101 protein-coding genes, 1 pseudogene and 1 riboswitch (2 of these 103 cut by a window edge) are annotated in these 115,343 nt (G+C 57.3%); of the genes and pseudogenes, 59 read left to right on the top strand and 43 right to left on the bottom strand.

Annotation, left to right across the window (positions count from 1 at the left end; all coding sequences use genetic code 11):
- Window positions 1–271: the 3' end of a cation-translocating P-type ATPase gene (locus tag ACXAD0_RS14540; RefSeq protein WP_475089274.1), read on the top strand. It extends 2,450 nt beyond the left edge of the window; only the last 271 of its 2,721 coding nucleotides appear in the window; its start codon lies off the left edge, out of view; it ends in the stop codon at window positions 269–271.
- Window positions 272–288: 17 nt separating this feature from the next.
- Here the strand turns inward: ACXAD0_RS14540 and ACXAD0_RS14535 are convergent, their stop codons facing one another.
- From ACXAD0_RS14535 to ACXAD0_RS14525, 3 genes are all read right to left on the bottom strand, one after another.
- The gene (locus tag ACXAD0_RS14535) at window positions 289–951 is read right to left on the bottom strand and encodes an SOS response-associated peptidase family protein (protein ID WP_475089272.1); all 663 of its coding nucleotides are present in this window, start codon (window positions 949–951) and stop codon (window positions 289–291) included.
- Between the two features lie 104 nt (window positions 952–1,055).
- Window positions 1,056–2,213, bottom strand: coding sequence for a low temperature requirement protein A (locus ACXAD0_RS14530; protein WP_475089270.1), 1,158 nt, complete (start codon window positions 2,211–2,213; stop codon window positions 1,056–1,058).
- Window positions 2,214–2,317: 104 nt separating this feature from the next.
- A complete protein-coding gene (locus ACXAD0_RS14525; protein ID WP_475089268.1) occupies window positions 2,318–2,959 on the bottom strand; it encodes an SOUL family heme-binding protein in 642 nt (213 codons plus the stop codon).
- 162 nt (window positions 2,960–3,121) lie between these two features.
- On the opposite strand from ACXAD0_RS14525, the gene ACXAD0_RS14520 reads away from it, so the two are divergent.
- The 15 genes from ACXAD0_RS14520 to ACXAD0_RS14450 all read left to right on the top strand — a co-directional run bounded on the left by ACXAD0_RS14520 (window position 3,122) and on the right by ACXAD0_RS14450 (window position 16,935).
- A complete protein-coding gene (locus tag ACXAD0_RS14520) occupies window positions 3,122–3,403 on the top strand; it encodes a DUF427 domain-containing protein (protein ID WP_475089267.1) in 282 nt (93 codons plus the stop codon).
- Window positions 3,400–3,882: a cupin domain-containing protein gene (locus ACXAD0_RS14515; RefSeq protein WP_475089265.1), complete on the top strand. Its 483-nt coding sequence runs from the start codon at window positions 3,400–3,402 to the stop codon at window positions 3,880–3,882. The genes ACXAD0_RS14520 and ACXAD0_RS14515 overlap by 4 nt, the downstream gene beginning before the upstream one ends.
- A 124-nt stretch (window positions 3,883–4,006) precedes the next feature.
- Window positions 4,007–4,759: a TSUP family transporter gene (locus ACXAD0_RS14510; RefSeq protein WP_475089264.1), complete on the top strand. Its 753-nt coding sequence runs from the start codon at window positions 4,007–4,009 to the stop codon at window positions 4,757–4,759.
- A 21-nt stretch (window positions 4,760–4,780) separates the two neighbouring features.
- Window positions 4,781–6,148: a sulfoacetaldehyde dehydrogenase SafD gene (gene safD / locus ACXAD0_RS14505; protein ID WP_475089263.1), complete on the top strand. Its 1,368-nt coding sequence runs from the start codon at window positions 4,781–4,783 to the stop codon at window positions 6,146–6,148.
- Window positions 6,149–6,254: 106 nt separating this feature from the next.
- The gene (locus ACXAD0_RS14500) at window positions 6,255–6,620 is read left to right on the top strand and encodes a SpoIIAA family protein (protein WP_475089262.1); all 366 of its coding nucleotides are present in this window, start codon (window positions 6,255–6,257) and stop codon (window positions 6,618–6,620) included.
- Between the two features lie 315 nt (window positions 6,621–6,935).
- Window positions 6,936–7,640 (top strand): 5-oxoprolinase subunit PxpB, encoded by a 705-nt coding sequence (gene pxpB, locus ACXAD0_RS14495; RefSeq protein ID WP_475089261.1) that lies wholly within the window; start codon window positions 6,936–6,938, stop codon window positions 7,638–7,640.
- Window positions 7,633–8,565, top strand: a complete 933-nt coding sequence (locus ACXAD0_RS14490) for a 5-oxoprolinase subunit C family protein (protein ID WP_475089259.1) — start codon at window positions 7,633–7,635, stop codon at window positions 8,563–8,565. Before pxpB ends, ACXAD0_RS14490 begins: the two co-directional genes overlap by 8 nt.
- A gap of 62 nt (window positions 8,566–8,627) precedes the next feature.
- Window positions 8,628–9,356, top strand: a complete 729-nt coding sequence (locus ACXAD0_RS14485; protein WP_475089257.1) for a 5-oxoprolinase subunit PxpA — start codon at window positions 8,628–8,630, stop codon at window positions 9,354–9,356.
- 107 nt (window positions 9,357–9,463) lie between these two features.
- A riboswitch (TPP riboswitch) is annotated at window positions 9,464–9,562 on the top strand.
- 159 nt (window positions 9,563–9,721) lie between these two features.
- The gene (gene thiC, locus ACXAD0_RS14480; RefSeq protein WP_475089256.1) at window positions 9,722–11,662 is read left to right on the top strand and encodes a phosphomethylpyrimidine synthase ThiC; all 1,941 of its coding nucleotides are present in this window, start codon (window positions 9,722–9,724) and stop codon (window positions 11,660–11,662) included.
- Between the two features lie 28 nt (window positions 11,663–11,690).
- Window positions 11,691–12,800: an FAD-dependent oxidoreductase gene (locus tag ACXAD0_RS14475; RefSeq protein ID WP_475089255.1), complete on the top strand. Its 1,110-nt coding sequence runs from the start codon at window positions 11,691–11,693 to the stop codon at window positions 12,798–12,800.
- Entirely contained in the window at window positions 12,797–13,000 is a 204-nt protein-coding gene (thiS, locus tag ACXAD0_RS14470; protein ID WP_475089253.1) for a sulfur carrier protein ThiS, read from the top strand. Before ACXAD0_RS14475 ends, thiS begins: the two co-directional genes overlap by 4 nt.
- Window positions 13,001–13,028: 28 nt before the next feature.
- Window positions 13,029–13,838, top strand: a complete 810-nt coding sequence (locus tag ACXAD0_RS14465) for a thiazole synthase (protein ID WP_475089252.1) — start codon at window positions 13,029–13,031, stop codon at window positions 13,836–13,838.
- A 254-nt stretch (window positions 13,839–14,092) separates the two neighbouring features.
- Window positions 14,093–15,727: a thiamine phosphate synthase gene (gene thiE / locus ACXAD0_RS14460; RefSeq protein ID WP_475089250.1), complete on the top strand. Its 1,635-nt coding sequence runs from the start codon at window positions 14,093–14,095 to the stop codon at window positions 15,725–15,727.
- Entirely contained in the window at window positions 15,717–16,508 is a 792-nt protein-coding gene (locus ACXAD0_RS14455; RefSeq protein ID WP_475089248.1) for a HesA/MoeB/ThiF family protein, read from the top strand. Before thiE ends, ACXAD0_RS14455 begins: the two co-directional genes overlap by 11 nt.
- Window positions 16,474–16,935: a c-type cytochrome gene (locus tag ACXAD0_RS14450; protein ID WP_475089246.1), complete on the top strand. Its 462-nt coding sequence runs from the start codon at window positions 16,474–16,476 to the stop codon at window positions 16,933–16,935. The genes ACXAD0_RS14455 and ACXAD0_RS14450 overlap by 35 nt, the downstream gene beginning before the upstream one ends.
- 330 nt (window positions 16,936–17,265) lie before the next feature.
- Here the strand turns inward: ACXAD0_RS14450 and ppc are convergent, their stop codons facing one another.
- Window positions 17,266–19,929, bottom strand: a complete 2,664-nt coding sequence (ppc, locus tag ACXAD0_RS14445; protein WP_475089244.1) for a phosphoenolpyruvate carboxylase — start codon at window positions 19,927–19,929, stop codon at window positions 17,266–17,268.
- 264 nt (window positions 19,930–20,193) lie between these two features.
- Between ppc and ACXAD0_RS14440 the strand changes: the two genes are divergently transcribed.
- A complete protein-coding gene (locus ACXAD0_RS14440) occupies window positions 20,194–20,940 on the top strand; it encodes a phosphorylase family protein (RefSeq protein WP_475089243.1) in 747 nt (248 codons plus the stop codon).
- A 47-nt stretch (window positions 20,941–20,987) separates the two neighbouring features.
- On the opposite strand, the gene ACXAD0_RS14435 is transcribed toward ACXAD0_RS14440, so the two are convergent.
- The gene (locus ACXAD0_RS14435; RefSeq protein ID WP_475089241.1) at window positions 20,988–21,395 is read right to left on the bottom strand and encodes a hypothetical protein; all 408 of its coding nucleotides are present in this window, start codon (window positions 21,393–21,395) and stop codon (window positions 20,988–20,990) included.
- 198 nt (window positions 21,396–21,593) lie between these two features.
- Between ACXAD0_RS14435 and ACXAD0_RS14430 the strand changes: the two genes are divergently transcribed.
- Window positions 21,594–22,064, top strand: a complete 471-nt coding sequence (locus tag ACXAD0_RS14430; RefSeq protein ID WP_475089240.1) for a Dps family protein — start codon at window positions 21,594–21,596, stop codon at window positions 22,062–22,064.
- A gap of 13 nt (window positions 22,065–22,077) precedes the next feature.
- Here ACXAD0_RS14430 and ACXAD0_RS14425 read toward each other — a convergent pair whose 3' ends face one another.
- Window positions 22,078–22,956: a LysR family transcriptional regulator gene (locus ACXAD0_RS14425; protein ID WP_475089239.1), complete on the bottom strand. Its 879-nt coding sequence runs from the start codon at window positions 22,954–22,956 to the stop codon at window positions 22,078–22,080.
- Window positions 22,957–23,122: 166 nt separating this feature from the next.
- Here ACXAD0_RS14425 and ACXAD0_RS14420 point away from each other — a divergent pair, with 166 nt between their 5' ends.
- From ACXAD0_RS14420 to ACXAD0_RS14400, 5 genes and pseudogenes are all read left to right on the top strand, one after another.
- Window positions 23,123–25,105, top strand: coding sequence for an acetoacetate--CoA ligase (locus ACXAD0_RS14420; RefSeq protein ID WP_475089237.1), 1,983 nt, complete (start codon window positions 23,123–23,125; stop codon window positions 25,103–25,105).
- A 153-nt stretch (window positions 25,106–25,258) separates the two neighbouring features.
- Window positions 25,259–25,639, top strand: a complete 381-nt coding sequence (locus ACXAD0_RS14415) for a hypothetical protein (RefSeq protein ID WP_475089235.1) — start codon at window positions 25,259–25,261, stop codon at window positions 25,637–25,639.
- Between the two features lie 112 nt (window positions 25,640–25,751).
- On the top strand, window positions 25,752–27,584 hold the full coding sequence (locus tag ACXAD0_RS14410; RefSeq protein ID WP_475089234.1) for an autotransporter assembly complex protein TamA: 1,833 nt from the start codon (window positions 25,752–25,754) through the stop codon (window positions 27,582–27,584).
- A gap of 1 nt (window position 27,585) precedes the next feature.
- Window positions 27,586–31,653, top strand: a complete 4,068-nt coding sequence (locus tag ACXAD0_RS14405) for a translocation/assembly module TamB domain-containing protein (RefSeq protein WP_475089233.1) — start codon at window positions 27,586–27,588, stop codon at window positions 31,651–31,653.
- Window positions 31,654–31,714: 61 nt separating this feature from the next.
- Window positions 31,715–32,158, top strand: a pseudogene (locus tag ACXAD0_RS14400) (nucleotidyltransferase family protein); the annotation flags it as partial.
- 79 nt (window positions 32,159–32,237) lie between these two features.
- On the opposite strand, the gene ACXAD0_RS14395 reads toward ACXAD0_RS14400, so the two are convergent.
- The 4 genes from ACXAD0_RS14395 to ACXAD0_RS14380 form a co-directional block, all read right to left on the bottom strand.
- Window positions 32,238–33,170: a M90 family metallopeptidase gene (locus ACXAD0_RS14395; protein WP_475089232.1), complete on the bottom strand. Its 933-nt coding sequence runs from the start codon at window positions 33,168–33,170 to the stop codon at window positions 32,238–32,240.
- 94 nt (window positions 33,171–33,264) lie between these two features.
- Window positions 33,265–34,272 (bottom strand): class 1 fructose-bisphosphatase, encoded by a 1,008-nt coding sequence (gene fbp, locus ACXAD0_RS14390; RefSeq protein WP_475089230.1) that lies wholly within the window; start codon window positions 34,270–34,272, stop codon window positions 33,265–33,267.
- 238 nt (window positions 34,273–34,510) lie between these two features.
- Window positions 34,511–35,167: an HAD family hydrolase gene (locus tag ACXAD0_RS14385; protein WP_475089229.1), complete on the bottom strand. Its 657-nt coding sequence runs from the start codon at window positions 35,165–35,167 to the stop codon at window positions 34,511–34,513.
- A 42-nt stretch (window positions 35,168–35,209) separates the two neighbouring features.
- Window positions 35,210–35,587 (bottom strand): hypothetical protein, encoded by a 378-nt coding sequence (locus tag ACXAD0_RS14380; RefSeq protein WP_475089228.1) that lies wholly within the window; start codon window positions 35,585–35,587, stop codon window positions 35,210–35,212.
- 261 nt (window positions 35,588–35,848) lie between these two features.
- On the opposite strand from ACXAD0_RS14380, the gene ACXAD0_RS14375 reads away from it, so the two are divergent.
- Window positions 35,849–36,856 carry a tryptophan--tRNA ligase gene (locus ACXAD0_RS14375; RefSeq protein WP_475089226.1) on the top strand — a complete coding sequence of 336 codons (1,008 nt, stop codon included), beginning with the start codon at window positions 35,849–35,851 and terminating at the stop codon, window positions 36,854–36,856.
- Window positions 36,857–36,943: 87 nt separating this feature from the next.
- Complete coding sequence (locus ACXAD0_RS14370) at window positions 36,944–37,273, top strand: DMT family transporter (RefSeq protein WP_475089225.1); 330 nt, start codon at window positions 36,944–36,946, stop codon at window positions 37,271–37,273.
- Window positions 37,274–37,290: 17 nt separating this feature from the next.
- On the opposite strand, the gene ACXAD0_RS14365 is transcribed toward ACXAD0_RS14370, so the two are convergent.
- From ACXAD0_RS14365 to ACXAD0_RS14345, 5 genes are all read right to left on the bottom strand, one after another.
- A complete protein-coding gene (locus tag ACXAD0_RS14365; protein ID WP_475089223.1) occupies window positions 37,291–37,755 on the bottom strand; it encodes a GNAT family N-acetyltransferase in 465 nt (154 codons plus the stop codon).
- 28 nt (window positions 37,756–37,783) lie between these two features.
- Complete coding sequence (locus ACXAD0_RS14360) at window positions 37,784–38,539, bottom strand: esterase/lipase family protein (RefSeq protein ID WP_475089222.1); 756 nt, start codon at window positions 38,537–38,539, stop codon at window positions 37,784–37,786.
- Between the two features lie 75 nt (window positions 38,540–38,614).
- Window positions 38,615–38,920 (bottom strand): hypothetical protein, encoded by a 306-nt coding sequence (locus ACXAD0_RS14355; RefSeq protein ID WP_475089221.1) that lies wholly within the window; start codon window positions 38,918–38,920, stop codon window positions 38,615–38,617.
- A gap of 252 nt (window positions 38,921–39,172) precedes the next feature.
- Window positions 39,173–39,667 (bottom strand): PH domain-containing protein, encoded by a 495-nt coding sequence (locus tag ACXAD0_RS14350; RefSeq protein ID WP_475089220.1) that lies wholly within the window; start codon window positions 39,665–39,667, stop codon window positions 39,173–39,175.
- 4 nt (window positions 39,668–39,671) lie between these two features.
- Window positions 39,672–40,109, bottom strand: a complete 438-nt coding sequence (locus tag ACXAD0_RS14345; protein WP_475089218.1) for an MAPEG family protein — start codon at window positions 40,107–40,109, stop codon at window positions 39,672–39,674.
- 234 nt (window positions 40,110–40,343) lie between these two features.
- Between ACXAD0_RS14345 and ACXAD0_RS14340 the strand changes: the two genes are divergently transcribed.
- Window positions 40,344–41,216 (top strand): patatin-like phospholipase family protein, encoded by an 873-nt coding sequence (locus ACXAD0_RS14340; RefSeq protein ID WP_475089217.1) that lies wholly within the window; start codon window positions 40,344–40,346, stop codon window positions 41,214–41,216.
- Between the two features lie 21 nt (window positions 41,217–41,237).
- Here ACXAD0_RS14340 and ACXAD0_RS14335 read toward each other — a convergent pair whose 3' ends face one another.
- From ACXAD0_RS14335 to ACXAD0_RS14315, 5 genes are all read right to left on the bottom strand, one after another.
- Window positions 41,238–42,929 carry a hypothetical protein gene (locus tag ACXAD0_RS14335; RefSeq protein WP_475089215.1) on the bottom strand — a complete coding sequence of 564 codons (1,692 nt, stop codon included), beginning with the start codon at window positions 42,927–42,929 and terminating at the stop codon, window positions 41,238–41,240.
- A 482-nt stretch (window positions 42,930–43,411) separates the two neighbouring features.
- The gene (locus ACXAD0_RS14330; RefSeq protein ID WP_475089214.1) at window positions 43,412–43,963 is read right to left on the bottom strand and encodes a DUF1415 domain-containing protein; all 552 of its coding nucleotides are present in this window, start codon (window positions 43,961–43,963) and stop codon (window positions 43,412–43,414) included.
- Window positions 43,964–43,967: 4 nt separating this feature from the next.
- Complete coding sequence (locus ACXAD0_RS14325) at window positions 43,968–44,504, bottom strand: DUF2058 domain-containing protein (RefSeq protein ID WP_475089213.1); 537 nt, start codon at window positions 44,502–44,504, stop codon at window positions 43,968–43,970.
- Between the two features lie 115 nt (window positions 44,505–44,619).
- On the bottom strand, window positions 44,620–46,218 hold the full coding sequence (locus ACXAD0_RS14320; protein WP_475089211.1) for an AbgT family transporter: 1,599 nt from the start codon (window positions 46,216–46,218) through the stop codon (window positions 44,620–44,622).
- A 175-nt stretch (window positions 46,219–46,393) separates the two neighbouring features.
- On the bottom strand, window positions 46,394–46,969 hold the full coding sequence (locus ACXAD0_RS14315) for a DUF805 domain-containing protein (protein WP_475089210.1): 576 nt from the start codon (window positions 46,967–46,969) through the stop codon (window positions 46,394–46,396).
- Window positions 46,970–47,129: 160 nt separating this feature from the next.
- Between ACXAD0_RS14315 and gndA the strand changes: the two genes are divergently transcribed.
- The gene (gene gndA, locus ACXAD0_RS14310; protein WP_475089208.1) at window positions 47,130–48,656 is read left to right on the top strand and encodes an NADP-dependent phosphogluconate dehydrogenase; all 1,527 of its coding nucleotides are present in this window, start codon (window positions 47,130–47,132) and stop codon (window positions 48,654–48,656) included.
- Window positions 48,657–48,758: 102 nt separating this feature from the next.
- Here the strand turns inward: gndA and ACXAD0_RS14305 are convergent, their stop codons facing one another.
- Window positions 48,759–49,289: a protein tyrosine phosphatase family protein gene (locus ACXAD0_RS14305; RefSeq protein WP_475089206.1), complete on the bottom strand. Its 531-nt coding sequence runs from the start codon at window positions 49,287–49,289 to the stop codon at window positions 48,759–48,761.
- Window positions 49,290–49,563: 274 nt separating this feature from the next.
- Between ACXAD0_RS14305 and ACXAD0_RS14300 the strand changes: the two genes are divergently transcribed.
- The 3 genes from ACXAD0_RS14300 (at window position 49,564) to ACXAD0_RS14290 (ending at window position 52,208) form a co-directional block, all read left to right on the top strand.
- Complete coding sequence (locus ACXAD0_RS14300) at window positions 49,564–50,844, top strand: Xaa-Pro dipeptidase (RefSeq protein WP_475089205.1); 1,281 nt, start codon at window positions 49,564–49,566, stop codon at window positions 50,842–50,844.
- A gap of 231 nt (window positions 50,845–51,075) precedes the next feature.
- Complete coding sequence (locus ACXAD0_RS14295) at window positions 51,076–51,495, top strand: thioredoxin family protein (protein ID WP_475089203.1); 420 nt, start codon at window positions 51,076–51,078, stop codon at window positions 51,493–51,495.
- Window positions 51,495–52,208: a cytochrome c biogenesis CcdA family protein gene (locus ACXAD0_RS14290; protein ID WP_475089202.1), complete on the top strand. Its 714-nt coding sequence runs from the start codon at window positions 51,495–51,497 to the stop codon at window positions 52,206–52,208. Before ACXAD0_RS14295 ends, ACXAD0_RS14290 begins: the two co-directional genes overlap by 1 nt.
- A 47-nt stretch (window positions 52,209–52,255) precedes the next feature.
- Here ACXAD0_RS14290 and ACXAD0_RS14285 read toward each other — a convergent pair whose 3' ends face one another.
- Complete coding sequence (locus ACXAD0_RS14285) at window positions 52,256–52,711, bottom strand: FAD-binding oxidoreductase (protein ID WP_475089201.1); 456 nt, start codon at window positions 52,709–52,711, stop codon at window positions 52,256–52,258.
- Between the two features lie 99 nt (window positions 52,712–52,810).
- Window positions 52,811–53,803: a recombination-associated protein RdgC gene (gene rdgC, locus ACXAD0_RS14280; protein WP_475089200.1), complete on the bottom strand. Its 993-nt coding sequence runs from the start codon at window positions 53,801–53,803 to the stop codon at window positions 52,811–52,813.
- Between the two features lie 294 nt (window positions 53,804–54,097).
- Here rdgC and ACXAD0_RS14275 point away from each other — a divergent pair, with 294 nt between their 5' ends.
- Window positions 54,098–54,415 (top strand): hypothetical protein, encoded by a 318-nt coding sequence (locus ACXAD0_RS14275; RefSeq protein WP_475089199.1) that lies wholly within the window; start codon window positions 54,098–54,100, stop codon window positions 54,413–54,415.
- A 94-nt stretch (window positions 54,416–54,509) separates the two neighbouring features.
- Here ACXAD0_RS14275 and ACXAD0_RS14270 read toward each other — a convergent pair whose 3' ends face one another.
- The 6 genes from ACXAD0_RS14270 to ACXAD0_RS14245 form a co-directional block, all read right to left on the bottom strand.
- Entirely contained in the window at window positions 54,510–55,157 is a 648-nt protein-coding gene (locus tag ACXAD0_RS14270) for an HAD family hydrolase (RefSeq protein ID WP_475089198.1), read from the bottom strand.
- Window positions 55,158–55,246: 89 nt separating this feature from the next.
- On the bottom strand, window positions 55,247–56,269 hold the full coding sequence (locus ACXAD0_RS14265) for an alkaline phosphatase D family protein (protein ID WP_475090394.1): 1,023 nt from the start codon (window positions 56,267–56,269) through the stop codon (window positions 55,247–55,249).
- A 77-nt stretch (window positions 56,270–56,346) separates the two neighbouring features.
- Window positions 56,347–57,486 carry an alkaline phosphatase family protein gene (locus ACXAD0_RS14260; protein ID WP_475089197.1) on the bottom strand — a complete coding sequence of 380 codons (1,140 nt, stop codon included), beginning with the start codon at window positions 57,484–57,486 and terminating at the stop codon, window positions 56,347–56,349.
- Between the two features lie 85 nt (window positions 57,487–57,571).
- Window positions 57,572–59,926, bottom strand: coding sequence for a TonB-dependent receptor domain-containing protein (locus ACXAD0_RS14255; protein WP_475089196.1), 2,355 nt, complete (start codon window positions 59,924–59,926; stop codon window positions 57,572–57,574).
- 338 nt (window positions 59,927–60,264) lie between these two features.
- Complete coding sequence (locus ACXAD0_RS14250; RefSeq protein WP_475089195.1) at window positions 60,265–61,725, bottom strand: aminoacyl-histidine dipeptidase; 1,461 nt, start codon at window positions 61,723–61,725, stop codon at window positions 60,265–60,267.
- Window positions 61,726–61,974: 249 nt separating this feature from the next.
- The gene (locus tag ACXAD0_RS14245) at window positions 61,975–63,933 is read right to left on the bottom strand and encodes a VacB/RNase II family 3'-5' exoribonuclease (RefSeq protein ID WP_475089193.1); all 1,959 of its coding nucleotides are present in this window, start codon (window positions 63,931–63,933) and stop codon (window positions 61,975–61,977) included.
- A 297-nt stretch (window positions 63,934–64,230) separates the two neighbouring features.
- Between ACXAD0_RS14245 and ACXAD0_RS14240 the strand changes: the two genes are divergently transcribed.
- From ACXAD0_RS14240 to ACXAD0_RS14230, 3 genes are all read left to right on the top strand, one after another.
- Window positions 64,231–65,307 (top strand): Glu/Leu/Phe/Val dehydrogenase dimerization domain-containing protein, encoded by a 1,077-nt coding sequence (locus ACXAD0_RS14240; RefSeq protein WP_475089192.1) that lies wholly within the window; start codon window positions 64,231–64,233, stop codon window positions 65,305–65,307.
- A 309-nt stretch (window positions 65,308–65,616) separates the two neighbouring features.
- Window positions 65,617–68,439 carry a M16 family metallopeptidase gene (locus ACXAD0_RS14235; RefSeq protein ID WP_475089190.1) on the top strand — a complete coding sequence of 941 codons (2,823 nt, stop codon included), beginning with the start codon at window positions 65,617–65,619 and terminating at the stop codon, window positions 68,437–68,439.
- 221 nt (window positions 68,440–68,660) lie between these two features.
- Entirely contained in the window at window positions 68,661–69,980 is a 1,320-nt protein-coding gene (locus ACXAD0_RS14230; RefSeq protein WP_475089188.1) for a metal-dependent hydrolase family protein, read from the top strand.
- Window positions 69,981–70,055: 75 nt separating this feature from the next.
- On the opposite strand, the gene ACXAD0_RS14225 is transcribed toward ACXAD0_RS14230, so the two are convergent.
- A complete protein-coding gene (locus ACXAD0_RS14225; protein ID WP_475089187.1) occupies window positions 70,056–70,802 on the bottom strand; it encodes an SIMPL domain-containing protein in 747 nt (248 codons plus the stop codon).
- Between the two features lie 56 nt (window positions 70,803–70,858).
- Window positions 70,859–72,031 (bottom strand): hypothetical protein, encoded by a 1,173-nt coding sequence (locus ACXAD0_RS14220; RefSeq protein WP_475089186.1) that lies wholly within the window; start codon window positions 72,029–72,031, stop codon window positions 70,859–70,861.
- Between the two features lie 105 nt (window positions 72,032–72,136).
- Between ACXAD0_RS14220 and gloA the strand changes: the two genes are divergently transcribed.
- The 17 genes from gloA to ACXAD0_RS14135 all read left to right on the top strand — a co-directional run bounded on the left by gloA (window position 72,137) and on the right by ACXAD0_RS14135 (window position 93,665).
- A complete protein-coding gene (gene gloA, locus ACXAD0_RS14215) occupies window positions 72,137–72,577 on the top strand; it encodes a lactoylglutathione lyase (protein ID WP_475089185.1) in 441 nt (146 codons plus the stop codon).
- Window positions 72,578–72,608: 31 nt separating this feature from the next.
- Window positions 72,609–73,715 carry a hypothetical protein gene (locus ACXAD0_RS14210; protein ID WP_475089184.1) on the top strand — a complete coding sequence of 369 codons (1,107 nt, stop codon included), beginning with the start codon at window positions 72,609–72,611 and terminating at the stop codon, window positions 73,713–73,715.
- On the top strand, window positions 73,712–74,383 hold the full coding sequence (locus ACXAD0_RS14205) for a GntR family transcriptional regulator (RefSeq protein ID WP_475089183.1): 672 nt from the start codon (window positions 73,712–73,714) through the stop codon (window positions 74,381–74,383). Before ACXAD0_RS14210 ends, ACXAD0_RS14205 begins: the two co-directional genes overlap by 4 nt.
- A gap of 2 nt (window positions 74,384–74,385) precedes the next feature.
- Entirely contained in the window at window positions 74,386–74,694 is a 309-nt protein-coding gene (locus tag ACXAD0_RS14200) for a DUF6122 family protein (RefSeq protein ID WP_475089182.1), read from the top strand.
- Between the two features lie 192 nt (window positions 74,695–74,886).
- Complete coding sequence (locus ACXAD0_RS14195; RefSeq protein WP_475089181.1) at window positions 74,887–76,287, top strand: cyanophycinase; 1,401 nt, start codon at window positions 74,887–74,889, stop codon at window positions 76,285–76,287.
- Window positions 76,288–76,893: 606 nt separating this feature from the next.
- On the top strand, window positions 76,894–79,701 hold the full coding sequence (locus tag ACXAD0_RS14190; RefSeq protein WP_475089180.1) for a TonB-dependent receptor plug domain-containing protein: 2,808 nt from the start codon (window positions 76,894–76,896) through the stop codon (window positions 79,699–79,701).
- A 76-nt stretch (window positions 79,702–79,777) separates the two neighbouring features.
- Entirely contained in the window at window positions 79,778–81,295 is a 1,518-nt protein-coding gene (gene yfcC, locus ACXAD0_RS14185) for a putative basic amino acid antiporter YfcC (protein ID WP_475089179.1), read from the top strand.
- Between the two features lie 9 nt (window positions 81,296–81,304).
- Window positions 81,305–82,480: a beta-aspartyl-peptidase gene (iadA, locus tag ACXAD0_RS14180; protein ID WP_475089178.1), complete on the top strand. Its 1,176-nt coding sequence runs from the start codon at window positions 81,305–81,307 to the stop codon at window positions 82,478–82,480.
- Between the two features lie 8 nt (window positions 82,481–82,488).
- Window positions 82,489–83,409, top strand: coding sequence for a GlxA family transcriptional regulator (locus tag ACXAD0_RS14175; protein WP_475089176.1), 921 nt, complete (start codon window positions 82,489–82,491; stop codon window positions 83,407–83,409).
- Window positions 83,410–83,498: 89 nt separating this feature from the next.
- Window positions 83,499–84,668, top strand: a complete 1,170-nt coding sequence (locus ACXAD0_RS14170; RefSeq protein ID WP_475089174.1) for a cyanophycinase — start codon at window positions 83,499–83,501, stop codon at window positions 84,666–84,668.
- Window positions 84,669–84,726: 58 nt separating this feature from the next.
- Window positions 84,727–86,154 carry an aspartate ammonia-lyase gene (locus ACXAD0_RS14165; RefSeq protein WP_475089172.1) on the top strand — a complete coding sequence of 476 codons (1,428 nt, stop codon included), beginning with the start codon at window positions 84,727–84,729 and terminating at the stop codon, window positions 86,152–86,154.
- 147 nt (window positions 86,155–86,301) lie between these two features.
- Window positions 86,302–87,651 (top strand): aspartate aminotransferase family protein, encoded by a 1,350-nt coding sequence (locus tag ACXAD0_RS14160; RefSeq protein ID WP_475089170.1) that lies wholly within the window; start codon window positions 86,302–86,304, stop codon window positions 87,649–87,651.
- A 65-nt stretch (window positions 87,652–87,716) separates the two neighbouring features.
- Window positions 87,717–89,102, top strand: coding sequence for a glutamine synthetase family protein (locus tag ACXAD0_RS14155; RefSeq protein ID WP_475089169.1), 1,386 nt, complete (start codon window positions 87,717–87,719; stop codon window positions 89,100–89,102).
- A gap of 306 nt (window positions 89,103–89,408) precedes the next feature.
- Window positions 89,409–90,257 (top strand): OmpW/AlkL family protein, encoded by an 849-nt coding sequence (locus ACXAD0_RS14150; RefSeq protein ID WP_475089168.1) that lies wholly within the window; start codon window positions 89,409–89,411, stop codon window positions 90,255–90,257.
- A 164-nt stretch (window positions 90,258–90,421) separates the two neighbouring features.
- A complete protein-coding gene (locus tag ACXAD0_RS14145) occupies window positions 90,422–91,759 on the top strand; it encodes a glycosyltransferase family 4 protein (RefSeq protein WP_475089167.1) in 1,338 nt (445 codons plus the stop codon).
- Window positions 91,759–92,550: a class I SAM-dependent methyltransferase gene (locus ACXAD0_RS14140; protein WP_475089165.1), complete on the top strand. Its 792-nt coding sequence runs from the start codon at window positions 91,759–91,761 to the stop codon at window positions 92,548–92,550. Before ACXAD0_RS14145 ends, ACXAD0_RS14140 begins: the two co-directional genes overlap by 1 nt.
- A complete protein-coding gene (locus ACXAD0_RS14135; RefSeq protein ID WP_475089163.1) occupies window positions 92,547–93,665 on the top strand; it encodes a prenyltransferase/squalene oxidase repeat-containing protein in 1,119 nt (372 codons plus the stop codon). Before ACXAD0_RS14140 ends, ACXAD0_RS14135 begins: the two co-directional genes overlap by 4 nt.
- Here ACXAD0_RS14135 and ACXAD0_RS14130 read toward each other — a convergent pair.
- Window positions 93,594–94,211: a class I SAM-dependent methyltransferase gene (locus tag ACXAD0_RS14130; RefSeq protein ID WP_475089161.1), complete on the bottom strand. Its 618-nt coding sequence runs from the start codon at window positions 94,209–94,211 to the stop codon at window positions 93,594–93,596. The genes ACXAD0_RS14135 and ACXAD0_RS14130 overlap by 72 nt on opposite strands.
- A 125-nt stretch (window positions 94,212–94,336) precedes the next feature.
- Between ACXAD0_RS14130 and ACXAD0_RS14125 the strand changes: the two genes are divergently transcribed.
- Window positions 94,337–95,059, top strand: a complete 723-nt coding sequence (locus ACXAD0_RS14125) for an acyltransferase (RefSeq protein ID WP_475089159.1) — start codon at window positions 94,337–94,339, stop codon at window positions 95,057–95,059.
- Window positions 95,060–95,181: 122 nt separating this feature from the next.
- Entirely contained in the window at window positions 95,182–95,694 is a 513-nt protein-coding gene (locus ACXAD0_RS14120; RefSeq protein ID WP_475089158.1) for a shikimate kinase, read from the top strand.
- A 67-nt stretch (window positions 95,695–95,761) separates the two neighbouring features.
- Here ACXAD0_RS14120 and ACXAD0_RS14115 read toward each other — a convergent pair whose 3' ends face one another.
- Window positions 95,762–96,232, bottom strand: a complete 471-nt coding sequence (locus tag ACXAD0_RS14115) for an Lrp/AsnC family transcriptional regulator (protein ID WP_193164692.1) — start codon at window positions 96,230–96,232, stop codon at window positions 95,762–95,764.
- 239 nt (window positions 96,233–96,471) lie between these two features.
- Here ACXAD0_RS14115 and ACXAD0_RS14110 point away from each other — a divergent pair, with 239 nt between their 5' ends.
- Complete coding sequence (locus tag ACXAD0_RS14110; protein ID WP_475089156.1) at window positions 96,472–100,038, top strand: indolepyruvate ferredoxin oxidoreductase family protein; 3,567 nt, start codon at window positions 96,472–96,474, stop codon at window positions 100,036–100,038.
- A gap of 91 nt (window positions 100,039–100,129) precedes the next feature.
- Here ACXAD0_RS14110 and ACXAD0_RS14105 read toward each other — a convergent pair whose 3' ends face one another.
- Entirely contained in the window at window positions 100,130–101,416 is a 1,287-nt protein-coding gene (locus tag ACXAD0_RS14105; RefSeq protein ID WP_475089155.1) for an OprO/OprP family phosphate-selective porin, read from the bottom strand.
- Between the two features lie 282 nt (window positions 101,417–101,698).
- On the bottom strand, window positions 101,699–102,595 hold the full coding sequence (locus tag ACXAD0_RS14100; protein ID WP_475089154.1) for a TraB/GumN family protein: 897 nt from the start codon (window positions 102,593–102,595) through the stop codon (window positions 101,699–101,701).
- Window positions 102,596–102,905: 310 nt separating this feature from the next.
- Between ACXAD0_RS14100 and ACXAD0_RS14095 the strand changes: the two genes are divergently transcribed.
- Window positions 102,906–104,030 (top strand): glycosyltransferase, encoded by a 1,125-nt coding sequence (locus ACXAD0_RS14095; RefSeq protein ID WP_475089153.1) that lies wholly within the window; start codon window positions 102,906–102,908, stop codon window positions 104,028–104,030.
- Window positions 104,031–104,090: 60 nt separating this feature from the next.
- Here ACXAD0_RS14095 and ACXAD0_RS14090 read toward each other — a convergent pair whose 3' ends face one another.
- From ACXAD0_RS14090 to ACXAD0_RS14075, 4 genes are all read right to left on the bottom strand, one after another.
- Window positions 104,091–105,128, bottom strand: coding sequence for a glycosyltransferase family 4 protein (locus tag ACXAD0_RS14090; protein WP_475089152.1), 1,038 nt, complete (start codon window positions 105,126–105,128; stop codon window positions 104,091–104,093).
- Between the two features lie 220 nt (window positions 105,129–105,348).
- Window positions 105,349–105,906 carry an acyloxyacyl hydrolase gene (locus ACXAD0_RS14085; RefSeq protein WP_475089151.1) on the bottom strand — a complete coding sequence of 186 codons (558 nt, stop codon included), beginning with the start codon at window positions 105,904–105,906 and terminating at the stop codon, window positions 105,349–105,351.
- 72 nt (window positions 105,907–105,978) lie between these two features.
- On the bottom strand, window positions 105,979–107,112 hold the full coding sequence (locus ACXAD0_RS14080; RefSeq protein WP_475089150.1) for a sigma-70 family RNA polymerase sigma factor: 1,134 nt from the start codon (window positions 107,110–107,112) through the stop codon (window positions 105,979–105,981).
- A gap of 225 nt (window positions 107,113–107,337) precedes the next feature.
- On the bottom strand, window positions 107,338–107,769 hold the full coding sequence (locus ACXAD0_RS14075; protein ID WP_475089148.1) for a hypothetical protein: 432 nt from the start codon (window positions 107,767–107,769) through the stop codon (window positions 107,338–107,340).
- Window positions 107,770–107,920: 151 nt separating this feature from the next.
- On the opposite strand from ACXAD0_RS14075, the gene ACXAD0_RS14070 reads away from it, so the two are divergent.
- Together ACXAD0_RS14070 and ACXAD0_RS14065 are read left to right on the top strand one after the other, a co-directional pair.
- The gene (locus tag ACXAD0_RS14070) at window positions 107,921–108,226 is read left to right on the top strand and encodes a hypothetical protein (RefSeq protein ID WP_475089146.1); all 306 of its coding nucleotides are present in this window, start codon (window positions 107,921–107,923) and stop codon (window positions 108,224–108,226) included.
- 172 nt (window positions 108,227–108,398) lie between these two features.
- Window positions 108,399–108,779 carry a VOC family protein gene (locus ACXAD0_RS14065; RefSeq protein WP_475089144.1) on the top strand — a complete coding sequence of 127 codons (381 nt, stop codon included), beginning with the start codon at window positions 108,399–108,401 and terminating at the stop codon, window positions 108,777–108,779.
- A gap of 20 nt (window positions 108,780–108,799) precedes the next feature.
- On the opposite strand, the gene ACXAD0_RS14060 is transcribed toward ACXAD0_RS14065, so the two are convergent.
- From ACXAD0_RS14060 to ACXAD0_RS14045, 4 genes are read right to left on the bottom strand one after another with little or no spacing between them, the layout of a single operon-like run.
- On the bottom strand, window positions 108,800–109,555 hold the full coding sequence (locus ACXAD0_RS14060) for a YciK family oxidoreductase (protein WP_475089142.1): 756 nt from the start codon (window positions 109,553–109,555) through the stop codon (window positions 108,800–108,802).
- Between the two features lie 52 nt (window positions 109,556–109,607).
- On the bottom strand, window positions 109,608–110,276 hold the full coding sequence (locus ACXAD0_RS14055; RefSeq protein ID WP_475089141.1) for an HAD family hydrolase: 669 nt from the start codon (window positions 110,274–110,276) through the stop codon (window positions 109,608–109,610).
- A gap of 12 nt (window positions 110,277–110,288) precedes the next feature.
- The gene (gene ubiG / locus ACXAD0_RS14050; protein ID WP_475089139.1) at window positions 110,289–110,990 is read right to left on the bottom strand and encodes a bifunctional 2-polyprenyl-6-hydroxyphenol methylase/3-demethylubiquinol 3-O-methyltransferase UbiG; all 702 of its coding nucleotides are present in this window, start codon (window positions 110,988–110,990) and stop codon (window positions 110,289–110,291) included.
- A 39-nt stretch (window positions 110,991–111,029) separates the two neighbouring features.
- Complete coding sequence (locus ACXAD0_RS14045; RefSeq protein ID WP_475089137.1) at window positions 111,030–112,367, bottom strand: TRZ/ATZ family hydrolase; 1,338 nt, start codon at window positions 112,365–112,367, stop codon at window positions 111,030–111,032.
- A gap of 226 nt (window positions 112,368–112,593) precedes the next feature.
- Here ACXAD0_RS14045 and gyrA point away from each other — a divergent pair, with 226 nt between their 5' ends.
- Window positions 112,594–115,158, top strand: a complete 2,565-nt coding sequence (gyrA, locus tag ACXAD0_RS14040) for a DNA gyrase subunit A (protein WP_475089135.1) — start codon at window positions 112,594–112,596, stop codon at window positions 115,156–115,158.
- A gap of 129 nt (window positions 115,159–115,287) precedes the next feature.
- Window positions 115,288–115,343, top strand: partial view of a 3-phosphoserine/phosphohydroxythreonine transaminase gene (gene serC / locus ACXAD0_RS14035; RefSeq protein WP_475089134.1) — the 5' portion only. 1,024 nt of this gene lie beyond the right edge of the window; only the first 56 of its 1,080 coding nucleotides appear in the window; its start codon is at window positions 115,288–115,290; the stop codon falls past the right edge of the window.

Genomic DNA, 115,343 nt, shown 5'->3' with positions numbered 1-115,343 from the left:
GCTGATTTTTGCCCAGCTCTGGCATATTTTTGATGCGCGTACCTTTTCAACGCTTTATCACGCCAATCCTTTTACCAATCGCTATCTGTTAATGGCAGTGGGTATCGCGGCCTGCCTGTCCTTATTGGTGGTCTATACGCCTATCGGTAATCTGGTTTTTGGCACGGTACCATTGACTCCCAAGCATTTGCTGATGGTTATCACGATTGCGGCGCTGCCAACCTTTGTACTGTCCGGATTGAAAGATATCTTCAACCTGAAATTTATTTAGTGGGAAGATCCGCCCCGCTAGAGCAGGGGCGGGTTTGATTCCACCGGTTGCTTCTCGCCGCGATATTCCGTTGAGGTTGCCCTCACCAGGGGCTGTACCGTGAGGTGGTGGCCTGTTCGGGTGATGGACGGGATCAGGTAATGTTCGAACGCTTTGGTATCCTCACCGCCAAAAAGCCATTCTTCGATGAACCCGGTATCCTGAGGGGCAATCATCGGCAGGCTCTTTTCGTGGTATTGCCGGGTTGACGGGTGGGCATCGAGGGTGATGATTGCGCAGCTCAGCAGATCCCCCCAGGTTTTGTATAGCCCGCAAAAGAAGAATGGTGCTCCGTAGCTGAATTCCACCGGGTTTTCACCACGCTGGGATTCGACCCACGCAGTGGCAGGAATCAGGCAGCGGGATTTGCGGTATTCCGGCCGCGTCGGCAACTTTTTCCAGTTGGAATTGATCGACCAGTATTTCTTGTGGGGTTTCCAGCCGTCGCCATCGCGTTCCAGATACAGGTGCCAGATCGCGTTCTCCAGATCGGGAAACCCGTGGCGCCCGGTAATGATGGAGACTTTCTGTGTCGGACGACGGCGCCTGCCCAGAATCAGGTTTTGCGGGTGCTCGGTACCGATTTCTTCCAGGAAGCGCTCCATCCCAGCGTGGTCGTCTACGTCAAATACGCTGCACATTCTCTGCTCTCCCAGCTGACACTTCACCGGTGGTGATCGTCGGTTAGGTAGATTATGGAGTCTGCCGGTGAAGAAATGGAAGGGCGGGGTGAACCTGGTACCCGTCAGACTTCCCGGTTTCGTGGAATCAGATGATCTTTGACGGGGCAGCGTCGGAACATTCGGAATGACAACAGGACGTAGATCAGTGACGCCGCGCTGATACCCATCAGGGAATACTGGATATTGGGGAGCAGGGTACTGGCCAGGGTAATGGTCAGCACGATCATTGAGTTGATCAGAATGCCCTTTCGCCAGGGCGGGAACAGTTGCCAGTAGGGCATTTGCTTGCCCAGATAAAAGACGATCATGCCGCCAATCGCGAGTCGGTCAAACGTGACGCGATTCAGGTCATCCATGATGGTGTAATGAATCATGTCCGCCAGCAGCAACAGGCCAATGCACAGCAGCAGGTGCGACAGCGTCAGCAGGTTGCCCGAAGAGAGACGCGAAGCACGCTCCAGTAACGGAAATGCATCGTAATAGATCCACCAGAAACCCCAGACCATGGCAAAGCCGCTGACGGCGGCGGCAACCCGCAGCGGTGTCCAGTCTACCTGGGAGAGACTGCCCACGATCGTCATGACCGATTCGCCCAGCAGAATGATGATCATCAGGCCGATGCGCTCAACCAGGTGTGAGCGGTGTACGGGGTGCCTGGAAGCGTTGTGGCGCAGGATGCCCTGCCAGGAAATATCGATGACGATACCGAGATAAAACACCACATATTGAGTGGCGCCTTCCAGAAACAGCGAAGCACCGCTGACCAGCGCACCAACGGTGATCGCGCTGCCAATAAATTGGGCGCATCGCAGTCGCTCTTGGTCTTTTCGATAAACCGCGAAGTACATCCCTGCGAGAATCAACCGAATCACCACATAGGTGGTCACATACTGGTCGAATTTCCCATCCAGACTTTGTTCGGAATAGGTCGACAGCACGACCACCAGCGCCATAATCAACAGGGCAACAACGCGATGGGTGCGGTCATCCTGGTCGAACCGGTTGGAGTAGAGCGTGTGGGTCATCCATATCCACCACACGGGAATGAACACCAGCGGGAAGCGCAGTAATTGATCCAGGGTGAGATGCCCCTGCACCGTGCTGGCAAGGTCCTCGGAAACGGCACTGATGACGGCGACAAAGACCAGGTCGAAGAACAGCTCGAGCCAGGTTGCCCGACGGTTGTCGGTTTGAACGAGCGTTCGATCCTTAACGGGCATGGAACCGCACTGAGACTGTCTTTACCGCCAGCGATGTATTCGCTGCGAGAACGTAATGGCGTTATGCAGGCGGTACAAGCTGGCGCTCCGTGTTGTCTCAGGGGTTACTCGGTCGGTTCCACCTCGATCGCGACTTCGTTGATGCGCATGACTGGCAGCGAGAAGGGCGAGTTGTAGCGGTTAAAGATAGGCGTGCCGCGGGGTTTCAGTCCGGCAGCGCGAATCTCCCGCAACAAGGTGTCTTCTTCTTCACGATAGCGTTTCTGGCTCCAGCCGCCACGGTAGCGTCGCACCGCCATCATCCGTTCAGGGATTTCCCGCAGGGTGACAGCCGGATTATTGGGCTTCGGCAATGTGTCCATGGTGTATTCCGCGGGCATGAAAAAATTCACGCGGAAGCGTTGCCTGCCATTGTCACTGGCCTGTCCCGTTGGCTGCTGCGTAACGGGGGCCGTCATGGCGATTTTTTCACTGGGCTGCTGTTGGACCGGCGCGGTCATTGGCATTTTCTTCTGGCTCAGGTTGTTGCCGAAGATGTAGTCCGCCAGGGCACGGAATGCCTGGCCACTCGCATTCTCGAACGTGGCGGCAACCTCCACTTCTGCGACGATCTGCGGTGCATACCGCCGAAGCTCGAACTCAGGGTACTCCTGAACCACCGTGTGCCGTGGTGTTTCAATTGCCGACGCCATGGTCGCTCCCAAAATACCCATCAATACGAAATAAAAACGCGCAAGGTGCAACACGATTCCTGCCTCCTGAAAAGCGCCGTCATTTCAGGATAGTACGGGGTTCATCTGGGTTCGGATTGGCGCGCGGGGAAAGCCGCTCTGAAGTCGTGATCCATCTGTTGATTGTTGTAGTATCAGGTTTGAATGGATAAGGATCGGGCAATCAGGAGGCTGGCAATGAAGGCAATCTGGAACGGCAAGGTGTTGGCAGAAACAGATGACACCGTGGTGGTTGAGTCGAATCACTACTTTCCTGCGGAGTCGATTAATTGTGAGTTTTTCCAGCCGAGCTCTACCAGGACAAGTTGTCCCTGGAAGGGCGAGGCACATTACTACCACCTGGAAGTAGACGGGCAGACCAACCAGGATGCGGCCTGGTATTATCCTGCGCCGAAAGATGCCGCAAAAAATATTGAAGGCCGAATCGCCTTCTGGCGCGGTGTGGAAGTGATTGAGTGAGCGTTTGTACCGTCAGTGGCGGATGTGATCCGGGGGAGAACAGGTTGGTGTACCAGAATATCCAGCGCGCTGTTGTCGCGCTTTGTCTTTCAGTGATGTTGTCTGCTCCGCTGATGGCGGAGGAGATCCTCAAGACGTCCACCTCCTGGGACGGCGGCGCCATCGCCTATCCGGAAGGCGAGGTCGAGATCAGCTCGGTCATGCTGCGCCTCGAAGAGGGGCAGGAGTCCCCGTATCACTGCCATCCAGTACCCACCATGGGATATGTGCTCAAGGGCAAGCTCGAGGTGGAAACCAAAGATGGCAAGAAGGTTATCTTGACCGCCGGCCAGCCCGCGGTTGAAGTCATGCGTACGGTGCACAAGGGGCGCGCCGTCGAGGGGCCTGTTGAGCTTGTGGTGTTTTATGCCGGCGCCAAGTCATTGCCCACCACGGTGTTGCCGGAAACGGATACCGAAGGGCGTTTCTGCACGGATTAGCCCCTGCGTTGCCCAAAGGGGTGTCCTCAATTAACGATTTGGGCGACCCCTGATTACCCGGTCCCCCGGATCAACCGCTGTACACTCCACACCCTGAAAATGGTGTAACTGGGCGGATTCCTCTGTGGAGCTGGCGGACTTCTCGGGCCTGACGCTGGCGCTGCTGTTAGCCGCCTGTATTGTCAGTGCCTTTATCTCTTCTGTGACCGGCGGCGCCGGCGGACTGCTGATGTTCGCCGCCCTGAACATGGTCATTCCGTTGCGGGCCCTGGTTCCGATCCATGGCGCGGTGCAACTGGTGAATAACCTCGCGCGTATCTATTACGTGCGCCAGCATATCCGCTGGGACATGTGTTTGCCGTTTTTTGCTGGCTGCAGCCTGGGCGCTCTGCTGATGACGCTCGGTCTGGCGCAGGTCGACTGGAAGGCGTTGCCGCTTCTCCTCCTGGCCGGTCTCGTGTTCTACACCGTATTCAAGCCGAAGCAGATGCCCGAAATCCGTGTGCGCCCCAAGGGCTATTTCTGGGTGGGTATTGGCGGCGGTACTCTCGGCATTCTGGCGGGCGCGGTAGATCCCTATCTGGCGCCATTCTTCGTGCGTCGGGATCTGTCCCCGCAAGAGGTGGTGGCCAACAAATCGGTCATGCAGGCGTGGTGCCATGCGCTGAAAATCCCGGCCTTCATTTATCTCGGTTTCGTCTTTGCCGATCATCTGGGTTTGATCCTGTTGCTCTCGTTGGCGGCGATCGTGGGCTCCAGAATTGGTGTGGCGATGTTGAATCGTCTGGATGCGACGGTTTTCTTTCGTTTAATGCGCCTGGCATTACTGATTGCCGGCGTACGGATTTTGTATCAACTGGCCAGCGGCAGTTACTAAACCAAACAGTAGAGGTGTTCCTTGGCGGACTATCAGATTTACAACCCCTATACCGGTGACTTGATCGAAGAGTATGACTTCAATACGCGCGAGGAAGTCGGGCAGGCTATCGATCTGCTGGTAGAGGGCCGCGGCATCCAGAATGCGACCCCAGCTTTTGAGCGCGCAGCGATCTTGAATCGTCTCGCGGGGCTACTGCTCGAGCATAAAGAAGCACTGGCGGCAACGATTACCGAGGAGACCGGTAAAACCATCAGTGACAGCCGCATCGAAATCGACCGGGCCTACAATACCGTCCTCGGTAGTGCGGTGGAGGCTCGCTGTATCAGTGGGGAAGCGCTGGATTCCGACGCGTTTCCGCCTCAGCGCGAGCGTATCGGGGTTGTGCTATGGAAGCCCCTGGGCACGGTGCTGTGCATCACGCCATTTAATTTCCCCATCAACATCGCGGTGCACAAGATCGGGCCGGCATTTGCGGCGGGCAATACCATTCTGTTCAAGCCCGGTCCGCAAAACTTACGCTCTGCACGCCTGTTGGTGGACCTCTGCTACCAGGCGGGTATGGATCGTTCGGTGTTACAGATGTTGGTGCCGGATATCGAGGCGACCGCCTATGCGGTTGGGCATCCTCAGGTACAGGCGATCAACTTTACCGGCGGTACCCAGGCCGCCAATGCGATTGCCTCTGCCGCCGGCTTCAAGAAGTTACTGTTTGAACTGGGTGGTAACGACCCGGTGATCGTCATGCCGGATGCCAACCTGGATGCGGCGGTCTCCGCAGTGATCAACCAACGCTTTGCGACGGCAGGGCAGCGCTGTACCGCTGCCAAGCGCATATTCCTGCATCGGGACATTGCCGAAGACTTCAGTGCGCGACTGGTTGCGGCAACGGAAGTACTCAAAGTCGGCAATCCGGCAGAGGACGATACCTTTGTGGGGCCTGTGATTCACAGCCAGGCGGCGGACCTGGTGGAGACGCGTATCAGCGATGCGGTCGCCCGTGGCGCCAAAGTGCTGTATGGGCATCGTCGTGAGGGTAACCTGCTGTGGCCGACCATCATTGAGTCTGTGCCGGATGATGCAGAGCTGGTGGCCGACGAGACTTTTGGTCCGGTGGTACCCCTGAGGGTGTTCGATGCGATTGAGGAAGTGGTCGCGTTGGTTAACAGTTCCGAGTTCGGCCTGCAGGCAGGGGTATTTACAAACGACCTGTCACTGGCACGCAGCCTGTTCAATCAATTGGAAGTTGGCTTGCTTGCGGTGAATGATGGTCCCGGCTTCCGTGCCGAGCACTTCCCATTCGGCGGAGTGAAGCAAAGCGGCATTGGCCGGGAGGGCATCCGCTATGCCGTGCGTGAGATGAGTCATCAGAAAACTCTGGTGATTTGAGCGCCAGCGCCGCTCTCTTCCGGTGAACGGCTTGATGCAGGTCAAGCCGTTCACTGTGGTCGACCTTACACTGGGGACAGTGGTGATTGTTCCTGAGGAGACCGTCATGTTTAAGGTAGAGCGCAGTGGCCCCAACCGGGTGGATATCGAGTTTTCCGGCAAGCTTGATCGCGAGGCGATGAAGCAGGCACTGGATGACTTGCTGGAGAAATCTGAAGGCATTGAATCCGGACGTATGCTGTATCGCATCGGAGAGTTTGACCTGCCGACTCTGGGCGCCATCGGTGAAGAGTTAAAGCGCCTGCCCAAAATGCTGGCCCTGATCGGCAAATTTGATCGGGCCGCGGTGCTGGCGGACCAGGACTGGATCCAGGTGGCCAGTGAAGTCGAGGGCAAGTTTATTCCTGGCATCAAGATCAAGGCCTTTGATCTGGATGACGTCGAAGAAGCCGAAGAGTGGCTGGCGCACTAAGCGCTAACGCCTTCGCAGTCCGCTCTGTCTATCGCCCCCGCACAAGGTACCCTTGGGGGCGCATTTTCTTTTCCTGCCCGACCGCTACACCTATCGGCGATAGGCTCGTGCCCAACAGTCGATGACGATACGTTGCTTTTTGCACAGCGCTTCATGAAAAGCGTATGCTGAGTATCAGGTATTAACCATCGTTGTCAGCGATTGAAGCCGTTTACAGATGTCTCCGGCAATCAGATATAGTTGCCGGAAAGGGACGGCCATTGCCTGTGGCTACGGTGTTCCATTCATTGGTCAAAGAAGTAAGCGCTCAACAGGATGTTGCAACTCATCGACAGCAGTGACGAATCTGTCACCGTCTACCTCGCCGAAACCTATGACGAGCAATCGTTGGCGCGTATCACATGGCTGGCCCAGCAGGTGCGCGAGCAGTTGTCCGAGCAGGTCACCGATGTGGTGCCTTCCTATTGTTCCCTGACGGTCTATTACGACGTCACCTGTACCAACTACCGATCGTTTTGCGACACGCTAATGCGGCTCGCGGAAAGCAGCGCTGATCAGGGGCGCGTTGCGCAACTACCAGCAGCGGCCAGAGAGATCCAGTTGCCCGTTTATTATGGCGCAGAGGCGGCACCGGATCTGGAGCGTGTTGCAGACTTTGCCGGCCTCAGTATTGAGGAAACCATTGCCCTGCATAGCGGAGCCGATTACCGGGTCTATGCACTGGGGTTCCGTCCGGGATTTGCCTTTATGGGGCGTACTCCCGAACCATTGCAAGTGCCGCGGCTCGACAACCCGCGTACCAAAGTACCTGCGGGCGCGGTCGCCATTGCCGGACCCCAGGCCGCGGTTTACCCGGAAGCATCGCCTGGCGGCTGGAACCTGATCGGACGCTGCCCTCTACCGATGTTCGATCGCAGCACGAACCCGCCGCAGGTGCGGCTGGCTGCCGGTGACCGGGTGCGATTTGTGCCCGTAGACCGCGAGGCGTATTTGAGCGCGGGAGGGGTGCTGGATGACTGAGTATCTCGTTGTTGAGAAAACCGGCCCCCTGACCACCGTGCAGGATCAGGGGCGTCGTGGGCAGCAGCATCTGGGGGTGAGCGTTGGCGGTTGCGTCGATGCACATGCCGCCAGCTGGGCCAATCGACTGGTGTGGAATGAGGCGGACGACGCAGTGCTGGAGCTGACGTTGGGGCAGTTGTCGCTGCGGTTTGGCGACTACTGCACCTTTGCGATTGCCGGGGCGGACTGTCAGTGGCGCCTCGACGGTCAGCCCCTTCAAAACTGGTCTGCACATCGGGCTGGCCCCGGCAGCTTGCTCGAAGCCAGCATTGCGCGTACCGGCGTGCGTGCCTATTTCGCCATTTCTGGCGGTATTCGTACACCACAAGTGTGGGGGAGCCGCTCTACCAGTACCGGCGCGGGGATCGGTGGTGTTGATCCTGTGGTTGGTCGTTCGCTGGCGGCGGGTGATCGGCTTCCTGTTGCGCACCGGGCGGTAGAGCAGCTCAATGCGACGCCGGCAAAATATACCCGCGACTACCTGGATGCGGTGCAGCTACGCCTGGTGCCCTCGAATCAGTTCGAGCAATTTACGGCGGCGCAGCGCCAGACTTTCTTCCGGCAATCCTATACGGTGTCACCGCAGGCGGATCGCATGGGGGTGCGTCTTGAGGGTACTCCAATGGCGGAGGTGCCCGGAAACCTGACTTCGGAAGCGGTGGCACCCGGTGCGGTGCAGGTGCCGAGTAATGGCCTGCCCATTGTGTTGATGGCAGACTGCCAGACAATCGGTGGCTACCCCAAAATCGGTCATGTATATCGGGTCGACCTGGATCGGTTGGCGCAGGCGCGCCCGGGCACAGAAGTGTTTTTCAGCCAGGGTACCCTGGCGGAAGCACAGGCGAAGCTGCGCGAACAGCGTATCTTTTTTACCGGGCGATAAAGGCAACTGAACGGTTTGCCACAGCGGTTAGCCAAAACAAAAGCAAAGGAATTCTGGCGGCGATGAAACTCAATTGCGATTTGGGCGAGGGCTACGGTAACTGGCAACTTGTCGATGAGAGCACGGTGATGCCGTTTATCGATCAGGCGAATGTTGCCTGTGGGTTCCACGCCGGGGACCCGCTGGGTATTCGCCAGACACTGCGACTGGCGAAAGCTTCGGGCGTGTCGGTGGGTGCCCATCCGGGGTATCCCGATCTGGTTGGTTTTGGCCGACGCTCAATGCATTGCTCCAGTGATGAAATCACCGCGATGGTGATTTATCAGGTGGGGGCGTTGCAGGGGTTGTGCGCCGCCGAGGGTATTCAGGTCGACTACGTCAAACCCCATGGCGCCCTGTACAACGACATGATGAAAGATGAGCGGGTGCTGAAAGCCATCTTGTCTGCCATGGCCGAGCTGGGTGAAGACTTGCCCCTGATGTTGATGGCCACCCCGGCGATTGACCACCATCGTGCGCTGGCTCAGGCGAGCGGCGTCCAGCTGTTGCTGGAGGCGTTCGCGGATCGTCGCTATGGCGACGACGGCCGATTGCAGCCTCGCTCCGAGCCTGGCGCGGTGCTGAAGGATCCGCAGGAAATCATTGCCCAGGTGCGCCAAATCGCTGCCGGTAGTGTGACCACTGCGGAAGGTAATCAGCTGGCACTGCAGGCGGATTCTGTCTGCGTACATGGCGATAACCCCGAAGGTGTCGCGACGATCGTCGAGGTGCGCCGCGCGCTCGGCAGCTGATACAGCCAACACATAGCGCCAGAATACATCCGACTGAATTGGCGTTTTGGTTCACAATTGCCACTGGCGTGTCCTGTTCAGTGGCAAGCCCTTCGTCTATACTCCTGCACCACTTGTCGGAGTGCCTGTGGGCTGAGATCGCTTTCGCGAGATCCGTTGAACCTGATCGGGGTAACCCCCGCGTAGGAAACAAGATCTGAAGTTGCTGGCTGCCGCCATCGAAAGAGGGCGAGGACCATAGCAGCACAACTTCTTCTCAAAGTAGGGCTGTGTATCATGCATCCCTTTCTCTCCCCCGGGCATTGCGTTACCCATGTTTGCGTTAGCAAGCATCGCTATAACAATTGCCACAACAAGGGGGCAGCATGTCTCAGGATACCGATCAGCCGCAAAAGGCTTCCAAGTCCAGCCGGGCCGCCAGCCGCGACTCCGCCAAGTCGTTTCTGGAAAACCTCACCGCGCAGTCCTTCCCGAATTCCCGCAAGGTTTATCTCGAAGGAGATACCCCCGGCGTCAAAGTGGGCGCACGTGAAATCTGCCTGGGTGACAGCATTGTCGGTGGCGACGAAAAGAATCCTCAGCTGGAGCCGAATCCACCGCTGCGTGTCTATGATACCGCTGGCCCTTACTCCGACCCGGCTTACAAGCCGAATGTTCGTGAAGGTCTGCCGCGCCTGCGCCAGGCGTGGGTAGAAGCCCGTGATGATTCCGAAGAGCTGGATACCCGCCAGGCTATGTATAGCCAGCAGCGTATGGCCGACCAGGGGCTGGATCATATTCGTTTTGAAAAACTGCCGTCTCCGCGCAAGGCCAAAGCGGGCAAGAATGTGTCACAGATGCACTACGCCCGTCAGGGGATTATCACCCCGGAGATGGAGTTTATTGCGGTACGCGAGAACATGGGTCGCGCCCAGTTGGCCGAAGAGCTGAAAGAGTCTGACTATCAGCGTGCGCGCGACGGCATCTACATTCCCGAGCAGATCACGCCGGAATTTGTGCGTCGTGAAGTGGCAGAAGGTCGTGCCGTTATCCCGGCAAACATCAACCACCCGGAACTGGAGCCGATGATCATCGGCCGTAACTTCCTGTGTAAGGTGAATGCCAACATTGGTAACTCGGCGATTACTTCCTCCATCGAAGAGGAAGTGGAGAAACTGGTGTGGGGTACCAAGTGGGGTGCCGATACCGTGATGGACCTGTCTACCGGACAGAACATTCACGAAACCCGCGAATGGATCCTGCGTAACGCCCCGGTGCCGATTGGTACCGTACCGATTTACCAGGCGCTGGAAAAAGTCGACGGTATTGCCGAAGACCTGACCTGGGAAGTGTTCCGCGATACGCTGATTGAGCAGGCGGAGCAGGGCGTGGACTATTTCACCATCCATGCCGGTGTACTGCTGCGCTACGTTCCGCTTACAGCGAACCGTACGACCGGTATTGTCTCCCGTGGTGGCTCGATTATGGCCAAGTGGTGCCTGGCGCATCACAAAGAGAACTTCCTCTACACCCACTTTGAAGATATCTGCGAGATCATGAAGGCCTACGATGTGACCTTCTCGCTCGGAGATGGCCTGCGTCCCGGCTCGATCGCCGACGCCAACGACGAAGCCCAGTTCGGTGAGTTGCACACCCTGGGAGAGCTGACTGAAATCGCCTGGAAGCACGACGTACAGACCATGATCGAAGGTCCGGGACACGTCGCGATCCACAAGATCAAGGAGAACATGGACGAGCAGCTGAAGCACTGCCACGGCGCGCCGTTCTATACCCTCGGCCCCTTGACCACAGATATTGCTCCGGGCTACGACCACATTACTTCCGGCATCGGCGCTGCCCTGATCGGTACTTACGGCTGTGCGATGCTGTGCTACGTGACGCCTAAAGAGCACCTGGGCCTGCCCAATAAGGAAGATGTGAAAGAGGGCCTGATGGCCTACAAGATCGCGGCGCATGCCGCCGACCTGGCCAAAGGGCACCCGCGCGCGCAGATGCGTGACGATGCACTGTCCAAGGCTCGCTTCGAATTCCGCTGGGAAGACCAGTTCAACCTGGGCCTGGATCCGGAGCGCGCTCGCGCTTACCACGATGAAACCCTGCCCAAGGAATCCGGCAAGGTTGCGCACTTCTGTTCCATGTGTGGGCCGAAGTTCTGTTCCATGAAAATTACCCAGGACGTCCGTGACTTTGCTGCCCAGCAAGAGGCTGCCAAACAAGAGGCGGCGAAGCAGGAAGCAGAGCAGGGCATGGAAGAGATGGCGATCAAGTTCAAGGACATGGGCAGTGAGATTTACCACAAGGCCTGATGGGCCGCGGTAACTCCGGAGTCCGGAAGTGGTTGCGTTGAATCCAGACCAGGCGTTGGCCAGCGCCAGCGGGCTAAACATCGGTATTGCCGGTGGCGGCTTGCTGGGGCGTCTGTGCGCGTGGCGGCTGGCACGTGCAGGCGCCCGGGTAACCCTGTTTGAAGCGGGTGCCCTTGCGGAACCCGCAGGCGCCTGTTGGACCGCAGCGGGCATGATCTCGCCGTTGAGCGAGCTCGTGCACAGTCCACTGCCAGTGTACGAGATGGGCCTTGAAAGCCTGGCCCTGTGGCCTGTGTGGCTTGAAGAACTCGCCGGAGTGCAGCCACCGGTGTTTTATCGGGCCAATGGCAGCCTTGTGGTGGCACATCAACGTGACGCCAGCCTGCTGGAGCAATTCCGCCGTGATCTCTTACTCACGTTAGGCGCTGACAAGGCCGGTGAGGTAGAGCCGCTGGATGCTCTGGCGGTGCGATCGATCGAGCCCGACCTGACGCACTTCAGTGGCGGTCTTTACCTGCGCAATGAAGCCGATATCGATAACCGCCATCTGCTGCGAGTATTGCTGGCTGAATTGCAGCGGCTGGAAGTCTCGTTGATAGAGCAGGCGCCGGTCGAGTGTGCTGCCGGGCAGATCATTGCGGTCGCCGATGGTGTGGCCAAAGATTTCGACCTGGTGATTGATTGTCGCGGGCTTGGTGCGAAACCGTCGCAGGCGGATTTACGCGGGGTGCGTGGTGAAGTGCTGGTTGTGGAGACCAACGAGGTCGGCTTTCAGCGTCCGGTACGCCTGATGCACCCGCGTTACAAACTGTATGCGGTGTCCAAACCGGATGGCACAACGGTTATCGGTGCGACGGAAATCGAGAGTGAAGATCTTTCACCCATCAGCCTGCGTTCCACCATGGAGCTGTCTTCAGCGCTGTACGCTTTGCATCCGGCATTTGCCGAGGCGCGTATCCTGGAATCCAACGTCAACCTGCGTCCGGCGGCAGCCGATAACGTGCCGTTTGTGCGGGCGAGTGAAAAATTAATTGTGGCCAATGGCCTCTATCGCCATGGGTACCTGTGTGGCCCGGCGTTGGTGCAGCGCACCCTGCGGGCGGTAGTCGAGCAATGTGCGATAGCAGAAGCAATATGAGTGAAGTTCAGATCAATGGCGAGTCCCGGTCTCTGGTCGAGGCCCAACCGCTGGTGAGCCTGCTGGAAGAAGCTGGTTACCAGGGCGATGCCTTTGCCGTTGCCATTAACGGCGAGTTTGTGCCGCGGGCGCAATACGCAGAAACTCGGGTGGCCCCGGGGGATCACGTCGATGTGGTGGCTCCGGTCGTGGGAGGTTGATGGGGCGTGCCCCTCACAGGAAAACACTATGCATACCCAAGACAAGCTGTCCCTGTATGGCCGTGAATTTGCCAGTCGTTTTCTGATTGGTACCGCACTCTATCCTTCTCCTGCAGTCATGAGTGAGTCGGTGGCCGCATCCGGGGCGGAAATCGTGACGCTGTCATTGCGGCGGCAGAACCCCGCTCAGCAGGGTGACAATGTGTTCTGGGATCTCGTGCGGGCATCCGGTTGCCAGCTGCTGCCCAACACGGCGGGCTGCAAGACGGTCAAGGAAGCGGTGAACCTCGCGGAAATGTCGCGGGAAATTTTCCAGACCGACTGGCTCAAGCTGGAAGTCGTCGGCGATGACTACAATCTGCAGCCGGATCCGTTCGGTTTGCTCGAGGCCGCTGCAGAGCTGGTGCGTCGTGGCTTCAAGGTATTGCCGTATTGCACCGATGACCTGGTGCTTTGCCAGCGCTTGCTGGATGCGGGCTGCGAAGTATTGATGCCCTGGGGCGCTCCAATTGGCACCGGCCAGGGCCTGCTGAATAAATATGCCCTGCAAACCCTGCGCTCCCGTCTTCCGGATGTACCGCTCATTATCGACGCGGGTATCGGTGCACCGTCGCAGGCGGCGGAAGCGATGGAAATGGGCTTTGACGCGGTACTGCTGAATACTGCTGTGGCCAAAGCACATGATCCGATTGCCATGGCGGGTGCGTTCCGCGGCGCGATTGAATCCGGTCGCAGTGCCTATCGAGCGGGGCTGATGCATAAACAACAAACCGCGAGCCCGAGCACGCCGACGCTGGACATGCCGTTTTGGCAGCAGACGGAAGTGCCAGCTGAATAGCGAGACGATCGGGGTTCCCGGGAAAGTCTTTGGGGTCTCGATGGTCTGTTCCTAACAACGTCTGTGGCGGCAAAGCAGCGGGTTAGTTTTTTCGAAAACGCGCAAGTACATCCCTGTATGCTCCGGCGGCGACGTCCATGTCGCCGACGGTTTCGAAAAAACTAACCCGCTACTTTACCTTCAGCCCATCTTTCATCGGCTTCTTATGTCGATAGGTTGGCGGGCCTGAGTGATTTTTTGGGGGAATTGCCTGAATGAGGCAAACAGTTAACGCATCTCGATCAGCGAAGCCCATCGTCTGGTCTATTGCCGGAAGCGATTCCGGTGGTGGCGCCGGTATTCAGGCAGACCTGCTGACACTGGCAGATCTGGAATGTCATACCTGCACGGCGATTACCGCCAATACCGCGCAAAATACCCTCGCCGTCGAGGCTATCAATGCGGTACCTGTTGAGGTGCTGCTTTCCCAGCTGACCGCGCTCGAATCCGATCTGCCGGCTTCTGCGATCAAGATCGGTATGCTCGCGAATGGTGAGCAGGTCGCTGCCGTTGCTGATTTTTTGCAAACATTGCGGCAGAAGCGACAAATATCAGTGGTTTATGACCCGGTGGCGGTGGCATCGAGCGGTTCTGTGCTCAGCGAAGGTGATACCCGCAGTGCCGTGCTCAATCGTCTGCTGCCGCAGTGTGATCTGGTCACTCCGAATCTACCCGAACTCGAATGGCTGACAGGGCTGTCCATCGATGATGCATCCGATCTTGCCGAAGCGGCGAGTCAGCTGGCGCGCACGATTGCCAGTGCCGGGCATCGTTGCGCAGTGTTGGTGACCGGAGGGCACACGCCGATTCGCGCACAAGACACGGCGGATTATCTGTGGGACGGTGCACAGGACTATTGGCTGATTGGAGAGCGTATTCCGACTACGGCAAGCCACGGCACTGGCTGCAGCCTGTCTTCTGCGATTGCCGCAGGGCTCGCGCAGGGATACCCGCTGCGCGATGCCTGCATGGTGGGCAAGGCTTATGTGCACAAGGGTTTACGGCTGGGTACCGGTAGTGCACTCGGTGCAGGTGCCGGGCCAGTCGGACACTGCGGTTGGCCGACCGACTTGCACGACTTCCCTCGCATCCTGTTACCGCAGGATGCAGAAGCAGAGGCCTACGGTCTGTTTGCTGCTGAGCTGGATGGCGTCGATAGTGCGAGCTTTGCCACCGGTTTCGCGTCGGTAGATACGCACCAGCTGGGCTTGTATCCAGTTGTGGATTCGGTGGAGTGGATTGAAAAACTGGCCAGGCTCGGCGTGCGGACGCTGCAGTTACGGATCAAGGATCCCGGGGCAGATATTCATGCGGAAGTGCAGCGTGCGGTGGCGATTGGCCAGCGCTACGACCTGCGTTTGTTTATCAATGACTACTGGCGCGAGGCTATCGCGTGTGGCGCTTACGGCGTGCATCTCGGTCAGGAGGATCTGCAAGCCGCAGATCTCAGCGCGATCAAGGCCGCGGGTTTGCGCCTGGGGATCAGTACCCACGGCTTTTTTGAATTGCTGCTGGCATGGCGCTACCGCCCCAGCTATCTGGCCATCGGTGCCATCTTCGCAACCGGTACCAAGGATATGAGTGGCCAGTTGCAGGGGGTCGACAAGCTCGGCCGTATGGCGACCTTGCTGAAGGACACTCCGCTGGTGGCCATTGGTGGTATTACCGCGGAGCGCGCCCCGCTCGTCGCCGCGACCGGTGTCGGTAGCATTGCAGTGGTGAGTGCAGTGACAGCGGCAGAGGATTACACTCAGGCAGTCCGTCACTTTGAGGGTGTGTTGGAAAATGCCCGGAATGGCAAGAGCCAACAAGCCCAACTAACGCCGCAGGGAGAGCTTGATGCTGTCTAAACGGGAGTTCCAGCGCTACAGCCGCCAGATCATGCTGCCCGAAGTGGGCGAGGAGGGGCAGGGCAAGCTCTCCCGTGCGCGGGTGATGATCGTCGGTTTGGGTGGCCTCGGCAGCCCGGTGGCCCTGTATCTGGCCGCAGCCGGTGTGGGCGAGCTGCACCTGGTCGATGGCGACAGCGTTGAAATTTCCAATCTGCAGCGGCAAATCCTGTACAAGACCAACCACCGCGACAAGCCCAAAGCCCAGATGGCCGCACAGCAGTTGGGCGCAGCCAATCCGGAAATCCGCCTGCATGCACATGCGCGCATGGCTGATGCCAGCTGGTTACGCGATATGGCCCCACAGGTCGACTTGGTGCTGGATTGCACCGATAACCTGAACATTCGCCACACGATTAACCGCGTGTGTCTCGAGACCCGTACGCCGGTCATTATGGCGTCGGTGCAGGGTTTCGCCGGACAACTGGTGAGCTTCGACTTCCGCCAGTCGGTCTCACCCTGCTATGCCTGCCTGTTCTCGCCTACGAGTGATGCCCCTGCGCAGAACTGCGAAACTGCCGGTGTGATCGGCCCCGCACTGGGGATGGTGGGCAGCATGCAGGCACTGGAGGCCCTCAAGTGGATACTGGGATTGCCCCTGGCTTCACTGGGCAAACTGCACCTGTTCGAAGCCCACACGCTGGAGTTGCGTCAACTGCAGATACAGAGTGATAATCAATGCACTGTCTGTAGGGGAGCACAACATAATGAAATCCACCCTGAACCTGATACTGGCCGCTAGCCTCACCACTTTTCTGGCTGCCTGTACATCTGACAAGGGCAGCAACCCTGCTTCAGAATCCGCTTCTCCCGCCGCACCGGAAATGGCGGCGCGCCTGTCTATCAGCGAGCCCGCTGCAGAGGAAGGTGCCGATCAAGCGGATGTCGTCGATGCGATCGCACAAGCCGCAAGCCAGCTCTCCGGCAAAGCCCTGCTCGAGACCTACCAGCGCAGCTGCCATGCCTGCCATACCCCCGGCACCGTCGGTGCTCCCAAAACCCACGATGTCGCGGCCTGGGAAGTCCGAATGCATAAGGGCATGGACGTACTCGTCGCCAATGCCAAGAACGGCTTCCAGGCCATGCCGCCACGGGGCCTGTGCTTTGACTGCTCCGATGCGGACTACGCAGCACTGATCGAATTTATGGCAACAGAGCGCGCGTTGTAACGCGCTCTGGTGTCGCCCGTTCTCGTACGGGTTCGCTTCGGTTTAGTCGTATGGTTCTTAGGGTGTCGTTTTCTGAAGTTTGAAAAATAATATTGATTGAGTCAGACGCTGGCGATGAAAACACCCTGCCATGCATTACAGTCTGCACAATGATGAAAGTTATTAATCTAGATAGATTTTGACATACTGGTTCAGTTGCCAAACTCTAACCAGTGCGTAGATTTTCGTTTTTTCTTCTAAGACTCTCTAGCGTAACTTGGGCGCCGAGATTTGGATGTAGGTCACCGGTAGTGGCGACAGCGTAAAACTCACTGCCGCCACCCACGTAACTCAGCCCGTATTCCGCATCCCCGCAGCAATACCGGCAATGGTCACCATCAAGGCACTTTCCAGTACCGGATCTTCATTACGTTCACGCAGACGGGCCATCAGCTCCGCCTGTAGCAGGTGCAGTGGGTCGGTGTAGGGGTCGCGCACGCGGATCGACCAGCGCATAACCGGGTTGTTATCCAGCAGGCTGTCGCGGCCTGTGAGTTGCTTCAGCGCGGCAACGGTATGGGTCAGGTGTTCGCGCAGAGCTTTACCCAGTCGGAACAATTCAGGATCGTTCGCAAGGCGCTCTTCATACCAGGCGGCGACACGGGCATCGGATTTGGCCAGAACCATTTCCAGCATATCGACGGTATTCTCGAAGAACGGCCACTGTTCGCTCATTTCCCGCAGGATTTTCACATCGTCCGGGTTTTCCAATGCGTGTTCGAGCGCCTGCCCGGTGCCGAGCCACGCCGGTAGCATCAGGCGGATCTGGGTCCAGGCAAAGACCCAGGGGATGGCCCGCAGGGTTTCCACGCCGCCGCCGGGTTTACGACGAGCAGGGCGGCTGCCGAGGGCAAGACGACTGAGCTCGGTTTCCGGGGTGACGGTGCGCAAGTAAGCCACCAGCGAGGGATCGTCACGTACCACATCCCGATAGGCGCCCACGGAGATCTGGGTCAGGCGCTCCATTTCTTCACGCCACTCGGGTTTTGGCTGAGTAGGTGGTAGCAGCGTCGCTTCCAGCGTGGCGGCGATGTACTGCTCCAGGTTGTAGGCCGCCAGGGATGGGCGCCCGTATTTCACCCGAATCATTTCGCCCTGTTCGGTAACCCGGATGCGGCCATCGACAGCGCCAGGAGGCTGGGACAGCAGGGCCATACGGGTTGGTGCGCCACCGCGAGAGGCGGAGCCACCCCGGCCATGGAACAGTGTCAGGGGGACGCCATTGTCGTGGAACAGGTTGGCCAGGCGCTCCTGTGCACGGTACTGGGCCCAGGCGGCGCCCAGGAAGCCCGCATCTTTAGCTGAGTCGGAGTAACCGATCATCACTTCCTGGCCGTCGGCGACCCGCTCCCGATACAGGGGAATATCCAGCAGGGCGCCCATGACGTCGCCGGAGTTGTTCAGGTCATCGAGGGTTTCAAAGAGCGGTACGACGCGCATCGGTTTCCGCACGCCGGCAATCTTCTGCAGCAGCATGACCGCGAGCACATCGGACGAGGTCTTGGCCATGGAGATAACGTAGGCACCCAGCCCCTCGGAGCCCTGTTCGGCGATAACCTCACAGGTTTCCAGTACCTCCTGCACTTCTTCATCACAGAATTCGCTGCGATAGAAAGCCGCATCGACCAATGGGCGACGACTTTCCAGTTCGGCCAGCAAAAACTGCTGCTTGCGGGCTTCATCCCATTCGATGTAGTTCCCGAGGCCGAGGTAGCGGGTAATGGCATCCACTGCCGCGGCATGGCGGGTGGATTCCTGGCGGATATCCAGTTTGAGCAAGGTGATGCCAAAGCAGTTGAGGCGTCTCAGGGTGTCGCTGAGCAGGCCGTTGGCGATGTCTGCCAGGCCGACACTGCGCAGCGAGCGATCGATAAGCCGCAGCTCTTCAGCCAGCTGTTCGCCCTTGCTGTAGCCGTCTCCTTTTGGATCCGGCCGACCGGCCACGCGGGCTTCCATCTGGCCGCGGGTGACGCGCAGGCGCTCGCGTACTTCCCGTAACAGCACACGGTAGGGCTCGTTACTGGGACCGGTGCGGGCGAGAAGCTCATCGCTGGCGCGGTGCATGGACAAGTCGGCGAGCAGGTTGTCGATATCCCGCAGATACAGATCAGCGGCCATCCAGCGCGCGAGCTGCAAGACTTCGCGGGTTACCGCCGCCTTGACGTTGGGGTTGCCGTCCCGATCGCCGCCCATCCAGGACGCAAAACGGATCGGCACCCAGCCGGAAGCGGGTGCATCGATGCCGGCGCGGGCAAACTCCGCTTCGAACTTGCGCATGGCCCTCGGCACAGCTTGCCACAGGGATTGCTCGATAGTCGCGAAGCCCCATTTGGCCTCGTCGACCGGGGTCGGGCGTTCGCGGCGAATCTCGTCGGTGCTCCACGCCGACAAAATTCGCTGGTGCAGTTGGCGGCGGAGCTCCGCACCTTCCTCTTCGGTCAGGTCCGGTCGATCCAGTCCAGCGAGCAGGTCGGCTATCTGGTCGTACTTGTTGATGAGTGTTCGACGGGTAATTTCAGTCGGGTGTGCGGTGAGGACCAGCTCCACCGACAGGCGTTGCAGCACTTGCTGTACGGCTTCTTTTGGCGTGCCTGCCTGCTCCACGGCCTGCAGGACCTGGCGCAAACTCTGGTCGGTATCCGGGTCGCCAGGGTAACGTACATGCTGGCGATGCAGGCGTTCGCGGTGGCGCTGCTCGGCAATGTTGGCAAGATTCAGGAATTGGCTGAAGGCGCGCGCGACTTTGAGCAGGGTGTCGTCGTCGAGAGGAGCGAGTAATTCCCGCAGTCTTCCTACGGGCATTTCGCCCTGGCCGCGGCTTTCCACTGCGGCCTGTCGAATGGTTTCGACCGTATCGTACAGTTCCTCTCCCGCATGCTCACGCAGCACGGCACCGAGCTCTTCCCCGAGCAAACGCACATCTTCCCGTAAGGGCGTATTCTGATCCTGTTTCACGCGTAACTTTTTCCTGGCCTGTTGACGCGCAATTTTCGCATAAAACGCCTTTGGCATGGAGTGATGTTTGCGTTTCTCTCAGGAAAAAACGGCTTGTCGCCGCATTGGTCAGTCCAATGGTAATGTGATCAAAAAATAATGATTTTTAGAGGTAACGTTGTGGCGCGGGAAGGAGCGTCATGCGCTTTGACCACTATCCGCCGTGTCTTCCCGCTACCGGAAAAATCAGGGTAAAGTGGCGCGATAACTTTGTCGGAATTGAACATGCACAATCCCCTAGAAAAAATCGCCTTGTTGTTTGCCATGCAGGAAGAGGCTGCGCCAGTCGTTGAAACTCTGGGGCTTAAGCCTGTTCCTGTGTCGGGAGATCGGGACCTGCCGTTTACCAATTTCCAGGGTAGGGTAAATGGTCTTTTTGTTGCGGTGACCGTGAGCGGCAAAGACCATCGTTACGATGTGGATAATATTGGTCCGATGGCGGCCACGTTAATGACCTATGCGGCGATCAACGATTTCTCCCCGGATCTGGTGATCAGTGCCGGTACGGCCGGAGGATTTGCCGAGCGGGGCGCGGATATCGGTACCGTATACCTGAGTGATGATCGTTTCGTGTTCCACGATCGGGTCGTGCCGCTAACCGGTTTCGACCATTCCAATGTGGGGCACTATCCAGCCCTCAATGTGCGGCGCATGGCAGTGGATCTCGGCCTGCCGGTCGGTGTGGTTTCCTCCGGGAGTTCGCTGGAGAAAAATCCGCGCGATATTGCAGTCATCGAGCGACACCAGGCGGTTGCGAAAGAAATGGAAGCGGCTGCGGTTGCCTGGGTGTGCATGCTGAAAGAGGTGCCATTTCTGGCGCTCAAGTCGATCACCAATCTGCTCGACCGGCCCGGAACGTCAGAAGCGCAGTTTGTTCAGAATCTTGGAATTGCCAGCGATCATTTGCGCGTGCAAATGTTGCGCGTACTGGAATACCTGCCCGGAAAGACATTTCCCGAGCTGGAAGGCTGATTTAAAGAATTTTCTTCCGTCCATAGGTATCGCAACTGCTACAGGTGCTATGCGGGCGTACCCGCCCCAAGGCGCAGATAGATAAACACGAGAACTGCGATATCCATCAGCAGATGGGTAGCGACGGTTGCCGGTAGCCGAAACTTCAGAAAAGGTGTGGCCAGGTGTGTTTTTAGCGCAGGACTTATCTGCTGATCTTTTGCTGCAACTACGTGCAGCTCCTGCTCCAGCGCCACCAGCCTTCGGGTTGTCCCGTAGATGATCGAAAGGTTCATAAAGTAAAAAAGCGCATTTCCGCCAAGTAATGCCATCTTCGTGGCATTGCTGACCTGAGTCACATCACGGGTGAGCACCCAGCCGCACACAGCGATAATCACGATGGTGTAGAAATTCCAGTAGCTATTGTTGCGGCCTTCCAGTTTCTCAATCAGGTCAAAGAGTTCTACCGAGCGCATGCTCATTCCCCCTGTAGGATAGGTACGTTAGGCGCTTGCATTATCCTGCATACATTGGGGCATCATAATCGATTGTCTGGGGTTATTACCTCGATTTCATTAATTAACTTCACTGTCATAGCGGAGCAGCTAACATAACTCCATGACTTCAGGTGGCCCCGCGTATTTGGCCACCCTTACCCAGGGAGGAAATCCGACATGACTGAGATCGATATTGGTATTGGCGCCGCCGAGCGTAAAACAGTGGCGAAGGGGCTGAAGCATCTGCTGGCGGATACTTACACCCTGTATCTGCAGACCCATAACTTTCACTGGAACGTTACCGGTCCGCTGTTTCGCGAGCTGCACCTGATGTTCGAGGAGCACTACACGGAACTGGCGACCGCAGTAGATGACATCGCCGAGCGTATTCGCACGCTGGATGTGGTGGCACCGGGTACCTATAAGGCTTTTTCCGAACTGAGCACGATTCAGGAAGTGGAAGACGTGCCGGCGGCAGAAAAAATGGTGGAGATTCTCACCCAGGGTCACGAGCAGGTCGTCAAGACCTGCAGGGAAGTGCTCAAGGCAGCCCAGGATGCGGAAGACGAATCGTCTGTGGCGTTGGTTTCCGACCGTATGCGGGTGCATGAGAAAACGGCCTGGATGTTGCGCGCCACCAGTAAGTAAAGTGCCGCCGGTTTTACTCGGTCAGCATTTCCAGGAAAGCGGTCGCCGGTGCCGACAGGGCACTGCGGCCGCGTAACAGTATCCCGACCTCGCCGCCCACTTCCGGGGTGGAGAGGGGCAGGGTGACGAGCCCGTATTCACGCATCTGTGTTTCACACAGTTGCGGCACTGCACTGGCGCCCATCCCCGTTTTCACCAACCTGCCAATTGTACTGAGCTGGCTGGCCTCGCACAGTAGCCGCACCTGAGCGCCACACGCCGCAAAGGCCGCATCGGTCCAGCGCCTGACGGCAGAGCCCCGATTCATGGCAATAAACGGTGTATCTGCCAGCGCACTCCAGTCGAGGGACTTGCGGCTGGCAAGAGGATGTTGGGCCGGTAAAACGGCCACAAACCGGTCCTGCTCCAGGGGTAGGAACTCCAGGCTGCCCAGGTCATCCGGACGGAAGCTGATGCCCAATTCCACCCGTCCATCGCGTACCGCCGCCTGCAGGCGCTCCATGACGATGTCCTCAATGACTATATTGATCTGCGGATGGCGCCCGTGAAAGCGAGCGAGCAGGTCGGGTAGCCGGTTGAGCGCAAAAGCCGGAATGGCACCAATCTGCAGTTGACCGGTTTCCAGTGCGAAACGCTGCTGCACCGCGCCAAAGGTGCTGTCCCAGTGGCGGATCAACTGGCGGGCACGGGTGAGAAACTCGCTGCCCTCGGGCGTCAGGTTGAGCTGACGACTGTCGCGGTTGAACAGCTGTCCTCCGGCCGCGTCTTCCAGATTGCGGATGGCCACAGAGAGTGCTGGCTGCGAGATGTGCAGTTGGGCGCTGGCTTCCGCCAGGCTCTGACTGGAGGCGACGGCCACGAAGGCACGCAGCTGTTTGATGGTGGCACTCAAGGGCGGTTTTCCGGATTTTCGGGGTGATTTGCAATGTTAAATAAAATTTAACACAAGTGAAATTAAATAAATTGATATTAACAGTCAGACCAAGGCATGATTGTGCCCACCCTGGCGTTCCCCTAGTTTTGCCACCAACACAATAATGAACGGATGAGGTCAGCCGATGAGTCAGTCTTCTTCTTCCCAGTCGCCCCTGTGGCAGCCGTCTGCCGAGGCGATCGCGGCCACCCAGATGGACGAGTTTCGTCGTCTGGTCAATGCGCAGAATGATCTGACGCTGGCGGACTATAACGAGTTGTACCAGTGGTCGATCGACAACCGCGAAGCGTTCTGGAACCAGCTGTGGGACTTTGGCGGCGTGGTGGCCAGTGAGCGAGGCTCTGTGACCCTCGAGAATGACGAAATGCCCGGCGCGCGCTGGTTCCCGGAGGCGAAGCTCAACTTTGCCGAGAACCTGCTGCGCTACCGCGACGACCGCGCCGCGCTGGTGGAGCGCCTGGAAAATGGCAGCCGTCGATCGCTGACGTATGCGGAGCTGTATGTGCGCGTCGAACGCCTGGCGTCCGCGCTGCATGACAGCGGGGTAGTAAAAGGTGACCGCGTTGCCGGGTTTATGCCCAATGTGATGGATACGGTCGTTGCCATGCTGGCAACCACCAGCCTGGGGGCCATCTGGACGTCCTGCTCACCGGATTTCGGTATCAACGGTGTGTTCGACCGCTTCGGCCAGGTGGAGCCAAAGGTGTTGTTTGCCTGCGAAGGCTACTTCTATAACGGCAAGACCATCGACTCGCTGCCCAGATTGCAGGAGATCATTACCCGAATCGATTCCATTGAGAAAATGGTGGTAGTGCCGGTTGCACGCAGTGCGGAAGAGACTGCTTCAGCGATCGGTTCGCTGAATCGCGCGGTGACACTGGCGGACTTCGAGGCTAACGCCCCGCAGCGCGCGCTGAAATTCGAGCAGACCGAATTCAATCACCCGCTGTATATCATGTACTCGTCGGGCACCACCGGTGTACCTAAGTGCATTGTGCACGGCGTAGGCGGCACCTTGTTGCAGCACATCAAGGAACATCGCCTGCATACCGATTTGCGCCGCGAAGATGCCTTGTTCTACTTCACTACCTGTGGCTGGATGATGTGGAACTGGCTGGTGAGCGGCCTGTCCTGCGGTGCGACCCTGGTTCTGTTTGACGGTTCACCGTTCTATCCTGAGGCCCGCAGCCTGTGGGATATGGCGGATGAAGAGGGCATCAGTGTGTTTGGTACCAGCGCCAAGTACATTGCTGCTCTTGAGAAAGCCGGCTGTAAACCGCGTGAAACCCACCAGCTCGAGAAATTGCGTGCAGTGCTCTCCACTGGGTCGCCGCTGGCCCACGAGGGATTCCGTTACGTTTATCGGGATATCAAGGCAGATCTGTGCCTGTCGTCGATTTCCGGTGGTACCGATATCGTTTCCTGCTTTGCACTGGGTAACCCCACGTTGCCGGTTTATGCCGGTGAGCTGCAGTGCCGCGGCCTGGGGATGGCCGTGGAAGTCTGGAATGACGATGGCAAGCCGGTGTTGCAGGACAAAGGCGAGCTGGTGTGTGCGACGTCCTTCCCGTGTATGCCCATCGGTTTCTGGAACGATCCGGATGGTTCCAAATATCACGGCGCCTACTTTGAAAACTGGCCGGGAGTCTGGGCTCATGGCGATTATGCAGAGATTACCGGGCATGGTGGCGTGGTGATCTATGGCCGCTCGGATGCGGTGTTGAACCCTGGTGGCGTCCGCATTGGGACGGCGGAGATCTACCGTCAGGTTGAGAAGGTCGAAGAGGTACTGGACAGCATCTGTATTGGCCAGGAGTGGCAGGATGACGTACGCGTGGTGCTGTTTGTGGTTCTGCGGGACGGTATCGAACTGGACGATGCGCTGACCAAAAAGATCCGTACCACGATTCGCGCCAACACCACACCGCGCCACGTGCCTGCCAAGGTCATTCAGGTGAAGGATATTCCGCGCACCATTAGCGGCAAGATTGTAGAGCTGGCAGTACGCAATATGGTGCACGGGAAGCCGGTCAAGAACCAGGAAGCGCTGGCCAACCCCGAGGCCCTTAAACTGTATGAAAACCTGCCAGAACTGGCGGCAGACTGATTTTGAGCAGGCTGCTGATTTCTGAGACGCGCCAAGCCCCGTTTTGACGGGGCAACCTCTCCTCCTGCCGAACTGGCGCTTCACCATTCGCGGCAATCTGCGCTAACCTAAGTGGTTCAGACATCTCTGAATAATTCCAACGGATAAACGCGGATGGTTACTTATCTTTACTGGGCAGCGGTCATTGCCCTCGTGATTCTCTCTCTCTATGCCGGCAGCCGCCTCGGCAGCCTCAGGATGGGGGCGATCATCGCCGGTATAATCTTTCTGGCGGGATGGCTGGCGTATTACTTCCACTACGAACAGGTGTTTGTGAAGCGGTTTGGTGGGGTGATGCGAATTTCCGTTCCGGATGGGCAGCGACATATCGGCGCCACCTGGAAAGACGATAACCTCTGGGTAGAAAACTATGACCCGGAAACCAACACCTGTATTTTTTCCGAGTACTCCAAAGGCAATCTGCTCGAGGGACGGGTGCTGATCCGCAATTGCAATCCGATGACGTCCGGCGCGCCACAGTCCGGCACACAATAAGCGTTATCGCGTCGCGCAACTTTTTCTCCTGACGTGGATCCTACAAGTTAGGGAAAGGAATCAAGTCGCCCTGGAGCGAGCGGCAGCGGAGATCTGCCGCGTATGGAGACGGATGACATCACTGCGCAATTTACCCGGCATCCTGCTGATCATCTTGCTGCTGGCGAGCCATGGCGCTGCGCACGCCCTTCCTTTCTTTAACCGCCTACCGGGCTTCGAGATCATACTCCCCGCCGATTCCGAGCTGCAGTCCTGGCTGAAAGACGAATTGAACAAGCAGCGCAAGGGCAACAACGTCCTCAAGAACTATGAGGACGCCCGCGATGTTGCCCGTTACGAGCGCAATACCTTGCAGAAACTGTTGCGCTCCCGTGGCTACTACGACAGTAGCGTGCGCCAGGAAGTGGGAGATGGCCGCATTCGCTATGTCGTTGATCCCGGGCCCCAGTATCGCCTCAAGGAAGTCTCCATCGACATGCCCGACCAGCTTCGTCCCGGCTTCACTGGCCTGCCTCTCCAGCAAGGGGATGTGCTCGAGGCGAGCAAGGTGCTGGAAGGGGTAAAGGTGCTGGAAAAGTACCTGGGCAAAGAATCCTGTTTGCTCAACATTGATGTGGATTACCAGGTGACGGTGATTCACAGCGAGCGCGCTGCCCGGCTGGAATACATGGTAGCGCCGAGCCCCGAGGTGGTGATCGGGGAAGTGCGTATCGTTGGGCTGACGACGATTGAAGAAGACTTCTTACGGGACAAACTGAAGATTGGGCCCGGCCAGTGCTTTCATCGCAGTGAAGTGGATGCAACGCAACTGCGCCTGTTGCGTACCAACCTGATTTCCGGAGTGACCACGGAAATTTCCGACCCGGTGATGGGGGTGGTGGATGTCACTTTCGTGGTGCAGGAGCGTAAGCATCGCACCATCAAGCTTGGCGTCGGGTATACCTCTGACGAAGGCGCCGGTGTCAGTGCGGGCTGGGAGCACCGCAATGTATTCCATCGGGGCGAAAAAATTGAGGTGGAATCCAAGGTAACCCCGGTTCAGCAGACGCTGAAAGGGACGCTGAAGATTCCCCGCTTCCTTCGCGACAAGCAAAGCTTCACGGCAAAAACGGAGTTGTCCAAGGAAGAGCGGGATTCCTATGATGCGGAGTCTCTCACAGTAGGGGCGACGATCTCCCGACGGCTGAGCAAGCATCGTACGGCGAGTATCGGCACCGAGCTGAAATTCAGTGATGTGACTGAAGATCTGGAGGAACTGGAGCCTCTGGACGATCAGGAGGAGCTGGATGATCAGGAAGACTACACGCTGCTTTCTTTCCCATTGGGGTTGAAATGGGATTCCACCGACAACCCGCTGGACGCACGGAAGGGCGCCACGGCGGCCCTCGAGGTCAAGCCCTATGTTGACCTGCGTAACAACGATACGACGTTCACCAAGACCACGCTTTTGCTGAGTGGTTTCCACACGTTTGAAGAGATGTCCTTCAAGCCTACGGTGGCCGTACGGCTGAAAGCAGGAGTGATATCCAACAGCGAGCTTCTGGAAATTCCTGCGGATGAACGCTTCTATGCGGGTGGTGGTGGCTCGGTACGCGGTTACGGATATCAGGAGTTGGGACCTCGCAGATTGATTGAACCCACTGAGCCAGATGAGAAAGTGCGCTTTAGTGATGTGATCGGGGGGCGTGCGCTCAGCGAGGTCTCACTGGAGGCGCGTCTCCGTTTCAACGAGACGTGGGGTGGTGTGCTATTCGTTGATGGCGGTAATGCTTATGCCGATACCAAGCCGCGATTCGACAGTTCTTTATTCTGGGGTGCGGGAATTGGCGTTCGCTACTTCACTTCATTTGCGCCGTTACGCGTAGATATCGCTTTCCCCCTGGATAGTCGCGAGTATCTCGACGACGACTTCCAGATCTATGTCAGTCTGGGGCAGGCATTCTGACATGGCATCCGTATCGGGATTACTGACCGGATTTGTTCAGGCAGTAGGTGTGATTTTCAGGAGCCTCTGGCACTCGCTGGGGGCGAGAGGCGGGCTGGTAACCGGGCTTCTACTGACCGTAGTTTTTATCATCCTCTTCACATTGGGCACCGAGACCGGAAGGTTGGTCGTTACCCGTGCTGTACTGGATGCTTCTGACCGCTTCCTCCCCGGCTTGACCATAGAGGCGGAGGACATCGGTAGCCCCTCTCTCGGTCGCTGGACCTTCACAGAGCTACGCACCTCGTATGAGGGCAAGGCCCTGTTGGACGCGCGCGATCTGATACTGGATGTCGACTTGATTGGCCTGCGTAAACATATAGACCTGCGGGAGCTGCGTGCGGTGTCCGTCTGGTTGGACTACGACGTGTTGCAACGGCTCCTGCAGGATCACTTTCCTGCGTCAGCCGAAGATGACACGACGCCTCAGGACCCGCCTGACCCAATAGCGAGTGATACCGATAGCGCTGCTGATACCGCCAGCAATTTGCCGCCCGATGCGGTGGAGCCGGAAGAGGCCGAGGCAGAGCTACAGCAGGATTTCAATCTGCCCTCGATTCGCGTCCAGTCTGTGGCGTTGGAAAAGGTGGCGGTCGTGATGAAATCTGTACCCGATCTTCCCGAAGTTGCGCTGCGTGGTGAAGGCAGTTTGCGTTGGCAGGGACAACCGGCACACCTGAGCCTGCAACTCGATGAGCATGGCGGCGCGGGCCTGGAAATACAGGCCTCCGGTGAACAAGTGGCCAACGGGGAAGACTATCAGGTGGCCTTTACTGCCCGCGAGAAAGCGGGCGGATTCCTCGGCGACTTGCTGCATCTACCCGAGGGGGAATCGCTCGATGCGTCGGGCAACCTGCTGGTGACACCAGAGGACGACCAGCACATACGGATCCAGGTGAACCAGCTACAGGTACCCCTGGTTTCCCACCAGTTTGCCGCTTCTGGAGATCTGCTGCTCATGCTTGCTCCCTGGCAAGTGGTAACGGATGGTCTGATTCTGAAAGTGGATGAATCCAGCCACCGCGTTGCCGGTTTCGTGAACGGCAATACGATCGACCTGGAGGTGCTGCTGAGAAAGTTCCCGCTGTCCGTGAGCGAGCCGTGGCAGGAGCTGTTAAAGGGAGGCTGGGTGAGCGCGGAGGTGTCCGTACGCGGACCGCTGCGATTGCCATCAGTCAATGGGACATTGGACCTGCGTACCAGCTTGAATGGAGAGCGGGTAGCACTGGAGGCCGCTGTCTCGACAACAGGCAAAGTCCTGTCCATTGAACGCGCAAAGCTGGGGATTCAGGATGCGAGGCTGGCGATATCCGGAGATGTCGATCTTGGCGGCGAGCAGCTCGATCTGAACGGATCCCTGGACAAGGTGACGGTGGCGCAGGTGAAAAATCTTCTTGCGGTATTGCCCTGGACCGAGGATGTGACGCTGCCCCCCGACCTGGGCGGCGCCGTGAAGGCCTTAGCGTTCGCCGCACGTGGCCCGTGGCAAAACCCTGACTTTTCTCTGGAACTGGATGCGTCCCCGACCTATCGCGGATTCCCGACTCGCCTGCAGGCGCGTGCGACGGGTGACCTGAAGCAGCTCCAGATTCAGGACCTCGCACTGACCGGCGAAGGCTTGCGCGTGTCTGGCAACGGATCCATCCAGCTTGCCGATCGAACCCTGGAGTTGCAGTTGGATGTGGCAACCGAGGACTTTGACCCGCAGGCACTGCTGGACCTGCCGGTGACGGAACCCCTGTCGCTGGATTTGGAAATGGCGGTTGCGGTGAAGGGACCCTGGGATGGGTTGGCGGTCGACGCGAAACTGGAATCCAGCGGGCAGTATGGTGGCTACCGCTATCAGCTGTATGGTGCTGCGGTCGGCGATCTGGAGGAGCTTGTACTGGATCGCATGCGCTTGCAGCTCTCCAATGGCAGCGGTGCGGGCCAGCAGTTACGTCAGTCACTGTTGCTCAATGCCGGCGAGCAATCCGGGTTGCGCCAGAGTCCCGCTCGCGTGCAGCAGTTGGCTGCAGAAACCGAACAGCTCGGGCGTCGCGGCGAGGCCTGGCTCGAAGTGGATGGGCGACTGCGCCTGAAGGCCAAAACCCTCGAAGGCACAGTTGCTGCGCGCAATGTGCCGTTGTCATTGCTGGAATTGGTTGGCGCGGAGCTTCCTCCGTCCCTCGATGGCATTGCCAGCCTCGAGGGACAGTTTGAAGGGCCGCTGAGCGCACCGGAAGCCGATGCCAATCTCCTGGCCTATGGCAATTTCCGCGGGGAGCCCTGGTCATTGGAGGGCGATATCAGCTATGGCGCCGGACGTATCCGGCTGGACGGTGTGCAATTGCTCTGGGCTGATCGCAACCGTTTTGTGGCGGAAGGTAGCGTGGATCAGACGCGGCTGGATCTGAAGGTCGAGGGCAGTGCGGCCCTCGCAGACCTGCAATTGCCTCTGCCGGCGGAAGTGAATGACGCCGGTGTTGTCACACTGAGTGCCGTCGCCGAAGGTAGTCCCAAGCAACCGCAATTGTCTGGACGGCTGCAGCTCGAAAGTCGCACGATTAATCGGGGCAATCAGGTCCTTCCCCTCACAGCCTCACTATCGTGGCAGACCCGTGCGGGCAAGCTGGCCGTAGATTTTGGCATTGTACATGGTGGCCGGCAGGCGGCTGAAGCCAATGGTGAGCTGGCGATTGCGCCGATTTTTTCGCGGCTGTTTGCTGAGCGCGCGCCCGGTGAACCGCTCCCGCCGTTGCCGCTCAAATACCAGAGTCAGGGCCGGGCGGATCTGTCGGCGTTGGGCGTGTTCTTTGACCCGGAAATCCATCGCCTGCGCGGGCAAGTTCGCTATGCGATCAATGCCGACGGTACGGTGGCCGATCCGCGTATCAGCGGCAATATCGATCTCAGTGGTGGTGATTACGAGCACCGGCCCAGTAACACGCGACTGCGCCAGATCGAATTCGCCATGACGATGACGCCGACGCAATGGCAAATTGTCCGAGCCTCTGCGGAGGATGGCGAACGTGGTCGGGTACGTATCGAGGGGGGAGTGAGATTCTCACCGAATATACCGCCGGTCATGGATCTTGCGTTGACCGCGCGCCGTATGCGCCTGCTCAATACACCGGCGGTCAATGGCGCGGTATCCGGTTCCCTGACATTAACGGGCAATACAGAAGATGCGCTGCTGGCCGGTGATCTCAACCTGCGACCACTGGAGGTGCAGATTGAGCAGTTGTTCGGGAGCAGCGTGCCGGAAATTCAAGTCGTTGAGGTAGAGGTCGACGGTGAGGTGGATCCCCCGGGACCCCCGCTACTGGAAAAAATCGCGCTGGAAATTGCGGTGATACTCGACAAGCAGTCTTATGTACGCGGGCTGGGGCTCAACTCCCAACTGCAGGGAACCGTCAATGTGCGCGGTACGGCGGCGAAGCCGGAGGCGGGTGGCGAACTGACGATTGTGCGGGGTAACTTCGATCTCCTGGGCAAACGCTTTGAGTTGCTGGAGGGGCGCGTACAGTTTGAGAACAATGAAGCAGCCATTTACGCAAAGGGCGAGCATACCTATACCGACGGTGAGATTACTGCGGAAATATCGGGCACGACGAAAGATCTCGATGTGAAGTTCAGTTCCACCCCGGATGCGGCGCAGGATGAGATTTTTGCACAGCTATTGTTTGGCAAGTCCCGCAGCGATATCTCGCCGCTGCAGGCGGTCCGACTGGTGACGGTGTTACGCTCATTGCGTTCTGGCGGGTCGGTGTTTGACCCGGTGGAAAGAACGCGGGCCTTGCTGGGTGTGGACACATTGGATGTGAAGAGCGAAGAGGGGGATTCCGGCGACGAGTATGCCCTGAGTTTGGGCAAGTACATTACCAACCGGGTTTACCTGGAGGTACAGCGCAGCACGGACCCGCTGAATCCGTGGCAAGCGCAAATGCAGGTCGAGCTGCGTCGCAACCTCAATCTGCAAATCAAATCAGCAGATGAGAGTGAAAGCGGCGCGGGCAGCGTCGAGTTGCAATGGAAAAAGGATTACTGAACAGCTAAAAGTTAGGGGATAGAAAAAGAGAAAAGACCGCTCTGCCCGAGCAGGAGCTTCCATGGAATACGCCGCTATTGTCCTCGCCGCAGGTTTTTCCCGTCGATTTGGCTCCGATAAACGACTGGCCTCTGTCGATGGCCGTCCAATGCTACTCAAGTCCCTGGAACCGGTCTGCCAACTGGTAGATGCCGGCATCCTCAAACAGGCTCAGGTGGTGTTGCGGGCCCGTGATCCCCTGGTGCGCGCAATGCTTGGCCGGTTGCCGATTATGGCCACCCATGCGGACCCTTGGCCGGTGGGCCCCGGCGCAAGCCTTGCCAGCGCGGTCGCACGCTTACCGGCAGAAATTTCGGCAGTGTTGATCGGCTATGGCGATATGCCATTTATTCAGGCTTCGACGATGATGGACTTGCTTTCCGCCTGTCATCAAAACCGGATGGTTGTTCCTGTATTCAACCAGCAACGCGGATTCCCCATGGTGGTTGGACGTGATCTGCTATCCGCGCTCGTTGGTATGCCGCATCGTTGCCTGCCGGGTTATCTTGCGAAGCAGGCACCGGACCTGGTGGATGAGGTGCCCGTTAGCGATCCCGGGGTGTTACTGGATATTGATCGTCCCTGGGAGTTCTACCTGGCCACGCGACCGGATCAAGTCGGTAAAACCCCTGAAGTAATTCATACAGTGCCGGTTGTTGCGACTTCAGGGGATTCGGGCTGACAAAAAATGCCTCCGTGGCGACCGCGAAAAATTCCGCCGGCGACTGGGCACCGTAGACGTCCAGGACTGGCCTTTCTTCGGGATGATCATCACTCGTTGCGCTGCCCGATCCACTGAGATGCCAGTGGCTGTTAAGGCGTTCTTCTCTTTCCCGCTGCGCCCGAAATACCAGTTGTGCATAGGCCTCCTGCATCACCACCGCCCAACGCTTGTTGGCTTCTGCGTCGGGGAAGACCGGCCGCCCATCATACAGTCCGTCTTCCTCGTCTAACTTGTGGGCGAACTCATGCAGAATGACGTTGCGTCCCCAGTGGGATTCTTCGAGATCACGGCTGACATTGGACCAGGTCAGCACGACTGGGCCACGATAGTGAGATTCGCCCTCTCTGGCATCTGCATAGCGGGTCTCAATCGGCCCGTCATAATGGATGTTCGGTGCGACGTAGGTATCCGGGTATAGCAGGATCGTACGGAGGTTTGGATAGCAGCGATGCGCGCGACCCAGTAGCAGGAGACAGGCCCAGCTCGCAATGGTGACCCGCATGGGTTCTGTGACCGATAGCCCCTCCAAGCCCACAAATTCTTTGTCCTGCAGGAACTGGCTAATGTTCGTGCAAAGTTCCTGTTGTTGCGCGGCGGATAATGCGGAATAGGGCGGGAAGTTGCGCTGCACCATCGATAACTGGGCGGCACTGAGGGGGCGGCTGCGCAATCGCTGTTGTCGCCAGCGTCGCCAGATGGACGGCACGACCCAGACTGCGATCGCGATCAGAATGATGATCAGGAATGCTTGCAACGGGGTAACCTCACGGACTGGATGAGGTTAGTTTGAACAAAAATGCCGCACTGATCCAGCGCGGCATTTTTCGAGTGGACTGCCTGCGAGCAGGTCAGCTTTCTGCGAGGAATGCCTCGACTTTCTCTACCATGGATTTGGAGCCCACGAAGAAAGGTACACGTTGGTGCAACTCTGTGGGGTCGATATCCATAATCCGCTGTCCGGGTGCCGCGAGCGCTGCACCACCAGCCTGTTCGGCCAGGAACGCAATGGGGTTACATTCGTACAGCAACCGCAGTTTGCCATTCGGGTAACTGCTGGAGGTGGGGTACAGGTAGATACCCCCCTTGATCAGGTTGCGATGGAAGTCGGATACCAGTGAGCCAATGTAGCGTGAGGTGTAGGGGCGCTGGGAGGCCGCATCCTCTTCCTGACAGTACTTGATGTACTTTTTCACACCTTCCGGGAAGTGAATGTAGTTGCCTTCGTTGATCGAGTAGATGGTGCCATCCAGTGGTGTCTTCATATCGGGATGAGACAGGCAGAATACACCCAGGCTCGGGTCGTAGGTGAAGCCATTGACGCCATTTCCGGTGGTGTACACCAGCATGGTTGAAGAACCATAAATCACATATCCGGCAGCGACCTGACGATTGCCTGGTTGCAGGAAATCCGCCTCGGTGACCGGCGCGCCTTTCGGGGAGATACGGCGGTAGATGGAGAAAATGGTCCCCACTGACACATTGACGTCGATATTTGAAGAGCCGTCGAGCGGGTCCATCAGTACGACATACTCGCCGTCTGCACTATCGCCCTCTTCAAACGTAACGTACTTGTCTTCCTCTTCAGAGGCGATACCACAGACTTCCCCGCGGGCCGCCAGCGCAGTCTTGAACTTGTCATTGGCGTAGAGATCCAGCTTTTGCTGTTGCTCTCCCTGCACATTTTCTTCACCCGCTGCACCGGTGATATCCACCAGACCGGCTTTGTTAATCTCGCGATGCACCACTTTGGAGGCGAGTCGGATGGAGGAGAAAATGGAGGTTAGGGCGCCAGTGGCACCGGGGTATTCTGCCTGACGTTCAACGATGAATTCGCCAAGCGTTTTAATGATTTCCATATGCGGGCTCTTCACTTCAGGGAGGGCAATGCTGAAGCGGGTGCATTCAGCGGGTCCCTAGTCTCACTTTTGGCGCAAGTTTGTCAACAATCTTTTCCGCTTTCTTCGCTCGCGGGCCCCTTGTCATCTCTCTTGCTATGCAGGGTGCGTGCGAATCGTGCTGGCTCATAATCGCGTATATTGTGCGCGGAGACGGCGTGGAGAAGCATGCCGAATCGCCTCTGTTACGGTGGCTCCTCTACTGCGGTGCAGACTGGATCCAGCGCAGAGCATCCTGAAGGCTATCGCACAGGAAATCTGCGGCAGACAAATCCTGGCCGTCAGAAAACGCATTGCGAACGGCGACACAAGTGAGTCCGGCAGATTTCGCCGAGGCAATGCCAGTGGCCGTATCTTCCACTGCGACCCCGGCCTCGGCGTCGCACTTTAACAGTGACAGCGCATGTTGATAGACATCCGGAGCCGGCTTGCCCCGGTCAACATCGTCGCGCGTTGCGACGGCGGAGAAATAGTGTTCCAGCGGATATGCGGTGAATGTCTGCTGGATCTCTACCCGATTGGACCCGGTGGCAATTGCCAGCTGGTATCCCGCCTGATGGGAGGCCTTGATGGTTTCTTCGGCAAAGGGCATCAATGGGCAGGGCGCGTCCTTGAATCTTCCCCGGGTCAGTCGCTGCTTTTGCTCGCAGAGATCCGCGGCGCTATGGGGGAGGGCGAACGCCTCAATCAGGTATTCCGCATTTTGCAGGGTCGGCACACCGTTGCAATAGCGGGTATACAGCTCCAGCGGAAAATCATGGCCCATCGCGGCGAGCAGGTCGCGCCAGCAACCGTAGTGCATGATTTCGGTATTAATCAGCGTTCCATCGTGATCGTAGAGGATGGCTTTAAACATGGCAGTGACCGCGGGTGTTGGATCTTGGAGTGGAAATCGTGATCAGGTAGGTTCTCCTGCGTCACGTAGCTCCTGCTTGCTGGTCGCCCGTATTGCAAAGGTAATAAGACAAGTCACTGGGTTCGCGAATGGAAAAAGACTCAGCAGTGCCAGGGCCAGCAGTTGTCCTGGACTGCGGTTCACGATCGCCAGATGCGTCCAGACGGTGATGGCTCCGTAAAGCCCAAGCACAACGGTTAGAGTCAGGATCGGGCCGTCTGCTGGTGCGGCTGTGGCGAGGGTTGCGACTATGGCGATGAGCCAGAGCCATTGCAGGATGAGATAAATCTTACGCCAGATCCCCAAGCTGGCAAACGAGCGCTCAAGATGGCGGGTTTGGGAGATTAGCTCCGCCGAGGGGGCAGTGTAAACGTTCGTCATCGGGCATTCCTTACGAGTCTCAGCGACTTTGGGCGTGTTGTGTCCGTTCCCTGGAAATCGGTGCTGCCGAAAAGGTTACCAGAACGGTGAGCTGACTGCCTTCCGACCGACGGGAAGGGTGAAGATGAATACCCGATCTGGACGAATTTTGTGCATGTGCTGTAAAGGCCGCCCATGATTGCCGTACCGCCCCGAAGCATAAACAGGTATTATCTGCGCCTGAATTTGACCGGGTTTGAAGAACGGAACGATCGAGAAGTTATGACTAAGCAGCGTGTATTGACGGGTATCACCACCACCGGTACCCCCCATCTTGGTAACTATGTAGGCGCGATCCGACCGGCGATTGCCGCGAGCCGCGAGGAGGGCAACGAGTCCTTCTTCTTCCTGGCCGATTATCATGCGCTGATCAAATGCCAAGACCCCGAGCTGGTGCACCAGTCTACCCTTGAGATCGCTGCGACCTGGCTGGCACTGGGGTTGGATACCAATAATGTGGTGTTCTATCGCCAATCTGATATCCATGAAATCCCCGAGCTGACGTGGTTATTGACCTGTATGACGGCCAAGGGACTGATGAATCGCGCGCACGCCTACAAAGCGGCGGTGGACGCCAACCGCGCGGATGGTGAGGATTCTGACTTCGGCGTGACGATGGGACTGTACAGCTACCCAATCCTGATGGCGGCAGACATCCTTATGTTTAATGCCAGTCATGTCCCGGTGGGCAAAGATCAGGTCCAGCACATCGAAATGGCCCGGGATATTGCTCAGCGCTTTAATCATCACTACAGCGAGCACTTTACCTTGCCGGAAGCCGTGGTGGACGACCATGTGGCGGTCCTGCAGGGCCTGGATGGACGCAAGATGAGCAAGAGCTACGGCAATACCATTCCGCTGTTCCTGCCAGAGAAAAAGCTCAAAAAGCATATCAACAAGATCAAGACCAATCTGCTGGAACCGGGTGAGCCCAAAGACGCAGATACCTCAACGGTGTTCCAGATTTGGCAGGCATTCGCCACGCCTGAGCAAACCGCCGAGATGCGCACCGCATTCGAGGACGGGATTGCCTGGGGTGAGGCCAAGAAGCAATTGTTTGAATTGGTCAATGGACAAATTGGCGAAGCCCGTGAGCGCTATGAAGCGTTGCTGGCAAATCCTGCCGAAATTGAAGAAGAACTGGAAAAAGGGGCAGCCAAGGCGCGCGCCTATACCGCGCCGTTTATCGATAAACTGCGTCATGCCGTCGGTATTCGTAAGATTGGCTGATCGACACGTGTTTTGCTGAGAGGGGCCTGTGGCCCCTTTTTCATTAATAGGCAAAGTGCCTGGGATTGTGTTCACTTGGGGGATGGTATGGCGTATGTCTATCTGGCACTTGCCATTATTGCGGAAGCGGTGGCTACTTCTGCGCTGAAGGCATCGGAGGAGTTCACACGTCCCGGTCCATCGTTGCTGGTTATCGTTGGTTATGGCGTTGCCTTTTATATGTTGACGCTGGTGCTCCGCACGATGCCGGTGGGCGTTACCTATGCGATCTGGTCGGGGCTGGGTGTCGTGCTGGTGACCCTGATTGCGACAGTGCTCTACAGGGAAATGCCGGACTGGCCCGCCATTGCGGGAATGAGCTTGATCATTGCGGGTGTTGTTATTATCAACCTGTTTTCAAAAAGTACCGCGCATTGATGTGGTGCGGGTCATTTCTACTGGCTGTCTGACATAAGCATTTCGATGTGCGGAATGCCATCCTCGTCGTACGTTTCGGAGACCTGAGAAAAACCGAATTCCTCATAGAACTGCTTCAGGTATTCCTGTGCCGAGATCCGGATCCCCTGTTGCGGGAACGCCTCTCTGGTGAGTGAGACGGCCCGGCTCATCAATTCCTTGCCCAGCCCCTGACCGCGCGCGGCGTCTGTAGTGAGCACCCGGCCAATGGATGGTTCCGGGTATTTCTCGCCCGGGTCAACCACGCGCAGGTACGCCAGTGCAGTCGGCTTTGATGCGGAATCTTCCCACGCCGTCAGGTGCCAGCTGCAGTAATCCTTACCGTCGGCATCCTGGTATGGGGTCGCTTGCTCGACAGTAAAGACTTCCTGTCTTACCCGAAGAATCTCGTAAAGTTGATCGAGGGTCAGGTCGCTGAGGCGACACCACTGCCAGACTGCCATAGGGTTGTCTCAGGATTCCAGAAAGAGGTTAAGCGGGCGTATCTGCGGTCGGCGCAGGGTGGGGAAGTGGACGATGAAACTTTCCATGCGCCAGGTAATGCAATACCTGCTGGATCACTTTTTGGTTTTTCATCATAAACACATGTGTGACCGGCATTTCCAGATGGTCTCGCATACCTTCCAGCTTGGTACTGGATACCGATACCTTGCCGTCGTCTGTGCTGGGAATAATTCGTGACAAAATCAAGTTCATTGACCGTGTTCCCGCGATGATACCCAAATCAAACTGGGCCGGCCCGAGCTGGTTGGGAACACTCAATGCGCCTGTGCCCAATTGAAGCCCGGCCTCTCCCAGCATAAATTCAAAGCCGGGGAACTGTCCCAGCTCGTCAACGACCTCACTGCCCTTATTCGGCGGCCCGAGCATCACGACACGATTCAGGTTTTCGATCGATACCCGGCTGAGGTATTGCCGTACCAGAATGCCGCCCATCGAGTGCGTAACAAAATTCACCGGTTCGCCACTGGGGCACTGATCCAGTGCCGGGGCGATGGCCATGCCTGCCAGGCGCTCGATGGTGAAGTCTGTGGAGGGATAGCGAACATTGACTGTATGGTAGCCCTCGCGCTGAATAGCCGATTCCAGCTTGGCCATGGACGAGTCTGTCTTCGCCAGCCCGTGAAGCAGGATGACACAGTCTGCGTAGGTAACGCTGCTGGCGAAAAGCAGTGCGAATGTGAGGGCAAAACGTGCGCGGATCATCGTGGTGATACCTGTTCCCATTGGTCTATTGTTCGTCGTCCTTGAGACGGTCATCTTAAACGTCGACAGGAGGTGTTGGCCAGCTTCTGTGGTCCGCTATCTAGAGGGGTTGTCGGGCAGGGAGACATACAGGGTGAATCTCGCCTGCTCGTTGCGCCGAGCTGCATTGCGCATCAGGTACACGGATATCCGATAGAGCCCCGACGCAGGGGCTTCTGCCGAATAGGAATTGCCACTGATACTGCCTGTAAACAAGGCGGCATCGCCGGGAGCGCTACCCGGGGCGTATACATTGAAATAGTTCGACAGGTGGTCGCTGGCAAGTCTTACATGAATCCGTTGTCCCTTTTGCACTCGCAGTGCGTAGACTCGAATATCACGCCCCTGAATCGAATTGCTCACGTTTGTGGATGAGTGGCCTGGAGATAGCACAAGAAGAGTTTCGTCGTTCGCAGAGACTGCTTCGACGAAGGACAGTAGCGTCAGGCAAAAGAAAAAACAGCAGCGTTTCATCATGCCGAACTCAACAGCGCCCGGCCCGCAGCGGAGGGTATGTGGCGGCGCGGGCCGGGAAACGAGTGCCGCCTTCTTTCAGTAAAGCACAGAAAGCTGTGCGCGTAACAGAAGACGGGAACTGCGGATGAAGACCTTCGACTACCGGGGCTGTAGCAGGGTAACGAGCTTGTCTGGTCGGTCGGGGGTGACCACCAGCGAGCGCTCGGGGAAGCGAATCACCACCGCGCGCGCCGGGTCGGTAGCAAATGCCCGGAATCGCCCCGTATGTTTATTAGAGAAAATGCCGGTGTAGGCAAAAAGTCCACCGTTGCCAAATATTCGCACCGCGTGCTTCATTGCATCGGGATCCGCGCGAACCTCGACACGGCCATCCAGATTGCATTTTGTCTTCCACAGGAGCCGCTGTACCCACAGGGTATTGCCACTCACCTCGTAACCGCGCACGGCGAAAAGGGCGGTCAGGAGCAAGATACCAATGGGCAGCCAGGTGCCGAACGTGTAAAGCGCGCTATCGGTCTCGGGGGCATTGGCCATCATTAACAGTGGCGTGCCCAGTAACACCACGCAGGCCAGAGTGGTGAGCCACTTCAGCTGCTTACCCCAAGGGGCCGTGAATTTGTAGGCGGGGGGCATAACTTCAGAAAACCTCGAGGAGTGCGTTGATGGTCATCCATACCAGCGCGAGCGAAGACAGCGCGAAGATGCCGAAGCGAACTTCGATCTTGTTCCACAGGGCCTGGATGAGACTGTGAGCGATACGTAGACCGACATAAGCCCAGGCGAGGAGCAGGTTGAGTCCATCGCCCGCCCCCACGAAGGCGAGTACCAGGGCCACGGCATAGAAGGCCGTTGGCTGCTCCATCAGGTGGTTGTAGTTGTCGGCTTTCCAGCGTACCTGCGCGGGTAGCTGGCCCATCAGTTCGGCTGGCGGCACCGTTGGGTCGAGCACTAGCTTCTGACGTGCAATGGCGGGCAAGCGGGTGGAATACATCCAGGCCCACATCACCATTGACCAGGCGACGAGAACAACGATTGGGGCGAGTATGGGGGCAAACTCCGGAATGGACGCGGGCATAGGAGACTCTTGTCAGCGAGATTGTCGAATAGCGGAAATATTATTCCAGCCCCGCAAGGCTGACAACCGACTGCCTCGCGCAGCGTGGCGGTCATCGCGCGCGTTTGGCCCGAATTGGGCACAAATTGTCCATCCTGTTGTCAGGAATGGTGTGAACGCTTTACATACAATTCGAGTCAGAGGATTGGTGTTTGGCAAACGGCGTATCGCGACCGACAGAATTGGCATTCAAGCATGAGCAGCACAGGTCTACAGAGGGGCGAACCCATTCAGAAGGCTTTGGTGGTTGAAGGCGGCGCCATGCGCGGGATCTTCGCTGCCGGTGTGCTGGACCGGTTTATCGAAAGTGATTATCAGCCTTTTGCGTTTGCGATTGGTGTCTCAGCAGGATCCACGAATCTGATTGGCTACCTGTGTGGAGATCTGGGCAGGAGCCGGCGGATTCTGCTGGATCATGCGCGCCGGGACAATTTTATCGACTGGCGTCGCTACCTGAGAGGCGGGCATTTTTGTGATGTTGGCTGGCTTTGGCATGCCTCTTTTAGTGAAGTACCGCTGAACCTTCAGCACTATCATGATGCCGGCGTTCCCCTGTTTGCCGTCACCACCAGTATTCGTACTGGCGAGGCGTACTATCTCGAGGTTACTCCGGAAAATGTGCACGATGTATTTCCCGCGTCCTGCGCAATCCCGCTATTTTATCGCGGCTTCCCGATGGTCGATGGCGAACCCATGACAGATGGTGGCCTGGCGGATTCCATTCCTGTTATTCGCGCCTATGAGCAGGGTGCCAGGGATATTACGGTGGTGTTATCGCGGCCACCGGGCTATCGCAAGCATGAGACGCCGAGGCCGCGCCTGATACAGAACTTTTTCAAGGACCATGCCCAACTATTTGAGGCCGTATTGGGTCGCGCCGAGCGCTACAATCGGGCATTGGATTTTATCGAGTCACCGCCGGTGGGCTGCACGGTCAGGGTAATCGCGCCTCCGGAAGACTTCCCCGTGAATCGATTTACCCTGGAAGCTGATCTGCTGGAAGAGGGGTATCAGGTCGGGAGAGCTGCCGCCGAAGACTATCTGGTGGCAGCGCCCGAACGCGTCTAGTGCGATGTTGATTAGGTGCTGTTAATCCACCGGATCTTCGGAACAGGACTGGTTGAGGTCGATGATGGTTTCCAGTTGATCATCCAGTTTGGCCTTGGCAATCGCCTCCTGGACAAGGCGCTCCCGATCATTCGCCAGCACTTCCTTGTTTGCCGCGGCTTGTTGCAGGGTCATTTCATGCTCATCGAGGGCATCGGCTTGCCCCAATAGGGCTTCGACGATCACGCTGTCTGTGCGCATGGTTATACGCGAATCATTCAACAAAACACCCTCCACCGGATTGGATGAATCCTCCTGGCCGATCGGTCCGCGCTTGAATCGATAGTAGGTATTGCCATCGGGTAGCGGGAAGTTGCCGTCGCTCCCCAGCGTGGCCGGGGTTACCTTCAGTTCAGTACCGTTTTCCACCAGTTCCACGCGTTCCAGGGTGGGGACGATCAGGTCCGTGGCATTACCGATATAGCCGGCGAGTTTGAGAATTTTCTGGGCCACCTCCGGGACTTTACTGTCTACGACAAACTGATCGAGAAAGCCGAGCAGTCCGGAGATTGGTACTTCGCGCCAGGAATCCAGCCGGCCGTTGGTAAAGGCGATGCGCACATCTTTGAGATGCAACTTGGTCACATATTCCTGGTTGAGCTCACGGAAGACAAAGTTGAGTACCCGGCGGCGGTTGGCGTTGGTGATACTTCTTTCGATGATTGATTCGGCTCCAGACTCCTCCTTGCGTTCGGAACTGCTGGTGACAGCCATCTCGCGTTTGCTGGATGCTTCGGCGGCGTGCTCCTTGACAGACTCTGCGGCTTGCCGGGCAAATTGCTCGCGTCCACTATTGTATTCGCCGCTGCCACCGCCGGAGACCTTTGCACTGCCGAACCCCCAGCTGGCTGATGCCTCAGCTTCCACATGCCATTCCTCGGTGCTGGACTGGGTTTGCTTGTCGGTGGTTTCGTTCTGGATTTTGTCGGCAAAGCGCTCGCGGGCAGATTGTTCGTGTGAGTCGATGATACTGGAGGCATTCTCGCGACTCTCGGAGGTACTTTGCCAGGTGCGCAGTGAGATTTTGCTGGTTTCGCCGGGGAGCAGGGTGAAGGTTTTCACCGTCTTGCCCATACCGTAGTCGCCGAGAAACGAGCTAATGCCATAACGCTCCACAAAAAAGATTCTTGGTTTTACCGGGGTGTTGACCGGGCGCTGGATTTCAATGAGTTTGCCAGCCCAGTTCACTGCAGGGGTGAGTACATAACCTTCTTCGAGTTGTGCTTTGAAGACTTCCGGAGAGACGCTGGTCGGGGCCAGGTTTGCTACGGTATTTGAATTTTTAGATGTAATCGCAGGGGCCTTGTCCGTGTGGACTTGCGGGCTGTTTTTTATGTTTGCGAGGGTGAAGGGGGCCAGGGTGACAGATTCTGCGTCCTGGGATGACAGTCGCGAGTTGATACGTCCGATACTGCGGCTGAGGTACCGTTGGATTCTACTTTCATTGGGAACCAGCTTTTCTTTGCCGGAAAGTTTGGTGCCCAGCGAATCTGCCAGCGAACGACCCGCTGAACGTGCGAGCGCGGTGTAATCGTCAGAGCGCAATCCCAGATCGAGCTCGACGATGCGCCGCCCGGTATGGCTGCCGGGCAGGGGTACGTTGTAGTTAATGGTGGATGGCTTGCCCTCTTCACTGAAGGTAATAGCGGTCGTCGTTTCTTGAAATTCAGTCATCGCTGCTCTCCTGGTCGAATAACTGAACAGGTGCCCGCGAGTACATGCCAGGAAGTCGGTAGGCTTCCCAATACCCGGTCGAGTAAGAACTTGATGTATGGCCTGTCCGTGGCGATCCCTGTTCTTTCTGTATCGCAGGTGACAAGACATGGGCCTGATACCTGCTGGCGAGCGGGGAGAATAGCAACAGGTCTATTTTGATCTCAACCGCGGTTTTATGAACACTTGTCGAGGCAATTGGCACAGCTGTAATAGTTGTGCGCGTGGTTAAACCGATAAATGGAATGGATGCCAGTTTTGCGGTATATCGCCGATATTTTTTCTAGCAGGATCCGTTGCTAAGAAAAAAAAGATCTAAAGAAAATCAGGCGAACCGGTGCGCATGTCGCAAGTTAAAAGCGCACACCCAGAACGGCAGCCATTGATAAGAGGTCTGAGTCGCGATTGTTCAGCGGCCCTGTGCCGAATACGCAAACTGAGGTTTAGGAAAATAGATACGGGAACAGTTTACGCTTCTGTGCCTCTGTGAGTGCATTCACACAGCGAATATTATTGTCGGGAATCGATTCCGGGTCCGGGTAGCGCGCCAGCACACGGTCGATGCTCGCCTCGCGGATCAAGTGCAGAATGGGATAGGGAGCACGATTCGTGAGGTTCTCGGGATCCTCGGGCGATGTTCCGGCAAACTGGTAGTCAGGATGGAAGCTTGCCAGCTGATAGATACCGGAGTAACCCTGGCGATCAATCAGCCACTCCGCCAATTCCAGAAACTGGTTGTAGTCGTCAAACCGTTGCAGGTGGTCAGGCACAATCAACAGTGTGGTTTCGAGTTCCTCTGGAGGGTACTGATCCAGGCGATTCAGTTCCTGTTGCAGTGCTCCCATGAGCGCCTGATCACTCGTTGCGTCACTGACCGCAAAGCGCACCTGGCCCGCCCGGGTTGGTTTACGCGCGAAAGGGCAGAGGTTCAGCCCGATGACCACATCTTCGAGCCAGCGCTTGACTGGCTCAATGACATTCTGGTGGTTAGACACCCCGTTACCACATCAGGTCGTCAGGGATCTGGTAATCCGCGTACGGATCGTCTTCGTCGGTAGTCTGGCTGTCTGCCGGCGGCTGGATTACCGTGGCAGGGTCGCGCTCGGCAATTTTTTCGGCAATGACACGTGGCACCAGTTCAAATTGCTCATCCATGCTGACAATCATCAGGCGGCCAGCGGCGAGATGCTCACTCACTTTGGGGGCAACGTGAATGGTCTTGATCTTCTTATCGAAAGTGAAGTTGTAGGCGACATCCCCATCACCACGCGGCTGGCGGTTTTTCTCCACCATCTGACGGATCTGGGCGGCGATGGCCTTTTGTTGCGCGGCTGCGTCCCGCTCTGCGTTCAGCGCACGGTCTTTTTCGGCTTTTTCCGCCCGGGCACGTGCCGCTGCAGCCTTGGCCTCATCCTGAACAACCTCGCCGCCCTTGCGTGCGACTTTCTTTTGCTTGCGTTTGTCCTTGCTGACCTGCTTGGCCTTCTTGCTGTCTACCAGGCCGGCTTTCAGGAGTTGGTCCTGCAATGAACTCATGGATTGCCTCGTTCGTCTGAAAACAACTCCGGCGGGCCAGGCCCGCCGGAAGTGGATGTGTCTGAGCGCACTCTAACCGGGATTGAGTGAAAACTCACCCCCGCCGATGCAGTTATTAGCTGCCGAAATAAGTTGCCGCACCGGGGCCGACCGGCAGGCCCAGCGCAAACACCCAGATAAAGAACAGGGCTGTCCAGCCAATGAAGAACACAATGGAGTAGGGGATCATCGTCGAAATCAGTGTCCCCATGCCCAGGTCTTTCTTATAGCGCGTGGCAAACGACACGATCAGCCCGAAGTAACTCATCATGGGGGTAATGATATTGGTTACCGAGTCGCCAATCCGGTAGGCCGCCTGAATCACCTCGGGCGCATAGCCCAGGAGCATCAGCATGGGCACGAAGATGGGGGCAGTCACCGCCCACTGTGCGGAGGCACTGCCCAGCATCAGGTTCACGAAACCGCACATCATGATGAAGAACAGGAACAGCAGTGGGCCTGTCAGGCCGATGCTCTGCAGGGTGTCGGCACCCAGAACCGCAAAAATGGTACCGAGGTTGGTGATCTTGAAGAAGGCCACAAACTGCGCGGCGAAGAATACCAGCACGATGTACATGCCCATGGTGCCCATGCTCTTGGACATCGCGTCGATCACGTCCCGGTCGTTGCGCATACTGCCCGTGACACGGCCATAGACAAAGCCCGGAACCGCGAAGAACACCACGATCAGCGCGACGATCCCTTTCAGGAACGGGGAGCCGGCGACCTGGCCGGTTTCCGGATTCCGCAGTACACCCCACTCGGGCACGATCGACAGGGCCAGCAGGGCACATACGCCCAAGACGGCGAGGCCTGCGTATTTGAGTCCGCGCTTTTCGTCCTGTGTCAGCCCGCCCATCTTGTCTTTGGACAGATCCACGGAGGCTTCGGATGGATCGTACTTACCGAGTTTCGGTTCCACGATAGCGATGGTCACCCAGCTACCCAGCAGGGTAATCAGGAAGGTACTGGCGATCATAAAGAACCAGTTCACTTCCGGTCCCACCGAGTACGTTGGGTCGATCATATGTGCCGCAGACTCGGTAATGCCCGACAGCAGTGGGTCGACGGTGCCAATCAGCAGGTTGGCACTGTAGCCGCCGGAAACCCCGGCAAACGCGGCGGCGAGGCCCGCCATCGGGTGACGTCCCAACGAGTGAAAAATCATGGCGGCCAGCGGAATGAGTACCACATAGCCCAGCTCAGAGGCCGTGTTGGACAGAATGCCCGCGAAAACAACGATGACCGTGACGGTACGCTTGGAAGCCTGCATGACCAGGCCGCGCACTGCGGCGCTGAGCAGACCTGAGTGCTCGGCAATGCCCACACCCAGCAGCGCCACCAGTACCGTTCCAAGCGGCGCAAATCCAGTGAAGTTGGTCACCAGACTGGTGACGATGATCCGCAGGCCTTCCCCGCTGAAGAGGTTGAACACCTCGATCACCCCATCGGCTTCACGACCGGCAGCGCCGACCGGGCGCGGATCCGCGACGGCCAGGCCGAAGTAAGACGCGATACCACTGATCACCACCACGCCCAGCGCGAACATGGCAAACAGTGTAATTGGATGCGGGAGAAGGTTGCCAAGCCATTCGACGGTATCGAGGAATCGGGTAAAAGCGGCCTTGCGCGGGGCCGAACCCTGCGGCTCAGAAGGAGATGCTGCGGTACTCATGGTTCGCTCTCTTTTAGGGGGCGTGGTGCCGGTCCGGTTGTGCCGGGCCTGGGTTCACCAGAGTGGTTAAAAATTGAACTTGTGGCGGATCATACACAATTTGGGCTGAGCCCTGAAGGCTCGGGTCGTGATCGAATCTGCTACAGGAGTTCCGAATAGGGTGCTGAGTGAAATTTTATTGCTTTTTGCCGCAGGAATGTGGGCTTTTTATCCTTGGGCTTGGTCCATAAGGATTGTCGCCCGGAGTACCCCTGACAAGCATCATGCTGAGCCACACAAGATTGCCGACAATGGGAATCAGTGTGGCTAGCAGAAGCCAGCCGGAGCAACCGAAGTCATGCGACCGTTTGACGCTGGCTGCAAGGTACGGCCACAGCACGATCAACTGCAGACCCGCCAGATAGGTGGTCCATCCCTCCGCCGGTAGCGCAAAAAACCAGGTACCGGTGAACACCGCGAGCACAAGGATCAGGCAGGGCATCAACACCAGTAGCAGGTATTCTATGCGGGTAACACGGCCATATAGAGAGAAATAGAACCACCACAGGTAGCCGAGTGCACCGGACGGCCTGGGCGAGCCGGTCGCCCCGAGCGCGGAAAGCGGGGGTAAATAAGGGTTCGTGTTGGCGGACATGGCGGTTGGCCTTGTTCTGTGCTGAATGAAGAGGGAACTCTCAACGTAGCACTGGTCACGAAAGATGCCCGTGGCGCCGGTTAATTCCGTCGCAAAATTCACTGAGTGACTGGTCATTACCATCCTCCCGCGGTCACAGCCCGGGAGGCGTGTCGAGGGCGTCGATTACTGATCCGATAGACCAGCGAGTACCGAGCGCTTTAGGCAGTGCGGATTGGGGGGATGGATTGCTATAATTCGGGCCTTTTTGATGTTCCAGATTTCCCCGGAGAGATAAATGGCAGATTCTGAGTCCCTGTGTGATATCGGTTTTATTGGCGCAGGGGTCATGGGTAAGAACCTGATCCTGAACCTGGTCGACAATGGCTATCGCGTGTGTGCCTTTGACCTGGATCACGGCAGGCTGGAAGCCTTGCTGCAACAGGATGAAGCAGAGCGGGGGGATCAGCCTGCACGGGTGGAGGTCTGTAATTCCTACACCGAATTGCTGTCCCGGGTGAAGGCGCCACATCTGGTGATTCTGTCTGTACCCGCGGGCGCGCCGGTTGATGATGTGTGTAACAAGTTGCTGGACGCCGGCCTGAAGGCGGACGATATTGTGGTCGATACCGGCAACAGCCTGTGGACGGACTCTGTCGAGCGCAGCCAGCGCTATGAAGGCAAACTGAAATTTTTCACTACTGCCGTGTCGGGTGGCGAGGTAGGTGCGCGCTTCGGACCTTCACTGATGCCCAGTGGCGATCCCTATGCCTGGGCCCGCATTGAACCCGTATGGCATGCCATCGCAGCCAAGGTCGATCCGAAAACCGGCCAGCCCATTGAGCGATTCGAGCCGGGCAACCCGGTTAAAGAAGGCGAGCCCTGTGCAGCTTATATTGGCCCGATTGGTTCCGGGCACTACGTCAAGATGGTGCACAACGGAATCGAGTATGCCGATATGCAGTTGATCTGCGAGGCCTACGATGTGATGCGTACCGCGCTGGAAATGACCCCCGCGGAAATCGCGGCGGTTTTCCGGGAGTGGAACAAAGGGCCATTGAACAGCTACCTGATCGATATCAGTGCGGAAGTACTGGCGACGATCGATCCGGAAACCCAGCAGCCGCTGGTGGATGTGATCCTTGATCGCGCGGGTCAGAAAGGTACTGGCCTGTGGACCGCCGTAAGCAGTCTGGAGGTCGGATGTCCGGCGCCGAGTATTGCCGAGGCGGTGTTCGCGCGTTCATTGTCGACCCGCAAGGTACTGCGTGGCCGGGCAGCGAAAAAACTGCTGGGCCCCGACGTGGCTCCTGTCCCCGCGTCGGAGCGGGACCAGGCGATCACGCAGCTCCACGATGCGCTCTATTGCGCCAAGATATGCGTGTATGCACAGGGCTTCGACCTGATGAAGCTGGCTGCGCGCGAGCAGGGCTGGCAACTCAACTTCGCAGAAATCGCCCGTATTTGGCGCGCCGGCTGCATCATCCGGGCCGTGTTCCTGCAGTCGATCAGCGACGCTTATGAACGGGATCTAAAACTCTCCAATCTGTTGCTGGATGATTTCTTTGTCGAGCAGATTGCTGCGAATCAGGGCAACTGGCGCAGGGCGGTGGCGGATGCGAGTCTTCGTGGTATTCCGGTTCCGGCGTTGTCTTCCGCGTTGAGTTATTACGATGCCTTCCGTCGAGAGTCCTTGCCAGCCAATCTGTTGCAGGCGCAGCGGGACTTCTTCGGTGCACACACCTTCTCTCGCGTGGATCGTCCTGAAAACGAGAAATACCACGTGCTGTGGGGCGAAGAGGGTAGACCCATCGTCAAGATCTGACTGCGTGTGTAAAACCGTTGGTCTGATGCCAAAAACGGCAGCGTTTGCTGCCGTTTTTTTGCGTGCCGGGTTCCCGGTCCGCTGTTACGGAAATCAGCGTATTTATTCCGAGAGTTGATCGCGGACGTGCGCTTCCAGGCGTCCCAGGTTCCAGCTTTTACCCTTGGTAATCGCGGTCTCTAGGTCCAGCCCGTGTACCTTACCCGCGCCCAGGGCGATCAATGCCCCGACTCGGTTGCCGCTGGCGCAGTGTACCAACGTGGTTTCGCCGTTTAGCGATCCAAGCAGCTCGTCCAGCTTTTGCGCGTTCTCGGGAGTGACCGCGTCTTTACCGTCGATGGGAATCGAGTGGAACTGCATACCCAATTCGGTGACCAGTGTTTTTTCATCCCAGTCCAGCTCAGCGTCCGGGCGCAGACTCACAATGTGCTGCACACCCTGTGCTGCCAGGGCTTTGAGATGTTCCTGTGTGGGTTGGCCGGACGAGAGTAAGGACGGCTCCACCTGCTTGAGGTTCTTGATATCCAGCGAGGTGACAGATTGGGTAATGGTGCGCGGGGCGCTGTGGTGTTGCGCGTGAGCCCAGGTAAACGCCAGTCCGCCGGCCAGTAAGAGTGCAGTCGCAATACGCATGATTTGGGGTTCTCCACTTCGTTTTTTCTGTCCCAAAGGAATCCTTCCTCTTCCATTTTATCCTCACTATCGCCAGAGTGGCCTGTCTATTTGACCCTCCAGTCCCAAATTCAGTCGGATCTTGTTGCCGCTTTGCGATCTGGAGTGATTTTTGACTGTGGAAGGGTTGGGAGAAATAGGGTAAAACGCCGTATTCTCTGTTTTTAACATTTGACCCTGAAAGTACCCGACTGCCGGTGGTAGTCGAGGATGTCTTTCCCTGCTGGAGTTCACCATGCGTATCAAGTTTCTTGCATCAACATTGCTCACCGTTGCAGGTGCCTGGGGGTGTCAAAGTGCGCTTGCCCTGACCGTGCTGACCGCTGATCGTTTGATCGATGTTAAAAATGAGAAGGTCGTTGAGTCGCCGGTGGTGACTGTGGAGGGTAATCGTATCCTCTCCGTTGAGTCCGGCACTGAGATTCCCGCGGACGCCATCCGTCTGGACGGTATGACCTTGATTCCAGGATTAATGGACATGCATGTGCACCTGACCTCGGCGGCCAACCAGCACGGGTACCGTCGCCTGGGTACGTCCAATCCTCGTGCAGCACTGAAGGGCGCCAAGAACGCGCGCCTGTCACTCGAAGCGGGCTATACGACCATGCGTAATCTCGGTGCGCCGGGCTACGCGGATGTTGCGTTACGCGATGCGATTAACGAAGGAGACATCCCAGGTCCCAGATTATTTGTTTCCGGACCGTCCATTGGTATTACCGGTGGTCACTGTGACAACAACCTGTTGCCGCCGGAGGCGGAAGCAAAAGGAACCGGTGTGGCCGACGGCCCCTGGGCGGTGCGTGCCAAGGTGCGCGAAAACCTCAAGTATGGGGCCGACCTGATCAAGCTGTGCGCAACCGGCGGCGTGTTGTCGAAGGGCACCAAAGTGGGCGCCCAGCAGCTGGCGTTGGAAGAAATGCAGGCGGCGGTGACAGAAGCGCATAACCGCGGTGTCACCGTAGCGGCGCATGCCCATGGTACCGACGGCATTAAAGCCGCGATTGTGGCGGGCGTGGATTCCGTGGAGCATGCGAGCTTCCTGGATAAGGAAACCATCCGTCTGGCAAAACGGCACGGAACCGTCCTCTCGATGGACATCTATGTCACTGAGTACATTCTCTCGGAAGGGGAGAAAGCCGGCATCTTGCCAGAAAGCCTGGAAAAAGAGCGGCAGGTCGGCGGGCGCCAGCGTGAGAGCTTCCGCCAGGCCGTCGATGCCGGGGTCAAGATGGTATTCGGTTCCGACGCCGCCGTTTACCCGCACGGACATAACCCGCGTCAGTTTTCCCGTATGGTGAAATTTGGCATGACGCCGCTACAGGCCATTCAGGCGGCTACCATCAACTCGGCGGAATTGCTCGGGCAGGCACAACACCTGGGCAGTATCGAAAGTGGCAAGCTGGCAGATATCGTTGCAGTGCCGGGGAACCCGCTGGAAGATATTTCGGTGATGGAGCGAGTTCAGTTTGTGATGAAGGACGGCCAGATCTTTAGACAGGACGTGACTGGATTCTGAGCTTCGAGGCTGGAGGATTGAGTTCGCTATTCTTCAATCCGATCGCACTACCTCCAGCCATCAAACGGCTCGTCCCACCCAATTCCTTGCCCGCCAAATTTTTTGCCAATAAGTGTAAGAAACCTCGCTAGCCGCATGACCAATTGGGGAATCCGCGTGATAGGAGTGCCTGACAGCACCTCCGACCGTCACGCCAACCGTATTCTGGGACAACCAAAGGAAGCTACCTACATGTCGCTATCACCCTTAAAGCCGCTGTTTGCCTTACTCACTCTCATGTTTTGCCTGGTATCTACCGCTACTGCTGCCGACAAAGAGCCATTCACCGAAGAGCGCTTTAACGAACTGCGTGATGCCGGTGAAGTCGTACTGGTTGACGTATTCGCTGACTGGTGTCCAACTTGCGCGAAACAACAGAAGGTCTTGCAGGAATATCGTGAAAACAACCCGGGCAAGAAGTTTCATGTATTGATCGTCGATTTCGATGAAGACAAAGACTGGGTACGCCACTTCCGTGCACCACGACAGTCAACGCTTGTATTGTTCGCTGGCGACAAACAGACCTGGTTCAGTGTTGCCGAAACACGGATGGAAGTAATCGCAGATAAAATCGATCAGGCTGTTGCGCAGGCCAGCAAGGGCAACTCGTAATGGGGTTGGAGTTTGCAGCAATTCCGCTGGCGTTTATTGCGGGAATCGTGGGGATCTTATCCCCATGTGTCTGGCCCCTGGTCCCAGTGGTCATGACCTCGTCGAGCACTGGTGGGCGTCGCGGCCCGTTTTTTATGTCCCTCGGCCTCGCTTGCGCATTTGCGATAGCGGGCACCGTACTCACTTTACTGCTGATTAACCTCGGTCTCGATCCCGTCGCCTACCGAAATTTCGCAGCCGTTTTGCTAGTTTTCGTCGCTTTAACTCTGATTATTCCGCGCTTGGGATATTGGCTGAGCGGGCAGTTGTCGCGGCTTACGAGTCGTTTCGGCGCCAACAATAACTCGACAGGAAATAGTGGAGCAGGGCAGTTCTTTATGGGCGCTCTACTTGGCCTTGTTTGGCTGCCCTGCGTTGGTCCAACACTCGGCGCGGCCATCGCCCTTGCCTCTGTAGGACAGCAGGTACCGACTGCCTTTCTGGTGATGTTTGTATTCGGTGTCGGCACCGCATCTGCGCTACTGGTAGCGGCCTACCTGTCAGGCCGGCTGCTGGATCGCTGGCGCGGTGGCATCATGACCAATGGCGAACGTGCGAAAAAGGTGTTGGGGATACTACTCCTGATTCTGGGCGTCATGGTCCTGACTGGTATGGACAAGGCTCTCGAGGCATTTGCCCTCGGTATCCTGCCAGATTGGGCGCTCTCCCTGTAACCGGGTTGCTTTGTCGCCATTTAAAGCCTGGCCTGTTCCCGCATAAGTCACTTCGAATGTAATTCTGACAGAGAATCCTCGATTTGTTGTTTCTCAGTCGCGCTTAGTGATCCGTAGAAACGGGGATAGGGCCAGCCATATCCCCAGCGAAAGGTCGTCGGCCAGAAGGGGCTTCCCCCCACTCTGACACCCGCGAGCATCAGGCCGGCGATCTCCGGTTCTCCGACTTTGGCCACGCATTGCTCCAGTTCCCGGTCTGCGGTCAGTCTCTGCTGGTAGGTTCCACCTTGCCAATAGGCGAGATCGTGGGCAGTACAGCAATCTAGCCACAGGGTATTTTGCTCCAGGGTGCCATCGGGAAACGCGCTACAGCCGTCGCTGGTAAACGGCTTGAGTTCGGCATCGGCCAGAGCGGGCGTCACACACAGCAGGGTGACTCCTGCGGTCTGGGATACGGCGCGCAGTAACGCGCGGAGCTTAAAAACGGATGGTGCTACAGACATGGCAGAGCTCAAGTAAGCTGGGTTTCGCGGCGGTTTAAACTGATCGCCGCGGTGGATTCCTGTTTTCGGTAGCGATTCATGTGCTCGTATTGAGCGCCGTCAGAATTCGACTTCCTCAACCCTGGCCGCTTCGGCGTCAGATTCCGCTCGCGTCGATCTGGCCACAATTTCTTCCACGCTGACCGTTTCTGTATTGGTTCCGCCGAAGGCCTCTACGAGGTCTTTCAGCATACTGGCGAGTTCCAGTGTCATCACGGCGAAGTCAGCATCGAAGCGCTGCGCGGCGTCACCTGCGTCGGCACTGTCTGCTTTTTCGATCAGTTGGTCGCTGAACTTGACCCGTTTCAGGGAGAGCTGGTCGTCCACCAGAAACTCGATCCCGTCCTGCCAGCTGAGCGCCAGTTTGTGTACCTGCAGGCCGGCGACCAAATGATTGTGAATTTCCTCTGCGCAGAGATCCTGATTCTTACAGCGGATAACGCTGCCGGTATCCTTCGGGTCACGCAGTTCGCACTCCTGACCAAATTCAAAGCGCGCGGGTGCCTCCGGGGCGGTCAGCCAATGAGTCATCGCTTGCTGTGGCAGGTTCTTTGCCGACAAGGGCACCACAGCCAGGCTGCTGAGCGCCTCGCGGAGGTTTTCCAGCAGCTCTTCTGCGGCAGATGCAGAAGAAGCATCCACTACCAGAAGACCATCTTTTGGGGCGATATAGGCGTAGTGCAGGCGGGAGCGGGCAAATGCTTTGGGACGCATCTCCAGTAGAACGTCGTCCTTCAGGTTCTGGCGCTCCTTGCGGCCTACCTGCCGCCCCTCTTTTGCGGAGATTGCCAGCGCCATCTCTTCCACTTTCTCATTGATCACGCCTGCCGGCAGGACTTTCTCCTGCTTCTTGGCGCACACCATCAGATAGCCATTGGTCGCATGCACCAGCTCGGTGCCATGGCGGCCCAGCGGCGGTACCCATCCATAGCGGGCCGTGTCCTGACTGCCTACGGGAACAAAAGCCTGCGGAATAAGCAGTTCGTTCAATTTTTCAGCGGAAAGGTCGAAGTCGCGGGTAAGGCGATAGACTCGGAGATTCTTAAACCACATACAGCAGGCCATCGTTGATCGGAGCGGGCAGCAATTATGCGGAAAGCCAGCAAGCGGGGCTAGAGGGTACGAGGAATTTGCGACGTGTATCACCAGATGAGCAGCTTGTGGGGCACATCGACGAGCCCGGGCGGAACTTGGAGGAGGGAGGCTGGTCTTGCCTTGTAGCGAAGCGACGTTTATGCGAACTTGGGGCGCTTCTTTAGGAAATTATTGCTGGCAACAAAAGGGATGATGATGCGTTTTGTATTGCTGACGGTGCTCGCTTGCCTTACCGGTTGTTCAAATTTTCAGATGAGCTCGAATCTTGGGGCTTTTACACGGGATTCTGTCAAGGCGGCTTCGGTGAAGGAGTACTCACCGGTAGAGATTGGCCGCTATGATGCGGTGCCTTTGGGTATTGTGGAGGATTCCATGTGTCAGGATACACCCACAGACCCCAGGCCCTCCAAACGTGCGTTGCTCCGGCAGTTGAAGCAGCAAGCTGCGGACCGCGGCGCCAACGGTATTGTCCTCGAGCAGTGCGGCAAAGTTGCTGCGAGTATGTGTCGTGAGTCTATGGAGTGCCGGGCATCTGCCTACTCCGTGCCACAGCGGCAATCCAGGCCATGAACAATCTGACCTGGCTTTGGTGCCGCGGCTCGCGCATCGGCACCAGTAGTTGTTGCGAGCAGTCGGGCTAACAAGAGCCCAAGGGCTCAAGTGACTAGAGTCGCTTTTGGATTTCAGTTAACAGTGCAGTGGGAGAAGCGACCATCAATTCGGGTGCATGCTCCAGCAGTTCTTGCTCGCTACCATATCCCCACAGTACCCCAGCGGAGTGCAAGCCGTTGTTTTTCGCTGCGCGGATGTCAAATAGCCGGTCCCCGATCATTAACGAAGCGGGGCTGATTGACTGACTTTCCAGTAATTCGGCAAGTTGCCGGGATTTGGCAATGCCGACGTCACCGCCACTGATGAAGGCGAAATGGTGGCTCAAACCAAAGTGCTCAATAATGCGGCGGGCGAAGTCCTCGCGCTTGGATGTACAGACGCCTAGCGTAACGCCTTCCATGCTGCTGAGTTGGGCCAATACTTCGGGAATATCTGGATAAACGCTGTTTTCCAGGTAGCCGATATCGCCATAGCGCTCCCGGTAGCGGCTAATCAGGCTTTTGATGAGCGATTCGTCCTGGATATCCAGTAACTGCGCAAATGAGTAGTCCAGTGGTGGGCCGATAAATGCGCTGAGCGCCTGCTCCGTCATCGGCGCGAAATCGTGATATGCAAGTGCGTGGTTGATACAGCGGCTAACCCCAAGCAGAGGGTCACTAATTGTGCCGTCGAGGTCAAAGATCAAGTATTCGTAATGCAAGAGCGGGCCATGGATCCAAAGCTGAGCGACAGTGCTGATCGCCTATTCTGAACGATGTATCAATGCGATGTCGACCAGCTTCTTGTTAACTAAGGGGCATTCAACTCCGAAAGCGCCAATTGTTTCGTCAGTATCTCCTCACCGCGCTCCCCGACCAGTGACAAGGTGATCATCGGGTCCGGTTTGTCCCAGTCGATTTCCAGTAAACCAAAATTTGGGACATTGAACGCTTCACTCTGCCGGTGTTGGTTGGGGCTGATCTGTTTCCATGTTTCGGTCAGTCCGGAAGAGGTCATTTCCCAGAGAGGGTAGGGTACTGCCTTGTCTACACGACTTAGTTCTCCCCAGTGGGTGTCGCCACTGACGATGAGCACGCCATTGACTTGATATTGCTCGATGAGTCTAAACAGTCGCTCGCGTTCATGCGGGAAGTTCGCCCAGGACTCCCAACCGGTAAATTCCGGTAGTAGCTGTAAACTGGATGCAATGATGCGGATCTCTGCTGGTTTCTGCAGTTCCCGTTCCAGCCACTGCCACTGCGTTTCGCCCAGCATGGTGACTGTCGAATCCGTGTGCGGTTCGTAGGGTCCGAGGTTGCGCGGTGCCTTTGTCGCGAGGTAACTGACTCTGCCAACCCGATGAATGTCGTCACGATTCCAGCGCAGGTCTGGCAACAGAATCTGAACTCTTCTGCCCTTCGGGCCGATCATGTAGCTGGTATAGATTCCATCCGGGCGTCTGCGCCGGAGAGAGTCATCTGGCTCTTCGAAGAAATCCAGTAAGACCTGACGGGAGGCCGCTTTTTGCGGATAGTTTTTTCCCGCATCATTTTCGCCATAATCGTGATCATCCCAGATTGCGATGACTGGGATCTGGCTGCGGAGTGCTGAAAAACCTGGTTTTGCAGCAAGTTGATCATATTTTGCCTGAAGCTCAAGCATGTCTTCGGTATCACCATAGATGTTGTCACCCAGCAGCATAACCAGTTGTGGGTCTGATTCCGCGATTGCCTGCCAGATCGGTTGCGGTTTCGCCTGGTGAGCGCAGCTGCCGAAGGCAATGCGTGATAGGAGACTTGTATCTACTGCAGGGGGCGGCAGGGCGCTGCACATCAGGGACATTGCAGCAGTGACCATGCCGATCAGTGTGATGAGGATAGATCTGCGTGGCGCGATTGGCTGAAAGCGGCTCATTTCAAAAACTCCTGCAAAGGTGCCCCGGTGTCGCGGTGGTAATCCTGCGGATTGAGCTCCAGCAAGGTTAATGCCGTGGCAGCCAGTTGGTTCTGATATGTCGTCTTGCGTTCAGCGAGCTCACCAGCCCTGGCGATATCGGGCCCGATACCTGCCATCCAGATCGCGTCCGCACCCTCTATCCCCTGTTTAGAGAAGGCTCTTAGCCCAGTGAAATACTCCTGCACGGCGCGCGGGCTCGCATGATGGGGCCAGGTCTCGGCAGTAAGGCCGCGTCCGTGATCCACTGTAATGAGCAGGTTGGTTTTGTTGCGATAGTCTTGATGGGATTGCAGGGTATTCCAGAGATCCTGCAGGAACCGGTCGGATCGGTGGGCTGCCTCGAGATACTGATGGTAGTCGCCATCATGGGCAAAGTCGTCGGTTTCCCCCAGGGCGATGTAGAGCACACGCGGTGTGAATTCGAGCAGGTACTCCCGTGCGAATCCATAGGTAAAGGCATCGAGTCGCACGTTGTGCCAGGGGCTCGGCGTTTGCTGTTGTAGTTGATTGAGAAATTGGGCTCGAGCAGACAGAGGCTCCCAGTCTGCCGGCTCGAACCCTGCATTCACATAAACATGGCTGCGGTCTCGATTGATGATCGCCGGAAATACATCCCAGCTTCCGAAAGCGGCTACCTTACCGCTGAACGCGGGCTGTGAATTCAGCCATTCCAGAATTGTTTTATTGCGATTGGGGCGCGGTGCATTACTCCGGATATTCGGGTCAGCACGTCCCGTCAGTATTTCGTTGTAGCCAGGATAGGAGAACCACCATTCATTGGTCAGTGAGACCGGTGCATTCAGATCGCGATTGCCAGACAGCACCCCCTCTTTTGCGATGGTGTGCCAAATAAACGGCATGAGCTTGCTGCGCTTGCTTGCCGTTGAAGGACCGCCAAATTTTTCCGCAAGCTCTTCGGGCTTTTCCGTAAGGGATGGTTCCAGAAGCAGTGTGTCATCGTAGCCCCGGAAAACCTCCTGCCAGCGCAGCCCGTCCAGGGTGACGATGACGAGGTTTTCTGCACTGTGCGCGGGTGCTGGCATAATCAGCACACTGGCGGCGAATAACAGCGAATGAATACACTTTGCCGGCATGGAAAAGTTCCTGAGGAGTGAATGGAAGGCAGAGAGCATGGGCTTCACTTCCAGTGTCGGTGAAGCCCACTATGAATCGCAACGGTTAGAAGTCTATGGTTGCAGACAGGGAGGTCGTGCGCGGTGCACCAATCCATGCGCCGTTGGCAACAACACTACCCAGATAGTCCTCATCCAGCAGATTGTTTACCACCAGATTCAGGTTGACGTTGCTGATGGGACCGCTGCCCTGGAAGACATTAACACCCAGGTAGGCATCTGCGACCGTATAGGATTCTGCGGTCCATGTGTTGGCTAGATCAACAAAGCGATCCCCTGTGACTTTCGCGGAGAGTCCAGCGTAGAGCCAGTCCGCGCGCCAGTCGATGCCCAGGACAAGCAGTTGGTCGGCAACGCCGATGACCTCGTTGCCAGGTACCAGTCCCTGTGCAGCATCGACCGCGGTATCGCCAGTGCCGATATAGGTTGCGTCGGTCAGTGTGAAGGATGCATAGGCGTTCAGGTTTTCCGAGAAGTCATAGTCGAACAGGAGTTCGATCCCCTCCGATTCGATGCCGCCGGCATTGAAATAGGAGCCGTTAGTGCCAATCAGGTAGCTGGGGCCGGCGGAGGTATTGCTATCCAGGAAGATGATGCGGTTGTCGAACTCATTGCTGAAGTAGGTGGCTGTCGCCGCGAGCGCACTGCCCTGATAGCGCAGTCCCAATTCAATGGTTTCTGATGTTTCCGGCTCGATGTTGTCTAGATCAGACTCCGGACGCTCGAGAATGATGTCGCCAATGGCCTTGAAGTTCTCGGCGTAGCCGGTAAACACTTCCATGCCTTCCAGTGGTGTTTGCCATACCAAACCCGCAGAAATCAGGAGGTCGGAATCGGAATCGATATTGGCGTTCGGTGTCTCAAAGAAACGATCCTCCCGCTCGACTTCAACCAGGAATTGCTTAACGCCGAGGCTGAGCGTGAATGTATCCACGGTGAGCGCATCTTGCAGATACCATTTGCTGGTTACCTGAGGGTAGCTGCGATCATACTGGATCCAGTACGGCGTTGGATCAAAACCGGCGCCCCGCGATGTGTCCAGAATATTGTGCCAGTCCCGATACTCATCCCGGGTGGCGTCTTCATACCAGAAACCTCCGCGGAGCTGGTTATCCAGGCCGGCAATCTGGTTTTCGTGAGTGAAGTCCACGGTGAAGCCAGTGCGCTCTTTCTCATAGTGGGTATGACGATAGGACATGACCGGGATCGCGCCCGCAGGATAGCAGCCGGGATCAAACTGGGCACTCGCCTGACCATAAATAGTGACGATGTTGGACGTGCAGCCTTCAGCTGGAGTGAGCGCGTTGCCATCCGAATCAACGAAATAGAGCAGACCGTTGCTGCGACTGGTTTTCGCTGTGCTGCCTCCGAAGTACTCGGAATTTCCCTGTTCTCCGTCATTGGTGACATCCACCAGGTACGGTGGGACCCAATCGCCACGCCCCTCGTTATTGTGACGATAGACGCCGCCTTGCAAGTTCAGCGTGTCGGTCAGATTGAAATCAAACTGCGCATAGGCAAGCAGATTTTTTCGCAGGGTTGACCATCCCTGCCGATAGAGCTGGTCAATATAGGGAATGCCCGTCCACTCGCCGGTGAGGAAATCAGTTTCCGGAAACTGCTCAAATTGTGCATCCGCATAAATACGTTGGTAATTGTCCTCGTGGATATCATCGTAGGCGATATAGCCACTGATGTTGCCAGCGGGGAACTCTGAAACGAACTTTGCTGCAATATGCTCGCGTTCGTTCTCGGCAGTTTCGGTAATCCAGTCGGTGGCCTCTTGTGTAGAGTAGGAAACCCAGGCTTTGGTGTTGCCGGCGATCAGCCCGGTATCGTGACGCAGGTACAGGCGTTGTGCATCGAACTCTCCGAGCGAAATTTCCGTGCGGGTGCGGCGGATATCTTCAGGGTCGGCTGTGCGATAGTCGATGGTGCCTCCCAGTGCTTCGTGGGAGCGGGTGGCGATATCGGCAGTGCCCTGGGAGACCTCAATACCGGCAATGTTGGCAGGATCGACAAATCGGTTTGCTTTGGAACCGCCACCGTAATTGGAACCACCATTCGGGACGCCGTCAATAGTAGTACCAACCTGTTGTTCATTCAGTCCGGTGGTGAAGCCGCGAACGCTGATTTGTGTCGACCAGTCGTCAAAACCATAGGTATCCCCTTCGTTGACAGATACACCGGGCAGGTTGTCAATCAGGGCGTTCACGCTGGTCAGGGTCGATTGCTGTTGGCGCATTGGCTCGGTGACGGCGCTGCTATTGAAGGTCGCGCCTGAGCCCAGAACCGTGACTTCTTCGAGTTTGTCGTTGTCCATTTTGCGAGATTCGGCTTCTTCGGCAATGGTCGGAGTAGCCGCAAGAGTGATCGCGAGAGCGAGGAAATTCCTGTTCATCGTTTGTCCTATCGATTGAGGCGTCATTGATTGGCTGCGTATTGTTGGCTCTGATGTAGGCAGCCCATTGTTTTGCGCAGGTACAATGGCGCGCCGAGATGAAGTCGGCTTGACGTTCGTGTGAATTAATTTTTGCAAGCAAATGAACAGATGGTTGATTAAAGTGACTTGCCGCGCAGGCGAATCGCTACCAACGAAAGATGAAGAGTTTCAGGCAGATCGGGTGAGTATCGCAGAAATATTCTGAGTGACAGGGAGTTGGGGAAGCAGGGAGAGCGGGATAGCTTCTGCCGCTCAGGCGTTTTGCACGCTTGGCGGCAGGATCAGGTTGCGCGATGTCAGGCGCGAGTGGGAATTGCCGCAACGACTTTCAGGAAGTAAGTCCAGAAGTTGCCCACGCTTTCGATGTGAACCCGCTCTTCCGGCGAATGCGCGCGGCGGATCGTTGGGCCAAAGGACACCATATCCCAATTCGGATAGGGCTTTGCCAGCAGGCCACACTCGAGCCCCGCGTGAATGACTTTCACCTCTGGCTCTTCGCCGGCCATTTCCCGGTAAACCTCTTTCATCAGCGCCAACAGGGGAGAGCGCATGTTGGGCGTCCATCCCGGATAGTCGTTGTCCAGTGAGGCGTTGGCGCCCGCCAGTTCAAACACCGCAGCGACATTCAGTCCATGTTGGTCGCGCGCGGTATCGGACAAGCTGCGCACCAGGCACTGAACGCGCACTTTCCCATCTTTGGTGACGACACGCGCCAGGTTGTTGGAGGTTTCCGCAACGCCTTCCAGTGCGGTGCTCATCCGCTCGACGCCACTGGGGCAGGCGCGAATCATTTGGATCACGCGGCGTTGCGTCTCGGTGTCCATGACACCACTCGGCGCTTCACTGGGCTCGAGTGTAATGTCGAGTTTGCTCTCGCTATCGTATTCCCGCGCGATCGCATCGCTTTCCTGCTGGACGACGGACGCCAGCGCATCGGCGGAGCCTGCCGGTACCGTGATAACGCTGAAGGACTCGCGTGGAATGGCATTGCGCAGGCTGCCCCCGTCCAGGCTGGCAATACGCAGCTCGGGAATCGCGCGGGTAGCGGCATCAATGATGCGGTTGGCCAGTTTGTTGGCGTTGACGCGCCCTTTGTCGATATCGAGACCGGAATGCCCGCCCCGCAGTCCGCGCACTGAAAGTTGTAAAGCCGCGTGGTCGACAGGCGTCGCTTCGACGGAGTAAGGCAGCTCAACATTGACATCGACACCGCCGGCACAGCCCACATACAGCTCGCCCTCATCTTCTGTGTCCAGATTGAGTAGAAGGTCTGCCTCGAAGAATCCCGGCTGCAGGCCTTTTGCCCCGGTCATTCCGGCTTCTTCATCAATGGTCAGCAATGCCTCGAGAGGAGGATGGGGGATATCGGTGCTTTCTAGCAAGGCCAGTATGGTCGCAACGCCAATCCCGTTATCGGCGCCCAGGGTAGTACCTTCGGCAGTGACCCATTCGCCGTCGATATAGGGCTTGATTGGGTCCGTGAGAAAGTCGTGATCTGTATCGGCATTCTTCTGTGGGACCATGTCCACATGGCTCTGCATAGCCAGTGTTTTACGGTTCTCCATGCCGGGGGAAGCCGGCTTCTTGATGATCACGTTGCCTACTGGGTCCAGTTGCACATCGAGTCCTCGCGCCTTGGCGAACTCTACGATATAGGCGACGATTTGATCTTCGTGCTTGGACGGGTGCGGAATCTCACACAGCTTGGAAAAGTGCGTCCATAACGGCGCAGGGTGCAGGGTACTGATACTGGTCATAGGTGCCCGGGTCTCGTTTTTTGAACGTTGCCATCAAGACGTTTTGCGATTGTGTCGCAAGTCTCGCCTGGTGAATGCATTGTGACGGGAGGGATGATCGGTTGTAAACCGGTCATACCCATCCGCGGAATCTCTGGGGTGGGTGAGCCCATTACTGAGCGGTCGCACTGTTGGTATCAGAGCGTGCTCGATCTGAGCCGATAGCGATGGATGCCCACCCCCGACATGCAGAGATGGGCATCCGACACGTTAGTCGGTGGCGGCTTCCGGTGCTCGTTTGACCAGCTCGAGAGCGATCTTGCGTTTGTCGACATCGACAGCCGACACTTTGACTGACACCGGTTGATCCAGCTGGAAGCGCTCACCCTGGTGTTGAATGGTCAGATGCTTGCCATCAAATTCGGGAGGATTCTTTTTGTTGCCGTTCATGCGAACAAATCCGTCGATCCCGTTGATGTCGAGGCGCACACCGATACCGGCGCCGTTCACCATGGTTACACGTCCGGTAAACTCCTGGCCCTTTTTATCTTGCATGAACTGGCTGTACAGCCACTGTTCCAGCGCGCGGTTGGCCTGTCGGCCGGCGATCAGGCTCTCCTGCAGACGCTCGAGTTGTTCGTCATCCAGTGCAGGGGCTTCTTTGCCCTCGGCAACGGCTCGCAGGACGCGGTGATTGTGCAGGTCGTTGAACTTGCGGATCGGCGAGGTGACTGTCGCGTAAGCGGTCAGGCCCAGCCCGAGGTGAGCGCCGGGTGCGTTGGTGAGCTGGCCGGGGCGCAGCATTCTCTTGAGGACCGCGAGTGCGTTGCGCAGTTGGGGGTTCTCCTGAGACTCAAGATGCTTGACCAGTTCCAGGTAATTGTCGAGCTGGTGCAGGTCTTTTTCCGCAAATTCCGGCAAGATTTCCTTCAGCAGGCTTTGTACCTCGCCCATGCGCTCATCCCGGAATCCCAGGTGTACTGAGAAGCAGCCCGCGCCGAGTTCCGCCAGCTTCTGCCCCATGGAAATATTGGTGGCGAGCATCGCTTCTTCCACCATACGCTGAGCGGCATTGCGCTCCTGACGTTCGATCCGTTCAATCTTGCGTTGTTTGTTCAGGTAGATGGCGTAATCGGGTCGATCTTCCATGATCAGCGAGTGACTGGCGCGGTACGCTGCGCGGGCTTCACTGAGCGCGGCCAGACGACGGAGGCTGTCATGCTGCTCGGCGGGTACGGCGGCATCCTCACCATCGATGAAGCGGCTGACCTGCTCGTAGCTCAGTTTGTGCCGGGATTGCACCGAAGCGAACTGATACTGGCTTTCGCCCAGGCTGCCATCGCTGTTGACATCGATATGGAAGACCAGGGCAGGGCGCAGCGCTCCCTCGATCAATGAGAAAGTGTTTTCGCACAGGGTGCCCGGCAGCATTGGCAAGGTCTCGCCGGGTAGGTACTGACTGTGCGCCCGGGTAAATGCTTCTTTGTCGAGCGGGCTTCCCACCTCAATCAGGCTGGAAGGGTCGGCGACGGCGATATGCAGTGTCCAGCCGCCATCCCGTTCGCTGACGGCCACTGCGTCGTCCATATCGCGGGTGCTCTCCGCATCGATGGTGACAAAGTTAAAGTGGGAGAGGTCTTCGCGGCTGGCGGTCAAGTCAGCAACTTCAGCGCCAATCTTCTCTGCCTGTTTCAGTGCGCTATTGCTGAAAGCCTCTGAGAGCCGGTACTGGGCAACCACGTATGCGTGCTCGATGCCTGGCATATCCGGTTTGCCAATGACACCCTCAACCCTTGCCTGGGCTTTACCATCCTTGAAGGGGTGGCGATTGATGGAGCAGGCAATAAATTCCCCGGGCTGGGCCTTACCGCGCGCCCTCGGAGGCAGGAAGATCCAGCGAGACAGGCCATGCTGGCTTGGCTGAATGAAGTGCCCCTGACCGCGTTGAACATATTGCCCGACGAGGTACTTGAGCTCACTGTCCAGCAGGGCATCCAATTCTGCCGCCAGTTTCCCTTTGTCTTCCTCAGACAAGCTCACCCGGACACGATCGCCGGGAAAGACCCGCTCCATTTCCGGTGGGGGCAAAAAGGCCTCGCGGCCGTCGTCCAGTACCACAAAGCCAAATTTGCCATTGCTGCCGCGTACACGGCCCTCGGCGAACTCCTTGGTGGAGCGGATATCGGATTTCAATTGGGTAAGTTGTTTGAGGGCGTCAGCGTTCAGCATTGGGGGTCTCTACGGCTCAATTTTGCGCGCGGATTCTACCAGACCGGCGTGTAGGGGCCAGTATTTACGGTTGATGGGGTTCAATTTCGTGACCGTTAAGACAGGCCTGGTTGGTGTGTGATAAACATCCTAATATCAATGATTTTGTAAGATGCAGATATTTGTGTTTGGCCCTTTTCTGCAAAGAATGCAAACAAAGTGTTGCGGTGATGGATATAATCATGAATCGGTGAAAACGCTGATGAAGGCTGAGGTTACCGCCCGGCCGAAATACAAGTTTCCCAAGAGGAACAATAAATGAGTATCTTTTCCCATCCCGCCTTCGATAGCCATGAACAAGTGGCTTTTTACCAGGACGCCAAAAGCGGACTGAAGGCGATTATTGCCGTGCACAACACCAATCTGGGCCCTTCCCTCGGTGGTTGTCGTATGTGGCCCTATGCCGACGACGCGGAGGCTCTGAACGATGTCCTGCGCCTGTCCCGTGGTATGACTTACAAATCTGCCATGGCCGGTCTCAAGCTGGGTGGCGGCAAGTCCGTGATTATTGGCGATCCGCGCAAGGACAAAACGCCAGAGCTGCTGCATGCGATGGGAGATTTCCTCAATACGCTGGGTGGACGCTATATCACTGCTGAAGATTCCGGCACCAGCGTAGCAGACATGAAAGTAATCGGAGAACGTACACCCTACGTTTCTGGGGTGATCGCGGAGTCCGAGCACGGTGGCGATCCTTCGCCCTCAACGGCCTATGGCGTTTTCGTGGGGCTCAAGGCAGCTGTCCAGCATCGCTGGGGTAAAGCGGACCTCAATGGCCTCAAGGTGGCCCTGCAGGGTGTCGGTAATGTCGGTTTCCGTCTCGCGCGGATGCTGAAGGATTCCGGTGCCGAGCTCTATGTGACCGATATTTTCCAGGACAATATTGATCGTGCGGTCAATGAGCTGGGCGCGACTGCGGTCGGTGCCGAGGAAATTTTTGACCTGGATGTGGACCTGTTTGCTCCCTGTGCACTCGGTGCGGTGCTGAGCGATGAGACCATTGGTCGTCTGAAAGCACAGGTCATTGCCGGAGCGGCGAACAACCAGTTGGCAGAGGAGCGTCACGCGGGCATCCTGCGCGAGAAGGGCATCCTCTATGCGCCAGATTACGTCATTAACGCCGGTGGTATCATCGACGTGTATTACCAGCAGCAGGGCAATTACGATCCTGCTCAGGTACGGGCTCATATTGAGCAGATTGGTGACACCATGGCGGAAGTCTTCCGGCGCGCGGATGAGTCTGGTCAGACCACGGCAGAGATCGCGGATCGTGTCGCGGAAGAGCGCTTCGGTCACGAGGATACTCTGGGCGCCGGTAAATCCGTCGCTGCCTGAGCCACTGCTCGTCCGCCGGTGTGATGCAACGTCATGCCGGCGTGCTGGGTGAGCTGGCGAAAGGTAGTACGCTTGAACAGCGGAAAGATTGAATAGAAAAGGGCGCAATTGCGCCCTTTTTGTTTTCTTGTTGTGCCTCACCTTCGGGGGCTGCTCCTGTGTCCTCGATCCCCAGACGTAAAGCGCCCGCGTCGCACGGATACTGCGTGAATTGTTGCCTACACTTTTCCTCCATGGGAGTGTCCGGAATCGATACTCCTGTTCTGATCTGATGATCGTGCACCCCGCATATTTCCAGGAAGGAAAACCATGACAAACAGAGTCTCTCTGTCGCTTCTTCTGGCCTGCCTGTTTCTGCTGAGCGCCTGTGGTCCTTCTGAGCGCAGCGAGGATGTCCATCCCGCACTGACAGTGGATCGGGACGCGGCCAAAAGCAGCCGCGCGGCAGCGGCGAATAAGGAAGCCTTCGTTGAGCCGCCAAAACTGGAAATCCCGTTTCATAAGGAAGTTCTCGATAACGGGTTGACGGTCATTGTCCATGAGGATCACAAGGCGCCGGTCGTCGCCATCAACGTTTGGTACAAAGTGGGCTCAAAAGACGAGCCGCAAGGCAAAACCGGGTTTGCGCACCTGTTCGAGCACCTGATGTTCAACGGCTCCGAAAACTACCCCGGGGAGTTCTTCGAACCCTTCCAGCGCTCCGGTGCCACGGATATGAACGGCACCACCAACAATGATCGCACCAACTATTTCGCCACCGTCCCCAAAGGGGCGTTGGATATGGCGATGTGGATGGAGTCGGATCGTATGGGGCACTTTGTCGGCGCCATTAGCCAGGAAAAGCTGGATGAACAGCGTGGTGTGGTGAAGAACGAAAAGCGGCAGCGGGAAAATGCGCCATACGGACAGGCTTTCGACATTATTGCGAGCAGCACTTTCCCGCCCAATCACCCTTATTCCTGGACGCCGATTGGCTCCATGGAAGACCTGGACGCTGCCAGCCTGGATGACGTTAAGCAATGGTTTAAAGACTACTACCAGCCCTCCAACGCCATTCTGGTTATTGCCGGGGATATCACGGTAAAGGAAGCGATGGCCAAGGCGAGGGAGTACTTTGGTGATATTCCCAGTACTTCGGTGCCCGCGCGCATTGAAAACTGGGAGCTTCCCGTTCAGGAGAACAAGCGTGAGGTGGTCTTCGATGATGTGCCCCAGACACGCATTTACAAGGTTTGGAACGTGCCCGGCATTGGCAGCATTGAGGAGGAGTCCTTTGACCTGATGACCTCGCTGCTAGCCAACCGCAAAAATTCTCTTTTGTATCGGAAGCTGGTGCGTGATGAGCAGGTGGCGACCGGTGTCAGTGCGTTTTATTACGGGCGCCAGCTGGCTGGCCAGTTCTTCATCATTGTGGATGTAAAGCCCGGGCAGTCAGTGGAGAAAGTTGAAGCGCTCATTGACGAAACCCTGAACCAGTTTGTACAGGATGGGCCGGATATTGCGGACATACGCCGTATCAAACAGAGCGAATATTCCGGGTTGGTAAAAGGGTTGGAGAAGCTTGGAGGATTTGGTGGCAAGACCGATATCCTTGCCACCTCCGAGTTCTATTATGGTGACCCCGCTGAGGCGCTCGAGGGGCTGCAGCGATATGCCCGGGTATCGGCCGCCGATGTGCAGAGTGTGGCCGAGCGCTGGCTGACGCCTGAGAGCTACACACTGATCATCGAGCCAAAGCAGGAGTATTCGGCTGCCGAAAAGGGTGTTGATCGCTCCCAGTTGCCGGCAGTTGATAAGAATGTTGAATTGGAGCTGCCAGAGCAGATCGAATTTACCCTGGACAACGGGCTGCCAGTCGTTTTGGCAGAGCGGCATGATACGCCGGTTGTCTTTATGCAGCTGCAGTATCGTGGTGGTTCCTCGGCAGATGGGGAGCTTCCCGGTCTGTCCTCCCTGACCGCGCGGATGTTGAGCGAGGGGGCGGGCGACCTGGATGCACTGGAATTCAGCGCACGCCAGGAAGAGCTGGGTGCGAGTATCTCGGCGGGCAGTGGCCTCGACTACAACAGCATTACGTTCACCGCGCTGAAAAATCAGTTGCAGCCTTCGCTGGAATTACTCGAGAAGTTCATTCTCAAACCGCGCTTCCCCGAGGAGGACCTCAAACGAGTGAAGTCCAATCGGCTGGATTCCATTGCGCAGGAGCGCTCACAGCCCAGCAGTCTGGCGATGCGCGCGCTCCCGCCGCTTCTGTTTGGTAAGGACCATCCCTACGGGGCGCCATTGACGGGCTCCGGCACAGAGGAAGGGGTCAAAGCGATTTCCCGGGATGACCTGTTAGGTTTCCACCAGCGATGGCTGCGCCCGGATAACGCGCGGCTGACCGTAGTGGGTGACGTGACCCGCGAAGAGCTCGAACCGCTCCTGAATAAGACGCTGGGTCACTGGAAGGCGCCCAAGGAAGCCCTGGCCAATATCGATATCACCGAGGTCGACCGCCCGCCTGCCGCGCGTGTCTATCTGATCGACAGGCCCGGTGCGCCGCAGAGTTTTGTGATGGCCGGACTGTTAATGCCAGACTGGAAACCCGAGGGCTCCGAGGCCTTTGATGCGATGGCATCCGCGGTAGCGGGGAAGTTCACCTCGAGAATCAATATGAACCTGCGCGAGGACAAGAACTGGACCTATGGCGCCCGTGCAGTGGCGATGGATACGGAAGGACAGCGGGTTTACATTGCCTACGCCCCGGTGCAAACCGATAAAACAGCCCCCGCCATTCTGGAGCTGATCAAGGAATACGATGACTACATTGGCAGCAGGCCGATTACGGAAGAGGAGCTTGCAGACTATCGGGATGATGAAGTGTTAAAGCAGAGCTCTCGTTTCCAGACCAAAGGGCAGCTGTTGTCCAGCATTGCCTGGCAGAGGCAAAAGGGGTTGCCACCCGAGTATATCGCTGAATATCCAGAGCGCGTCGCTGGCTTAACCACCGACGAAGTGGCACAGGTCGCGCGCGAGGTGCTGGCACCGGGCCAGTTTACCTGGGTCATCGTGGGCGACCTCGATAAGATCAAGGATGAGGTTGAGGCATTGAACCTCGGGCCGGTTGAGGTATTGCCCAGCGACAACTGAAGGTGCTGTTGAGAAAGCGATTTTGCAGAATAGCCGGCGCAGTGCGCCGGCTATTTTTTTGCCCGGAATGACAGGGGAGGCTCCGAAAACTTCACATTGTGGAAACACCAGGATTTTGGCTTCGTCCGTCGATTGCGGTAGATTGTGCGCGCAACGCAACAATCGCAATTGGTATTGATAGTGGCCGCTGCACCGCTTCATCCATACCTAAGGGTACGACAATGAGAACAATATCCATGTTTAATGGTTTTCGACGCGGCCTCGCTGGCATCGCGCTGGCTTGCCTGGCAGTGCTCTTCAGCAGTATGGCCAACGCCGAGGCCGTGGCCATCTATGCCGGGCAGGTGTTTGATAGTGAGAGCGGCAAGTTGTTGCCGAACCGCACCATTCATATCGTCGATGGCAAGGTAGAGTCCGTGCAGCAGGGGTTTGCCAAGCGCGACCGGGAAACCTTGATCGATTTGCGGGATTACACCGTATTGCCGGGTCTGATGGACATGCATACCCATCTGGCGACCGAATTTGGCCCGCGCACCTATGTCGAGCGTTTCACCTGGAATCCGGCCGACTATGCCTTGCGTGGAGTGGATACCGCTAACCGGACGCTGCAGGCAGGGTTTACCACTGTGCGTGATCTCGGGGATACCGGCAATGTCACGGTGAGCCTGCGCAAGGCGATTGACCAGGGCACGATCGATGGGCCGCGTATCTTCACCGCCGCCAAGTCGATCGCCACGACCGGTGGCCACGCGGATCCCACCAATGGTTATCGCTCTGACCTGATGGCTCAGCCGGGTCCTGTCGATGGCGTGGTCAACGGTGTGGCCAGTGCGCGCGAGGCGGTCCGGCAACGCTATAAAGACGGTGCAGACCTGATCAAGATCACGGCGACCGGGGGCGTGCTCAGCGTGGCGAAGAGCGGCCAGAATCCACAATTCATGACGGACGAGCTCGAAGCGATTGTCGAAACCGCGAAGGATTACGGATTCACGGTTGCGGTGCATGCCCACGGCAAGGAGGGCATGGAGCGTGCGATTCGTGCGGGAGTGGACTCCATCGAGCACGGTACCTATATGGATGGTGAAACCATCGAGCTGATGAAGCGCAATGGTACCTGGTATGTCCCCACGCTGATGGCAGGGGACTGGGTGACCGAAAAGGCCGCGATTGATGGGTTCTTCCCGGAGATCGTTCGGGTTAAGGCGGCCGAGATAGGTCCGTTGATGAAAGACACGTTTTCTCGCGCTCACAAGCGAGGGGTTCGCATTGCCTTCGGTACCGATAGCGGTGTCAGCCGGCATGGAGATAACAGTCGCGAGTTCCAGTTGATGGTGGACGCGGGTATGTCACCAGCAGAGGCGATTCAGGCGGCGACCTGGAATGCCGCTTCCCTGCTGCGGATGCAGGACCAGCTCGGCAGTATCAGTGAGGGGCGTCACGCGGATATTATTGCAGTGCGTGGTAATCCGCTGGAAGACATCACGTTACTGGACGATGTGCAGTTCGTGATGAAAGGCGGTGAGGTGCATAAGAAGCCTTGACGATTTGACCAGGTTTCACGAGAAAGGGCGATCATTTGATCGCCCTTTTTTATGTGGCCAACTGCTGCAGTATCACTAGTCTTTCAGTTCAAAAACCAGTTGCAGCTGCACATTGACCGTGCTTTCTCCCAGGGCGACCGGTGTGCTGTCGGTGGCCATCGACATCTCGGTGCGCATCATCGGGCGGGGGCCGCCGCCGTGTCCTTCGCTAATGCTGACAATGCGCTTCACTTTCATGCCCAGGGATTCCGCATAATTCTCTGCGCGAGACCGGGCCTGCTTCAGAGCGCGCTCGCGGGCCTTGGCCAGCAAGGGTTCGGGTTCGCCGATAGAGAAACTGGGCCCATGGATATTATTGGCCCCGGCATCGGACAGCTTATCCAGTGTTTCGCCAAGGGTCTCGAGATTACGCACGGTAATGTTGACCATATTACGGGCCCGGTAGCCAGTGATGGTCGGTTGCTGTTGCCCCGCAATGCGCCGGTTGCTGTACACGGGAGAGAGGCTGATACCACTGGTTTGCACGTCTTTCTCGTCGATACCTGCCTCTTTGATGGCTTTCAGCAGGGTCAACATCTGTTCGGCATTGGCCTTCATGGCGCTACCGCTGTTTTCTGCTTCAGTGACTACCCCGGCAGACAGATTGGCGACATCCGGTGCCTGGCTCGCTTTACCGCTTGCAGCGATTGTGACCAGCGTGCCTGTTTCGGAAGCGCTACCACTGCTGCCTCCACCGCATCCCGCCATGGTGAATATCAGGCCAGCGACAAGTGTTGCGGCGGTGAGTTTAAGCGCTCCGGGCAGAGAGGAAGAATGTTGCATGGTCGACTCCTTGTTGTGTCTCGCGGGATGGCGAGCGTTTCCTTTTTATAACGATGTTAGCTGAACACGCGCTGAAAGCTTTCGTCCGGTGCCTGGTAAATCGCAAATCCAAGCCGCAGAAGCCGCTGGCGGCGATCACACAGCACGCCCCGTGCCCGCAGTTCTTTTTGCAGCGCTTCGCTGGCACTCGCAGTGCCGCAATCGAAGGTAAAGAAGTGCCCATGGCCCTGTTCCAGGTCGTGATACAGCAGGTGCTCGCGGTTCAGTAACGGGTGGTCAGCCTCATCCATGGCAACGAGAAAGCGCTGTTGCGCGGCGCGTACATAGTCATGGATGGCGGACACGGTGATGCCGTCGCGCTCGAACAGTTCGAGCACCGCCAGCGCCTTGTACATCGGCGAGTAATCCATGGTGGATCCCGCGAAGCGCAGCCAGTCGTCTGCATAGCCAACCCGGTCTGCGCGATTTTCCAGTTCTCCCAAATCAGCGAACCAGCCCGTATAGCGCGGTCGCAGGGTGCAGCCTCGCGGCACACTCATAAAGCAATGCCCTTCACCTGCGCCCTGGTATTTGTATGAGCCGGCGATATAGAACACCTTGTCGGCTATCGGACCGAGGTTGGTCGGCAGCGCAAAGTAGCCATGGTAACCATCGATGACAAACTCTGTGCGGTCGGGCTTGCGCGCGGCGATATCCAGCAGGTTAGGAAAAGCGACGCCGGAATCGAAGAAGACCTGGCTGGCGTAAGCGATCTGGTAGTCGCCGCGTTGCAGTTCGTTCTCGAATCGTTCCGCAAGGCTGGCATAGGGCTCTTTGGGGATTCGGGTGACCTCTACATTGGGTTCTTCCTCAAGACGCTCCATCTGGCGCGTAAAGCTGTAGAATTCCCCGTCGGTTGTCAGCACCCGCAGCGGTTTGGCCGGATCAAAGGCACTGAACAGTCGATACACGAGTTCATGGGTGTTCGGCGCGATGGCGAGTTGCTCCGGAGCCGGCAGTCCGAGCACCTGTGCCACGGCAGATTGCCAGGCGGGGATTTTGGCGCCAAATATGTGCCCCCACTTGTCGTCCACAAGCCGGGCGGCATCGTGCCAGTACGCCTGTACAGCGTCGAGGGTGACGTCAGCCCAGAAATGGTGAGAGTGACAGGCCATATGCAGCAAGGGTTGGGACTCAGAGCCGGCGTTTGACGCCCCCTGTAGGAAGTGGCGGTAATACTTCTGATACATTTTGTTCTGGCGCCCTTGGTTGGAACCGATTAATTTATCCCGCGATTGTAGCCCTATTGGCGTCCGGGACGCCGACCTGTTGACGTATAACGGAGGAAATACCCGATGGAATACCTGCATACAATGGTTCGTGTTGCAGATTTGGATGAATCACTGAAATTCTACTGCGAGAAGCTGGGGCTGCAGCTGGTCAGCCGCAAGGACTACGACAAGGGGCGTTTCACCCTGGTTTACCTGGCAGCTCCCGGAGATGCGGAAACCGCCCGTGAAAAGAAGGCGCCATGCCTGGAATTGACCCATAACTGGGACCCAGAGACCTACTCGGGTGGACGGAATTTTGGCCATTTGGCGTACCGGGTGGATGATATCTATGCGCTGTGCCAGCGTTTGATGGATGCGGGCGTCACCATCAATCGGCCGCCCCGGGACGGACATATGGCATTCGTAAGGTCTCCGGACGGGATTTCGATCGAATTGTTGCAGAAAGGCGAGCGCCTCGAGCCCCGCGAGCCCTGGGCTTCCATGGAAAATACCGGCGAATGGTAATCGCCCGAGCCGTAAAGCAAGAGATATCAGAGTGAAAAAACCGAGTGTAGTACTGCTGGCGGGGGCCGGCGCCGCCCGCCGGATTCGTGAAGAGGGGCTGAAACAGGAGCTGTTCTCCACGCTCATCGGCGCTTCAGGTGGCCCCAAATGGCTGGTGATCAGCCAGCTTGACCGGGTCTTGATGGGGGCATTCTTTAAAGGGCGCCGCGACAAGATCACCACCGTCGGTTCGTCCATCGGCAGTTTTCGCAATATGTGTTATGCCATGGCGGAACCGCTGTCTGCCCTGGAGCGGCTCGAGTACGGCTATATCAATCAGTCTTATGACTCAGATCGCCCGACGCCGGCAGAAATTACCGAGGCCGGTGAGAAAATCCTGCAGGATACGCTGGGGGTGAAGGGTGCTGAGGAAGTGGCCTATAACCCGATTTGGCACAGCCACTTTGTGACCGCGCGTGGTCGCGGTCCCCTGGCCAGCGAGAAACCAGCGGTTTTGGGGCCCGCATTGCTCGCCTCGGCGCTGGCGAATGCGGTGTCCCGGCACAGCCTGGCTGCATTCTGGGAGCGTGTGGTGTTCCATGCTGGCGAGGCGCCGGGGCTGGCGTTCCGCAATCTGGCCACCCAGAACATCCGCCTGTCGCCGGACAATGTCTGTCCTGCGGTACTGGCCAGCGGTTCCATTCCTCTGGTGATGGCGGGGATCCAGAATCCCAGTGGTGCGCCGCAGGGGAACTATCGGGATGGGGGTATTACGGATTACCATTTTGACCTGCAGTTTGAGCACCCGCCCGGTCTGGCCCTGTATCCGCATTTCTTCCCGTATATGGTGCCCGGTTGGTTCGACAAGAGCTTGAGCTGGCGTTGGGTGCAGGGTGGGGCTTTGGAGAATACCCTGCTGGTCGCACCAGCGCCGGGCTTCGTCGCGAGTTTGCCCTATGGCAAAATCCCTGACCGCAATGATTTCTACAAACTGGATACCCCGGAACGCCTCAAATACTGGAATGCTGTGGTCGATGCGAGTCAGCGGGTTGCCGAAGATTTCTACGAGTTGTGGCAAACCGGCAAAGTGGTCGACCATTTGATTGAAGTGGGGCAGGGGGATGTTTTACACAAGCTGGATCGGGTAGCCGCCGCATGAGTGAATCACCGGAGTTTAACTCGCCTCCAGGTGAGTTTCGTACGACACAGGAGCGTGTCTATTATCAGGTTCGAGAGGCAATCCTACGCGGCAAATTCTTGCCCGGACATCCCGTGACGCTGCGCGGTCTCGCTGCGGACCTGGGCTGTAGTCCGATGCCGGTTCGGGAGGCGTTACGCCGGTTGACTTCTGAGCGAGCGCTCGAGCTATCCGATACCCGCCGCGTTACCGTGCCGACCATGACACCGGAAAAACTCGCGGAAATTTGTGCCGCCAGAGTGGCACTGGAATGCCAGGCTGCCGAACAGGCGCTGCCACATGTGGACGCAGAAGCCCTGGAGGCGCTGCGCGCCCTGGATGATCGTGTGACTGAGTCTTTGCGGGAAAAAGACATTGAGGAATACGTCACCGCAAACCTGCAGTTTCACTTCACACTGTACCGGCTCGGTGAGCCGCATATCATTTTATCCCTGATCGAGAGCCTGTGGTTGCAAACCGCACCACTGCAACATCTGGTGTTCCGTCGGTTTGGTGTGCAGGAACTGCCGGACCGCCACCACGACCTGCTCGAAGCGATTGCATCGGGTGATGTTTCGCGGGTGAGGCTGGCAATACAGCAGGATATTGAAGAGGGCCTCGGCTCCATTCCGGATGAGGAATTGCAGTAATCGTGTTTTCTTATATTCATCTGGTGCTGCATTTCGCCGTGCCTGTTGCCCTGGCATTTGGTTTTTTTCGCAGTGACTGGAAGCGCGCCGCGCTGATTATGCTGGCGGCGAACCTCGTCGATCTCGATCATCTGTTCGCAAATCCTGTTTACGATCCAGGTCGCTGCAGTATCAATTTTCACCCGTTGCACAAGCTTCTGCCGATTTCACTGTACGGTGGCATGATGTTTTTACCCTGGAAACCGGTGCGTTACCTGGGGATCGGGTTGATGACGCATATGTTGCTGGACGCACTCGACTGTGCGATCTGAGTGCAAGTTAGTGTGATGCGCGCACAGTATTGTCGCGAAAGGTCGCGCTAACTTTTCATTTTTTTCCTGAAGTTGCCGGATTTCTCCCTCGGCTTTGTCTGAGCGATGCGCTATTTCGCAAAGTCGTTACTCTTTGATGACATAACAACAACGGGTCGGTTACTGGCCGGCTTATATATCAAGGAGAAAATAATGATCAGGAAAAGCGCCTTGTTGTTCTCCCTGGCTTTCGCGAGTCAGGGTGCACTGGCCTGTATTACGCAGGAATCTGAATCCAACGACGCGGAACAGGATGCCGATGGCCCGGTATGTTCTGCCCAGGCCGTGAGTGGCGATATTGCCAACCGAAGGGACCAGGACTGGTACTACTTTGATATCAATGAGGCGGCGAACCTGAATATTTCGCTGGATCATGATAGTCGGGATGATTTCGACTGGTTCCTGTATGACGCCAATCAGCAATTGCATGCGGCGGAAACCAGCAGCACACCCGAAAGTGCTGCGGTCGCGGTAGACGGCTCCGGTCGCTATACGCTCAAAGTAACGCGATACAGCGGTCGGGGTGCCTACACCCTGGACGTGTCTGGCATTCCCGACGGTAATGGCGGCGGTGATCCCGGAAATGGCGGCGGTAACCCGGGCGGTGGCAGCTGCGACCTGGGGGCGCGGCCTTCAAAGCCGGGTGGCCTCACCAACTACCTGACCGGAAATGCTGCGGACGTTTGTGTGGAGCAAACCGATGGTGGCCTGCTGGTAATGGGCGGCGGCACAGACGTGGATGACGCCTTTACGCTCCGCGTGAAACCGCTGATCGGTGGTGGTGACGTCGTCGTTTTGCGTACGTCGGGGAGTGATGGTTACAACGATTATCTGTTGGGGCTGCTCGGTGCTGACTCTGTCGAGACTTTGATGGTTGACCGGGTTCAGCATGCGAACAGTGAGTATGTTGCCTGGGCCGTCCGCTCTGCCGAATTTGTCTGGATTGCGGGAGGTGACCAGTCCGACTACCTGAATCAGTGGCAGGGAACCGCCCTGCAGACCGCGCTGGAGGAAGTGCTGGCCCGTGGCGGTGTGCTGGGGGGAACCTCTGCCGGTGCCGCCGTGCAGTCTGAGTTCATTTACGACCCGGACGGTGTGCTGGGTGCCTATTCATCCGAGGCGGTGACAGATCTCTGTCACGAGTACATCAATATTTCGTCCGGCTTCCTCAGCAGCGGTGTTATGGCAGACGTGATCGTGGATACGCACTTTGCCGAGCGTGATCGTATGGGGCGCCTGATGGCCTTTATGGCTGGTCTGCCCAATGGGATTCGCGGTATTGGTGTCGACGAAGCCACGTCGATCTTCTTTACCAGCGACGGCAATGGCGTGGTGGACGGTAGTGGCAATGTCTACGTTCTGGCGGAGGATGGCTCGACGTCCCGCACCCAGGCATCCTGTGGCTTGCCCGTCATCTATGAAAATGTACTTCGTTACAAACTGTCGGAATCCGATCAGTTCAATATCCTGACGGGTGCTACCGGCGTAACGCCGAAGCGTATCGGTATTGATGGGCGCGATAGCAACTTCTATATCAATCAGCCCTATCAGTAGTAACCAGTATTCGAACGCCAGTGCCGGGTGGGAATTTTTCCCGCCCGGCTTTTTATTGTGAGGCAACATTCTGCGTATGGGGCATGCGTTGCGCCCGCTCCGCAGAAAATTTTGTCTGAGCCGCTGTGTCGCTGATATTTCCCTGATGGCTTTTTTGGGGGTTTACAGTGGTTTTTCAGCGTGATAAAAAATATGTGAAGTTGGCTGGAAGTTCTTTTTTCAGCTAGCGGACCCATCCAAAAATTGGAAAGCACTAGAAAGCGTTATGTATTCGAACATCGAAGTCATTATTGCTGTCATTGAGTGCTGCTCTGCCAACTACTACCTCAGCGAGTGGTTTGACGAGTAGCTTCCCCGCATCGGCCTTGCCATGCGTTCAACGCTGTTGAGCGTGTTGCCGAGCACAAGGAAGCTATAAGTCGGTCTTTTTTCCTCCGTCTTATTTTTGCCTTATCCAAATTCTGCAGGATTGGTATGTCTTGGGCATGCTGATTTGTGTCTTGCTGCGGCCGGCGTATGCGCGCCTGGAAATTCCGTGCGCGTAAAAACTAGTGTTTATTCGGAGAGTAATCAGGGCCACGTGCCTGTATTCAAGAGGGATTCATAATGAATAAAAGAACCCGGCTGTATACCGCCATTCACTTTGCCGTGGGCTGTTCGCTGGCGGCCGGCGGTGCGATGGCGCAAGACGCACAGCTTCAGGAAGAGTTGATTGAACAGGTCACAGTAACCGGTACCCACATCAAGGGACTGGATACAGAAGGAGCCGTACAGGTCGTACAAATCGATCGCGACGAAATTGAAGCATCCGGTGCGACTTCCGCCATCGAGATTCTGCAACAGCTGACGCAAACCGGCGGCGGCAACGGTACATTTTCGACCTCTTCGGGCGGTCCGCTGTCCAGCAATACGCCGGTGGGTGCCGCCGGTGTTTCCCTGCGCGGTTTGGGTAGTTCGGCCACGTTGGTACTCGTGAACGGTCGCCGTGTCTCAGTGAGCTCCTTCGCCAAAGGTCAGGAATCTTTTGTCGATGTCAATGCCATCCCACTGGCTGCTATTGAGCGCGTGGAAGTATTGCCGAGTGGTGCGGCAGCGACCTATGGCGCCGACGCAGTAGCAGGTGTTGTGAACTTTGTGTTGCGTGATGATTTCGAAGGCAATGAGCTCGGTTTCAGTCATGGCAATTCCACCGCATCTTCTGATGAAGGGAAGTACAACCTCAACTGGGTCTGGGGACGCCAGGGCGAGCGCAGCCGCAGCCTCGTGGTTGTCGACCTGTTCAGCCGTAACGCACTCTATGACCGTGATCGTGCGTTTACCGCTGACTCAGTGCGCCCCAGCCAGCAAGGTGTGTACCCCAGCTTTAACGACCTGTTCGCGATGTGGTACGACCAGACCCAGGCGCCATCGGCAGGCGGATGTGCGGAGGACCAGTTTAAGTTTGGGTCCTTTGGCGACTACTGTGAATTTAATCCGAACGGCGTCGTTGCAACCGATGACGAGTATCAGAGCGGCAGCGTTGTGGCCAACTTTGATTATGAAATTTCTGAGAACCTGGAGTGGTTCAACAGTCTGATGGTTCAGGCCAGTGAATCTCGTGGTACCGCGGGCCCGGCCAATTTCTCCCGGGCGCCCTTTGATCCCGAAAGTCCTCTCTGGCCCGAAGCGCTCAAGGCCGATATTGTCGAAGAAGGCTCATTCAGTCCCGATTTCCCGACAGATTCCTTTAGTGATTTCTACGGCTATCCGATCTATGCCTGGGGCAAGACGCCCGACCCGCGTGCGATCGAAGTTGAAAGTCAGTCAGTCCGTTTACTGACGGGGCTGCGGGGTGAAGTCGCGGACTGGGACTGGGAAGTTGCCGCCAATCTGGGCCGCAGTGAAAGTGAACAGCGGGGCTTGTCCGGCTTGTACAAGGCCGACGGATTCTATAACGCCGCGCTGGGTAATCTCTGTACCGACGGCACCGTGGTTGAGCGTTGGGATGTCGACCTGGCCCGACCTGATGCGAGCTTTGTAGGTGAGACCTGTGAAGACCTTGGCAAGACCACTGCCTGGTACAACCCGTTCGACGGACAAACCAGTCAGGACCCGGCGATTGACGAGTTCGTTCGCACCGATGCGCAGCGCAATGGCGAGTCGCGCCTGTACGCGGTCGATGGCAACCTGTCGGGCGACTGGTTCGAGATGCCAGCGGGTACCGTAAAAGTGGCGATTGGAGCGGAGTTCCGCCGCGAATCTGTGGTGGATACACCGTCCGCAGATGCGATCTCCACCACCCTGAACCCGGAGCCGATCCTGGGCTTCAGCTCCACTTCCGCTGATGCAGAGCGCGATCAGTGGGCGGTCTATATGGAGCAGGCGATTCCGCTGGCGGAAAGCACGGATATGCAGCTGGCCCTGCGCTATGACCACTACGACACTTTTGGTGGTGACTTCAATCCGAAGGTTGCCCTGCGTCATGCCTTCAATGATGCGGTGATCCTGCGCGGCAACTGGTCCACCTCGTTCCGTGCGCCTTCGCTGGCGCAGATTGGTGCCGGGACCCTGCTCAGCAGCTACACCATCGACTGTGGTGTGACGCCTGGAGCGTGTGACGGCCTGCTGGACGAAGATGGTGAGTCTCTGCTCTCTGAGGAAGTATCCAACCCCGAATTGAAGCCGGAAGAGGCGGAAACCTGGGGGGCGGGTATCCTGCTCAAGCCGACAGAAGACACTGAGATCAGTATCGATTACTGGAGTATCGAGCACGAGAATCTGGTTGATGTGGCCGAGGATGACTTTATCCTGCGCGCCCTGGCTGGCGAATTTGCGGTGGTCGGCGAGGGTGAGCTGCCTACGGGTACGCCTGGACTCGAGGTCGATAACGGTGGGTTTGTCGTGGATGCCCATTTCCAGCTGACCAACCTCGGCTTGCAGAAGACCAATGGTGTCGACCTGGCATTTACCCAGTATCTGGATACGGATTCTTTTGGTAACTTCCGCTTGACCTTCGATACCACCTACTTGGCCGAATTCGACCGGGAAATCTCCGATACCTTTGGTGTCGAGAGTGAGGCGGGCGCATACCGCTATCCTCGCTGGCTGGCAAATGCGAAACTGCGCTGGAGATATGAAGACTGGTCCGCTTCTCTGGGGGCGCGCTACACCCACAGCTATCAGGATGATCCCACGCGTCGTGTGCTGGCCGCCGTCGGGCTGCCCGATGACGCAGAGGTCGAGGTGGACAGCTGGACTGTGGTGGATATGAGCCTCAGCCGTGAATTGCCCAACGGCAGCTGGGTCGGACTGCGAGTCAACAATTTGCTGGATGAAGAGCCGCCGTTGGTACTCGGCACCAGCGCAAACGTTGACCATGTTAACCACAACTCCATGGGGCGCTTTGTGACCCTGAGTTACGGGCACGCCTTCTAATTCCATAGAAGGTAACCAGCCCGGGCGTAGTCGCTACGCCCGGGCGTCGAATTTCTGGATGTAAACGGAATCCCTTATGCAATCTCCTGCTTCCGAGGCGGGCAACCCGGTGATCGACCAGGCGAACAGTCGGTCACGCTGGGAAATGCCGGATACCTACCTGATTCTGCTGGCAGTGGCGCTGCTGGCTTTTTCCCTGAACTTTCTGGTTCCTGCGGGCACGTTCGATACCGTTGTGGAGACGGTGAATGGCCAGGAGAGGAAAGTCATTGATCCTGCGACATACCAGGTGTCTTCGCCAGAGCCTCAGGGCATGGCGGTCTTCGCGGAAGGCGGTGAGGTTGGCTTACTGAATTTTGCCTTTGAGGGCATGGTCTCCGGCAGCAAGTGGGGCGCCTCGATTGGTGTCTTTGCCTTTATTCTGCTGACAGGCGGCGCCTTTGGGCTGATTTTCGCCAGTGGCTCTGTGGAGCGCGGTTTGTTCCAGGTCATCGCCCGCAACCGCGAGGCAGGGGGCCTGTATCTGGCGATTCTTTGTTTTCTGTTCTCGGCAGGCGGTGCGGTATTCGGTATGGGAGAGGAAGTGATTCCCTTCACGCTGATCGTCGTCCCGCTACTGGTGACCATGGGCTATGACAGTATTACTGCACTGCTGGTCACCTATGTGGCGACCCAGGTCGGGTTCGCGACCTCCTGGATGAATCCCTTTGGTGTGAGTATTGCCCAGGGCATTGCCGACGTGCCGGTCATGTCGGGCAGCGTGCCGCGCATGATCCTTTGGCTATTGGCGACGGGTTTGCTGGTGGCTTATACGCTGGTCTATGCACAGCGTATCCGTAAAACGCCAGAGCGCTCTCTGGCTTTCCAGTCTGATGCTGTCCATCGGCAAAAGCGCGCTTCCCTCGATAGTCTGCAGACCATGGTGCGCGGTGATCGCTGGGTATTGCTGTTGTTTGCGATTGGTATCGGCTGGATGATCTGGGGCGTTGTTGAGCGTCAGTATTTCCTGCCGGAGATTGCCAGCCAGTTTTTTACCATGGGCATTGTCATAGCGACAGTTGCCATCGCCTTTGGGCTGAACGGACTCACCGCTAACAAGGCGGCCGCCGCCTTTAAAGAAGGTGCCCAACAGTTACTGCCGGCGGCGATGGTCGTTGCATTCGCCAAGGGCATTGTTCTGTTGCTCGGCGGTGATGAACCCTCCAGCCCCAGTGTACTGAATACCATTTTGCACTGGGCCGGGCAGGGGTTGGCAGATGTCTCGGGCGTGGTTTCCGCCTGGTTCATGTTGGTATTCCAGACCGTATTCAATTTCTTTATTACCTCAGGCTCCGGACAGGCAGCGCTGACGATGCCGATCATGGCGCCGCTCGCTGATGTGGTTGGCGTGACACGCCAGACCGCGGTACTGGCGTTCCAGCTGGGGGATGGTTTCAGCAATATTATCGTTCCCACTTCTGCGGCCCTGATGGGGTGCCTGGGTGCCGCTCGCCTCGATTGGGGGATCTGGATTCGATTTGCCCTGCCGCTATTGGGCATGTTGTTTTTACTGGCGTCGACCGCTGTGGTTGTCGCCGCGCTCACAGGATTTTAACAGCGCGTTATGTCTCGAATTACTCTGATAAAAAATGCCCACGTATTTGCACCGAGAGACCTCGGGGTCTGCGATGTACTGATCGCCGGGGACAAGATTGAAAAAATTGAGCAGGGTCTGAACCTGCCGGAAGATATTGGGCAAACCGTCGATGCAGATGGTGCCTGGCTGATCCCCGGACTCGTGGATTCTCTGGTACATATCAGTGGCGGTGGCGGCGAAGGCGGGTTTGGCTCGCGCACCCCCGAACTTGATCCTGCCGAGGCATTTGCCAGCGGTGTGACCACGGTCGTCGGCGTGCTCGGCACTGACGCGACAACACGGACGCTGAACGAACTCTACGGCAAGGCCCGTGCACTGAATGCGCAGGGGCTTTCCGCTTACATGCACAGTGGCTCATACCAGTTTCCGGTTACCACGCTAACCGGTTCTGTGCGCGCCGACATTATGCTGGTCGATTGTGTGATCGGTGTTGGTGAGCTGGCCATTTCCGATCATCGCTCTTCCCACCCTTCGACGGCGGAACTGCTCAGGGTTGCGTCCGATGCGCGCGTCGCCGGACTCCTGAGTGGTAAAGGCGGGGTACTCAGTATCCACGTCGGTGGTTGCGAAGGGCGGTTGAGTCCACTGTTTGACGCGGTAGCCGCTTCCGACATTCCGATTTATCAGTTCTACCCTACGCATATCAATCGCAACGAATCTTTACTAGCCCACGGGGTTGAGTTTGCCTGCGCCGGTGGGTACATCGATTTCACTACTTCCACAACGCCGGAGATTCTGGCAAGTGGCGAACTACGGGCAAGCCGCGCGCTAAAAGTGGCGCTCGATGCGGGCGCCCCTTCCGATCGCATGACGTTCTCTTCGGACGCTCAGGGGTCGATGACGAACTTCTGTGATAACGGCGCTCTTCAGGACATCGAGGTGGGTACGGTTGCCAGCCTGTTTGATGAATTCCGCCGAGCGGTACAGGTGGAAGAGGTTGAATTCAGCAAGGCGTTGTCCGCGGTGACGGCCAACCCGGCCAAGGTGCTGGGACTGCGCCACAAGGGCGCGGTTGCTGTTGGGCGCGACGCGGATATCTGTCTGGTCGACCCGTCGAGCTTCGAAGTGGTGCACGTGATGGCACAGGGCAGGTGGCAATACTTTGATGGCGGCCTGCAGTTCAAGGGGGCGTTTGCAAAATAATGGGGCAAATGGCCACAGGATCTGTCGCGATTGTACTGTTGCCCGGCTTTCAGGTGGCTGCGCTGGGAGCGCTGGTTGAGCGGTTTACCCAGGCAGGGGGTTGGGCGCCGCGGGTATTCAGTGTCGTCAGCGATGCGGTGACCGCGGAGCACGGGGTTCAGATCAAGGCCCCGGCGCTTCCGGACGCGCCCCTCGGTGTGCATACGCTGGTGGTTTGCGGTGGTCGCAATCACGTTGCGCAGGTTGCAGAGGTCACTGACAGTTTGGCGCGGCACGGGCCGGCCAGTAAGTGTCTGATTGGTGTTGGCAGCGGAGTACTGCAACTGGTCGAGGCCGGTTTACTCAATGGCAGGCAGTGCAGCTTGCCCGCAAATCTGCGCGATCGGCTCAACCAGCCACAGGTCACGGTCGTAGAAGGCCCCGTGACCCGCGACGGCAATGTATGGACCTGCACCGATATGAATGCGCTATCGGCGGTTCTGGATGCATTGCTGCCCATGTGGGCAGGCGCTGGCAACGAAGGCTCCTCACAGGTACGCAGCGAAGTGGAGGACCGATCCACATTGGTGGAGGCCCAGCTGTTGATGCGCAACAACCTTTCCGAGCCGCTGGCAACCAGCGAAATCGCCAGTTATTTGTGTGTCTCCAGCAAAAAGCTGGAACGAATTTTCAAACGCTATGCAGGAGAACTGCCGGCGCGCTTCTATCTGGGGTTGCGCCTTTCACGCGCACGGGATCTTTTGCATCACAGCCGTTGCAGTATTGAGGAGGTGGGACGTATGTGCGGTTTCGGCTCTCCCTCTCATTTCAGCAGGGCGTTCCGCAATCATTTTGGTTGCTCGCCCAGATCTGACCGCAACAGTGCTTTCTCTCACACCGGATCGCGCGAGTATGCGCGCACCGGTGAAACTTCTCTTATGGCAGGTTGAATATGTGGTTCAAGCGTCGTTTTGGTTTAAAAGTCCTGGCTCTTTTGAGCTGTTTTTTATTCGCGTGTGAGAGCACGGCGGGGGGCAAGTTGCTGATCGTCGGTGGCGCGCTCCGGAGTGATAACGAATCAATCTATCGCGCGTTTCTCGATGCAATACCTGCGGACATGAACAGTGTGGCGATTGTGCCCGCTGCCTCTGGCCGACCAGTGCATTATGCTGAAGCCTTCCGTCAGGATCTCGAACGCTATGGCTTCACCGGTGCTGTGCAGGTTTTGCCGATTGCCGTCAAGGATGATCCTTCCACCGAGGCTGATGAGCGCATGTGGCTCAACGGGGGTTACGATCAGCAGCTGGCAGAAGGTCTGGAGTCTGTCGGCGGGATCTGGTTTGTCGGTGGTGACCAAACCCGAATTACGCAAACCCTCGTGGCTGAAGATGGCAGCGATACTCCAGTGCTCGCCGCTATCCGCCGTCAGCTGTCGCGCGGTGCCGTCATCGGTGGTACCAGTGCCGGTGCCGCCATTATGAGTAACCCCATGATTGCCGCGGGCGACTCGCTCACTGCACTGACCCAGGCGCGGTCAGAGAAGTATTCCGGCATGCAGTCGCAGGAATCGGGCCAGCTGGTACTGGGGACGGGCCTGGGCTTCTTCGAGGCAGGGCTGGTGGATCAGCATTTTGATCGCAAAAGTCGACTCGGGCGACTGGTGCGCGCATTGGAACCGCCGCTGGATCCGGCATTGCGTCGCGGATTTGGCGTCGATGAGGATACCGCGATACTGGTGGATCTCGACAAGGGCGCGCTGCGCGTGGTTGGCAGTGGCAATTTGGTGATCGTCGATGCCCGCAAAGCGGCGTTCGCTGCGGGGAAACCGTTTGCCGTATCGGGGATGCAGCTTTCGGTGCTTAGTGATGGAGATTCCTATCACTGGCAATCCGAAGCCTGGGATATTGATGGTGCCGTGACTGCGGGGGCGGAGGCCTTTGCCTATACGCCGGAGCAGGGCGCGGGAATCGCGTTGCCCAACAGTCGCCTCGACCATTTGCTGGGCTTTTCCTTACTGGACAATGGTGCAAATGCGGAACTGCGTCGCTATGCCTTTAACGAGACCGGGCAGGGTGTGGTTTTCCAGTTCGTCCAGACCGAGGAAAGCCAGGGCTTCTGGCGCTACGCTTCCGGCACCAAAGACCAGTATTCGATCAAGGGTGTGGATTTTTCGGTATCGCCGGTTAAGGTTTCAATTACCGCGCCCTGAGTTACACTCTCCCGCAGGGTGCGCCCGCGCCCTGCCATGACTCTAAATTGGAAATGCTATGACTGACTCTGCCCGAATTCGTGTGGAGCGTGATCTGTTGGGTGCGCGAAACGTGCCGGCAGAGGCGTACTACGGTGTTCAAACCTTGCGCGCGTTGGAGAACTTTTCTTTTAGCGGCGTCCCCCTGCAGCACTTTCCCAATCTGGTGATTGCGCTGGCAATGGTGAAGAAAGCCTGTGCACTGGCCAACCGGGATCTGGGCTCGCTGGAGCCCCGCCTCGCCGAATCTATCGTGAAGGCCTGCGATGAGGTAATGGGTGGCGCGCTGCACGCAGAGTTTCAGGTAGACATGATCCAGGGGGGCGCCGGTACCTCGACCAATATGAATGCCAATGAGGTGATCGCCAACCGCGCCCTGGAGCTGCTGGGTCATGGGCGCGGCGATTACGAGCAATTGCATCCCAATATCCACGTCAATATGTCCCAGTCAACCAACGACGTGTATCCCACAGCGTTGCGACTGGCGATGGTGTTTGGCCTGCGCCAGACCATCGTTGCAGCTGACCGTTTGCGCGAGGCCCTGGCGCACAAAGGTGAGGAATTTGCCGGCGTACTGAAGATGGGGCGGACACAGCTTCAGGATGCGGTACCCATGTCCCTGGGGCAGGAATTCACTGCGTTTGCCAGCAATATCGGCGAGGAGCAGGCGCGTCTGGAGGAGGTGGCCAGACTGTTGCTCGAGGTCAACCTGGGCGGTACTGCGATCGGCACAGGCGTGAATACTCAGGCGGGTTATCGCGAATGTGCGGTCGGTTACCTGAGTGAGATTGCCGGCGAAGAGGTACTGGCAGCGGCTGATCTGGTGGAAGCGACGGCGGATATGGGGGGCTTCGTATTATTGTCAGGCTTGCTCAAGCGGACTGCCGTCAAACTTTCCAAGCTGTGCAATGACCTGCGCCTGCTTTCGTCGGGGCCACGATGTGGGTTCAATGAAATTAACCTGCCGGAGATGCAGCCGGGTTCTTCCATTATGCCGGGCAAGGTGAATCCCGTGATTCCCGAGGCCATCAATCAGGTGGCGTTCAGTGTGATTGGCAACGATACCGCCATCACTATGGCAGCGGAGGCCGGGCAGCTGCAGCTGAACGCCATGGAGCCCCTGATTGGCTACAAGTTGCTGGAATCGATTCGCTTCCTGACCGAGGCGATGGAGTCCCTGCGGGACAACTGTATTGTCGGCATCACGGCAAACGAGGAAGTCTGTCGCCACTACCTGGAATCGAGCATTGGCCTGGTCACCGCCCTCAATCCCTATCTCGGCTATGGCAAGACCTCCGAGATCGCCCGCAGAGCCCTGGAAACCGGTGAGTCCGTTGCTGATCTGGTGCGGCGGGAGGGGCTGATACCCGCGGAACAGCTGGATCGACTGCTCAGTCCCGAGGGCATGCTCGGACCCGCACCCGGGCGACCGGAAACGGCCGGCTGACGATACCCTAGTGTCATTAGCTCAGTAGTCCTTGCGCTTCCACCCGCGCTGGCCATAAAATGTGATCACAAATTGGGAGCGACGATGCTGCGCGATCCGGTCACGGCCGGATCTGTCCCGTGAGAACAACAGACCGGAGTGAGCGACATGAATAAGAGTCAACTGCAACAGCACGACCGAGAGCACTTTCTGCACCCGTTTACCGACTTCCATGACCTGGGCAAGCAGGGTACGCGCGTCATTACCCATGCAGAAGGCGCCTACATTATGGATATTGACGGCAATCGCCTGCTCGACGGCATGTCTGGCCTCTGGTGCTGTAACCTGGGTTACAGCCGCAATGAAATTTCCGATGCCATTTACGAGCAGTTGAAGACCCTGCCGTTCTACAACAGCTTTTTCCAGTGTACGACCGTGCCTTCCATCGAGCTGGCAGACGCATTGGCTGAAGTCACCCCGGACGGCATGAACAATGTCTTCTTTACCGGTTCCGGCTCAGAAGCGAACGACACCAACCTGCGTATTATTCGCCGCTACTGGGACCTGAAAGAGCAGCCGGAAAAGCGCATTATCATTTCGCGTGAGAACGCCTATCACGGTTCCACCATTGGTGGCGCGAGCCTCGGCGGCATGAGCGGCATGCACAAGCAGTTCCAGGCACTGGACTACATTGAGCACATCCAGCAGCCTTACTGGTTTACCGAAGGCGGCGATATGTCGCCGGAAGAGTTCGGCGTGTACGCGGCGCGTTGCCTGGATGAGAAGATTCAGGAGCTGGGTCCAGACAAGGTGGCAGCCTTTATCGCCGAGCCGATCCAGGGTGCCGGTGGCGTGGTGATTCCGCCAGAAACCTACTGGCCGGAAGTCAAAAAGGTACTCGACCAGTACGATATTCTGTTGGTGATGGACGAAGTGATTTTCGGCTTCGGCCGTACCGGCGAGTGGTTCGGTGCTGACTATTATGGGATGAAGCCCGACCTGATGACTTTCGCGAAGGCGGTCACGAACGGCTACTTCCCGCTGGGTGGCACGATGGTCAGCGATCGCGTGGCAGAAGTGATCAAGTCCAAGGGTGGTGAGTTTGCCCACGGGTATACCTATTCTGCACACCCGGCTGCCTGTATGGCAGGCCTTGCCACCATCAACATTTTGCGCAATGAAAACATTATCGGGAACGTACGCGACAATACTGGTCCCTACCTGGCCAAGCGCTGGGCTGAACTGGCGGATCACCCCATTGTCGGTGAGGCGCGTACCCTGGGCATGGTCGGTGCGCTGGAACTGGTCAAAGACAAGTCCAGCCGCGCGCGCTTTGACGACGACTGCACTGCCGGCGGTGTCTGCCGCGATATGAGCATCAAGAATGGTTTGGTGATGCGCGCAACTGGCGATACGATGATCATCGCTCCGCCGCTGATCGTCACGACAGAACAGATCGATGAGCTGGTTGAAAAAGCGCATCGTGCGCTGGATGAGAGCGCCAAAGCTCTGGCGTAAACTGTCGCAACGCGGGCGCCTCGGCGCCCGCTTCGCGTTTGGTACCAATTAACCTCAGGCAATTTATGTCACAACAAAAAGAATTCACGCCACCGTCCGAACTTCTCGCGCAATCCGAAGCGTTCCTGAAGGATCACCCTGATCTGAAGTGGATCGAAGGCTTCGCCTTCGACATCAATGGTATTCCCCGCGGTAAGTGGTTGCCGGCGGCCTCGGCGTCAAAGCTGCTCAAGGGTGGTTTGCAGATGCCGCGCAGCGCGACGAGCCTGGATGTATGGGGGCGTGACACCGAGAACAGCCCACTGGTATTTGCCAGCGGCGATAGTGATGGCGTTTGTGTGCCGGTGTCGCCGATTGCGGCAGCTCCCTGGCATCGGGAAGAGACTGCCCAGCTGCATATGCAGTTGCACGAGCCCGACGGTACGGCCCTGTATGCGGATCCGCGCGCACAGTTGCAGCGTGTTGTGTCGCGTCTTGAAGAGATGGGATATCGGGCGGTGGTGGCAACCGAGCTGGAGTTCTACCTGCTGCATGAGGAGTCTGATCATCTGGGGCGCCCATGCCCGGTCAGTGATAATGACGCCGAGCTGGTGCCTTCAACTGATGTGTACGACCTTTCTGAGCTGGACGCGCAACGCCACTTTTTTGCCGACGTGCGCGCGGCCTGCGTTGCGCAGGGCATTCCCGCGGATTCCATTTTGTCAGAATGCGCGCCAGGGCAGTTCGAGATCAACCTGCTGCACAGCGCGGACCCGGTCAAGGTTGCCGACCAGACGTTACTGTTCAAGCGGCTCCTGCAGGGGGTAGCCCGCAGCCATGGTTTGCGCGTCACTACCATGGCGAAACCTTTTGGTGATCAGGCTGGCAACGGCATGCACGTGCATATGAGTCTGATCGATGCAGACGGTAATAACGTCTTTAATGATGGCAGTGACGAGGGCTCCGAACTTCTGCGCCAGGCGGCGGCCGGTATGTTGGCGACGGCCAATGATGCGATGGCACTATTTGCACCGCACGCGAATTCATATCGTCGTTTTCAGGAAAGTTCACACGCACCGCTCAATCTCTGCTGGGGTTACGACAACCGCACGACGACGTTGCGTGTGCCCGCCAGTGTGCCTGAGGCGCGCAGGATCGAGCATCGGATTGCCGGCGCGGATGTGAACCCCTATCTGGTGCTGGCCGCTATCCTTTCCGGCGTCTGCCACGGCATTGAGGAAAAGCTGGTGGCACCGGCGCCGGTGACCGGGGATGCCTACCAGGTTGAGAGCGATCGTCTGGTCAATAGCTGGGATATGGCGCTGAAGCGTTTCGAGCAGAGTCCCATCTGGCAGAAATATCTCGATCCGCGTTTTGTGGATCTGTTCCTGCTGGTGAAGCGGCAGGAATTCAATGAAATTGCTGCACGGGTAACCGATGTCGAGTACGAAAGCTACCTGCATCGGGTGTAGTGGAGGTGCTGCCGGGAACTGGAAGTGTTTGGTGACAGTTCGCAGGGTGTACAAAGAATTTTTGCTATACCTAACTTACAGACAGGCGATTAGCTTGTCTTAAGCTCTCCTCCTGAAAGTGTGTTCGAGAAATCTGGCCCGCCCTTTGGCGGGCATTTTTTTTGCCGAAAATTATTTTGGTGAAATTAATTTCTCGAAGTCTTGCAGCTTTTAGATCTTCCATGCTGCAGCTTGAAAAACCCCTCCTATACTGGTGTTAACCGCAAATGCGGCGAAGGAGCTTTTCAGCGCTAAAAGGAGTTACCCATGAAATTAAAGCCCCTCCTCGTTCCCCTGGCACTGGCGGGAGCAGCCGGGCTGGCGGCGCAGCCAGCACTTGCCGGCGGATCAGGTTACCCGGTACAAACCCCTCCGCCAAACGGCTACTATGCCGGTACTTTGATCATCCGGGGCGGTGCCGCATTTGTTGATCCGGACAATGATGTGTTCAGAGGTAGGCAGATTTTCGATGCGGATGTCACTCTTACGGAACCCGTGACCGTCGGTACTAGAGTGGATCTCGACGATGATACAACCTGGTTTATCAGCGGTACCTATATCTTCGCGGATCACTTTGCGGTAGAGCTGTATCACGCGAATAGTGCCAGCCTGGATGCAACGCTTTACTCGGATGCATTCTTTACCAACACCGGTGAATTCATCGGTGAGTTCCGGGATGGTCTGGGTGATTTCGATACCAATATCACCAGCGTGTTCTTTGACTGGTTCTTCCTGGATCCGTCCTGTTTGGTACAGCCCTATGTCGGTATCGGCGTGAGCTACACCGACATTGAAGAGGACTTCCGCAGAGCGGTTTTCCGTACAGCCGCTACCCCGGACATGCCGGCAATGCGATTCGGCAAGATTGGGTTTGGCAGTGACTTCAGCTGGACCGCCCAGATTGGAGCTGACTTCCGCTTCGGTCACGACAGTAACTGGCTGGTGAATGTATCCGCAATGTATGTGGATTCCGAACCCGACTTTTCTCTCGGCTTCGATACGGAAACCTTTACAGGGCTGACAGAGCCCGTCTTCCTGCCTGTGCGTGTGCGCAGCAATCTGGACATAGATCCCTGGGTGTTCAACCTGGGGATTGGTTACAAGTTCAGCTTCTAGTCCTTTTTCGGCCGGCGACAACGGACGTCGCCGGCTGATTTCCACTTTGCCTGTCGCATCTTGCCTGTTTTGATGGACGGTTTCCGTCTGGTAGTCATTTCTGTGTCGGTGTATCCTTCGCTCTTATTTGCCTGCGACAACACACCAACGCTGATGGGGAACGCATGACCGCCATGGGGAATTTTGCCGACGGTCCTTCTGTCCTGAGTTCGCGCCCACTGAATATCTGCCTGCTTGGCTACCGCAGTCATCCTTACTGTGGTGGGCAGGGCGTATATCTTTATTACCTGAGCAAGGCGTTGGTCGATGCCGGTCATCGCGTCGACGTGATTTCAGGCCAGCCATATCCGGATCTTGATCCGCGGGTGCGCCTGATCAAGATGCCGGGCCTAAACCTGTTTGAAGTCGAGAATCCAACGAGGGCCCTGCGTTGGCGCCATCTGCTGAGTTGGGCAGACTTTAGTGAGTGGTGGGTAAAGTTGACCGGTGGATTTGCCGAGCCCTATACCTTCGGTCGTCGTGTCGCCCGCTACCTGAAGCAACACGGACATGAGTATGATGTTGTCCACGACAATCAGTCCCTGAGTTATGGCTTGCTGGACATCGAGCGATCCGGCCTTCCGGTGGTTGCCACGATCCATCATCCGATTACGCGTGATCGCCAATTGGCCATCGATGCCGCACCGGACTGGCGCTTCCGCTTGCTGGCGCGTCGCTGGTACAGCTTCCTGAGAATGCAGATTCGAGTGGCCCGTCGCCTCAAGCATATTGTGACGGTCTCACGGCAGTCAGAGCGGGACATTATTGAGCAGTTCGGGGTCTCACCAAGTCAGATCGAGTTGGTTTACAACGGCATTGATACGGCCGTATTCAAGCCTCTGGAAAATGAACCGCGCAATCCCTGGCGAATTATGACAACGGCGTCGGCGGATCAACCGCTGAAAGGCTTGCGTTATCTGCTGCAAGCGCTGGCGGAGTTGCGATCGACGTTGCCCCAGGTTGAACTGCTGGTGGTGGGCAAGTTACAGCCCGGAGGCGCAACAGAAAAGTTACTGGAAGACCTGGCACTGCAGGATAGTGTTCGCTTTGTCTCGGGCATCAGCAATCAGGAAATGGTGCGTTACTATGCCTCCTCTGCTGTGGTCGTTTGCCCCTCATTGTACGAAGGCTTTGGATTGCCGGCGGGTGAGGCGATGTCTTGCGGGGTGCCGGTAATTTCCAGTGATGGCGGTGCCTTACCTGAGGTCGTGGGCGATGCGGGTATCGTGACCCCGGCCGGTGACACCGATGCCCTGATGGCGGCTTTGCGGCGCGTTTTTGCAGACTCTGACCTGCGCCAGCAAATGTCCCGACAGGGTAGGGAGCGCATTGAGCGTTTATTCTCCTGGCGTCTTGCTGCAGATCATCTGGTTGGCTATTACCGTAACATTCTCGGGCAGAGCCCCGATATCGAGGCCTCTGCCGGTGAGGAGAGCCCTGGCGGTACGGCGGAGGCCGCCTGATGCTGACGGTGGATCTCACTCAATTGCGTTTGCAGCCGGGTCAGCGGGTGCTTGATCTGGGCTGCGGCGAGGGTCGTCATGCGATTCACCTGTCTCTCTCAGATGAGGTAGACGTGGTTGGTATCGACTTGAGTTTCAAGGATGTCGCCACTGCCGCCGAACGGGCGGCGCCATTTTTTCAGGAAGGGGCAGCTGCGGGCAGGTTGCTGTTGGGCGTGGGTGATGCGCTGCGCTTACCGTTTGCTGACCATTCTTTCGATGTCATTATTTGCTCTGAAGTGCTGGAGCATATCGAAGACTATCAGGGTGTGTTGGCGGAAATTGCCCGGGTACTCAAACCCTCCGGCATCTTCGCCGCGAGCGTACCGAGCTTCTTTCCCGAGTGGATTTGCTGGCAGCTGAGCGACGCCTACCATCAGGTTGAGGGTGGGCATATCCGGATATTCCGTGAGCGCGAACTGCGCCGAAGCATCGAGCAGACGGGGTTCCACTATTTTTCGCGTCACAAGGCACATGCGTTACATGCACCATTTTGGTGGCTGAAATGCCTGCTGTGGGAACGACCCGACGCGTTCCTGCTTCGGGTCTATCACCGCTTCTTGGTATGGGACCTGATGCAGCGCCCTTGGCTCACCCGTTTCATGGAGAAGGTTTTGAATCCGATTCTGGGTAAGAGCATCGTGATGTACTTTGTGAAGCCGCAATCGGAGAGTGAGACCGGTGAATCCAGCGGGCGCGTTGCTATCGGTGACGCGCCTGGTGCAGGCACCGCGCGCGAGGAATTGGTATGACGGTTTCCTCTGCCGCAATTTCCTCTGCATCGGCAACGCTTGTTCCGGATCGTTTTCTTGAACTGAGCGCCAGCTATCTTCGTTCCCAGCAGTTATCCGACGGTGCTATTCCCTGGTTTTCGGGCGGTTATGCTGACCCCTGGGATCACGTTGAAGCGGCGATGGGCCTGACCATTTGCGGCGACTTTGAAGCGGCGCGCGCGGCGTATCGGTGGCTGGCCTCCATCCAGCTTGAGGATGGCAGTTGGTGGGCGGCTTACCGCGATGGTCAGGTAGATAATCGCGAGCGCAGAGAGAGTAATTTTGTTGCCTATATCGCTACGGGTCTCTGGCACTATTACCTTGTGGCTGGAGATCGTCAGTTCCTGAGTGAGTGCTGGAGCATGGTTTCCGCTGCCCTTGAGTTTGTCATCGGCTTGCAAACCGAGCACGGTGATATTCATTGGGCCGTAGACAGTGACAGTGTTCCGTTGGAAGACGCACTGATTACCGGGTGTGCGTCCGTCTACAAAAGCCTGGAATGCGGTATTCAGATTGCGCGAGTGTTGGGGCAACCCTGGGAGCGATGGTGGGCGAGCCGCGCGTGCCTGGGAGAGGCATTGCGGGAGCACCCCGAGCGATTCGATCGTACCTGGGAAAGCAAAGCCCGCTTCTCCATGGACTGGTTCTATCCGGTGCTCACAGGCGTTTTCCAGGGCGCTGCGGCTCGCGAGCGACTGGATGCGCGCTGGCAGGAGTTTGTGGAGCAAGGATTGGGGTGTCGATGTGTCAATGACGAGCCATGGGTGACAGTGGCCGAGTCCTGCGAGTTGACCATGGCGTTACTGGCGGCGGGAGAGCGAGCGAAAGCCGAGCAAATTTTCTGCAACCTGCATCGCTGGCGCGATGCGGATGGCGGTTACTGGACCGGATATGTATTTCGCGACGAGGCTATCTGGCCGGAAGAGAAGACCACCTGGACCCTCGGGGCGGTATTGCTCGCAGCAGACGCGCTTCTTGGATTGACGCCTGCCTGCGAGCTGTTTACTACTGTTGGCCTCGAGCTAGATGCGCCTCAGGATCGCGAGGGTATCGACCATCTCGACAAGCTCGAACTGGGCGGAGGCGAGGGCTAGTTTGTAGATATCATAGGGTGCCTGCCCGCCGTCATTTGGATCCGGGAAAATATCATGAATGGCGAGGAATCCGCCTGGCACGATATGACGTGACCAGCTCCGGTAGTCTGTCATGGCGGCTTCCAGGGAATGTCCGCCATCGATAAATACCATGCCCAGCGGGGTATTCCAGTTACGCGCGGCAACTTCTGATTTTGCGACGACCGGCACGACCCAGTCTTCCAGTTCTGCGCTGCGTAGATTGGCACGAAACTCTCGGAAGCTATCCATCAGGAGAGCCTCGTTATCAAACAGGGTTGGATCGTGGTATTCCTCACCGGGCTGGTGTTCTTCCGAACCGCGGTGGTGGTCGACCGCGAAGACAACGCTATTGGCGAGTTTGCATGCGGCGGCGAGGTACAACGTTGACTTGCCGCAATAGCTGCCCACTTCGAGGCACGGGCCCAGTGCACTGGCTTCGGCCGACAGGTGATAAAGTGCTTCGCCCTCGTGTGGAGCGAGAAACCCCTTTACCGAGTCGACATTGATTGGGAGTGATATTGGCATGACAGTCCGTTGTTGCTGGTGTCTTTCTTCGGGCACATTAAACCGCACCATGCGTAAAAGCAATTGCCGATTGCTGCCCCCGAGCGGTGGGGAAAGTGCATTCCATGCATTGCGGGGTAACGGATATGCGTAAGGATCATCGTCCGTATTGGCTCAAGCGATTCTTCCTGGGGTTGCGCCGTTGGCGCGCCCGTTATTTCCTGCTTCCCCAGTTTGACCAAATCGGTATTGAGCCGGAGATCATGCATCCGGCGTCAGTGCAGGTTTTTGGAGAAAACATCCGGGTGGGGGATTACCCGCACCTGATTTCCACACCGGATAACTGTATTCGCTTTACGGCCATGGGGCATCGTGGCGGTCCTGCGGAAATCACCGTCGGTGATTATGTATTGATCTCACCCGGCGTTCGGATTTCGGCTGCGCAATCGATTCGGATAGGCAACGCCTGCATGATCGCAGCCAATGTGTATATCTCGGATTCGGATTGGCATGGGATCTATAACCGTACCAGGCCTTTCCGCTGCACCTCACCGATTGTGCTGGAGGATAACGTCTGGATCGGGGACAGTGCGATCATCTGCAAGGGCGTTCACATCGGTGAAAATTCGGTCGTGGGGGCTGGTAGCGTGGTAACCAAGAACGTCCCGGCCAATACCATTGTTGGCGGTAATCCCGCGAAAGAGATCGGGAAAATCAATCCTGGACGCCGGATGATCACCCGCGAAGCGCTGTTTGCCGATGCGTTTCGGCAGAACCGCAATCTGGATGCGCTGGATCGGATGCTGTTGGAAGGGAATTCGTTCCTGGGGTGGTTACGCGCGTTACTTTTTCCGCGCCGTGGGGATTGAGCCCCCGAGAGCGCTTTACCGATGGGCTGCGGGCTGTTCAGGAATGTCCTGTGAGGCTTAGAATACGCGCCGGGGTTGCCCCACGGTAGCGTAACGTGTCCTTTTGAAGAATCGTCGAAGTCATGAAAAAAAGAAAAAGTGTTGTCCTGGTGGGTATGCCAGGCGCAGGGAAGAGCACTCTGGGCGTGTTGCTGGCAAAGGAGCTGGCACTGGATTTCGTTGACACGGATGTGCTTATCCAGCTGCGGGAAGACAAAACCTTGCAGGAAATCATGGATGAGTCGGATTACCTGAATCTGCGCCGGATTGAGGGGGAGGTCATCGCTGAGGCGAACTTGCCCAACCACGTGATCGCTACGGGGGGCAGTGCCGTCTACAGCGAGGAAGGCATGGCGAACCTGACACAGTTTGGGCCCGTAGTGTTTCTCGATTGTTCTGCGGCGGAGTTACGGCGTCGCATCCACAACTATGAAAGTCGCGGTATCGCCAAGGCGCCGGGGCAGAGTTTTGATGCTCTGTTTGCAGAGCGTCAGGCGCTGTATCGCCGCTATGCGGATATCTCCGTTTCCTGCGATGGCCTGACACTGGATCAGGTTCTGGAACAGGTGCTGCAGTTGCTGGAACAGCGACACTGAGTGGCATTCAGGGCGAGGGTGGAGGTATTGTGGTCCCCCGGCGCAGCAGCGGCGTCGGGGGGCGATCTCAGAGTGGCAGCTGGGTCGTGTACTTGACCTGCTTGAGGGCAAATGTGGAGTTGACCGAGGCCACGTTGGGCAGGTGTACCAGGGATCGTTTCAGCAGTTGCTCATAGTGCTCAACACTGTCCACCACGACCCGCAAAACATAGTCTTTGTCGCCACTGGTTGAATAACACTCGACGACTTCCTGGACGTCCTGTACAGCGGATTCAAAGCTGTTGAGGGAGTCCTCGTCGTGGTTGTGTATTGTGACGTAGCAGTATACTGTGACTCCCAGGTCGAGTTTTCGGGGGTCGAGCAGGGTGACGCGCCCGCGGATAATGCCTTCGGCTTCGAGGCGTTTGATGCGTCGCCAGCAGGGCGTGTGAGACAAACCGACTTTGTCTCCGAGTTCAGCCATGGAATAATCGGCGTTTTCCTGCAGCGCACGCAGAATCTTGCGGTCAAAATCATCCAAGTCTGTCGAACGCTTCATATAAACTCCTGTCCTACTAATAATGCTTTATTCGAGATAGTTGTCATAATTTTAGGCTGATCTCGCACAATAAAGCAATACAATATTAATTTTTGCGCACTAATATGACCCTTTGGTCTCGCGACGCTGTCGGGAAGGCCATGCGTCCGCTGCCTGGTGGCCGGTCGCGACCGTAGAACTATAAAGATATTGCTGTCCTTCAGTCGTTGGTCAGCACAGGAAAAAGCGGAAGTTGGTGTATGAGTGAGAACGTCAAGGGCGTCACTGCCAAGGTAGAGTCCTCCAGTCTGGTTCATGGGAAGAAGGTTTCCCTGGATGATCGCTACACGACCCTCAAGGGGCGCGTGTTGCTCTCGGGAATTCAGGCGCTGGTTCGCCTGCCGATTGACCAGATGCGTATGGACCGGGACCGCGGTTTGAATACGGCCACTTTCATTTCTGGTTACCGGGGTTCTCCGCTCGGTGGCTACGATCAACAGCTCAGCCGCGCAGGTAAACTGCTCGAACAATATGACATTCGCTTTAATCCCGGCGTCAATGAAGAATTGGCCGCCACCTCCGTTTGGGGCTCGCAGCAGGTCGGCCTGTTCGAGGGGGCTGAAGTCGATGGCGTGTGCGGAATCTGGTACGGCAAGACGCCGGGTGTAGACCGGTCTGGCGACGCCTTCCGCCATGCGAATGCGGCGGGCTCCTCGCCGAAGGGCGGCGCGCTGATCATTGCCGGGGACGATCACGGCTGTAAGTCTTCTTCCTATCCCGGGCAGTCCGAGTTCGCCTTCGTGGACATGCATATTCCGGTACTGAACCCCGCGACTGTGCAGGAGGTCCTGGATTACGGTCACTACGGTTTTGAGCTCTCCCGCTTCAGCGGTTGCTGGGTAGCGATGATTACCCTGGCGGAAAATATGGATAGCTCGGCCACGGTGGATGTAGATCCCGACCGCGTGACTTTCACCTATCCGGAGATCGAAAGGCCGGAGGGCGGCCTGAATATCCGCAAGCAGGACAATCCTCTGGAGCAAGAAGAGCGTTTGTGGCGTTACAAGCGTCCTGCCGCACTGGCGTTTGCGCGGGCCAACCACCTCAATCGCGTGGTGCTCGAGAACCCCGAGGCGACGTTGGGTATTGTCAGTACCGGCAAGGCGCACCTCGACCTGATGCAGGCGCTCGAGGATATGGGGATTGATGAGCAGAAAGCCCGCGACTTGGGCATTCGTATTCTCAAAGTGGGTATGACTTATCCGCTGGACGTCCCTGGTATTCAGGAGTTTGCCCGCGGACTGGATTATTTGCTGGTGCTGGAAGAAAAGCGCAGCCTGATGGAAGTACAGCTGAAAGAAGAGCTGTACAACGTGCATCTGAAGGACCCCCATTTTCCGCGGATTATCGGCAAGGTTGATGAGAACGATCGGCCGCTGATGCCGATGTACGGTGAACTGTCGCCGGGTATTGTGTCGCAGGTATTGGGCCGGCTGCTCGAGGGGAAACCGCTCGGGGAGCGCGCCGAGCATCGCCTGATCCGGCTCAACGCATTGGCCGAGCGCATCTCTCGCCAAACTGGATCCAGTGTTTCCCGCCTGCCCATGTTTTGTGCCGGCTGTCCACACAACCGCTCTACCAAGGTCCCTGAGGGAAGCCGCGCGTTGGCCGGAATTGGCTGTCATTACATGGCGCAATGGCTGGACCGCGAAACCTATACCTTTACCCAGATGGGCGGCGAAGGTGTTAACTGGGTCGGTCAGGCACCATTTACCCGGGAAAAACATGTGTTTGTGAACCTGGGGGATGGTACCTATTTCCATTCCGGCATCCTCGCGATTCGCGCTTCCGTCGCGGCCAAGGTCAATATCACCTACAAGATCCTCTTCAACGACGCGGTTGCCATGACTGGTGGTCAGCCTCACGACGGCGAACTGCATCCCGATATGATTTGTCAGCAGGTGCTGGCGGAGGGCGTTCGTAAAGTCGTGCTGGTGATGGACAAGGTCGACAAATATCAGGGCGTGCTCAAGTTCCCTGCAGACGTTGAAATCCGGCACCGTGACCAGATGCCCGTGGTGATGGAAGAAATGCGCAATAGCGAGGGCTGTACCGTCATCATCTATGACCAGACCTGTGCAACCGAGTTGCGGCGCAAGCGCAAGCGCGGTCTGTTGCCGCAGGCAGAAGGTCGACCGCTCATCAATGAGCTGGTGTGCGAGGGATGCGGTGATTGTGTCCAGCAGTCCAGCTGTATCGCCGTCGAGAAAGTCGAAACCGCGTTCGGTGATAAACGACGTATCAACCAGACTGGCTGTAACCAGGATATGTCCTGTGTGAACGGATTCTGCCCATCGTTTGTCACCGTCAAGGGAGGCAAGCTCAACAAGCGGGCGGGCGTGGGTGAAGTGCTGCGCACGGAGGCCGCCAAACTGCCGCTGCCGACATTGCCGGCACTGAATGAACCCTACAATTTGCTGGTCACCGGTGTTGGTGGCACAGGTGTCGTGACCATTGGTGCGCTGTTGGCGATGGCGGCACATATCGAGGGTAAGGCTGCAAGCACACTCGATCAGACGGGGCTGGCACAGAAGGGCGGTGCGGTGTACTCGCATATTCGCCTGGCCGAGCAGCCCGAGGCCTTGCAGGCGGTGCGTATCTCCGACGGGCGCGCTGATGCTTTGGTGGCATGCGATCTGATTGCGGCGGGGAACTTGCCGGCCTGTCTCGCCAAGCTGGATGAGACCCACAGCCGCGCGGTGGTCAATACCCACCTGACACCAACCGCGGCATCGGTGCTGGGACGCGAAGATACCCATTCACCACAGGCCGTTCTCGATACCCTTGAGGAAACGGTCCGTTCACTGAATGCGGTTGAAGGCCACCGGCTAACCAGTGCGGCCCTGGGTGATACGCTCACGGCCAATATTTTTATGCTGGGCTACGCCTGGCAATTGGGCCTGATACCCCTCGGACTGGATGGCCTGAGTCAGGCCATCGAACTGAATGGCGTGGCGGTAGAGGCCAACCTGCAAGGGTTTGCGGCGGGCCGTCTGGCGGCGGCAGACATGCCGGTACTCGATAGCCTGCTGCATGCTCCGGATCCAGCGCGTGCACTGCCGCAGACCCTGGATGAAATTGTCGCGCACCGCAGCAAGCATCTGACGGGTTATCAGGGCGCGGAACTGGCAAAGCGCTACCAGGCGCTAGTCGAAAAAGTGCGGGAGGCGGAGCAGCAAAAGGCCAGCGGGTTGTCTGGTCTTGCGGAGATTGTCGCGCGTTATTACGCCAAACTGCTTGCCTATAAAGACGAGTATGAAGTCGCCCGGTTGTACACTGACGGTCGATTCAAGCAGGCACTGGGCGAAACCTTCGCCGGTGATATTACCCTGGAGTTCAATTTGGCCCCGCCGTTGCTGGCGCGCTTCGATAAAGGCCTCGGGCGCCCGCGCAAGATGAAATTTGGCGGGTGGATGTATCGCGGGTTCGAGATACTGGCGCGCTTGCGTTTTCTCAGGGGTACCTTGTTCGATCCCTTCGGCTATACCGGCGAGCGGCGCATGGAGCGTCGCCTGATTACGGAGTACGAGGCGCTGGTAACGCGTGTACTGGAAGAAATAACCGGCGAAAACCACGATGCGGCAATGGAGTTGCTGAGCTATCCGGATTTGATCCGCGGCTATGGTCCGGTGAAAGATGCGAATGTGGAGAAGGCCATGACATTGCGCAAGGCTGCTCTGGAGCGCTTCCGCAACCCACAGGCCGGGCAAGGGCTGCTGACACCCGTGGAGGTTTTCGATCCTGAGCAGGCCCAGCAGGTCGGCTAGTCAGGCTGCTGCCTCTCAATCGTCAAAAAACGGGGCCCTGGGCCCCGTTTTTTATGATCAACGCGACTGGCTCTCTTTTACGCTGTCAGTGTTACCAGCTGATTTGCGCACGAATGCCAAGCTGGTCGGTACCATCGCCGGTGAAGTCGTCATCGCCGAAGCGCAGGTTGAGCATGAAGCGCACTTTGGGATTGTGGTAGTAATTGATACCGACAATCCAGCTATCGGCTTCCAGCCGACGAATATCGTGATTTTCAATGGTTTCGTAGCGCGCGGTTAGCTCCCAGGCGCCCCAGGGACTGGTGGGTTTGGCGGACTTGAATACGCCTTTCTTTTGGTCGTAGGGCTTGTGCTCACCGGTAATCAGCCAGCTGCCCTGAATGTACCAGGTAGAGACATTCTGGTCGCCGATAAAGCAGCCAAAGTCTGGGTCGCATTCAAAGGTTGGGGGCGCATCAAAAAAGTCCTCAAAAACGCGCTCTGAAAGGTAGTAGTCCCCCTCATACTCACCGTAAAGATATTCTGCCTGGGCGTACAGTGGCCCCCAGGTTCCGGCCAGTTCCAGGGTGCCTGAGCTAACAGTACCGCCTTGATCGCCCAGAAAGAACTCTTCATCGCCAAATGCGCCAAAGAAAAATTCCCGGTCGCCAGGAGTTAGTGCGATCAACTGGCTGGGGCCGCGCCGGCCGGCGTAATCGGCATCGGCTTCCAGGTTGAGGGAATTGCGATTGGCGCTTTCATAGCTGTAGGAAAGGCCGAAGTGAAGCGTGCTTTGTTCGCTGTTGATTGGCGCCCAGGTAAACCGGCCGGCCGCGCCGACGCCTTCGTTGCGCGGCGTGTTGGAATTGCGCAGGTTAAAGGCCATTACACCCGCGGTATAGCAGCCCCAATAGTTGTTCCACCCCAGTCCTTGCTGAAACTGCCGCCTGTCGTAAAAACCAGTCGCGGTGGAAAATGGCCGCTCCATCATCAGGATCTCATTGGAGCTGGTGAGCTCTTCCATGGCGCGATAAGGCTTGAACTGCCCTATGCGGATAGTGCCACCGAAAAAGTCATGGGCCAGCCAGACTTCGCGGAAGCCCGACAACGTGCCTCCAGCCGCGAAGTCCTGTTCCAGTTTGTATTTCCAGTCATAGAGGTTTCCAGTGAGGGTAATACGCGCACGTCTGAATTCAGTGGTGCTGACAGGATCTTCGATGTCGTCATCAAAGAGGTAGGTATCAAAGTGAATGCGTCCGCCGAGCTTTGCAGAGAAGTCGCCGTCGTCAGAAACGATTTCGAGGTTTCCCTTGGTCTTGGCTTGATCTGCTAAAGCAGGCAGGGCTAGCGCCGCGCCAAAGAGAATTAGCGTGCCGCAATGTACCGCTGCACGAATCATGGTTACCTCCAGATAGGTAAAGGTCGATCCTTCGACGCTGAAGAGTTTAGCAACGGTTCTGAGTGGAATCGGTGGTGTGGGAAGGAAACAGGCGTGTCGATGTTGTTGTGACAGCGGGATGACCAACAAATCTCTCTTTCATTGCAGGCGGATGGCCTAAGGGGTGGGGCTTATGGGCGATCGAACCGTCGGGAAAGTGGCGGGTGTTGGATAGGGCGGGGTTGCCGGACTGGAAACCGCACACTCCATCGGAATGTGCGGGATTACAGCAAGAGAGTGCGCTTAGAGCTGGGAAAGCTTGAAGCCGCGAGCAGAGAGTTCACTGATGATGCTGCGCTCGCCGACAAGGTGTCCCGCACCGACAACGACAAACAGTTTCTGGTGTGCGCTGGCCATTTCCAGAATACGTTCGGCCATGGTCTGGTTACGCTGGAAGAACAGTGCCTCATAGACTGGCGCGAACTCCGGGTTGTCCGTCAGTCCTTCGCCAATAATCAGGGAGTAAAGTTCTCTATTCTGGCCCTTTTGCCATGCATCGGTCATTGCCGGAACCAGTGACGCCATATCAGAAAGCTGTTGCATGGTCTGCGCCAGCAACAAATCTGGATTTTCAATGCTGTTGAGCATTCTCAGCTGCGCCATGACGCCCTCAAGTTCGAGAACAGGTTTTTCACTGGATTTGGCTGCCAGCAGGAAGTGGCGGTCAATGCCCTGGTTCGGATCGAGACCAAGGCGACGTAGCTCGACCATGCTGAGTGCGATCATGGCAATTGCAGGACGCTGTCGATTGAATATCGGGGCGGGCAACTGGTTTCTGGACAGCCATTGTTGAAGCTCTGCATAGACTTTCGGTGACAGCTTATCTTGTAACGTACTGCCGTCCGTAAAAAAGGACTCCATCATCATTTTTTGCTGCAGGGTGGGGTCACTCTCCGCGGCAACAATATCCGCTTCAACCACTAGCGCATCGCTCTCGCGAAATGCCTGCAGGGCATCTTTGCGTAAAGGATAAAAGTTTGGCGTTGCCAGATGCAGGGAGCCAAACAGGTGAATGACCTTGTTGTCCTTACGCGCCTCCCAGAATACGCCTTTATCGTTGGCCGCTTGCGCGATCGTTGCCCCGAACAGTGCTGTGAAGATGAAGGCGCCCTGAAGCAGCGTACGAATGGACTTGAGCATAAGCATTCCACCTTTGTTATTTCGGACTTGTTGAGATTGCGGCAGTCCGGCTGAGTTTCTGGCCATGCTAGCACGGTTCGCGGATTGCTTGGCTTGCCTGGTTCGGTGTTTCTTTGGTTGGGTCTTCGCAGAATTGCAACAGGCCAGCGTTAGCTGGTTCTCATTTGGATCGAATGCCGACTTACTTTGCATCGGTTTTTTCGGCACAATGAAATTTGTGCCACGGGGCGACGCTTTGTATGAGAAGCGGGTCTGTATTGACACCTTTTTTGGTGGAGTACGTGTGGTGCGGGCACCAAGAGGGAATTTCATGCGAATCGTTCATATATTACCCAAGCTGGATGCAAGCTATCTCTCCGAGGGGGTTCTGGGGATGGCTTGTGAAATGCTGAAGGGTGGGCACCAGGTATTGGTGATTTCCGCGGGAGGTCCACTGGTTTCCCGGCTCACCGTCAGGGGAGGGCATCATGAAACGGTCGCCATCGAAAAGTCGGGCCTGGGCAGCGCGGGGAGCATCGTGCGGCAGCTGCGCAAGGCGTTCATGGACTTCTCGCCGCAAGTGATTCACGCACATTCTGCCAATGCGGCACTATCCACTTTGCGGACACTGCGTGACATGCCTTCGGACTTTGTTGTTCCGGTGGTTTTCAGCTATTCGACGCCCGAAAAGCTGGGTTTGTTTGCCGGCGCCAAGATCAAAGCCCTGAGGACCGTCAATCAGCTCACGGTGGAGTCTCGATTTCTGGCAACGCAGTTGCCGGCACCGCTGGCTGCGGAGCAGGGAGATGCCCTGAAGATTATGCCGCGCGGGGTCAATACACGAGAGTTTGATGCCGATACGGCGGTAGCAGGGCACTGGCAGCAGCGCATCCTGACACAGTTTCCCCAGTTGGAAGAACGAAACTGGTTGCACATACCGGGCCCGGTTGCGCCCGGTGCCGGCCACGATCAATTTCTCGAGATGCTGGCGCAGCTGGTACGCGAGCGGGACGATGTGTTCGGCTTGATTACCGGCGCTGTTGAGCCGCGTTGGGAAAAGCATGCACGCCGCCTGGAACAGCGCGCGGTCGAACTGGATCTGGGTGACAAAGTGCTATTTCTGGGCGGTCGACAGGACATGCGTGAGTTCTTTGCCTGCTCGCGCATTACTTATCATCTACTGGAATCCCCTCAAACTGCGGTGCCTGATGTCGCTGCTGCGCTCGCGATGCGCTGTCCGGTCATCGGTTATAAAGGCGGGGCTCAGGAAGAATTACTGGAGGCCTGTTTTCCCCAGGGGCTGGTTTCCGCGCGCGGGAATGTCGCCGATCTGGTCGAGCGATCCCTCGAAGTGCTGTCGTATCCGGAACCCGTAAAATTTGCGGGACTCAGTTTGCGAGAAACCGTGTCCAGTACGCTGCATATGTACCAGACACTGGGGGCCGGAGTCGATTGAAGTTAGCGGGTTTTGTCAGGCGCTAGCGTTTCCTTCGAGGTGCTACTAGAGGTGCTACTACTAGTTGTGGCGCTGCTGACCACTGTCGAGTAACAGCCCTGCATAGATATTCCAGGTAGCGCGCGCCATTGCATCCAGAGTTAAGTGTGCAGCGGCGCGGTCAAAAGGCTCTGTAAAGGCACTGTGCAGTTTGTCAGTATCGCTGAGGGTGAGTGCGATCTTTTCTGCAAGGTGGACCGGGTCCTGAGTGTCCAGTAAATAGTCTTCCGGGACATACTCTTCAGCGATCCCAATACGCGCGCAAATGGCTGGACACCGATTCAGCAGGGCCTCAGCCAGTTGGTAGGGTGTATCGTCCCCTGGAGAGGGCAGTAATACGACGTCCGTGTCACTCAACAGTGCCGTGCGCGGCAGGGATGCCCCTGCAAACTGGACGCGTTCTTGAATGCCAAGATCTTCACTCAGGGCCTGCAGGCCAAATTTTTCGGGACCGTCACCGGCAATGGTTAACTGTGCCTGAGGTGCTTTTTCTATTGCCCGAAGAACCAGATCGACGCGCTTGGGTTTCAGGAGCCGGGATAGCAGTAGCACTTTGCTACCCCCGTTGCACTCGGTTTTCTTTGCAGTCTGCTCGATGGGGAGGGTGTGTTCGATACCGTTCGGAATAATATGCCAGTCGAGACGAGAGTCGGCGATCGACTGTGCACTCACAGCGATGCGCGCGGCAAAGTTACTGGCGAGCCGATCTCGCGGGTGACGCACGCTGTGGCGCGTTATCACTTGAATCGCGCCCGTGTACTGTTTCACGGCGGCGAGTAATTGCGCGGACTTGCTGCCATGTCCGTGGGCTATCTGAAAGCCACCCGTCCGAATTTTATTGGCCAGGCGCCAGACAACGTTGGACTGGTGACGGTTGCGATCGGTATTCAGTGGGATGAATGCGACTTTACTGTCGAGCATTTCACGGTATCGTGGATGCGCAATCACCGTAATGTTGGCGTCGGTATTATGTGCCTGCCAGCGAGACAGGTCGGCGACATGCCGTTCGAGACTGCCGTGCTCCCGGCTGGCGATCAGGTGGCAAATGCTCTGAATCATGTTTAGGTACCGGCTTCCCGGTCTCCCCAAATCCCCAAGACAAATTTCGCCGTCATTACTGTGTGAACCTGTTCAACCTTCGCCTCTTTGGGCAATTGGCGCCATGTTCGATTGTTGGCGAATAGGTTCACACCCTACGTGCGTATTGTTGCAAACGTTTTACGAAAAAATTTCAACGATGCTGCGAGAACGATGCAAGAGGTGTGCCTTGGGCGTTGGCTCAGAAGCGGAAGTGCCAGTTAAGTGCGGCAAAATCGAAGCCTGGGTTAGGGCGGTTGGTGTACGCATTGGAAAAATGGCTAAAGCGCAAAGAGACGCTGTCACCACGCTCCAGGCGGTAACCGGCAGCAAAATGCAGGGCAAAGTTGGGCTTGGTTTCAAGCGAGATTTCGCCAAAATCCTTATGGGTGAGGTAGGCCGCCCCGACCCCGGCTTCGGCAAACAGACCGAGAGGTTTACTCTGGGGAAACCAGCGTAGAACGGGCTTCAGTTCGAAAATGTCCTGGTGCTGGGATTCGCCGCGAAAGTCCATCCTCAAATGCGAATAGCTGCCTTGCGCCCACCATTGCCAGGCAGTGCCCCCAAGGGAAAATTCAGCAAACTGTCGCGACGCGCTGCTACCCAGCATGGTCGCACTGGCGATGGAGTCTCGCTGGATCGCGAACGACCCGAGACCCTTTCCGCCACTGGCAATGAACTCCCAGTCGGCTGAATGCGCTGCAGAGGTACCGAGCAATAATGAAAGGGAGATCAGGGGGAGGCGGCCCATGGACAGCATTGGAATTTCTCGGGTTATTATCAGAGCTTCTCACAAAGCCTAGCCCGATTGGGAAAATTGGCAAGTGGCGCGTTAGCGCCACTGCCTCTTCAGTTGTCTCAGGGCATCGGAGTGCAGCTGCCGCGCCCGCTCCTGACTGAGCCCCAACTGTTCTCCGATGACACGGAAAGAGCAGTCTTTGTCGGAGTACAGTCCGTAGCGGAGGTTGAGCACCGTCCGCTGCCGAGCCGGCAGGCGGTTGACGGCCTCGCGGAGTTTTTCCGCGAGTTCCTGGGAGGTGACCAGTTCGTCGGTGTTGTACAGCTCGTCTGCCGGCGCATAGTCCAGTCGGGTGCTGCTCTGGTCGTCCGCAACCGGTTCATCCAGCGAGCTCGTGGGGCCTGGCAGTTTCAGCAGGCTCTGTACCCGTTCCAGGTCAAGACCGGTCTGCCGGGCCAGATTGTCGTCCGAGGCCGACAGGCCCTCTGCACGCACCTCGCCGATGGCCCGGTAAATCGCGCGGAGATCGTCCTGCACGTTCGCCGGCTGACGCACCAGGTCATCGTTGCGCCGCAGTGCGAGCTGAATTTCCTGTTGTATCCACCAATACGCATAGGTTGAGAAGCGGTATCCCATCTCGGGTTTAAACCGCTCGATCGCCTTCATCAGTCCCACATTGCCTTCCTGAATCAGGTCGATAAAGGGGACCGCGGGATTGCGGAAGCGTTTGGCGATGGAAATCACCAGGCGTAAGTTGCACTGGATCAGCTTCTGCCGCTGCTGCCTGAAGCGTCGCAGCAGGCTGCGCATACTGGTGCGATCGCGTTGGGACAGCTTGCCCTTTGCCATCAGGGCTTCCGCTCTGGCAATGATGAGGCCGTGGTCGTAGGCCCCGGTGCTGCCGCGTTGCTCTACGCCTTCACTGCGCAGTTCGACCAACGGGACACCGCGCTTTTGCAGCAGTGCGATCAGCTTGTCTTCCAGCTCTCGCAGCAGGCAAGTGGTGGCATTTTCCTCCTCAGGAGTCAGCAGCTGGAGTCGGTACAGGTGCTTGAGGTAGTTCTGCATAGGTGAGCTGGCCGAGTCGGTTGGACTCACCTCGTGCAGATTTGCGCCTGCAAGTTCTTCAGCAGCATTGGTGATCGCCTCAGGCGTAGCGCCTGAGAGTGTGTTGTCTGTGTCCTTCAGCCATGATTCATCCCTTGATTGCGAATTTTCTCGGGACAATGGGTACACCTTTTGTCGGCTGTGTGGTTACCAGCACCAGGGCATGCCCTGGCGCCTCATTCCCTTTGACTATAGAAGAGGGTCGAAATTCGCGCCGAACCATTTATGACTGACTGGTTCTTTTGCGGTGGTCAGGAACGGTGAGAGGAAGGGAGGGTGGAGAGGGGAGAGTGCCCGCTTAGAAGGGAGGCAGGCACTCTGGTGTCGAGCAGGGCAGCGGCGGGGCTACCGCACTCGCTTGACACGGAATGAGCGGTTTCGCTCGAGATCGCGCATCATAAAAGAGCCCAGAGCGGCGCGCTTCAACTCGATGGTATTACCGGGTTTCAGCAGAATGCGAGTGCTATCGTTCTGGCGCCACACCTGACCGTTATCCAGGGTGATGGTCAGTTTGCCATAAGCGCCTTTTTGCACGACTTCCACTTTTGCAGTCAGGGAATCGATCGCCTCCTCAATGGCGCGCTGCTGTTCCTGGCCGAAATTCCTCTCCGCCTGCTTGTCCAGGTTGCCGCCGATCGCGTCGTAACACTGCAGTCTGGCCGTGTCTTCTTTGATGGCTGCACAATCCCGAACCCGCTCTTGTAAAGAGTCGGCAAGGCTGTGCATCGACAGGATGGTCAGGATAGGTGCGGCGAAAATGCGTGTGAGTTTGAGCATGCTGGAACCAGTGTGGTTGAGTCAGCTGCAGAGTACTGGATACACCCCGCAGCGGACAAATAGAAATGTGTCTCCTGTCACATTCTTACCGCAAACGGCGTGGAAGAATAGGAGTGACAATAACCATAACTTTCACTGTCAGGGGTATAAAATGATCAAGTTGATTGTTCCCGCCGTGCTCATTGCCGCGGCGGGCGGATATTTCTATTTTCAGGGGCAGTTGGACACCGAGTCCAGTAGCGATCTGGTCAAACAGGTGGATGCCGCATTGCTGGAAGCAAAAGAAGACGCGGTGAGCTTGCCCCCGGAAGAGGCACTTGCCAGCAGTGAAATGCTGCCGACGGACGGCGATGTGTTTGCTGACGCTCCGGAACACATGATGGTGACCACTGCTGAAGAGTCCGCTGCTGCTGTTGCGGAGATGGCGGAGACGGACGCTGACACCGACGCCGAATAGGCACAAGGGTAGTCGAGACCATCTATTCCTACGGTAAGCGTGCTGCCAGTCAGTGGCGCGCTGCGATTCAGCGACCAATCCATACCCGGGCTATGCCCGGGTATTTTTTTGCGTTTCTTTTATTCGAGTGGGCGTCGCCACTTGGGCGGACCAGGGTAACAGGGTGTATCACATGGAGTTGAATCAGGTCACGTTGCCGGTGCGGGATATGGCTGCCGCGACGGCTTTTTATCGACAGCTGGGTTTTCTGCAAATTGTTGATACACCCCACTATGCCCGCTTCGAGTGCCCCGAGGGGGCGGCTACCTTTTCCCTGGCGCTGGCTGATGAAGGGAGCGGTGCGGCGGTAATCTATTTCGAAACGCGGGAGCTGGACGAGAGAGTCGCCGAGCTGATGGCCAGCGGCATTGCATTTGAACAGCTGCCGGAAGACATGCCGTGGTTATGGCGGGAGGCGATATTGCGCGATCCGTCCGGAAACAAACTCAAGCTGTATTGGGCGGGGGAGAATCGACGCTACCCGCCCTGGCGTGTGGAGCGCTCGGGCGGGTAACTGATAGCGGGCTTGTGCGGTTAGCCCTGCGCGTTAAATTCCTGGCCGCTGACCCCGCGACTGTCGTCCCCCATCAAATAGAGGTAGGTATTCATCAGTGCCTCCGGCGGTACCACGGTCTGAGGGTCCTCCGCGGGATAAGCTGCCGCGCGCATGTTGGTGCGGGTGCCACCGGGATTAATACTGTTGACGCGCACCTGTGAGACGCCGTCCAGCTCGTCTGCCAGCACCTGCATCAGGCCTTCGGCCGCAAACTTGGACACTGAGTAAGCCCCCCAGTACGCGCGGCCCTTGCGCCCGACGCTCGAGCTCGTCATCAGAATGGAGGCGGTCTCCGGCTGCTCCATCAAGGGCAGCAGAAAGCGGGTAAGGCCAAACACGGCATTGACGTTAACCTGCATTACCTGTTGCCAGGCGGAGTAATTGTAATTGGCAATTGGCGTGCGCTGCCCGAGCAGGCTCGCATTGTGGAGCAGGCCGTCGAGACGACCGAATTCCTGATCAACGGCCTCGGCGAAATGCTCAAAGGTATCCTGGTTGGCCTCGTTGAGGTCCATGGGAAAAATAGCGGGTTGGGGGCCACCGGCGCTTTCGATTTCGTCGTACACCTGCTCCAGTTTTGCGGTGGTGCGGCCGAGCAGAATGACAGTTGCACCATGTTGCGCAAACGTTTTCGCCGCGACCCGGCCGATGCCGTCTCCCGCACCGGTAACCAGAATGATTTTATCTTTCAACAGATCGGGTGCAGGGGTGTAGTTCTCGACAACTTCGGGCATCGTTCTTCCAGGTTCTAAATCGGGTAATAGGAAATTTCAGTGGCGCGGCAGTTTAACTGCGGTCCAGATATCGGGTCTCGAGCAAGGGCCAGATTTCAGTGGCCGACTGCACGACGTGATCTGCCCCCCAGTTGGCCGCGTCATCGCCGGCATCGATATAGCCATAATTGCAGGCGATGGTGGGCATGCCTGCCGCTTTGCCGGCTTCGATATCGCGCAGGTGGTCGCCGACATAAATGGCGTCTTCCGGAGCACAGCCGATACGTGTGCACGCAAGCAGTACCGGTTCGGGATGCGGTTTGCGTTGACTGACATCATCCGGACATACGATGGCCCCAGGGGTCGGCAGGTAGTCAAACGCCTGCATCAGGGGGGTCGTGTAGGCCGCGGGTTTGTTGGTGACGACACCCCAGGCGATATCGTGTTTCGCCAGCTGTTCCAGCAGGGGCTCGATACCTGGAAAGGGTACGGTGGCCACCGCCAGGTGGGCGAGGTACAGGTCGAGGAATCGCTGTCTCAACGCATCGAAAACCGGGTCGCCCTCGTCGCGGCCAAATGCCAGTGAAACCATTGCCCGGGCACCATTGGATACCACGGCGCGAATGTCTTCGCCGGGAAGAGGGGGGAGCTGCTCCTGTTGGCGCAACTGGTTAAGCACCACGATAAAGTCTGGTGCTGTGTCGAACAGGGTGCCATCCAGGTCAAAAAGAACCGCTTTCATGGAGTATCGCCGTTACTCAGGTTTGTATGCGTGCATCAGGTAGTTTACATCCACATCGCGCGGATCGAGTTTGTAGCGTTTGGTCAGTGGGTTGTAGGTCATGCCGGTGATGTCCCGGAGTTCCAGCTCTGCCTCGCGCAACCAGGCCCCCATTTCCGATGGGCGGATAAACTTGGCGTACTCGTGGGTGCCCTTCGGCAGTAGTCGCAGTACATACTCGGCGCCAACTACGGCAAATAGCCAGCCTTTCGCAGTGCGGTTAATGGTGGAGAAAAACAGATGTCCGCCGGGCTTCACCAGCTGCGCGCAGGCGCGGATGACCGAGGCCGGGTCGGGCACATGCTCCAGCATTTCCAGGCAGGTTACGACGTCAAAACTGGCGGGCTCTCGCTCGGCCAGCGCTTCCACTGCGATTTTCTCGTAGTCTACAGAGACGCCGCTTTCCAGAGCGTGCAGGCGCGCTACGTTCAGGGGGGCTTCTCCCAGGTCAATACCGGTTACCTTGGCGCCGCGCTGTGCCATCGCCTCGGTGAGGATGCCGCCGCCGCAGCCTACGTCGAGCAAGCGCTTGCCGGCGACCGCGGCGCGCGCATCAATGTAGTTGGCCCTGAGCGGATTGATTTCGTGCAGGGGTTTGAATTCTCCGTGGCGGTCCCACCAGCGGCTTGCCAGCTGCTCAAATTTGGCAATTTCTGCCCGATCTACATTCGTCATGTTCGCTCTAGTCTCTGTCACTCGCGGAGGTCGATCCGATCACTGGCCGGCGATTCTATCACGCCACTGGCGGGTCCGTTGGCGAAGCTCCGGCACATTGATGCTGAGGAGTTCGCGGTCCTGCATCAGTGTTCGTCCCGCGACCCAGGAATGGGTGACGCTGTGTCCGCTCGGCGTGTAGATCAGCTGTGAAACCGGATCGTGCATTGGCTGCTTCTCGAGCGCGCTCATGTCGATCGCGATCACGTCCGCCTGTTTGCCGACTTCGAGGCTGCCAACGTCCCCATCGAGGCCCAGCGCACGCGCTCCGTTAATGGTGGCCATTTCCAGTGCCTGAAAGGCGGGTACGGCCTCCGCGCGCCCGCTGACGGCTTTCGCCAGCAGGGCGGCCTGGTTTGCTTCGGCAAACAGGTCGAGGTTGTTGTTGCTGGCAGCACCATCGGTGCCGAGTGCCACGTTCACTCCCGCATCGAGGAGTGCGGCTGTGGGGCAAAAACCCGATGCGAGCTTGAGGTTCGATTTGGGGCAGTGCGCTACATGGGCGCCACTCTGTTGCAGGAGGGCAATATCTTCCTCATTGAGTGCGGTCATGTGCACGCACAGGGTCTGCGGGGTCAGCAGGCCCAGGCGCTGGAGTCGCTGGGTCGGGCGCTCTCCGGTTTCGGCGACTGCGCGCTCGACCTCGCACGCGGTCTCGTGCAGGTGCATTTGTATCGGCATCTGCAGTTCTGCCGCGTAGACTGCAATTTTCTGCAGGGTGGCGTCTCCCACCGTGTAGGGTGCGTGTGGAGCGAAAACGACTCCGATGCGCGGGTGCTGCTTGACGTCATCGCGCAGTGCCAGACCCTTCTCCAGCGCCTCGTCCGCCGACTGGCTCCAGGGCGTCGGGAAGTCGAGGATCGGGAAGGCCAGCTGTGTGCGGATGCCGGTGTCGCGCGCAACCGCCGCCGTGGATTCCGGATGGAAATACTGGTCGGCGAAAGTGGTTGTGCCGGATCGCAGCATCTCCGCGATGGCGAGCAGGCTGCCGTCGGCCGCAAAGTCCTCGTCGACCCACTTTTGCTCAGCGGGCCAGATGTGTTCCTCCAGCCAGGTCATCAGTGGCAGGTCGTCGGCATAGCCCCGCAGCAAGCTCATAGGCGTATGGGTGTGGGTGTTGATCAGTCCCGGCAAGACGGCATGATCCGGCAGCTCGAATTCTTGCTCGGCCTCGTAGCGCGATCGGGCTTCCCCGGTGGGTAAGAGGTCCACGATCTGTCCGTCTTTGATGGCCAGTGAGCAATCGGTGTACACCTGTTGCTGCGGGACAACGGGGACGATCCAGCGGGCGTGGATCAGGGTATCGACCTGGTTGTTTTTTAGTCGATCTGTGTGCATGTGCCTGCCTGGTAACCAGTTGAGGGGCGATAGACTTTACTTGCGCCGTCGAGCCCTAACAAGTCTGCCTCGTACCAACCTTCCCCGCGCCAATTGTGATACCATTGCGCGCTTGGTCGAACCCCGGATTCCAGTGGGTCGGGCAGCGCGGGCCAGGGTGCAGCGTCTGTCGGGCGTGAAGGAATTTGAGGCGGCGGTAATAACTATTTAAGGAATGCCGGAACTTATGGGCGAGCTAGCCAAAGAAATCTCTCCGATCAATATCGAAGAAGAGCTCAAGCAGTCCTATCTCGACTATGCGATGAGCGTGATTGTGGGACGTGCGCTGCCGGACGTGCGCGACGGCCTCAAGCCGGTGCACCGGCGCGTGCTCTACGCCATGAACGAACTCAAGAACGACTGGAACAAGCCGTACAAAAAATCGGCGCGTGTCGTCGGTGATGTGATTGGTAAATATCACCCGCACGGCGATTCCGCGGTATACGACACCATCGTGCGTATGGCGCAGCCTTTCTCATTGCGCTACATGCTGGTGGATGGCCAGGGTAACTTCGGCTCCATCGATGGCGATAGCCCGGCGGCGATGCGTTACACCGAGATTCGCATGGACAAGCTGGCCCATGAGCTGTTGTCCGATCTCGACAAGGAAACCGTTAATTTCATCGACAACTACGACGGCTCCGAGCAAATGCCGGAAGTCCTGCCGTCGCGGGTGCCCAATCTGCTGGTGAACGGTTCCTCCGGTATTGCCGTGGGTATGGCGACGAATATCCCGCCACACAACATGAGTGAAGTGGTGCGCGGTTGTCTGGCGTTGATCGACAACCCCGAGCTGTCCGTCGATGACCTGATGGAGTTCATTCCGGGCCCGGATTTCCCCACGGGTGCCACCATCAATGGCCGTGCCGGCATTTTGCTGGCTTACCGCACCGGCCGTGGCCGTATTTACGTGCGTGCGAAGGCCGACGTGATTCGCGATGAAAAAACCAATCGCGAGACCATCATCATCACCGAGATTCCCTACCAGCTGAACAAGGCACGCCTGATTGAGCGCATTGCCGAGCTGGTGAAGGAAAAGAAAATCGAGGGCATTTCCGAACTGCGCGACGAGTCCGATAAAGACGGCCTGCGCGTGGTGATTGAGCTCAAGCGTGGCGAATTGGGTGATGTTGTCCTGAATAACCTCTACTCCCAGACCCAGCTGGAGAGTGTATTCGGTATCAACATGGTGGCGTTGGTCAATGGCCAGCCCAAGGTGCTGAATCTCAAGGAGCTGCTCGAATACTTCATCCGTCACCGCCAGGAAGTGGTCACGCGGCGAACGGTATACCTGCTGCGCAAGGCCCGTGAGCGCGGTCATATCCTGGAAGGCCTGGCAATTGCTATTGCCAATATCGACCCGGTGATCGAACTGATCAAGGCTTCCGCGACGCCGGCAGATGCCCGCGAGGCGCTGCTGACCAAGGGCTGGGCGGTTGGCGAGGTACAGCAATTCCTCGAGCGTGCCGGTGCGGACGCCTGTCGTCCGGATGACCTCCCGAAAGAGTTTGGCATGCGTGACGACGGTTCCTATTACCTGTCACCGGCGCAGGCACAGGCCATTCTGGAGTTGCGTCTGCACCGCCTGACCGGCATGGAGCACGATAAGCTGCTGGCGGAGTATAAAGAGCGCCTGGAGCAGATCGCCGAGTATTTGCATATCCTTGGCAGCTTCGAGCGCCTGATGGAAGTGATCCGTGAGGAGCTGGAACAGCTCGACAAGGAGTTTGGTGACGAGCGTCGCACTGACATTGTTGCCTCCCGCCAGGACCTGACGGTAGAAGACCTGATTACCCCGGAAGACAAGGTTGTTACCATTTCCCATGGTGGCTACGCCAAGAGTCAGCCGCTGACTGACTACCAGGCTCAGCGCCGTGGCGGTATGGGTAAGTCCGCGACACAGGTGAAGGACGAGGACTTTGTCGAGCACCTGCTGATTGCCAATTCCCATGACACCATTTTGTGCTTCTCCAATAAGGGCAAGGTGTACTGGCTGAAGGTCTATGAAGTGCCGACGGCAGGTCGCGCCTCCCGCGGTCGTCCAATGGTCAACATGCTGCCGCTCGAAGAAGACGAGCGCATCAGCAGCATGATGCCGGTATCCGAGTACGACGAAGAACACTTTATCTTCTTTGCGACTGCCAAAGGCACGGTAAAGAAAACCCCGCTGAGTGCATTTGCCCGTCCGCGTAGCGTTGGTCTGCGTGCCATTGAGCTGGAAGAAGATGATCGTCTGGTGGCGACCGCGATCACCGACGGTTCCCACGATGTGCTGCTGTTGACCAGTGCGGGCAAGGCGGCGCGTTTTGCCGAGGAAAATGTGCGTTCCATGGGGCGTGTTTCCCGCGGTGTGCGCGGTATCCGCATGGCCGATGGTGTGACGGTGATTGCGATGGTTATCCCGGAAGAGGATGGTTCGGTCATGATGGTGACCGAAAATGGCTACGGCAAGCGCACCGCAACCGATGATTTCCCCACCAAGGGGCGTGGTACCCAGGGTGTGATCGCGATCGCCGAAAGCGAACGCAACGGTGCACTGGTTGGCGCCTGCCAGGTTCATTCCGGTGAGGAAATCATGCTGATCTCTGATCAGGGTACCCTGGTGCGCACCCGCGTCGACGAAGTCTCTGTGCTGGGTCGTAATACCCAGGGGGTTCGGGTCATTCGCCTGAAGTCCGGGGAGCAACTCGTGGGTCTCGCCAGTATTCAGGAGTCTGATGAAGAGGATGAAGCAGAGGGTGGCGAGGAATAATCGCTGCCGGCTTATCCGCAAAGGCCGCACTAACCCGCGGCCTTTTTTGACGATGGCCTTCACCCCGGGCGGTAATGTGGGGTCGCCACATTTCGACTCGACGGATTTGATTCGATTGGAAGTAACTCGATGAGGAAGTTTAATTTCTGTGCTGGCCCGGCTGCGCTGCCGGATGCTGTGCTGCA

It is taken from the genome of Microbulbifer sp. ABF4_148, from assembly GCF_056158985.1.
Note: the sequence above shows the minus strand (reverse complement) of the source record. Positions and strands in the feature narration are given on the sequence as shown.

Bases quoted from the DNA above. Each gene is read 5' to 3' on its own strand.
- rdgC (WP_475089200.1), bottom strand. From the start codon at position 53,803: ATGTGGTTTAAGAATCTCCGAGTCTATCGCCTTACCCGCGACTTCGAC.
- ACXAD0_RS14195 (WP_475089181.1), top strand. From the start codon at position 74,887: ATGATCAGGAAAAGCGCCTTGTTGTTCTCCCTGGCTTTCGCGAGTCAG.
- ACXAD0_RS14095 (WP_475089153.1), top strand. From the start codon at position 102,906: ATGCGAATCGTTCATATATTACCCAAGCTGGATGCAAGCTATCTCTCC.
- yfcC (WP_475089179.1), top strand. From the start codon at position 79,778: ATGCAATCTCCTGCTTCCGAGGCGGGCAACCCGGTGATCGACCAGGCG.
- ACXAD0_RS14410 (WP_475089234.1), top strand. From the start codon at position 25,752: ATGACATCACTGCGCAATTTACCCGGCATCCTGCTGATCATCTTGCTG.
- ACXAD0_RS14135 (WP_475089163.1), top strand. From the start codon at position 92,547: ATGACGGTTTCCTCTGCCGCAATTTCCTCTGCATCGGCAACGCTTGTT.
- ACXAD0_RS14100 (WP_475089154.1), bottom strand. From the start codon at position 102,595: ATGCTCAAGTCCATTCGTACGCTGCTTCAGGGCGCCTTCATCTTCACA.
- ACXAD0_RS14455 (WP_475089248.1), top strand. From the start codon at position 15,717: ATGCTGTCTAAACGGGAGTTCCAGCGCTACAGCCGCCAGATCATGCTG.
- ACXAD0_RS14070 (WP_475089146.1), top strand. From the start codon at position 107,921: ATGATCAAGTTGATTGTTCCCGCCGTGCTCATTGCCGCGGCGGGCGGA.
- ACXAD0_RS14320 (WP_475089211.1), bottom strand. From the start codon at position 46,218: ATGAGTACCGCAGCATCTCCTTCTGAGCCGCAGGGTTCGGCCCCGCGC.
- ACXAD0_RS14260 (WP_475089197.1), bottom strand. From the start codon at position 57,486: ATGCCGGCAAAGTGTATTCATTCGCTGTTATTCGCCGCCAGTGTGCTG.
- ACXAD0_RS14230 (WP_475089188.1), top strand. From the start codon at position 68,661: ATGAGAACAATATCCATGTTTAATGGTTTTCGACGCGGCCTCGCTGGC.
- ACXAD0_RS14110 (WP_475089156.1), top strand. From the start codon at position 96,472: ATGAGTGAGAACGTCAAGGGCGTCACTGCCAAGGTAGAGTCCTCCAGT.
- ACXAD0_RS14335 (WP_475089215.1), bottom strand. From the start codon at position 42,929: ATGACTGAATTTCAAGAAACGACGACCGCTATTACCTTCAGTGAAGAG.
- ACXAD0_RS14235 (WP_475089190.1), top strand. From the start codon at position 65,617: ATGACAAACAGAGTCTCTCTGTCGCTTCTTCTGGCCTGCCTGTTTCTG.
- gyrA (WP_475089135.1), top strand. From the start codon at position 112,594: ATGGGCGAGCTAGCCAAAGAAATCTCTCCGATCAATATCGAAGAAGAG.
- ACXAD0_RS14325 (WP_475089213.1), bottom strand. From the start codon at position 44,504: ATGAGTTCATTGCAGGACCAACTCCTGAAAGCCGGCCTGGTAGACAGC.
- ACXAD0_RS14365 (WP_475089223.1), bottom strand. From the start codon at position 37,755: ATGGCAGTCTGGCAGTGGTGTCGCCTCAGCGACCTGACCCTCGATCAA.
- ACXAD0_RS14065 (WP_475089144.1), top strand. From the start codon at position 108,399: ATGGAGTTGAATCAGGTCACGTTGCCGGTGCGGGATATGGCTGCCGCG.
- iadA (WP_475089178.1), top strand. From the start codon at position 81,305: ATGTCTCGAATTACTCTGATAAAAAATGCCCACGTATTTGCACCGAGA.
- ACXAD0_RS14350 (WP_475089220.1), bottom strand. From the start codon at position 39,667: ATGCCCCCCGCCTACAAATTCACGGCCCCTTGGGGTAAGCAGCTGAAG.
- fbp (WP_475089230.1), bottom strand. From the start codon at position 34,272: ATGGAAATCATTAAAACGCTTGGCGAATTCATCGTTGAACGTCAGGCA.
- ACXAD0_RS14055 (WP_475089141.1), bottom strand. From the start codon at position 110,276: ATGAAAGCGGTTCTTTTTGACCTGGATGGCACCCTGTTCGACACAGCA.
- ACXAD0_RS14155 (WP_475089169.1), top strand. From the start codon at position 87,717: ATGTCACAACAAAAAGAATTCACGCCACCGTCCGAACTTCTCGCGCAA.
- ACXAD0_RS14245 (WP_475089193.1), bottom strand. From the start codon at position 63,933: ATGCTGAACGCTGACGCCCTCAAACAACTTACCCAATTGAAATCCGAT.
- ACXAD0_RS14290 (WP_475089202.1), top strand. From the start codon at position 51,495: ATGGGGTTGGAGTTTGCAGCAATTCCGCTGGCGTTTATTGCGGGAATC.
- ubiG (WP_475089139.1), bottom strand. From the start codon at position 110,990: ATGACGAATGTAGATCGGGCAGAAATTGCCAAATTTGAGCAGCTGGCA.
- ACXAD0_RS14535 (WP_475089272.1), bottom strand. From the start codon at position 951: ATGTGCAGCGTATTTGACGTAGACGACCACGCTGGGATGGAGCGCTTC.
- ACXAD0_RS14130 (WP_475089161.1), bottom strand. From the start codon at position 94,211: ATGCCAATATCACTCCCAATCAATGTCGACTCGGTAAAGGGGTTTCTC.
- ACXAD0_RS14340 (WP_475089217.1), top strand. From the start codon at position 40,344: ATGAGCAGCACAGGTCTACAGAGGGGCGAACCCATTCAGAAGGCTTTG.
- ACXAD0_RS14295 (WP_475089203.1), top strand. From the start codon at position 51,076: ATGTCGCTATCACCCTTAAAGCCGCTGTTTGCCTTACTCACTCTCATG.
- ACXAD0_RS14360 (WP_475089222.1), bottom strand. From the start codon at position 38,539: ATGGGAACAGGTATCACCACGATGATCCGCGCACGTTTTGCCCTCACA.
- ACXAD0_RS14485 (WP_475089257.1), top strand. From the start codon at position 8,628: ATGAAACTCAATTGCGATTTGGGCGAGGGCTACGGTAACTGGCAACTT.
- ACXAD0_RS14440 (WP_475089243.1), top strand. From the start codon at position 20,194: ATGCACAATCCCCTAGAAAAAATCGCCTTGTTGTTTGCCATGCAGGAA.
- ACXAD0_RS14045 (WP_475089137.1), bottom strand. From the start codon at position 112,367: ATGCACACAGATCGACTAAAAAACAACCAGGTCGATACCCTGATCCAC.
- ACXAD0_RS14145 (WP_475089167.1), top strand. From the start codon at position 90,422: ATGACCGCCATGGGGAATTTTGCCGACGGTCCTTCTGTCCTGAGTTCG.
- thiC (WP_475089256.1), top strand. From the start codon at position 9,722: ATGTCTCAGGATACCGATCAGCCGCAAAAGGCTTCCAAGTCCAGCCGG.
- ACXAD0_RS14115 (WP_193164692.1), bottom strand. From the start codon at position 96,232: ATGAAGCGTTCGACAGACTTGGATGATTTTGACCGCAAGATTCTGCGT.
- ACXAD0_RS14075 (WP_475089148.1), bottom strand. From the start codon at position 107,769: ATGCTCAAACTCACACGCATTTTCGCCGCACCTATCCTGACCATCCTG.
- ACXAD0_RS14190 (WP_475089180.1), top strand. From the start codon at position 76,894: ATGAATAAAAGAACCCGGCTGTATACCGCCATTCACTTTGCCGTGGGC.
- ACXAD0_RS14120 (WP_475089158.1), top strand. From the start codon at position 95,182: ATGAAAAAAAGAAAAAGTGTTGTCCTGGTGGGTATGCCAGGCGCAGGG.
- ACXAD0_RS14305 (WP_475089206.1), bottom strand. From the start codon at position 49,289: ATGCGTATTGCGACTGCACTCTTACTGGCCGGCGGACTGGCGTTTACC.
- ACXAD0_RS14405 (WP_475089233.1), top strand. From the start codon at position 27,586: ATGGCATCCGTATCGGGATTACTGACCGGATTTGTTCAGGCAGTAGGT.
- ACXAD0_RS14530 (WP_475089270.1), bottom strand. From the start codon at position 2,213: ATGCCCGTTAAGGATCGAACGCTCGTTCAAACCGACAACCGTCGGGCA.
- ACXAD0_RS14265 (WP_475090394.1), bottom strand. From the start codon at position 56,269: ATGTGCAGCGCCCTGCCGCCCCCTGCAGTAGATACAAGTCTCCTATCA.
- thiS (WP_475089253.1), top strand. From the start codon at position 12,797: ATGAGTGAAGTTCAGATCAATGGCGAGTCCCGGTCTCTGGTCGAGGCC.
- ACXAD0_RS14250 (WP_475089195.1), bottom strand. From the start codon at position 61,725: ATGACCAGTATCAGTACCCTGCACCCTGCGCCGTTATGGACGCACTTT.
- ACXAD0_RS14315 (WP_475089210.1), bottom strand. From the start codon at position 46,969: ATGACCAGTCACTCAGTGAATTTTGCGACGGAATTAACCGGCGCCACG.
- ACXAD0_RS14430 (WP_475089240.1), top strand. From the start codon at position 21,594: ATGACTGAGATCGATATTGGTATTGGCGCCGCCGAGCGTAAAACAGTG.
- ACXAD0_RS14205 (WP_475089183.1), top strand. From the start codon at position 73,712: ATGAGTGAATCACCGGAGTTTAACTCGCCTCCAGGTGAGTTTCGTACG.
- ACXAD0_RS14450 (WP_475089246.1), top strand. From the start codon at position 16,474: ATGAAATCCACCCTGAACCTGATACTGGCCGCTAGCCTCACCACTTTT.
- pxpB (WP_475089261.1), top strand. From the start codon at position 6,936: ATGTTGCAACTCATCGACAGCAGTGACGAATCTGTCACCGTCTACCTC.
- ACXAD0_RS14300 (WP_475089205.1), top strand. From the start codon at position 49,564: ATGCGTATCAAGTTTCTTGCATCAACATTGCTCACCGTTGCAGGTGCC.
- ACXAD0_RS14225 (WP_475089187.1), bottom strand. From the start codon at position 70,802: ATGCAACATTCTTCCTCTCTGCCCGGAGCGCTTAAACTCACCGCCGCA.
- ACXAD0_RS14165 (WP_475089172.1), top strand. From the start codon at position 84,727: ATGACTGACTCTGCCCGAATTCGTGTGGAGCGTGATCTGTTGGGTGCG.
- ACXAD0_RS14060 (WP_475089142.1), bottom strand. From the start codon at position 109,555: ATGCCCGAAGTTGTCGAGAACTACACCCCTGCACCCGATCTGTTGAAA.
- ACXAD0_RS14175 (WP_475089176.1), top strand. From the start codon at position 82,489: ATGGCCACAGGATCTGTCGCGATTGTACTGTTGCCCGGCTTTCAGGTG.
- ACXAD0_RS14435 (WP_475089241.1), bottom strand. From the start codon at position 21,395: ATGCGCTCGGTAGAACTCTTTGACCTGATTGAGAAACTGGAAGGCCGC.
- ACXAD0_RS14465 (WP_475089252.1), top strand. From the start codon at position 13,029: ATGCATACCCAAGACAAGCTGTCCCTGTATGGCCGTGAATTTGCCAGT.
- ACXAD0_RS14385 (WP_475089229.1), bottom strand. From the start codon at position 35,167: ATGTTTAAAGCCATCCTCTACGATCACGATGGAACGCTGATTAATACC.
- ACXAD0_RS14255 (WP_475089196.1), bottom strand. From the start codon at position 59,926: ATGAACAGGAATTTCCTCGCTCTCGCGATCACTCTTGCGGCTACTCCG.
- ACXAD0_RS14125 (WP_475089159.1), top strand. From the start codon at position 94,337: ATGCGTAAGGATCATCGTCCGTATTGGCTCAAGCGATTCTTCCTGGGG.
- gloA (WP_475089185.1), top strand. From the start codon at position 72,137: ATGGAATACCTGCATACAATGGTTCGTGTTGCAGATTTGGATGAATCA.
- ACXAD0_RS14415 (WP_475089235.1), top strand. From the start codon at position 25,259: ATGGTTACTTATCTTTACTGGGCAGCGGTCATTGCCCTCGTGATTCTC.
- ACXAD0_RS14240 (WP_475089192.1), top strand. From the start codon at position 64,231: ATGAGTATCTTTTCCCATCCCGCCTTCGATAGCCATGAACAAGTGGCT.
- ACXAD0_RS14370 (WP_475089225.1), top strand. From the start codon at position 36,944: ATGGCGTATGTCTATCTGGCACTTGCCATTATTGCGGAAGCGGTGGCT.
- ACXAD0_RS14150 (WP_475089168.1), top strand. From the start codon at position 89,409: ATGAAATTAAAGCCCCTCCTCGTTCCCCTGGCACTGGCGGGAGCAGCC.
- thiE (WP_475089250.1), top strand. From the start codon at position 14,093: ATGAGGCAAACAGTTAACGCATCTCGATCAGCGAAGCCCATCGTCTGG.
- ACXAD0_RS14420 (WP_475089237.1), top strand. From the start codon at position 23,123: ATGAGTCAGTCTTCTTCTTCCCAGTCGCCCCTGTGGCAGCCGTCTGCC.
- ACXAD0_RS14090 (WP_475089152.1), bottom strand. From the start codon at position 105,128: ATGATTCAGAGCATTTGCCACCTGATCGCCAGCCGGGAGCACGGCAGT.
- ACXAD0_RS14140 (WP_475089165.1), top strand. From the start codon at position 91,759: ATGCTGACGGTGGATCTCACTCAATTGCGTTTGCAGCCGGGTCAGCGG.
- ACXAD0_RS14220 (WP_475089186.1), bottom strand. From the start codon at position 72,031: ATGTATCAGAAGTATTACCGCCACTTCCTACAGGGGGCGTCAAACGCC.
- ACXAD0_RS14160 (WP_475089170.1), top strand. From the start codon at position 86,302: ATGAATAAGAGTCAACTGCAACAGCACGACCGAGAGCACTTTCTGCAC.
- ACXAD0_RS14285 (WP_475089201.1), bottom strand. From the start codon at position 52,711: ATGTCTGTAGCACCATCCGTTTTTAAGCTCCGCGCGTTACTGCGCGCC.
- ACXAD0_RS14380 (WP_475089228.1), bottom strand. From the start codon at position 35,587: ATGACGAACGTTTACACTGCCCCCTCGGCGGAGCTAATCTCCCAAACC.
- gndA (WP_475089208.1), top strand. From the start codon at position 47,130: ATGGCAGATTCTGAGTCCCTGTGTGATATCGGTTTTATTGGCGCAGGG.
- ACXAD0_RS14105 (WP_475089155.1), bottom strand. From the start codon at position 101,416: ATGATTCGTGCAGCGGTACATTGCGGCACGCTAATTCTCTTTGGCGCG.
- ACXAD0_RS14085 (WP_475089151.1), bottom strand. From the start codon at position 105,906: ATGCTGTCCATGGGCCGCCTCCCCCTGATCTCCCTTTCATTATTGCTC.
- ACXAD0_RS14375 (WP_475089226.1), top strand. From the start codon at position 35,849: ATGACTAAGCAGCGTGTATTGACGGGTATCACCACCACCGGTACCCCC.
- ACXAD0_RS14275 (WP_475089199.1), top strand. From the start codon at position 54,098: ATGAGCTCGAATCTTGGGGCTTTTACACGGGATTCTGTCAAGGCGGCT.
- ACXAD0_RS14490 (WP_475089259.1), top strand. From the start codon at position 7,633: ATGACTGAGTATCTCGTTGTTGAGAAAACCGGCCCCCTGACCACCGTG.
- ACXAD0_RS14500 (WP_475089262.1), top strand. From the start codon at position 6,255: ATGTTTAAGGTAGAGCGCAGTGGCCCCAACCGGGTGGATATCGAGTTT.
- ACXAD0_RS14520 (WP_475089267.1), top strand. From the start codon at position 3,122: ATGAAGGCAATCTGGAACGGCAAGGTGTTGGCAGAAACAGATGACACC.
- ACXAD0_RS14345 (WP_475089218.1), bottom strand. From the start codon at position 40,109: ATGCCCGCGTCCATTCCGGAGTTTGCCCCCATACTCGCCCCAATCGTT.